General features: G+C 63.5%; 102 protein-coding genes and 1 pseudogene (1 of these 103 cut by a window edge). 66 read left to right on the plus strand and 37 right to left on the minus strand.

Annotated features, from left to right (window positions below):
* Nucleotides 1-276 (minus strand): aldehyde dehydrogenase family protein (locus tag U8L64_RS19325; protein ID WP_333393644.1); only part of this gene is annotated, 276 nt, incomplete at its 3' end.
* A gap of 253 nt (nucleotides 277-529) precedes the next feature.
* Between U8L64_RS19325 and pqqA the strand changes: the two genes are divergently transcribed.
* From pqqA to U8L64_RS19355, 6 genes are all read left to right on the plus strand, one after another.
* Nucleotides 530-769, plus strand: coding sequence for a pyrroloquinoline quinone precursor peptide PqqA (gene pqqA, locus U8L64_RS19330; protein ID WP_202966885.1), 240 nt, complete (start codon nucleotides 530-532; stop codon nucleotides 767-769).
* 49 nt (nucleotides 770-818) lie between these two features.
* Nucleotides 819-1112, plus strand: coding sequence for a pyrroloquinoline quinone biosynthesis peptide chaperone PqqD (pqqD, locus tag U8L64_RS19335; protein ID WP_008567781.1), 294 nt, complete (start codon nucleotides 819-821; stop codon nucleotides 1110-1112).
* Entirely contained in the window at nucleotides 1081-2226 is a 1146-nt protein-coding gene (gene pqqE, locus U8L64_RS19340; RefSeq protein WP_054093017.1) for a pyrroloquinoline quinone biosynthesis protein PqqE, read from the plus strand. The genes pqqD and pqqE overlap by 32 nt, the downstream gene beginning before the upstream one ends.
* A gap of 85 nt (nucleotides 2227-2311) precedes the next feature.
* Nucleotides 2312-2815 (plus strand): urate hydroxylase PuuD, encoded by a 504-nt coding sequence (locus U8L64_RS19345; protein ID WP_054093018.1) that lies wholly within the window; start codon nucleotides 2312-2314, stop codon nucleotides 2813-2815.
* On the plus strand, nucleotides 2796-3896 hold the full coding sequence (gene serC, locus U8L64_RS19350; RefSeq protein WP_054093019.1) for a 3-phosphoserine/phosphohydroxythreonine transaminase: 1101 nt from the start codon (nucleotides 2796-2798) through the stop codon (nucleotides 3894-3896). Before U8L64_RS19345 ends, serC begins: the two co-directional genes overlap by 20 nt.
* Nucleotides 3889-4737 carry a phosphoserine aminotransferase gene (locus U8L64_RS19355; RefSeq protein ID WP_333398658.1) on the plus strand — a complete coding sequence of 283 codons (849 nt, stop codon included), beginning with the start codon at nucleotides 3889-3891 and terminating at the stop codon, nucleotides 4735-4737. The genes serC and U8L64_RS19355 overlap by 8 nt, the downstream gene beginning before the upstream one ends.
* A 6-nt stretch (nucleotides 4738-4743) precedes the next feature.
* Here the strand turns inward: U8L64_RS19355 and glgB are convergent, their stop codons facing one another.
* From glgB to U8L64_RS19370, 3 genes are all read right to left on the minus strand, one after another.
* Nucleotides 4744-6954, minus strand: a complete 2211-nt coding sequence (glgB, locus tag U8L64_RS19360; RefSeq protein WP_333398660.1) for a 1,4-alpha-glucan branching protein GlgB — start codon at nucleotides 6952-6954, stop codon at nucleotides 4744-4746.
* Nucleotides 6951-10271 (minus strand): maltose alpha-D-glucosyltransferase, encoded by a 3321-nt coding sequence (gene treS / locus U8L64_RS19365; RefSeq protein ID WP_333398662.1) that lies wholly within the window; start codon nucleotides 10269-10271, stop codon nucleotides 6951-6953. Before treS ends, glgB begins: the two co-directional genes overlap by 4 nt.
* 125 nt (nucleotides 10272-10396) lie before the next feature.
* Nucleotides 10397-12400 (minus strand): alpha-1,4-glucan--maltose-1-phosphate maltosyltransferase, encoded by a 2004-nt coding sequence (locus U8L64_RS19370; RefSeq protein WP_156714597.1) that lies wholly within the window; start codon nucleotides 12398-12400, stop codon nucleotides 10397-10399.
* 283 nt (nucleotides 12401-12683) lie between these two features.
* Between U8L64_RS19370 and U8L64_RS19375 the strand changes: the two genes are divergently transcribed.
* Entirely contained in the window at nucleotides 12684-12848 is a 165-nt protein-coding gene (locus U8L64_RS19375; RefSeq protein ID WP_003291248.1) for a hypothetical protein, read from the plus strand.
* 45 nt (nucleotides 12849-12893) lie between these two features.
* Here the strand turns inward: U8L64_RS19375 and ligD are convergent, their stop codons facing one another.
* The 4 genes from ligD to U8L64_RS19395 form a co-directional block, all read right to left on the minus strand.
* Nucleotides 12894-13823 (minus strand): non-homologous end-joining DNA ligase, encoded by a 930-nt coding sequence (gene ligD, locus U8L64_RS19380; protein WP_333398666.1) that lies wholly within the window; start codon nucleotides 13821-13823, stop codon nucleotides 12894-12896.
* Nucleotides 13820-14785 carry a non-homologous end joining protein Ku gene (ku, locus tag U8L64_RS19385; protein WP_333398668.1) on the minus strand — a complete coding sequence of 322 codons (966 nt, stop codon included), beginning with the start codon at nucleotides 14783-14785 and terminating at the stop codon, nucleotides 13820-13822. The genes ligD and ku overlap by 4 nt, the downstream gene beginning before the upstream one ends.
* A 24-nt stretch (nucleotides 14786-14809) precedes the next feature.
* The gene (locus tag U8L64_RS19390) at nucleotides 14810-15664 is read right to left on the minus strand and encodes an SDR family oxidoreductase (protein WP_333398670.1); all 855 of its coding nucleotides are present in this window, start codon (nucleotides 15662-15664) and stop codon (nucleotides 14810-14812) included.
* An 87-nt stretch (nucleotides 15665-15751) separates the two neighbouring features.
* Nucleotides 15752-16765 (minus strand): zinc-dependent alcohol dehydrogenase family protein, encoded by a 1014-nt coding sequence (locus U8L64_RS19395; RefSeq protein ID WP_003291254.1) that lies wholly within the window; start codon nucleotides 16763-16765, stop codon nucleotides 15752-15754.
* Between the two features lie 247 nt (nucleotides 16766-17012).
* Between U8L64_RS19395 and U8L64_RS19400 the strand changes: the two genes are divergently transcribed.
* The 7 genes from U8L64_RS19400 (at nucleotide 17013) to U8L64_RS19430 (ending at nucleotide 26831) form a co-directional block, all read left to right on the plus strand.
* On the plus strand, nucleotides 17013-17930 hold the full coding sequence (locus U8L64_RS19400) for a LysR substrate-binding domain-containing protein (protein ID WP_054093025.1): 918 nt from the start codon (nucleotides 17013-17015) through the stop codon (nucleotides 17928-17930).
* 301 nt (nucleotides 17931-18231) lie between these two features.
* Nucleotides 18232-19461 carry a multidrug efflux RND transporter periplasmic adaptor subunit MexE gene (gene mexE / locus U8L64_RS19405; protein WP_043295546.1) on the plus strand — a complete coding sequence of 410 codons (1230 nt, stop codon included), beginning with the start codon at nucleotides 18232-18234 and terminating at the stop codon, nucleotides 19459-19461.
* Nucleotides 19462-19556: 95 nt separating this feature from the next.
* The gene (locus U8L64_RS19410; protein WP_333398674.1) at nucleotides 19557-22727 is read left to right on the plus strand and encodes an efflux RND transporter permease subunit; all 3171 of its coding nucleotides are present in this window, start codon (nucleotides 19557-19559) and stop codon (nucleotides 22725-22727) included.
* Complete coding sequence (locus U8L64_RS19415; protein WP_054093028.1) at nucleotides 22724-24112, plus strand: efflux transporter outer membrane subunit; 1389 nt, start codon at nucleotides 22724-22726, stop codon at nucleotides 24110-24112. Before U8L64_RS19410 ends, U8L64_RS19415 begins: the two co-directional genes overlap by 4 nt.
* A 254-nt stretch (nucleotides 24113-24366) precedes the next feature.
* A complete protein-coding gene (locus tag U8L64_RS19420; RefSeq protein ID WP_333398676.1) occupies nucleotides 24367-25155 on the plus strand; it encodes an aminoglycoside adenylyltransferase family protein in 789 nt (262 codons plus the stop codon).
* Entirely contained in the window at nucleotides 25155-25511 is a 357-nt protein-coding gene (locus U8L64_RS19425; RefSeq protein WP_054093031.1) for an MmcQ/YjbR family DNA-binding protein, read from the plus strand. The genes U8L64_RS19420 and U8L64_RS19425 overlap by 1 nt, the downstream gene beginning before the upstream one ends.
* A gap of 327 nt (nucleotides 25512-25838) precedes the next feature.
* Entirely contained in the window at nucleotides 25839-26831 is a 993-nt protein-coding gene (locus U8L64_RS19430) for a TRAP transporter substrate-binding protein (RefSeq protein ID WP_043295551.1), read from the plus strand.
* Nucleotides 26832-26877: 46 nt separating this feature from the next.
* On the opposite strand, the gene tusA is transcribed toward U8L64_RS19430, so the two are convergent.
* Nucleotides 26878-27129: a sulfurtransferase TusA gene (tusA, locus tag U8L64_RS19435; RefSeq protein WP_003289923.1), complete on the minus strand. Its 252-nt coding sequence runs from the start codon at nucleotides 27127-27129 to the stop codon at nucleotides 26878-26880.
* A gap of 205 nt (nucleotides 27130-27334) precedes the next feature.
* Here tusA and acnA point away from each other — a divergent pair, with 205 nt between their 5' ends.
* Nucleotides 27335-30010, plus strand: coding sequence for an aconitate hydratase AcnA (gene acnA, locus U8L64_RS19440; RefSeq protein WP_333398679.1), 2676 nt, complete (start codon nucleotides 27335-27337; stop codon nucleotides 30008-30010).
* A gap of 345 nt (nucleotides 30011-30355) precedes the next feature.
* On the plus strand, nucleotides 30356-31924 hold the full coding sequence (locus U8L64_RS19445) for a methyl-accepting chemotaxis protein (protein ID WP_333398681.1): 1569 nt from the start codon (nucleotides 30356-30358) through the stop codon (nucleotides 31922-31924).
* 27 nt (nucleotides 31925-31951) lie between these two features.
* On the opposite strand, the gene U8L64_RS19450 is transcribed toward U8L64_RS19445, so the two are convergent.
* Nucleotides 31952-32638 carry an alpha/beta family hydrolase gene (locus U8L64_RS19450; protein WP_333398833.1) on the minus strand — a complete coding sequence of 229 codons (687 nt, stop codon included), beginning with the start codon at nucleotides 32636-32638 and terminating at the stop codon, nucleotides 31952-31954.
* A gap of 62 nt (nucleotides 32639-32700) precedes the next feature.
* Here U8L64_RS19450 and ccoN (U8L64_RS19455) point away from each other — a divergent pair, with 62 nt between their 5' ends.
* The 13 genes from ccoN (U8L64_RS19455) (at nucleotide 32701) to U8L64_RS19515 (ending at nucleotide 44744) form a co-directional block, all read left to right on the plus strand.
* On the plus strand, nucleotides 32701-34125 hold the full coding sequence (gene ccoN / locus U8L64_RS19455; protein ID WP_043295558.1) for a cytochrome-c oxidase, cbb3-type subunit I: 1425 nt from the start codon (nucleotides 32701-32703) through the stop codon (nucleotides 34123-34125).
* 11 nt (nucleotides 34126-34136) lie between these two features.
* Complete coding sequence (ccoO, locus tag U8L64_RS19460; RefSeq protein ID WP_003289929.1) at nucleotides 34137-34748, plus strand: cytochrome-c oxidase, cbb3-type subunit II; 612 nt, start codon at nucleotides 34137-34139, stop codon at nucleotides 34746-34748.
* 95 nt (nucleotides 34749-34843) lie between these two features.
* Nucleotides 34844-35779, plus strand: coding sequence for a cytochrome-c oxidase, cbb3-type subunit III (gene ccoP / locus U8L64_RS19465; protein WP_333398684.1), 936 nt, complete (start codon nucleotides 34844-34846; stop codon nucleotides 35777-35779).
* A gap of 170 nt (nucleotides 35780-35949) precedes the next feature.
* Nucleotides 35950-36135: a hypothetical protein gene (locus tag U8L64_RS19470; RefSeq protein ID WP_138299940.1), complete on the plus strand. Its 186-nt coding sequence runs from the start codon at nucleotides 35950-35952 to the stop codon at nucleotides 36133-36135.
* Nucleotides 36132-37559 (plus strand): cytochrome-c oxidase, cbb3-type subunit I, encoded by a 1428-nt coding sequence (ccoN, locus tag U8L64_RS19475; protein WP_333398686.1) that lies wholly within the window; start codon nucleotides 36132-36134, stop codon nucleotides 37557-37559. Before U8L64_RS19470 ends, ccoN (U8L64_RS19475) begins: the two co-directional genes overlap by 4 nt.
* 14 nt (nucleotides 37560-37573) lie before the next feature.
* Nucleotides 37574-38185 (plus strand): cytochrome-c oxidase, cbb3-type subunit II, encoded by a 612-nt coding sequence (gene ccoO, locus U8L64_RS19480; protein WP_054093035.1) that lies wholly within the window; start codon nucleotides 37574-37576, stop codon nucleotides 38183-38185.
* A 6-nt stretch (nucleotides 38186-38191) separates the two neighbouring features.
* Nucleotides 38192-38377: a CcoQ/FixQ family Cbb3-type cytochrome c oxidase assembly chaperone gene (locus U8L64_RS19485; protein WP_008567805.1), complete on the plus strand. Its 186-nt coding sequence runs from the start codon at nucleotides 38192-38194 to the stop codon at nucleotides 38375-38377.
* Nucleotides 38378-39295: a cytochrome-c oxidase, cbb3-type subunit III gene (gene ccoP, locus U8L64_RS19490; RefSeq protein WP_043295565.1), complete on the plus strand. Its 918-nt coding sequence runs from the start codon at nucleotides 38378-38380 to the stop codon at nucleotides 39293-39295.
* Between the two features lie 138 nt (nucleotides 39296-39433).
* On the plus strand, nucleotides 39434-40846 hold the full coding sequence (ccoG, locus tag U8L64_RS19495) for a cytochrome c oxidase accessory protein CcoG (RefSeq protein ID WP_043295567.1): 1413 nt from the start codon (nucleotides 39434-39436) through the stop codon (nucleotides 40844-40846).
* A gap of 12 nt (nucleotides 40847-40858) precedes the next feature.
* On the plus strand, nucleotides 40859-41359 hold the full coding sequence (locus U8L64_RS19500) for a FixH family protein (RefSeq protein WP_333398691.1): 501 nt from the start codon (nucleotides 40859-40861) through the stop codon (nucleotides 41357-41359).
* Between the two features lie 7 nt (nucleotides 41360-41366).
* Nucleotides 41367-43766 (plus strand): heavy metal translocating P-type ATPase, encoded by a 2400-nt coding sequence (locus tag U8L64_RS19505; RefSeq protein WP_333398693.1) that lies wholly within the window; start codon nucleotides 41367-41369, stop codon nucleotides 43764-43766.
* Nucleotides 43767-43828: 62 nt separating this feature from the next.
* On the plus strand, nucleotides 43829-44041 hold the full coding sequence (gene ccoS, locus U8L64_RS19510) for a cbb3-type cytochrome oxidase assembly protein CcoS (protein ID WP_043295573.1): 213 nt from the start codon (nucleotides 43829-43831) through the stop codon (nucleotides 44039-44041).
* Nucleotides 44034-44744, plus strand: a complete 711-nt coding sequence (locus tag U8L64_RS19515; protein ID WP_138299944.1) for a sulfite exporter TauE/SafE family protein — start codon at nucleotides 44034-44036, stop codon at nucleotides 44742-44744. The genes ccoS and U8L64_RS19515 overlap by 8 nt, the downstream gene beginning before the upstream one ends.
* 34 nt (nucleotides 44745-44778) lie before the next feature.
* Here the strand turns inward: U8L64_RS19515 and nadE are convergent, their stop codons facing one another.
* Nucleotides 44779-45606, minus strand: a complete 828-nt coding sequence (gene nadE, locus U8L64_RS19520; RefSeq protein ID WP_333398696.1) for an ammonia-dependent NAD(+) synthetase — start codon at nucleotides 45604-45606, stop codon at nucleotides 44779-44781.
* A gap of 196 nt (nucleotides 45607-45802) precedes the next feature.
* Between nadE and hemN the strand changes: the two genes are divergently transcribed.
* From hemN to U8L64_RS19540, 4 genes are all read left to right on the plus strand, one after another.
* Nucleotides 45803-47185: an oxygen-independent coproporphyrinogen III oxidase gene (gene hemN, locus U8L64_RS19525; protein ID WP_156714614.1), complete on the plus strand. Its 1383-nt coding sequence runs from the start codon at nucleotides 45803-45805 to the stop codon at nucleotides 47183-47185.
* A 107-nt stretch (nucleotides 47186-47292) separates the two neighbouring features.
* Entirely contained in the window at nucleotides 47293-48030 is a 738-nt protein-coding gene (gene fnr, locus U8L64_RS19530) for a fumarate/nitrate reduction transcriptional regulator Fnr (RefSeq protein WP_008567816.1), read from the plus strand.
* A 17-nt stretch (nucleotides 48031-48047) separates the two neighbouring features.
* Nucleotides 48048-48596: an adenine phosphoribosyltransferase gene (locus U8L64_RS19535; protein ID WP_054093040.1), complete on the plus strand. Its 549-nt coding sequence runs from the start codon at nucleotides 48048-48050 to the stop codon at nucleotides 48594-48596.
* A gap of 17 nt (nucleotides 48597-48613) precedes the next feature.
* Nucleotides 48614-49213, plus strand: coding sequence for an SCO family protein (locus U8L64_RS19540; protein WP_156714616.1), 600 nt, complete (start codon nucleotides 48614-48616; stop codon nucleotides 49211-49213).
* Nucleotides 49214-49222: 9 nt separating this feature from the next.
* Here U8L64_RS19540 and U8L64_RS19545 read toward each other — a convergent pair whose 3' ends face one another.
* From U8L64_RS19545 to pdxB, 8 genes are all read right to left on the minus strand, one after another.
* On the minus strand, nucleotides 49223-49897 hold the full coding sequence (locus U8L64_RS19545; protein WP_333398701.1) for an amino acid ABC transporter substrate-binding protein: 675 nt from the start codon (nucleotides 49895-49897) through the stop codon (nucleotides 49223-49225).
* Nucleotides 49898-49908: 11 nt separating this feature from the next.
* Nucleotides 49909-50682 carry an ABC transporter permease gene (locus U8L64_RS19550; RefSeq protein ID WP_043295583.1) on the minus strand — a complete coding sequence of 258 codons (774 nt, stop codon included), beginning with the start codon at nucleotides 50680-50682 and terminating at the stop codon, nucleotides 49909-49911.
* Complete coding sequence (locus U8L64_RS19555) at nucleotides 50679-51425, minus strand: ABC transporter ATP-binding protein (protein ID WP_043295585.1); 747 nt, start codon at nucleotides 51423-51425, stop codon at nucleotides 50679-50681. The genes U8L64_RS19550 and U8L64_RS19555 overlap by 4 nt, the downstream gene beginning before the upstream one ends.
* Nucleotides 51426-51519: 94 nt before the next feature.
* A complete protein-coding gene (locus U8L64_RS19560; RefSeq protein ID WP_043295586.1) occupies nucleotides 51520-52509 on the minus strand; it encodes an ABC transporter substrate-binding protein in 990 nt (329 codons plus the stop codon).
* A gap of 175 nt (nucleotides 52510-52684) precedes the next feature.
* The gene (gene recR / locus U8L64_RS19565; protein WP_043295588.1) at nucleotides 52685-53284 is read right to left on the minus strand and encodes a recombination mediator RecR; all 600 of its coding nucleotides are present in this window, start codon (nucleotides 53282-53284) and stop codon (nucleotides 52685-52687) included.
* Nucleotides 53285-53367: 83 nt separating this feature from the next.
* Nucleotides 53368-53694, minus strand: a complete 327-nt coding sequence (locus U8L64_RS19570) for a YbaB/EbfC family nucleoid-associated protein (protein WP_008567825.1) — start codon at nucleotides 53692-53694, stop codon at nucleotides 53368-53370.
* Nucleotides 53695-53715: 21 nt separating this feature from the next.
* Nucleotides 53716-55704: a DNA polymerase III subunit gamma/tau gene (dnaX, locus tag U8L64_RS19575; RefSeq protein WP_333398710.1), complete on the minus strand. Its 1989-nt coding sequence runs from the start codon at nucleotides 55702-55704 to the stop codon at nucleotides 53716-53718.
* 74 nt (nucleotides 55705-55778) lie between these two features.
* A complete protein-coding gene (gene pdxB, locus U8L64_RS19580; RefSeq protein WP_333398712.1) occupies nucleotides 55779-56921 on the minus strand; it encodes a 4-phosphoerythronate dehydrogenase PdxB in 1143 nt (380 codons plus the stop codon).
* Between the two features lie 119 nt (nucleotides 56922-57040).
* Here pdxB and U8L64_RS19585 point away from each other — a divergent pair, with 119 nt between their 5' ends.
* From U8L64_RS19585 to U8L64_RS19605, 5 genes are all read left to right on the plus strand, one after another.
* Nucleotides 57041-58429: an MATE family efflux transporter gene (locus U8L64_RS19585; RefSeq protein ID WP_333398714.1), complete on the plus strand. Its 1389-nt coding sequence runs from the start codon at nucleotides 57041-57043 to the stop codon at nucleotides 58427-58429.
* A 131-nt stretch (nucleotides 58430-58560) separates the two neighbouring features.
* A complete protein-coding gene (gene imuA, locus U8L64_RS19590; protein WP_054093047.1) occupies nucleotides 58561-59178 on the plus strand; it encodes a translesion DNA synthesis-associated protein ImuA in 618 nt (205 codons plus the stop codon).
* A gap of 7 nt (nucleotides 59179-59185) precedes the next feature.
* On the plus strand, nucleotides 59186-60601 hold the full coding sequence (locus U8L64_RS19595; RefSeq protein ID WP_054093048.1) for a Y-family DNA polymerase: 1416 nt from the start codon (nucleotides 59186-59188) through the stop codon (nucleotides 60599-60601).
* Nucleotides 60598-63672, plus strand: coding sequence for an error-prone DNA polymerase (locus U8L64_RS19600; protein ID WP_333398716.1), 3075 nt, complete (start codon nucleotides 60598-60600; stop codon nucleotides 63670-63672). Before U8L64_RS19595 ends, U8L64_RS19600 begins: the two co-directional genes overlap by 4 nt.
* A gap of 226 nt (nucleotides 63673-63898) precedes the next feature.
* Nucleotides 63899-65488 (plus strand): ABC-F family ATPase, encoded by a 1590-nt coding sequence (locus U8L64_RS19605; protein ID WP_008567836.1) that lies wholly within the window; start codon nucleotides 63899-63901, stop codon nucleotides 65486-65488.
* Between the two features lie 66 nt (nucleotides 65489-65554).
* On the opposite strand, the gene U8L64_RS19610 is transcribed toward U8L64_RS19605, so the two are convergent.
* Entirely contained in the window at nucleotides 65555-66385 is an 831-nt protein-coding gene (locus tag U8L64_RS19610; RefSeq protein WP_043295601.1) for an undecaprenyl-diphosphate phosphatase, read from the minus strand.
* A gap of 357 nt (nucleotides 66386-66742) precedes the next feature.
* Between U8L64_RS19610 and U8L64_RS20445 the strand changes: the two are divergent.
* The 7 genes and pseudogenes from U8L64_RS20445 to U8L64_RS19640 form a co-directional block, all read left to right on the plus strand.
* Nucleotides 66743-67429, plus strand: a pseudogene (locus tag U8L64_RS20445) (cache domain-containing protein); the annotation flags it as partial.
* 123 nt (nucleotides 67430-67552) lie between these two features.
* Nucleotides 67553-68287 (plus strand): methyl-accepting chemotaxis protein, encoded by a 735-nt coding sequence (locus U8L64_RS20450; RefSeq protein ID WP_442965302.1) that lies wholly within the window; start codon nucleotides 67553-67555, stop codon nucleotides 68285-68287.
* Nucleotides 68288-68628: 341 nt separating this feature from the next.
* The gene (locus U8L64_RS19620; protein WP_156714631.1) at nucleotides 68629-68898 is read left to right on the plus strand and encodes a hypothetical protein; all 270 of its coding nucleotides are present in this window, start codon (nucleotides 68629-68631) and stop codon (nucleotides 68896-68898) included.
* Between the two features lie 140 nt (nucleotides 68899-69038).
* The gene (locus U8L64_RS19625) at nucleotides 69039-69317 is read left to right on the plus strand and encodes a hypothetical protein (RefSeq protein ID WP_333398721.1); all 279 of its coding nucleotides are present in this window, start codon (nucleotides 69039-69041) and stop codon (nucleotides 69315-69317) included.
* A 28-nt stretch (nucleotides 69318-69345) separates the two neighbouring features.
* The gene (locus tag U8L64_RS19630) at nucleotides 69346-70038 is read left to right on the plus strand and encodes a DUF421 domain-containing protein (protein ID WP_043295607.1); all 693 of its coding nucleotides are present in this window, start codon (nucleotides 69346-69348) and stop codon (nucleotides 70036-70038) included.
* Between the two features lie 86 nt (nucleotides 70039-70124).
* A complete protein-coding gene (locus U8L64_RS19635) occupies nucleotides 70125-70289 on the plus strand; it encodes a hypothetical protein (RefSeq protein ID WP_175415034.1) in 165 nt (54 codons plus the stop codon).
* Nucleotides 70290-70301: 12 nt separating this feature from the next.
* A complete protein-coding gene (locus tag U8L64_RS19640; RefSeq protein WP_333398723.1) occupies nucleotides 70302-71408 on the plus strand; it encodes a DNA topoisomerase IB in 1107 nt (368 codons plus the stop codon).
* Between the two features lie 12 nt (nucleotides 71409-71420).
* On the opposite strand, the gene U8L64_RS19645 is transcribed toward U8L64_RS19640, so the two are convergent.
* The 4 genes from U8L64_RS19645 to U8L64_RS19660 all read right to left on the minus strand — a co-directional run bounded on the left by U8L64_RS19645 (nucleotide 71421) and on the right by U8L64_RS19660 (nucleotide 76483).
* The gene (locus U8L64_RS19645) at nucleotides 71421-72383 is read right to left on the minus strand and encodes a sensor domain-containing diguanylate cyclase (RefSeq protein ID WP_043295610.1); all 963 of its coding nucleotides are present in this window, start codon (nucleotides 72381-72383) and stop codon (nucleotides 71421-71423) included.
* 2 nt (nucleotides 72384-72385) lie between these two features.
* A complete protein-coding gene (locus U8L64_RS19650) occupies nucleotides 72386-73369 on the minus strand; it encodes a response regulator (RefSeq protein ID WP_077683389.1) in 984 nt (327 codons plus the stop codon).
* A 154-nt stretch (nucleotides 73370-73523) separates the two neighbouring features.
* Nucleotides 73524-74108, minus strand: a complete 585-nt coding sequence (nfuA, locus tag U8L64_RS19655) for a Fe-S biogenesis protein NfuA (protein WP_003287873.1) — start codon at nucleotides 74106-74108, stop codon at nucleotides 73524-73526.
* A gap of 89 nt (nucleotides 74109-74197) precedes the next feature.
* Nucleotides 74198-76483: a fatty acid cis/trans isomerase gene (locus tag U8L64_RS19660; RefSeq protein ID WP_333398726.1), complete on the minus strand. Its 2286-nt coding sequence runs from the start codon at nucleotides 76481-76483 to the stop codon at nucleotides 74198-74200.
* A gap of 165 nt (nucleotides 76484-76648) precedes the next feature.
* Here U8L64_RS19660 and metH point away from each other — a divergent pair, with 165 nt between their 5' ends.
* Both metH and U8L64_RS19670 read left to right on the plus strand, forming a co-directional pair.
* Nucleotides 76649-80341 carry a methionine synthase gene (gene metH / locus U8L64_RS19665; RefSeq protein WP_156714633.1) on the plus strand — a complete coding sequence of 1231 codons (3693 nt, stop codon included), beginning with the start codon at nucleotides 76649-76651 and terminating at the stop codon, nucleotides 80339-80341.
* Nucleotides 80338-80664, plus strand: coding sequence for a DUF5629 family protein (locus U8L64_RS19670; protein ID WP_138299958.1), 327 nt, complete (start codon nucleotides 80338-80340; stop codon nucleotides 80662-80664). Before metH ends, U8L64_RS19670 begins: the two co-directional genes overlap by 4 nt.
* 12 nt (nucleotides 80665-80676) lie before the next feature.
* Here the strand turns inward: U8L64_RS19670 and U8L64_RS19675 are convergent, their stop codons facing one another.
* Nucleotides 80677-81573, minus strand: coding sequence for a DMT family transporter (locus U8L64_RS19675; protein ID WP_333398836.1), 897 nt, complete (start codon nucleotides 81571-81573; stop codon nucleotides 80677-80679).
* A 96-nt stretch (nucleotides 81574-81669) separates the two neighbouring features.
* Nucleotides 81670-82011 carry a DUF1883 domain-containing protein gene (locus U8L64_RS19680; RefSeq protein ID WP_175415089.1) on the minus strand — a complete coding sequence of 114 codons (342 nt, stop codon included), beginning with the start codon at nucleotides 82009-82011 and terminating at the stop codon, nucleotides 81670-81672.
* A gap of 66 nt (nucleotides 82012-82077) precedes the next feature.
* Between U8L64_RS19680 and U8L64_RS19685 the strand changes: the two genes are divergently transcribed.
* From U8L64_RS19685 to U8L64_RS19720, 8 genes are all read left to right on the plus strand, one after another.
* Nucleotides 82078-83226 (plus strand): MFS transporter, encoded by a 1149-nt coding sequence (locus tag U8L64_RS19685; RefSeq protein WP_138299959.1) that lies wholly within the window; start codon nucleotides 82078-82080, stop codon nucleotides 83224-83226.
* A gap of 43 nt (nucleotides 83227-83269) precedes the next feature.
* Entirely contained in the window at nucleotides 83270-84304 is a 1035-nt protein-coding gene (locus U8L64_RS19690) for an RNA methyltransferase (protein ID WP_333398730.1), read from the plus strand.
* Nucleotides 84305-84381: 77 nt separating this feature from the next.
* Complete coding sequence (locus U8L64_RS19695) at nucleotides 84382-85722, plus strand: leucine-rich repeat-containing protein kinase family protein (protein ID WP_333398732.1); 1341 nt, start codon at nucleotides 84382-84384, stop codon at nucleotides 85720-85722.
* Between the two features lie 38 nt (nucleotides 85723-85760).
* A complete protein-coding gene (locus U8L64_RS19700) occupies nucleotides 85761-86216 on the plus strand; it encodes a 3-phosphoshikimate 1-carboxyvinyltransferase (RefSeq protein WP_333398734.1) in 456 nt (151 codons plus the stop codon).
* Between the two features lie 88 nt (nucleotides 86217-86304).
* Nucleotides 86305-86838 (plus strand): Hsp20/alpha crystallin family protein, encoded by a 534-nt coding sequence (locus tag U8L64_RS19705; RefSeq protein ID WP_333398736.1) that lies wholly within the window; start codon nucleotides 86305-86307, stop codon nucleotides 86836-86838.
* Between the two features lie 121 nt (nucleotides 86839-86959).
* Nucleotides 86960-87178, plus strand: a complete 219-nt coding sequence (locus U8L64_RS19710) for a DUF2970 domain-containing protein (protein WP_333398738.1) — start codon at nucleotides 86960-86962, stop codon at nucleotides 87176-87178.
* Nucleotides 87179-87517: 339 nt separating this feature from the next.
* Nucleotides 87518-89176 carry a nitrite/sulfite reductase gene (locus U8L64_RS19715; protein ID WP_008567860.1) on the plus strand — a complete coding sequence of 553 codons (1659 nt, stop codon included), beginning with the start codon at nucleotides 87518-87520 and terminating at the stop codon, nucleotides 89174-89176.
* Complete coding sequence (locus tag U8L64_RS19720) at nucleotides 89160-89660, plus strand: DUF934 domain-containing protein (RefSeq protein WP_008567863.1); 501 nt, start codon at nucleotides 89160-89162, stop codon at nucleotides 89658-89660. Before U8L64_RS19715 ends, U8L64_RS19720 begins: the two co-directional genes overlap by 17 nt.
* 61 nt (nucleotides 89661-89721) lie before the next feature.
* On the opposite strand, the gene U8L64_RS19725 is transcribed toward U8L64_RS19720, so the two are convergent.
* Together U8L64_RS19725 and sohB are read right to left on the minus strand one after the other, a co-directional pair.
* Complete coding sequence (locus tag U8L64_RS19725) at nucleotides 89722-90714, minus strand: YhdH/YhfP family quinone oxidoreductase (protein WP_054093062.1); 993 nt, start codon at nucleotides 90712-90714, stop codon at nucleotides 89722-89724.
* 11 nt (nucleotides 90715-90725) lie between these two features.
* Nucleotides 90726-91748, minus strand: coding sequence for a protease SohB (gene sohB / locus U8L64_RS19730; protein ID WP_054093063.1), 1023 nt, complete (start codon nucleotides 91746-91748; stop codon nucleotides 90726-90728).
* A gap of 187 nt (nucleotides 91749-91935) precedes the next feature.
* On the opposite strand from sohB, the gene U8L64_RS19735 reads away from it, so the two are divergent.
* The 4 genes from U8L64_RS19735 to U8L64_RS19750 all read left to right on the plus strand — a co-directional run bounded on the left by U8L64_RS19735 (nucleotide 91936) and on the right by U8L64_RS19750 (nucleotide 95116).
* Nucleotides 91936-92646 (plus strand): histidine phosphatase family protein, encoded by a 711-nt coding sequence (locus U8L64_RS19735; protein ID WP_008567866.1) that lies wholly within the window; start codon nucleotides 91936-91938, stop codon nucleotides 92644-92646.
* Between the two features lie 62 nt (nucleotides 92647-92708).
* Nucleotides 92709-93023 carry an SCP2 sterol-binding domain-containing protein gene (locus U8L64_RS19740; RefSeq protein ID WP_008567867.1) on the plus strand — a complete coding sequence of 105 codons (315 nt, stop codon included), beginning with the start codon at nucleotides 92709-92711 and terminating at the stop codon, nucleotides 93021-93023.
* 202 nt (nucleotides 93024-93225) lie between these two features.
* The gene (locus U8L64_RS19745) at nucleotides 93226-94293 is read left to right on the plus strand and encodes a phosphotransferase family protein (RefSeq protein WP_156714640.1); all 1068 of its coding nucleotides are present in this window, start codon (nucleotides 93226-93228) and stop codon (nucleotides 94291-94293) included.
* Nucleotides 94294-94348: 55 nt separating this feature from the next.
* Nucleotides 94349-95116 carry an SDR family oxidoreductase gene (locus U8L64_RS19750; RefSeq protein WP_008567869.1) on the plus strand — a complete coding sequence of 256 codons (768 nt, stop codon included), beginning with the start codon at nucleotides 94349-94351 and terminating at the stop codon, nucleotides 95114-95116.
* Nucleotides 95117-95172: 56 nt separating this feature from the next.
* Here U8L64_RS19750 and U8L64_RS19755 read toward each other — a convergent pair whose 3' ends face one another.
* The gene (locus U8L64_RS19755; RefSeq protein WP_043295631.1) at nucleotides 95173-95817 is read right to left on the minus strand and encodes a hypothetical protein; all 645 of its coding nucleotides are present in this window, start codon (nucleotides 95815-95817) and stop codon (nucleotides 95173-95175) included.
* 198 nt (nucleotides 95818-96015) lie between these two features.
* Between U8L64_RS19755 and U8L64_RS19760 the strand changes: the two genes are divergently transcribed.
* Complete coding sequence (locus tag U8L64_RS19760) at nucleotides 96016-96804, plus strand: TSUP family transporter (protein WP_156714642.1); 789 nt, start codon at nucleotides 96016-96018, stop codon at nucleotides 96802-96804.
* Here the strand turns inward: U8L64_RS19760 and nudC are convergent.
* The 7 genes from nudC to U8L64_RS19795 form a co-directional block, all read right to left on the minus strand.
* Nucleotides 96772-97605, minus strand: a complete 834-nt coding sequence (gene nudC / locus U8L64_RS19765; protein WP_333398745.1) for an NAD(+) diphosphatase — start codon at nucleotides 97603-97605, stop codon at nucleotides 96772-96774. The two genes, U8L64_RS19760 and nudC, sit on opposite strands and share 33 nt — an antisense overlap.
* Nucleotides 97605-99287 (minus strand): ferrous iron transporter B, encoded by a 1683-nt coding sequence (locus U8L64_RS19770; protein WP_234303411.1) that lies wholly within the window; start codon nucleotides 99285-99287, stop codon nucleotides 97605-97607. The genes nudC and U8L64_RS19770 overlap by 1 nt, the downstream gene beginning before the upstream one ends.
* A gap of 37 nt (nucleotides 99288-99324) precedes the next feature.
* Nucleotides 99325-100137: a crotonase/enoyl-CoA hydratase family protein gene (locus U8L64_RS19775; RefSeq protein WP_333398747.1), complete on the minus strand. Its 813-nt coding sequence runs from the start codon at nucleotides 100135-100137 to the stop codon at nucleotides 99325-99327.
* A gap of 205 nt (nucleotides 100138-100342) precedes the next feature.
* Nucleotides 100343-102595: an Orn/Lys/Arg decarboxylase N-terminal domain-containing protein gene (locus U8L64_RS19780; protein WP_156714647.1), complete on the minus strand. Its 2253-nt coding sequence runs from the start codon at nucleotides 102593-102595 to the stop codon at nucleotides 100343-100345.
* Between the two features lie 67 nt (nucleotides 102596-102662).
* On the minus strand, nucleotides 102663-103391 hold the full coding sequence (gene dnaQ / locus U8L64_RS19785; protein ID WP_333398750.1) for a DNA polymerase III subunit epsilon: 729 nt from the start codon (nucleotides 103389-103391) through the stop codon (nucleotides 102663-102665).
* A gap of 12 nt (nucleotides 103392-103403) precedes the next feature.
* Nucleotides 103404-103859: a ribonuclease HI gene (rnhA, locus tag U8L64_RS19790; protein WP_043295639.1), complete on the minus strand. Its 456-nt coding sequence runs from the start codon at nucleotides 103857-103859 to the stop codon at nucleotides 103404-103406.
* 57 nt (nucleotides 103860-103916) lie between these two features.
* Nucleotides 103917-104672, minus strand: a complete 756-nt coding sequence (locus U8L64_RS19795) for a class I SAM-dependent methyltransferase (protein ID WP_077683402.1) — start codon at nucleotides 104670-104672, stop codon at nucleotides 103917-103919.
* A gap of 107 nt (nucleotides 104673-104779) precedes the next feature.
* Between U8L64_RS19795 and gloB the strand changes: the two genes are divergently transcribed.
* Both gloB and U8L64_RS19805 read left to right on the plus strand, forming a co-directional pair.
* Nucleotides 104780-105559, plus strand: coding sequence for a hydroxyacylglutathione hydrolase (gene gloB / locus U8L64_RS19800; RefSeq protein ID WP_333398754.1), 780 nt, complete (start codon nucleotides 104780-104782; stop codon nucleotides 105557-105559).
* A 100-nt stretch (nucleotides 105560-105659) separates the two neighbouring features.
* Nucleotides 105660-107210, plus strand: a complete 1551-nt coding sequence (locus tag U8L64_RS19805; protein WP_333398756.1) for a lytic transglycosylase — start codon at nucleotides 105660-105662, stop codon at nucleotides 107208-107210.
* Nucleotides 107211-107217: 7 nt separating this feature from the next.
* On the opposite strand, the gene U8L64_RS19810 is transcribed toward U8L64_RS19805, so the two are convergent.
* Entirely contained in the window at nucleotides 107218-108663 is a 1446-nt protein-coding gene (locus U8L64_RS19810) for an HDOD domain-containing protein (protein WP_333398839.1), read from the minus strand.
* Between the two features lie 142 nt (nucleotides 108664-108805).
* Here U8L64_RS19810 and U8L64_RS19815 point away from each other — a divergent pair, with 142 nt between their 5' ends.
* The 4 genes in view from U8L64_RS19815 to U8L64_RS19830 are tightly spaced (at most 1 nt apart) and all read left to right on the plus strand, a layout consistent with a single transcriptional unit that may run on beyond the window.
* Complete coding sequence (locus U8L64_RS19815) at nucleotides 108806-110632, plus strand: extracellular solute-binding protein (protein WP_333398841.1); 1827 nt, start codon at nucleotides 108806-108808, stop codon at nucleotides 110630-110632.
* Nucleotides 110629-112488 (plus strand): extracellular solute-binding protein, encoded by a 1860-nt coding sequence (locus tag U8L64_RS19820; RefSeq protein WP_156714653.1) that lies wholly within the window; start codon nucleotides 110629-110631, stop codon nucleotides 112486-112488. Before U8L64_RS19815 ends, U8L64_RS19820 begins: the two co-directional genes overlap by 4 nt.
* Nucleotide 112489: 1 nt before the next feature.
* Entirely contained in the window at nucleotides 112490-113563 is a 1074-nt protein-coding gene (locus U8L64_RS19825) for a microcin C ABC transporter permease YejB (RefSeq protein WP_333398760.1), read from the plus strand.
* Between the two features lies 1 nt (nucleotide 113564).
* Nucleotides 113565-114325, plus strand: partial view of an ABC transporter permease gene (locus U8L64_RS19830; RefSeq protein ID WP_043295650.1) — the 5' portion only. It continues 259 nt past the right edge of the window; the window shows 761 of its 1020 coding nt (coding positions 1-761); it begins with the start codon at nucleotides 113565-113567; its stop codon lies off the right edge, out of view.

Below are 114325 nucleotides of genomic sequence, written 5' to 3' on the forward strand. Positions count from 1 at the left end.
TTCGATGCGATCGGCGATCTTCAGCAGGATCAGCGCACGGTCCTGCACCGAGGTCTTGCCCCAGGCATCGGCGGCGGCATGGGCAGCGTCCAGCGCACGCTCCACGTCTTCGGCGCCCGAACGCGGGAACTCGGCGATCACTTCACCGTTCACCGGCGAGGTGTTGACGAAATACTCCCCCTTCACCGGCGGCACGAATTCGCCACCGATGTAGTTGCCGTAGCGCGGCTTGAAGGAAATGACGGCGCCTGGAGTACCGGGTTGGGCGTAGATCATGTTGGGCCTCTCTCTTCTGCTTGTGGAGCCTGCGCCAGACATGGCTCAGGGCATGGGACCGATCTTAGGCAGTGCCCTCCCGCCCCCGGTATGCACCCATGGCAGCGGAGCCCTCCTCATTTGGTAGTAGATGCCAACGATGCTGCAGCACGCGGTTTACGGGGCGTCGCGCTAATTTGGGCGCAGCCACTAGCCGCCTAACCGCACGAAAAAATCGGGCATTTTAGCCCTCCTCCCGACCGCGAAATTGACCATGAACAAGGATGCCGCGCCGCACCGAAAATATTTTCCAAACGCAAGGAAAGCTCGACCAAATGCCCGCAAAACCAACCCGAAAGTCCTATTAGTCACCCCCGCAAAGCACCCTAATTTCGAGCTGCGACATCCTGTTCCCCATAACAACCTGAGGAGATTTGCCATGCAGTGGATCAATCCCGATTTCTGCGATCTGCGTCTGGGCTTCGAAGTTACCGCGTACGTCTACGTGCGCTGAGCCTGTGGCCGGGGCGATCGCAATCGCCCCGGTTTGCGAGGAAATGGTCATGACAACAACAAACATACTGCCGACGACCCGCTACGAGATTCGCCCACCGTTCCTGTTCCGCTGGGAGGAGTCACAGCAGGCCCACGTGCTGCTCTACCCCGAAGGCATCGTCAAGCTGAACGCCACCGGCGGCGACATCCTCAAGCGCTGCGACGGCAAGACCAGCGTCGCCGAGCTGATCGAACAGCTGGGCCGCGATTACCACGCATCCGATATCGACGCGATCGGCAAGGGCGTACTGAATTTCCTGGAGGTGTCCCATGGCAAAGGCTGGATCCGAGCTAAGGCTTGATGGCAGCGGCAATCCGGTCTGGCTGCTGCTGGAGCTGACCTATCAATGCCCGCTGCAGTGCGTGTTCTGCAGCAACCCGCGCAACTTCGCCGACTACCGCCCGCATGAGCTGAGCACCGCCGAATGGATCGACGTGATGGCCCAGGCCCGCGCAATGGGTGCCATGCAGATCGGCTTCTCCGGCGGCGAACCGACCTTGCGCAAGGACCTCGAAACACTGGTCGCCGAAGCCGACCGCATGGGCTACTACACCAACCTGATCACCTCCGGCATCGGTCTGACCGAAGCGCGCCTGCGCGCCCTGAAAGATGCCGGCCTGCGCCATATCCAGTTGGGCTTCCAGTCCACCGACCGTAACGTGGCGCGCGAGCTGGCCGGCGTCGATGCCTGGGAGCGCAAGCTCGGCATGGCACGGCTGATCAAGTCGCTGGACTTCCCGATGGTGCTGAACGTGCCGATCACCCGGCAGAACATCAGCCAGATACCGGACATCATCGATTTTGCCGTCGAGCTGGGCGTCGAGTATCTCGAGCTGGCCAACGTGCAGTACTACAACTGGGCGCTGCTCAACCGCGACGCACTGATGCCAACCCACGCCGAGCTGCAACGCGCCGAGGATCAGGTGCAGCATGCGCGCGAGCGTTACGGCGATCGACTGACGATCTTCTTCGTCATCCCCGACTACTACGAAGGCCGGCCCAAGGCCTGCATGAACGGCTGGGGCGCGATCCACGTCACCGTGGCGCCGAACGGCGATGTGCTGCCCTGCTCGCAGGCCACCAACTTCAAGAACCTGACCTTCCCCAACGTGCGCCAGCAGCGCCTGGAAGAGATCTGGCACGACTCGCCGGTGTTCAACCTTTACCGCGGCGACGCCTGGATGCCCGAGCCGTGCCGCAGCTGCGACGAGAAGGAAAAGGACTTCGGCGGCTGTCGTTGCCAGGCCTTGCTGCTCACCGGCAACGGTGCCAACACCGATCCGGCATGCAGCAAGTCGCCGCATCATCAACTGATCCAGCAGGCCGTCGCGCTGGCGCAGGACGCCACACGCTCGCAAGGCACGCTGATCGCCCGGCAGGCCAGCCAGGGGGTGGAACTTGAAATTGCCCCATGACTCGTTCGGCGGCACCGTCAGCGCGGGCCTCGCGCTGACGCTCGGCTGCTATCTGCTGCTGCGCGTGCTGATCTAGGAGGCGGCGATGCAACTGTCCGTCTTCGATGTGCTGGCCCGTTATGCACACCTCCTGTTCGCGCTGGTGTGGGTCGGTCACAACTACGCCAACTTCATCCAGAACCCTCGCTTCGTGCCGCTACAGAACGGCATCGACACCGCCACGCTGAACCGCGATCTGGAGGCGCGGATGAAGCGCGAGCACGGCATCTTCCGCTATGCCTCGCTGGTCGTCTGGGCATCGGGGATGTTCATGCTCTGGCAGCGCGGCTGGCTGGTCGACGCGCTGCTACTGCAAGGACCGCTGGCAGCCATCGGCCTCGGTGCGTGGATCGGCACGGCGATGGTGCTGAATCTCTGGCTGGTGCTCTGGCCGCATCAGAAGAAACTGCTCGGCTTCGTCCCGGCGACGCTGGAGGAGCGCGTGCGCTGCTCACGGATTACCTTCCTGTCCTCGCGCAGCAACACCATCCTCTCGTTTCCCCTGCTATTTCTGATGGCAGCCGGCGGTCATGGCCTGCATCTTTTCTGAACAGGCCGAGCGCTACAGCTTCGCCGCCGGTCCGGCGCAACTGCCGCGCGAGGTGCTGAGCCAGATCCACGAGGAGCTGCCGGACTGGCAAGGTAGCGGCTTCTCCCTGCTGGAACAACCGTTCACCAGCACCGCCTACAAGCAATTGATGAGTGACACCGAGCAGGACCTGCGCGCGTTGCTGGCGATTCCCGCCAACTATCGTGTGCTGTTCATGCAGGGCGGCGCCTCGGCGCAGTTCGGCCTGCTGCCGCTCAACCTGCTGCAACCCGGACAGCACGCCGACTACCTGGAAAGCGGCCACTGGGCACGCAAGGCCATCACCGAGGCACGCCGGCATGGGCCGGTGAACGTGGTGGCGAGCGGTGCGGCGGACAGCTTCACCGCCCTGCCCGCTGTCGAGACCTGGCAGCTCGACCCCAACGCCGGCTACTGCCACCTCACCAGCAACGAAACCGGCAACGGCCTGCAGCTGCACGACTTCCCGCAACTGTCGGTACCGCTGGTGGCGGACATGACCTCGGATTTCCTTACCCGCCCCGTTCCCATCGAGCGCTTCGGGCTGATCTACGCCAGCGCGCAGAAGAACATCGGTGTCGCCGGGCTGTGCCTGATCATCGTCCGCGACGACCTGCTGCGTCCGCCATCGGCCGGGCTGCCTGCGGCATTCAGCTATGCGGTGCAGGCGGAGCAGCAGAGCCGCTTCAACACACCGCCGACCTTCGCCCTCTACGTCGCCGCGCTGATGCTGCGCTGGATCGCCGCGAACGGCGGTCTCTCCACAATGGCAGCGAACTGCCGGGAAAAGAGCCAGCGACTGTACGCCTGCCTCGACCGCAGTGAGCTGTACCACTGCCGCCCGCGCAATGAGGATCGCTCGACCGTGAACGTCTGTTTCGAGCTGCGTGAGCCGGCGTTGCTGCCGCTGCTGCTCGCCGAGGCCGAGCAGGCCGGGCTGCATCATCTGGCCGGCCACGCGGCCGTCGGCAGTCTGCGTGCCAGCCTGTACAACGCGATGCCGCTGGCGGGCGTGGAGCGGCTGGTCGCGTTCCTGCAGCGCTTCGAGCGTGAACATGGCTGAGCACAACATGACCCTGCGCCGGCTGGGCCAACGGCTGGCACTGCAACTGGCCTGCGCCGCCAGCTATCTGCCGGCGACACGCAGCCGAGCGCAAGCGGTGGATGCCATGGGCTTGCGCTTCCCGTCACCCGTGGGCATCGCCGCCGGATTCGACCGCTGCGGCCGGCTCGGTCGGCGCGCCGGCCGTCTGGGCTTTGGCTTCACCGAAGTCGGCAGCTGCACCTCGGCCGAGCTGTTCGGGATGCGCCCACCCAACGTTAACGGACGCGCCCTGGTGGGCCTCAATCTGAGTCTCGACCCGACCCGCTCGTCAGCCGAGCTGTGCGACGATCTGACGCTTGCCTGGGCGCAGACCGATTACCTGATGCTGAACCTGATCAGCCCGCTCAGCGCGCCGCTGCTGGCCGACGAGCGCCGTGCGCAGCTGATCAAGCTGTTACGCGCGCTGCGCACTCGCGCGCATGCATTGAACAGCTGTGGCAGCCGTCGCGTGCCGCTGGCGGTGAAGCTACGCAGCCTGCCCGGCCAGGTACCGATGGCGCTGGCCGAAGTGTTGCTGGAACTCGGCTTCGACGGTCTGCTTGCCGCCCACGACCCCGGCCCACCAGCCACGGCCGAGCGTTATCGCAGCTGGCAGGACGATGCCCAGCAATTGCTGGCCTGCCGGCAGATCGAGCAGTTGCACCAGCTCTGCGGCGGTGCGCTCGCACTGATGTCCGTCGGCGGGATACAGACCGCCGCGCACCTGCAGGCCCGGCTGGCGGCCGGCGCACGACTGGTGCAGGTGCACAGCGCGTTGCTGCGCGAGGGGCCGTTCATTGCCCAGCGCCTGCTGGGCTGATTCTTCTCAGCCCAGCGGGCGCAGGATGACCACGCCGAGCGGTGGCAGCGTCAGCTGCAGCGAGTACTGTTCGCCGTGCGCCGGCGTGCCTTCGGCAAGAATGCCGCCACCGTTGCCGACGTTGGAGCCACCGTAGCAGGCCGCATCGCTATTGAAGATTTCCTGCCAGCGCCCCTCCTGCGGCACACCTACGCGATAGCCCTCGCGCACCACCGGGGTGAAGTTGCCGATCACCAGCAGCGGACGGCCCTCGGCATCGCGGCGCAACCAGGCGAGCACGCTGTTACCGCGGTCATCGCCGATTAGCCACTGGAACCCGCGCGGGTCGCTGTCGAGCTGATGCAGCGCCGGTTCCGTGCGATACAGCCGGTTCAGATCGCGCACCAGATGCTGCGCGCCCCGGTGGTCTGGCTCCTCGAGCAGGAACCAGTCCAGCTCGCGGTCGTGATTCCATTCGCGCCACTGGCCGAATTCGCTGCCCATGAACAGCAGCTTCTTGCCCGGATGCGTCCACATGAAGCTCAGGTACGCACGCAGGTTGGCAAACTTCTGCCAGCGATCCCCCGGCATCTTGTCGATCAGCGAGCCCTTGCCGTGCACCACCTCGTCATGGGAGATCGGCAGTACGAAGTGCTCGGAGTAGGCATAGATCATGCCGAAGGTCATCTTGTCGTGGTGGTACCGGCGATGAACCGGGTCTTCCTGGATGTATTTGAGCGTGTCGTGCATCCAACCCATGTTCCATTTGTAGGAGAAGCCGAGCCCGCCTTCGCTGGTCGGCTTGCTGACGCCCGGGAAGGCGGTGGACTCCTCGGCGATCACCAGTGCACCGGGCGTTTCGCTGGCGACCACGTCGTTCAGGTGACGAAGGAAATCGATCGCCTCCAGGTTCTCTCGGCCGCCGTGGCGGTTGGGAATCCACTCGCCGTCCTTGCGTGAGTAGTCGCGGTACAGCATCGAGGCGACCGCATCCACGCGCAGTGCATCGACGTGGAATTCGCGCAGCCAGTGCAGCGCCGAGGCCAGCATGAAGCCATGCACCTCGGTGCGGCCGAGGTTGTAGATGTAGGTGTCCCAGTCCTGGTGGAAGCCCTCGAACGGATGGTCGTACTCATACAGCGAGGTGCCGTCGAAGTCGCCCAGACCGTGGGCATCGGTCGGGAAATGCGCCGGCACCCAGTCGAGGATCACACCAATCCCCGCCTGGTGGCAGGCATCGACGAAGGTGGCGAAATCGTGCGCCGTGCCGTAGCGCGCGCTGGGGGCGAATTGCGACAGCGGCTGGTAACCCCAGGAACCGCCGAATGGGTGTTCCATGATCGGCATCAGTTCGATATGGGTGAAGCCCATCTCGACCACGTAGGGAATCAGTCGCTCGGCCAGCTCGTGCCAGTCATACAGGCGGTCGTCGTCCGCGCGCTGCCACGAGCCGGCATGCAGCTCGTAAATGCTCATCGGCGCATCGTAGGCCTGCAGCGCCTTTCGCCGTTGCAGCCAGTCGGCGTCGCGCCATTGGTACTCCAGTGGCCGCGCGACCACCGAAGCGGTACCCGGCGGGTGCTCGGTGGCCAGCGCCACCGGGTCGGCCTTGAGCGGCAGCACGCCCTGCGGACCGAGAATCTCGTACTTGTAGGCATCGCCCGGCTGCAGCCGCGGGATGAACAGCTCCCACACCCCCGAAGGGAAGCGCAGCCGCATCGGATGACGGCGCCCGTCCCAGCCGTTGAAATCGCCCACCACCGAGACGCGTCGCGCATTCGGCGCCCATACCGCAAAGCGCACGCCAGCTACGCCATCGACCTCCACCACCTGGGAACCGAACACCCGGCCGATCTCGCGGTGGTTGCCTTCGGAGAACAGATGCATGTCGATCTCGCCCAGCTGCGGACCGAAGCTGTACGGGTCTTCGGTGATCTGCTCGCCGCCAGCCCAGCGGATGCGCAGCAGGTATGGCTGCGGATGCAGCAGGCGGGTGACGAAGAAGCCCGGGACCTGCCCCTGCTCCATGCTGCCCAGCGCGTTGGCACCGGAGCGATCCAGCACCTCGACGCCCAGCGCATTCGGCAGATAGGCACGAATGACCAGACCGTCGCCGTCGGCGTGCGGCCCGAGAATGGCGAACGGATCGCCGTGTTCGGCACGCACCAGCGCATCCACGTCGGCATCGCTGGGCAGCAGGTTTTCTCCGGGCATGACCACGGCCGGACGATTACTCATTGGGAACCTCCACTGGAAAGCTGTTGGGCCAGCGCGGCCAGCCCCTGCAACGGGACGGGCAGCCAGGCCGGGCGATTCTCTGCTTCGTAGGCCACTTCATAGGCCGTCTTGTCCAGGCTGAACAATGCCAGGGCGGCGGCGCCATCAGCCTCGCGCCAGGCGTGCGGCAGGTCGGCGGTTGCCTGTTGATAGGCGTCAAGAAACACTCGGTGCGCGCTCTGCCGGTAGTTTTCGGCAATCGTGCGGCGGGCCAGGTCGGCCTCGGCGGAGCTGTCGCTGACCTGAGCGTTGCGAATGGTCATCGCGGCGGCGTAGTCAAACGAACGCAGCACGCCGGCGACATCCTTGAATGGGCTGAGCTTGGCGCGTCGCTGCTCCAGCGGCCGCGCCGGTTCGCCCTCGAAGTCGATGAAATAGGCATCGCCATGTGCCACCAGAATCTGTCCCAGATGCAGGTCGCCGTGTACGCGGGTGCGCAGGCCACCCAGCGTTCTAGCAGCCAGAGATTGCACTTGTGCGATCAGCTGCTCGCGCTGCGTCAGCAGCTGCTCGACCAGCGCGGCATCCTTGCGCTCCAGGGTAGCGCGATGCTCGCCTAGCAGACTCAGCGCGCGCTCCAGCTGCGCGGTCACGGCCTCGGTCGTTTCCTGCACGTGGCGTTCGACGGTGCTTTCGCGGGCGAAATCGGGGTTGTCGGTGTCACTGGCGAGCACTCGGTGCATTTCGCCCAGGCGCCGGCCAAGCAGGCGGTTGAAGGCCTCCAGCTCGCCGAGCGCGCTGTACTGGTTCTCGTGCTCGGAAACACCGCCGCCCAGCTGATCGCGCACCGCACGGTCGAGGGTGTTGATCGTCCACTCCCAAGCATCGCCCTGGTTGTCCAGATAACGCTGCACGACGATTAGCGCATGCAGCTCGCCACGTGCATCGACGCGGTTGACCTGTCCGAGCATCGCCGAGATGTGGGTGAAACCCTGTGCGGTGAGGAAGCGCCCCATCTCTAGCTCCGGGTGGATGCCCGGGGAAACCCGGCGCAACAGCTTGAGCATCATGGCGTTGCCGATGATCGCCGAACTGTTGGACTGCTCGCTGGACAGGTAGCGCACCTCGGCATCGACCGGGACGCTGACGTGCGCCAATTGCGGCATGGCCTCGAAGCGAATTTCCCCGTCGCCGCAGGCCAGCACACGGCCTTCGCGCAGGCTCTGGATGACACCGTGCACGAAGGGTTCGAGGGTAAAGGCGTCGGTCAGCAGGCCGACCTGCGGTCCGCGCCGCGCACGCGCAATCGCCAGTTGCTGCGGTAGCGCGGTACCGAAATCCGCTTCGGCGAGATAGCCCAGCGGCAGCTGGTAGCGCTCGCTGCGGCCGGCGCTCTGCACGGCGATTTCGCTCAGCAGCAGCGGATGCTGCGCGTCGCCGAACGGCACCGCGTAGCAGATCTGGATCGAGTCTATGGCCGCATCCTTGCTGGCGAACCAGCGCCGTTTGGGCAGGTAAGTTCGCAGCGATTCGTTCTCGAGGATGCGTCTGTTACTGCCGCTGAGCGTGTCCAGGCGCTGGAACACCAGGGTCTGGAAGTCGGGCATGACGTCCACCGGCGCCTGGTGCCAACTCGGCATCTGATGCGTGGCCGCCAGCTGGAACCAGTAGAAGCCGTAGGGCGGCAGCGTCAGCAGGTACGGCAACTGGCCGATGGGCGGGAAGGCGCTGCCGCCAAGCATCTCCACCGGCACCATGCCGGCGTACTGCGACATCTCCAGTTCCGCCGCCTGCGCCGAGCGCGACAGATTGGCAACGCAGAATATCTGCTCGGTCTGCCCGTCCGGCCCGGGGAACTCGCGTAGATAGGCGAGGATGCGCCGGTTGCTCGGCGCCAGCATCTTCAGCGTGCCGCGGCCGAAGGCCTTGAACTGCTTGCGGATGGCGAGCATGCGCCGAGTCCAGTTGAGCAGCGAGTGCGGATCGCGCTGCTGCGCCTCGACGTTGATGGTGTAGTAGCCGTAGAGCGGGTCCATGATCGGCGGCAGTACCAGCCTGGGCTGATCGGCGCGGGAGAAGCCGCCGTTGCGGTCCACGGACCACTGCATCGGCGTGCGGACGCCGTCGCGGTCGCCGAGGAAGATGTTGTCGCCCATGCCGATCTCGTCGCCGTAATAGATCACCGGCGTACCCGGCATCGACAGCAACAGGCTGTTGAGCAGCTCGATGCGCCGCCGGTCGCGCTCCAGCAACGGCGCCAGCCGGCGACGGATGCCCAGGTTGATACGTGCGCGAGTGTCCGAGGCGTAGTAGTTCCACAGGTAGTCGCGCTCGCGGTCGGTCACCATCTCCAGCGTCAGCTCGTCGTGGTTGCGCAGGAAGATCGCCCACTGGCAGTTGTCCGGAATATCCGGCGTCTGGCGCAGGATGTCGGTGATCGGGAAGCGATCCTCCTGGGCGATGGCCATGTACATGCGTGGCATCAGTGGGAAGTGAAAGGCCATGTGGCACTCGTCGCCGGGACCACCGTTCTCGCCGCCGAAGTACAACTGGGTGTCTTCCGGCCACTGGTTGGCTTCGGCCAGCAGCATGCGGTCGGGGTAGTTGGCGTCGATCTCCGCGCGAATCGCCTTGAGTACCGCATGGGTCTCCGGCAGGTTCTCGTTGTTGGTGCCGTCGCGCTCGACCAGATAGGGAATGGCATCCAGCCGCAGGCCGTCGATGCCCATGTCCAGCCAGTAGCGCATCACGCCGATGACCGCCTTCATCACCTGCGGGTTGTCGAAGTTCAGGTCCGGCTGGTGCGAATAGAAGCGGTGCCAGTAGTACTGCTGGGCGACCGGGTCCCAGGTCCAGTTGGACTTCTCGGTATCGAGGAAGATGATCCGCGTGCCCTGGTATTTGTCGTCGGTGTCGGACCACACGTAGAAATTGCGCGCCGCCGAGCCCTTCTTCGCCTTGCGCGCCCGCTGGAACCACGGGTGCTGGTCCGAGGTGTGGTTGATGACCAGCTCGGTGATCACCCGCAGCCCGCGCTTGTGGGCCTCGGCGATGAAGCGGCGAGCGTCGGCCATGTCGCCATAGTCCGGGTGCACACCACGGTACTCGGCGATGTCGTAGCCGTCGTCGCGCCGCGGCGAAGGATAGAACGGCAGCAGCCAGATGGTGTTCACACCGAGGTCGGCGATGTAGTCGAGCTTCTCGATCAGGCCGGCGAAGTCGCCGACGCCATCGTTGTTGGAATCGAAGAACGACTTCAGGTGCACCTGATACACCACCGCGTCCTTGTACCAGAGCGGGTCCTTGATGAAGGCGGCGGGTTTGCGGGCTTTGGCCATGTCTTTCGGTCCTCGTACCGCTGTGCCCCGGGCAGTGTGCCGCGCGGCGTCGGTCGCTCGAAGCGACATTCAATTTGATCGATATGTGTCTGTTTCTAAAGCACTTGATGAGCTCTCTTGAGTCGTCACTTGAGGTCCGGATCGACGGGCGCGGCGGTCAACCGCCAGATCCCGAACGGCAGATGTGCCGGATCGATACGCATCCACTGGGTCTTGCCGTACCAGGTCCAGCGGTGGCCGTTCATCAGGTCCTCACCTTGGGTATGGGCATCGTCGCGCAGGCCCAGCTCCCATAGCGGCAGCTCGAAATGCGCCTCCTGCGGGTGATGCGGGTCGAGGCTGATGGCGATCAGGATGAAATTGCTGCGGTCCTCGGTGCGTTTGCCGAAGTAGAAGATGTTGTCGTTCCACGCCAGGTAGGGCTGGAAGCCCAGGTGCGTCTGCAGTGCCGGGTTCTGCCGGCGGATACGGTTGAGCTGGGCGATCTCGGCGACGATGTTGCCGGGCGCGTGGTAGTCGCGCGGGCGGATCTGGTACTTCTCCGAGTCCAGGTATTCTTCCTTGCCGGGAATCGCCGCCGCCTCGCACAGCTCGAAGCCGGAATACATGCCCCACAGCCCTGAGCCCATGGTCGCCAGCGCGGCGCGGATGAGGAATCCGGCGCGGCCGGAGTCCTGCAGGAAGAACGGATTGATGTCCGGCGTGTTGACGAAGAAGTTCGGCCGATAGCAGTCGCGCAGCGGCGCCTCGTTGAGCTCGCTGAAGTACTCAGAAAGCTCCGCCTTGCTGTTGCGCCAGGTGAAGTAGGTGTAGCTCTGGGTGAAGCCGACCTTACCCAGGCGCGCCATCATCGCCGGCCGGGTGAAGGCCTCGGAGAGGAACATCACGTCCGCGTCACGCTCGCGGATATCGGCGATCAACCATTCCCAGAACGGCAACGGCTTGGTGTGCGGGTTGTCGACGCGGAAAATCTTCACGCCCTGCTCCACCCAGTGCCAGACCACGTCGCGCAGGGCGAGCCACAGGTCGGGCATGGCGTCTTCGGCGTAGAAGTCGACGTTGACGATATCCTGGTACTTCTTGGGCGGATTCTCGGCGTACTTGATCGTGCCGTCCGGGCGCCAGGAGAACCAGCCGGGATGCTCCTTGAGCCAGGGGTGATCCTGTGAGCACTGGATGGCGAAATCCAGCGCGATCTCCAGGCCGTGCTCGGCCGCCGCGGCGACCAGCGCGCGGAAGTCCTCGTGGGTGCCGAGCTGCGGGTGGATGGCATCGTGGCCCCCATCCTCGCTGCCGATGGCGTAGGGGCTGCCGGGATCGTTCGGGCCGGCCTCCAGGCTGTTGTTCGGTCCTTTGCGGAAGGAGCGGCCGATGGGGTGGATCGGCGGGAAATACAGCACGTCGAACCCCATGTCGCGGATCGCCGGCAGGCGCTTGATCACATCGCGCAGGGTGCCGTGGCGGTTGGGGTCGTCGGTTTCCGAACGCGGGAACAGCTCGTACCAGCTGGCGAACTGCGCGCGCGTACGCTCCACCTCCAGCGCAAAGATCGGACTGTGGCTGCAATGCTCGCGCGGGTCGGCATCGGCCATGACCGCAGCCGTCTCCTGCGCGAGCAACAGCGAAACCCGCTCGTCCTCCAGATGAGCCATCTGCAGACGATGCAGCAGGTCGTCGAGCATCGCGCGGGTTTCGCCCTGGGCACGCTCGGCCGCACGCTGCAGGTGCAACCGCCCTTCTTCCAGCTCCACGCCGATCGGCACGCCGGCCGCGTGTTTCTTCGACAGTTCGTAGCGATAGCTCTCGAACACATCCCACCAGGCTTCGATGCGAAATTCGTGCGCCGCCACCTGAGTCGCCGTGAACTGACCGGACCAATGATCGTTACCCAGCAGCTTCAGGCGCGCCCGCCGCCAGCTCTCCTCGCCGCGTGCCCGCCAGCACACCGAGGCGGCCAGCTGGTCGTGACCATCGGCGAAGATGCGGCTGGTCACCGTCACCGGCTGGCCGATGATCGCCTTGGCCGCGAACCGGCCGTTCTCCACCACCGGCTCGGTGGATTCGATGGCGATACGCCCCATCTGCAGGGCTTCTTCGAGGCGCGGGTGAAGGGCGTGTGCATCGGTCATCGGCGGGCTCCTGTGCGTTGCGTTGCGGCACGCGACAGCCGACAGGCGCAAGGCAGTCGGCTGCACGGGTGGCCGCAAAGGACCGTCCGCATGACGCGGACTCCCTTCTTCCGAGCCGAGGCCGGGCGGAAAAGTTCAGGCCCCGCGGCCCTGCGCTACCAACGGCAGCGCCCGCCCGTCGCGCATCCCCTGCCTGGCGATGACCGGCTGGAACCACCGGATGCCCGCCACCTCCATCGCTATGGCTATGCTCGTTCAGCAGCCATCCGCCAGGAGGACTTCCATGACCCACGCACGCCCCGATATTCCGCAACCCGATCCGGTGGTCCACGACAAGCCCGGCGATGTCCCGCAGGTGCCCTGCCCCGACGAGCTGGACGAGAACAAGCCGGGCTCGCCCTATGGCGGCCAGACCGTCGCCGACCCGGACGACCAGCAGCCCAGTTAGGTCTCGTGCTCGCGGCCGTCGCGACCGGGGTGCGGCAGCCGCCTGCTAGACGCCCGGCAGCTGCCCAAGCGCCGCCGCGAGGTTCTGGCGGGTCGAGCGGTAATCCGCCCAGGGATCGTCGGCGAGTGTTGCCAGGCGCTCGCCGAGGTTGCGGATGTGCCACTGATTCGCGCCATCGATAAGCGCCAGCTCGGCGCGCTGCAACGGTACCGAAACCGCGAGCCCCGGCCGCGCCCGCGCTGAATAGGCGGCCACGGTGCTGGCGCCCTTCTGGTTACGCAGGTAATCGACGAAGATTCGGCCGACGCGGTTCTGTGGTCCCATCTTGTCGACGATCAGCGTCGGCGCCTCGTGCGCCAGACGCTCACTGACCGCGCGGGCGAACTGTCGCACCCGCTCCCAGTCATGCCGGCGGTCGATCGGCACCACCACGTGCATGCCGCGCCCGCCGCTGGTCTTGATGAACGCCCGCAGGCCGAGCGTGTCGAGCAGCTGCAGCGTCAGTTCGGTTGCTTCGACCATGCCCGACCAAGGCAACGCCGGATCGGGGTCGAGATCGAAAATCACCCGATCGGGTCGTTCGATGCGGTCGCTGCGGGCGTTCCAGGTGTGGAATTCGATGCTGCCCATCTGCACCGCTTCGATCACCGCCGTGATGCTGTCGGCCTGCATCAGCCGCGCATGCTCAGGATCGAGCGCGCGGTCGAGCAGGCGCATGTGCGGCATCTTCAGCCGCCCGCAGTGGCGCTGGAAGAAGGTTTCTCCGGCAAGGCCCTCCGGCGCACGCACCAACGACAGCGGCCGCCCCCTGAGCTGCGGCAGCAGCCATTCGGCAACGCCGAGGTAATACTCGGCCAGCTCGCGCTTGCTCACGCCACTGGCGGCATCGATGACCCGCTGCGCACTGCTGATGCCCACGCCGCCGACCTGCGGGCGGCCCGTACTCTTGCGCGGCGCGCGCATGCCGGCCGTCATCCGGCCTTCTTGCGGGGTGTGGTCTTGCGCGGCTCGCTTGCAGCGGATTTGCTCGCGCGGGAGGTGGTGCTCTTCGGCTTGGCCTTGCTCGACGGCTTGGCCTTGGCGGACGGCTTCTCACCTTCGCCAGCACCGTCCTCGGCGTCATCCGCTGCTGCGCGTGCCTTGCCCGGTTTGGCAGCCAGGCTGCGCTTGAGCAGTTCGGTGAGGTCGATGACGTCCGCCCCACGCCGGTCCACGGCCTCCTCCGGCCCGCCGACGGCTTCGAGCTTGCCTTCGCGGGCCTTCTTCTCCACCAGATCCATGATCTGGTTCTGGAAGGTGTCCTTGTACTGTTCGGGCTTCCACTGCTCGCTCATGTCCTCGACCAGCCGTTTGGCCATCTCCAGTTCGCGCTCGGCCAACTCGGGATCGAGCGCTTCGTCCTTCAGTTCCAGATATTCCACGCCACGCACCTCGTCGGCCCAACGCAGCGTATTCATCACCAGCGCCTTGCCCAGCGGCATCACCACCGCCAGGTGCTGCTTGTTGCGCAGCACCACGTTGGCAATGCCGACCTTGCCGGTCTGGATCAGCGTCTCGCGCAGCAGCGCGTAGACCTTCTCGCCGCGCCGGTCGGGCGTCAGGTAATACGGCGTGTCGATGTAGAGAAAGGAAATGTCCTTGGCATCGACGAAGGCAATGATGTCCACCGTCTGCGTTGCCTTGGGGTGCGCGGCCTTGATCTCGTCATCGCTGAGCACGATGTAGTGGCCCTTCTCGTACTCGATACCCTTGACGATGTTCTCGCTGTCGATGTCCTCGCCGGTGGTCTTGTTGATGCGCTTGTAGCCGACGCGGTCCATGCTGCGCTTGTCCAGCCAGTCGAAATCGATGCCGGTGCGCGTGGTGGCCGGCACCAGTGCCACCGGGATGTGCACCAGACCGAAACTGACGGCACCTTTCCAGATCGTGCGAGGCATGGCGTTTCTCCCGAGTTTGAACGGTCAGCCGTTGACCACCGTGCCGCCGTTGACGTGCAGCACCTGCCCGCTGACGTAGGACGAGTCGCTGCTGGCCAAGTAAACATAGGCCGGCGCGACTTCCTCCGGCTGGCCGGGGCGCTTCATCGGCACGTTGCTGCCGAATTCGGCAACCTTGTCCGCATCGAACGTCGACGGAATCAACGGCGTCCAGATCGGCCCCGGTGCCACACCGTTGACGCGGATACCGCGCTCGGCCAGGTGCATGGCCAGCGCCCGGGTGAAACCGACGATGGCACCCTTGGTAGAGGAATAGTCGATCAGCATCGGGTTGCCCTTGTAGGCCGTCACCGAGGTGGTGTTGATGATCGAGGCACCTTCGCGCAGGTGTGGCAGTGCGGCCTGGGTCATCTGGAACATGCCGAACACGTTGGTGCGGAAGGTCTTTTCCCACTGCTGCTGGCTGACGTCCTCGAAGCGTTCCTGTGGGTGCTGCTCGGCGGCGTTGTTGACCAGGATGTCGAGCCGGCCCAGCTGCGCCAGCGTTTCGTCGACCACCCGACGACAGACATCCTTCTCGGCAACGTCGCCGGCGAAGGTCAGGCAGCGGCGGCCGTGCTGTTCGACCACCTTGCGGGTTTCTTCGGCGTCCTGGTGCTGATCGAGGTAGAGAATCGCCACGTCTGCCCCTTCGCGGGCGAACAGCACCGCCACCGAGCGACCGATACCACTGTCACCGCCGGTGATGATCACCACCTTGCCGGCGAGCTTGCCAGCGGCCCGGTAGTCCTCGCCGCGGTATTGCGGGCGCGGATGCATCAGCCCCTCCTTGCCGGGTTCGGGTTGCTGCTGCGGCGGCAGAGTCTGGTTGTCGGCCATGAAAAATCCTCCGTCAAGGTAAGTAACCTGTCTTCGGAGGACTTGGCGGGCAGCGGAAAAGTTTCTACGCCGCGATGAGAGGGCCTGTTACAGCGTCAGCACGACGCGGCCGCGCGGCACGCCGCTTTCCACGTAGCGGTGGGCCTCGACGACCTGCTCGAAGCGGAACTGCCGGTCGAGCTGCGGCGTGATCAGCCCGTCGGCGGTCAGCTGGTTGATGTGCTGCAGCGCGCGCTCGACGGCTTCGCGCTTCTGCTCGATGCCCAGCTCCGGCTGGCCGGTGAAATCGCACAGGCAGTGCAGGAAGAACTTGAAGTTCTTCTTGAATGCCGCGCAGGCAGGGAACGCCGTCTCGTTACCGCCGTTCATGCCGTAGAGAATCAGTTTGCCCAGCGGGGCGATCACATCGCCGAGCAGTTTCATCTGCGAGCCGCCGCAAGCGTCGAGCACCACCTCGACGCCGCGGCCGTCGGTGATCTTCTGCAGACGCCCGACGAGGTCTTCCTCTTCGGTGACGATGACCGTCTCGGCGCCCAGCTCGCGCAGGTAGGCGCGGTCCTCGGCGGTGTCGCAGGTGGCGATCACCCGCGCGCCCAGCGCCTTGCCCAGCTGCACGGCAGCAGGCCCGGTGCAGTGGTTGGCCTGGGTGATCAGTACGTACTGACCGGGCTCCAGCTGCGCCAGATCGATCAGCGCGAAATAGCTGATCAACATCGGCACGTAATGAATCGCCGCCTCGCTGGCGTCGAGCATGTCCGGGTAGTGCACCAGCGACTGCTGCGGCAGCAGCACCTGCTCGGCATACAACGGATACTGGTTGAGATCGTGCGCGGGAAAACCCGCCACCCGGTCGCCGACGGCGAAGCCCTGCACATCGGCGCCGACCGCAATCACCTCGCCGGCCACCTCGCTGCCCAGCCCGGCCGGCAGGCGTGCGTGACGCGGCGCCAGGTCCTGACGCCAGAGCACATCGTTCCAGCTCACGCCGATGGCGCGGACATCGAGCAACACTTCGCCCGGCCCCGGCACGGGCGTGTCGCGTTCTTCCAGACGTAGAACGTCCGCCGTGCCGAACTGGTGGAAACGGATGATGCGGGACATCGCGACCCCTCGCTTACTGCTTGTGCAGGATGGACTCTATCGTCCCTACCGGGACAACTCCAGACGGCGCCCCTGCATTCCGGTCGATAATCGCCATGCGTGTAAATGATGCGGGCGTGCATGTATCGACGCACGCGGCTCGTCGGTACGGCAGTTACAAAGCGCGAAAGCGCTATGCCGATGCATCGCCGATCTGTCTAGAATGCAGCCCGGCCCGCTTCCGCCGGACTTCACCAGAAGAACAAGCATGAACCGCAACGACCTGCGCCGCGTGGATCTGAATCTGCTGATCGTCTTCGAAACGCTGATGCACGAGCGCAGCGTCACGCGCGCGGCGGAAAAGCTCTTTCTCGGCCAGCCGGCCATCAGTGCCGCGCTGGCGCGCCTGCGCACGCTGTTCGACGATCCGCTGTTCGTGCGCACCGGGCGCAGCATGGAACCCACCGCCCGCGCCCAGGAGATCGCCCGGCTGCTGTCGCCGGCGCTGGACTCGATCTCCACAGCGGTCAGCCGTGCCTCGTCCTTCGACCCGGCCACCAGCAGCCAAGTGTTTCGCATCGGCCTGACCGATGAAGTGGAGTTCGCCCTGCTGCCGCCGCTGTTGCGCCGCCTGCGCGCCGAGGCGCCCGGCGTGGTGCTGGTGGTGCGCCGCGCCAACTACCTGCTGATGCCCGGGCTGCTGGCCTCCGGCGAGATCTCCGTGGGCGTCTGCTACACCGAGGAGCTGCCGGCCAACGCCAAGCGCAAGGTCTTGCGCCGGCCGCGGCCGATGCTGCTGCGTGCCGACAGCATTCCCGGCCCGCTCAGCTTCGACGACTACTGCGCACGCCCGCATGCGATGGTCTCCTTCGCCGGCGACTTGACCGGTTATATCGACGAGGAGCTGGCCCGGCACGGCTGCAAGCGCCGGGTCGTGCTGGCAGTGCCGCAGTTCAACGGGCTGTCCGCGCTGCTCGCCGGCACCGACATCATCGCCACCGTGCCCGACTACGCTGCCGCCGCGCTGGTGGCCCACGGAGGCCTGCGCGCCGAGGTGCTGCCGTTCGAGACCAGCCAGGATTTCGAACTCTCGATGGCCTGGCGCGGCGCTCAGGACAACGACCCCGCCGAGCGCTGGCTGCGTTCGCGCATCCAGATGTTCATCGGTGACCCGGACAGCCTGTAGGGTGGAAAACGGCCCAGCCTTTTCCACGCGTATCCCCGTCCCTGCACGCCGCCACGCCTTTCTCGACGTCACTGCCGATTGCTAACGCAGCACCGGCCGCAGCCGACGCAGCCAAGCGACGCCGCGAATCGGTGGAAAAGACCTGGCGGTCGTTTTCCCCCTACCGTTATTGCGTGCTGCTGATCATCGATGCGCAACCATCACCGCCAATGATATTCACCTTCGGCTCGTTCGATTTCTGCCAACAGCGCTGACCGCGCAGACTCCCGCCATCGATAAAACCCGACTTGCGGAGTCAAGCATGGACCGTTCGCTCTACGCCTTGCGTTTTCCCCTTCTGGCTCTGGTGGTGCTGGTCAGCGCCGCCTGCGGCAAGACCCCGGAGGCCACCCAGTCGGGCATGCCGCCGCCCGCCGTTAGCGTGGCCGAAGTCATCGAACAACCGGTGACCGAATGGGACGAAGTCACCGGCCGCCTGGAAGCGCCGGAATCGGTGGACATCCGCCCGCGCGTTTCCGGCTTCATCGACAAGGTGGCCTTCGAGGAAGGCGCGCTGGTGAAGAAAGGCGACCTGCTGTTCCAGATCGACCCGCGGCCGTTCCAGGCTGAGGTCAAGCGCCTGCAGGCGCAGCTACAGCAGGCCCGCGCCACGCAGCAACGCACTGCCACCGAAGCCGAACGCGGCCAGCGTCTGCGGCAGAAGAATGCGATTTCCGCGGAACTCGCCGACGCCCGTGTCAGCGCCGCCAGCGAAGCGAAGTCGGCGGTCGCAGCGATCCAGGCGCAGCTGGACAAGGCCCAGCTGGACCTGTCCTTTACCCGGGTCACCGCCCCCATCGACGGCCGCGTCGGCCGCGCGCTGATCACCTCCGGCAATCTGGTCAACGCCGGCGAGGCGTTGCTGACCACGTTGGTCTCGACCGACAAGGTGTATGCCTACTTCGAGGCGGACGAGCGCACCTATCTGAAGTACCGCGAGCTGGCCCGCGAGGGCGAGCGCGGCGAGGCAACGCCGGTTTATCTCGGCCTGTCCGACGAGGATGGCCATCCGCACCTGGGCCGCATGGACTTCATCGACAACCAGGTCGACCCGCGTACCGGCACCATCCGCGGCCGCGCGGTGTTCGACAACCGCGACGGCCGCTTCACCCCCGGTCTCTATGCCCGCCTCAAGCTGGTCGGCAGCGCCACCTACGACGCCGTACTGATCAAGGACGTGGCAGTCGGGACCGACCTAGGCAAAAAGTTCGTGCTGGTGCTCAAGCAGGACGGCACGGTCGATTACCGCCCCGTCGAGCTGGGACCGAAGCTCGAAGGTCTGCGCATCGTGCGCGCCGGCCTGGCGAAGGACGAAACCATTGTCGTCAACGGCCTGCAGCGGGTGCGCCCGGGCAGCGCCGTGAAGCCGGAGACGGTGCCGATGGCGGATGCCGAGACCCTCGCCGCGCTGAAGCAACAGAGCCGCGCGATCAGCGAGGCGATGAAGCCGCAAGTGGTCGAACGCAGCCTGGCGCGTCGTCCGAGCAGCTGATCACCAGCCAACCACTGACCTGAATCCGGCGCGTTACGCGCCCATCCGATCGATCCGCCTGGGCGCGCTCGCCGCGCCCTACCCCGGAGTGCGTCATGAATTTCTCGCAATTCTTCATCAAGCGGCCAATCTTCGCCGCCGTGCTGTCGCTGGTGATCCTCATCGCCGGCGCCATCTCGCTGTTCCAGCTGCCGATCAGTGAATACCCCGAGGTCGTCCCGCCCACCGTGGTGGTGCGCGCCAACTTCCCCGGCGCCAACCCCAAGGTGATCGGCGAGACCGTTGCCTCGCCGCTGGAACAGGCCATCACCGGCGTCGAGGGCATGCTCTACATGTCGTCTCAGGCGACCGCCGACGGCAAGCTGACGCTGACCATCACCTTCGCCCTCGGCACCGACCTGGACAACGCCCAGGTGCAGGTGCAGAACCGCGTGACGCGCACCATGCCGACCTTGCCCACTGAGGTGCAGCGCCTGGGCGTGACCGTGGACAAGGCCTCCCCCGACCTGACCATGGTGGTGCACCTGACCTCGCCGGATAACCGCTACGACATGCTCTACCTGTCCAACTACGCCGCACTCAACGTCAAGGACGAACTGGCGCGACTGGACGGTGTGGGCGACGTGCAGCTGTTCGGTCTGGGCAACTATTCCCTGCGCGTCTGGCTCGACCCGAACAAGGTCGCCCAGCGCAACCTCACGGCCACCGACGTGGTCAACGCCATCCGCGAGCAGAACCGTCAGGTTGCCGCCGGCGCGCTGGGTGCGCCACCGGCGCCGGGCGCCACCGACTTCCAGCTGTCCATCAACACCCAGGGTCGCCTGGTGGACGAGGAGGAGTTCGAGAACATCATCGTGCGTGCCGGCGAGGACGGCGAGATCACCCGCCTGAAGGACATCGCCCGCATCGAACTGGGTTCCAGCCAGTACGCCCTGCGCTCGTTGCTGAACAACCAGCCGGCGGTGGCCATCCCGATCTTCCAGCGGCCGGGCTCCAACGCCATCGCCATATCGGACCTGGTACGCGAGCGCATGGCCGAGCTGAAGCAGGAATTCCCCCAGGGCGTTGATTACGAGATCGTCTACGACCCGACCATCTTCGTGCGCGGCTCCATCGAGGCGGTGGTGCATACCCTGCTCGAGGCCATCGTGCTGGTGGTGCTGGTGGTGATCCTGTTCCTGCAGACCTGGCGCGCCTCGATCATTCCGCTGGCCGCCGTGCCGGTATCGCTGATCGGCACCTTCGCGGTCATGCACCTGCTCGGTTTCTCGCTCAACGCGCTGTCGCTGTTCGGCCTGGTGCTGGCCATCGGCATCGTGGTGGATGACGCCATCGTCGTGGTGGAGAACGTCGAGCGCAACATCGGTCTGGGCAAGTCGCCGGTGGAAGCAACCCGTCAGGCCATGAAGGAAGTGACCGGGCCGATCATCGCCACCGCCCTGGTGCTCTGCGCGGTGTTCATCCCGACCGCCTTCATTTCCGGCCTCACCGGGCAGTTCTACCAGCAGTTCGCGCTGACCATCGCCATTTCCACGGTGATCTCGGCAATCAACTCGCTGACGCTGTCGCCGGCGCTGGCCGCTACCCTGCTCAAGGCCCATGACGCACCGAAGGATGGCTTTTCGCGGCTGCTCGACCGGCTGCTCGGCGGCTGGCTGTTCCGCCCGTTCAACCGTGTGTTCGACCGCGCCAGCCATGGCTACGTTGGCGTGGTGCGGCGCATTCTGCGCGGCAGCGCGGTCGCGCTGGTGGTCTACGTCGGCCTGGTCGGCCTCGGCTACATGGGCTTCGCCAGCACGCCGACCGGCTTCGTGCCGCCGCAGGATAAGCAGTACCTGGTCGCCTTCGCCCAGTTGCCGGACGCCGCCACCCTGGACCGCACCGAGGACGTGATCAAGCGCATGTCGGAAATCGCCGGCAAGCACCCCGGCGTGGAGAACACCGTGGCCTTCCCGGGGCTGTCGATCAACGGCTTCACCAACAGCACCAACAGCGGCATCGTCTTCACCCCGTTGAAACCCTTCGACCAGCGCACCGATCCGTCGCTCTCCGCCGGTGCCATCGCGGCGGACCTCAACGGCCAGTTCGCGCAGATCCAAGACGCCTTCATTGCCATCTTTCCGCCGCCGCCCGTGCAGGGCCTGGGCACCATCGGCGGGTTCCGCGTGCAGGTGCAGGACCGTGGCAACCTGGGCTACGAGGAGCTGTACACCCAGGTGCAGAACGTCATCGCCAAGAGTGCCGACTACCCGGAATTGGCCGGCCTGTTCACCAGCTATCAGGTCAACGTGCCGCAGGTGGATGCCGATATCGACCGCGAGAAGGCCAAGACCCACGGCGTGGCCATCGACGACATCTTCGACACCATGCAGGTCTACCTGGGCTCGCTGTACGCCAACGACTTCAATCGCTTCGGCCGCACCTATCAGGTCAACGTCCAGGCCGACCAGAAGTTCCGCCTGGCGCCCGAGCAGATCGGCCAGCTGAAAGTGCGCAACAACCGCGACGAGATGGTCCCACTGTCGACCTTCGTCAGCGTCACCGACAGCGCCGGCCCGGACCGAGTGATGCACTACAACGGCTTCCTCACCGCCGAGATCAACGGCGCGGCCGCACCGGGCTACAGCTCAGGGCAAGCCGAGGCGGCCATGGAGCGCCTGCTCAAGGCTGAATTGCCGAATGGCATGAGCTACGAATGGACCGAGCTGACCTATCAGCAGATTCTCGCCGGCAACACCGCGGTGTTCGTCTTCCCGCTCTGCGTGCTGCTGGCCTTCCTGGTGCTGGCCGCGCAGTACGAGAGCTGGAGCCTGCCGCTGGCGGTGATCCTGATCGTGCCGATGACGCTGCTCTCGGCCATCACCGGGGTGATCCTGGCTGGCAGCGACAACAACGTCTTCACCCAGATCGGCCTGATCGTACTGGTGGGCCTGGCGTGCAAGAACGCCATCCTCATCGTCGAGTTCGCCAAGGATAAACAGGAGGAAGGCATGGACCGCCTCGCCGCCACTCTGGAAGCCTGCCGCCTGCGTCTGCGGCCGATCCTGATGACCAGCTTCGCCTTCATCATGGGCGTGGTGCCGCTGGTGCTCTCCAGCGGGGCCGGCGCCGAGATGCGTCATGCCATGGGGGTCGCGGTGTTCAGCGGCATGCTCGGGGTAACCTTCTTCGGTCTGCTGCTGACCCCGGTGTTCTATCTGGTGATTCGCGCCTTCGTCGAGAAGCGTGAAGCGCGCAAAGCGGTTTACAAGGAGGCCCGCGCATGAAGTTCTTCGCCCTTTCCCTGCTCACTATGGCGCTGAGCGCCTGCGCGGTCGGCCCCGATTACCGCGCGCCGCAGCCGGAACCGGCACATATCGAGCGTGCCGCCGCTGGAAGCTACGACCGCTCGCGGTTCGAAGCGGCCTGGTGGCGACAGTTCGACGATCCGACGCTGGATGCGCTGGTCAGCAAATCCCTGGCGGAAAACCGCGAACTGCGCATCGCCTACGCTCGCCTGCAGGCGGCGCGGGCGATCCGCGATGACATCGGCAACGACCGCCTGCCGACCGTCACGGCGGGCGCCCGCGCCGATATCGGCAAGGCGCAGCAACCGGGCGTCACCGAGCGGCGGGTGAACAGCGAGCGTTACGATCTGGGCCTGGACATGATCTGGGAGCTGGACCTGTTCGGCCGCATCCAGCGCAGCCTGGAAGCCAGCGAGGCACAAGCCGACGTCGCTGAGGCCGAGTTGTATCAGTTGCAGGTCAGCCTGATCGCCGAGCTGGTCGATGCTTACGGGCAACTGCGTGGCGCCCAGCTGCGCGAACGCATCGCCCGCGACAACCTGGCCAACCAGCGCAACTCCCACGAGCTGACCGAACAGCTGCGCGACGCCGGCATGGGCAGCGAACTCGATGTGCTGCGCGCCGACGCACGACTGGCGGCCACCGAGGCGAGCCTGCCGCAGCTACAGGCGCAGCAGACGCGCGCCCGCAACCGCATCGCCACGCTGCTCGGCCAACGCGCCGATCGGCTCAGCGTCGACCTCGCACCGCGCGAGCTGCCGGCGATTGCCAAAGCCCTACCGATCGGCGATCCCGGCGAGTTGTTGCGCCGACGCCCGGATATCCGTGCAGCCGAGCGCCAGCTGGCGGCCGCCACGGCTGATGTTGGCGTGGCGACGGCCGATCTGTTTCCACGGGTGAGTATGTCGGGCTTTCTCGGCTTCATCGCCGGGCGCGGCTCGCAGATCGGTTCCAGCGCGGCGCGGGCCTGGGGCGTGGCGCCGAGCATCAGTTGGGCGGCGTTCGATCTCGGCAGCGTGCGCGCCCGCTTACGCGGTGCCGAGGCGGATGCCGACGGCGCGCTGGCGAACTATGAGCAACAGGTACTGCTGGCGCTGGAAGAATCGGAAAACGCCTTCAGCGATTACGCCCGGGCGCAGGAGCGCCAGCTGTCGTTGCTGCGCCAATCCACGGCCAGCCGCGCCGCGGCGCAGCAGGCGGCGATCCGTTATCGCGAAGGCACGGTGGATTTCCTCGTTCTGCTCGACGCCGAACGCGAACGCCTCGCCGCCGAGGACGCCCAGGCACAGGCGGAGATCGAGGTCTATCGCGGCATCGTCGCGCTCTACAAGGCGCTCGGTGGCGGCTGGAGGCCGAGCGCCTGATACCGGCTCTCTCGTTGGATCGCCTCCTGGTCGATCACTTTTGCCCCGGGTGCTGGAGCGCCGCGGGGCATTTTTTTGCCGCTCGGCAGCACCTCTCTTTCGTCCGCCTCGCTCTTGAGCGAAGCACGCCGTGCCTGGACGCCTCAGCAGCTTACGCTGCCGATGAATGCACCGGCTGGCGCCAGTTTCGTCCCGTTTGTATCGTCGGAGGCGGACAACAATCCGGACTGACCCAGATGCCCTTAGAAGCGCTCATGAACCCATCCGTGTACAGCCAGCTCCAGCAGGCACTGGCGCTGCTGCAGCGTCACCTGGGCGGGAACCTGCTGGCCGTGCATCTGTTCGGCTCGGCCGTTGTCGGTGGCCTGAAACCCGGCAGCGATCTCGACCTGCTCGTTACCGTCGCCGCCCCCCTGCCGAAGGACACGCGCCACATGCTGATGCGCGAGCTGCTGATGATTTCCGCCTGGCCGGCCAACGAGCGAATGCGCCCGCTGGAAGTCACCTGGGTGGTACACCACTCGGTACGGCCTTGGCGTTATCCGGCAATGCGCGAACTGCAATTCGGCGAATGGCTGCGCGCCGATATCGAAGCCGGCCGCATCGAGCCGCCCCAGGAGGACCACGATCTGGCCATTCTTCTGCACCAGGCGCGCAAGAACGGCGTCTGTCTGATCGGCCCCGACGCGGTCGAGTTGTTCGAACCAGTACCCGAGCGAGACATGCGCCAAGCCTTGCGCGACACGCTGGCGCAATGGCGCGAGCCCGCCGACTGGCAGGGAGACGAGTGCAACGTGGTGTTGGCCGTGGCGCGCATCTGGCTCACCCTGACCACGGATGCCATCGCTCCGAAGGACGTCGCAGCGATCTGGCTGCTCGAGCGTCTGCCGGATAAGCACCGTGCCGTGCTGGAGAAAGCCAGCCAGGCCTATCGGGGCGATGCGATCGAAAAGCCTGCCCTGAGCCCACAGGCGGTGGAGGCGTTCATCCGGCATGCGCAAACGCAGTTGCAGCCGTCGCAACCAACAGGAGCAGAGCGATGATGACCACTGACCAGATCGCCGCCTTCTGCCTGGCTCTGCCCGGCACCCGTGAAGATCTCAAGTGGGGCAGCAATCGGGTGTTTTCCGTGGCGGGCAACAAGATGTTCGCCGTTCTCGATTTCCTTGGCGAGAACCTGGCATTCAAGGTCCACAGCGACCTCTTCCTGGGTTTCGTGGACCGTCCCGGCATCCACCCTGCTCCTTACCTGGCACGGGCGCACTGGATCAGCATGAGCAGTCAGCAGATCCCCATGGGTGACGACGAGCTGCGCGACCTGCTGACCCGCGCGCACCAGCTGGTGGTACGCAAGCTGCCAAAGCGCCTGCGACCCGGGCTGTTACTGGATCTGGATTGAGTCAGCGCTGGATGGATCAGTCGCAACGAACCGACGGACATGCACGCAGGCGATATCGAATCCTCCTGTCACTGCAGCGGCTGCGCCGGCCTCCTCTGCCCTCGGCGCTTCAGACCGACGGGCCAACCGGTGTACCCGTGGCTCCTAGACCACGGTCGCTGGGCCACCGGCAAAATGTGACGTAGGGCCGCTCCCGTCGGCTTGGCGCGGCAAAGCGCTTTAAGTCGTCACTCATCTTTGGCATAAGGAGCGGCTGAAAGCCGAGAAGCGTCCCCGCGGTCGGTCCGCATGGATGCACTGCCAACCAACCAGAATAAAGAGTCTTTCATGAAGCCGATCATTACCCTTGCCGGGCTTGTGCTGGCCGCCGCCAGCGCATTCGCTCAGGCCGATCCTATCGTCATCAAGTTCGCCCACGTCGTGGCCGAAGACACTCCCAAGGGCAAGGGTGCACTGCTGTTCAAGCGCCTGGCCGAGGAACGCCTGCCCGGGCAGGTGAAGGTCGAGGTCTACCCGAACTCGACGCTGGTCGGCGATGCGACCGAGATCCAGGCCCTGCGCGACAACGAAGTGCAATTGCTCGCCCCCTCGCTGGCCAAGTTCGAGCAGTACACCAAGCAGCTGCAGGTATTCGACCTGCCGTTCCTGTTCGACGACATCGAGGCTGTCAACCGCTTCCAGAAGCGTGCCAAGGGCAAGCAGCTGCTGCGCTCGATGGAAGACAAGAACATCATCGGCCTCGCCTACTGGCACAACGGCATGAAGCAGCTCTCGGCCACCCAGCCTCTGCGCATGCCCGGCGATGCGGCCAATCTCGCGTTCCGCATCCAGCCCTCGGCAGTGCTCGAGGCGCAGTTCGGCGCCGTTGGTGCGACGACTAAGAAACTCGCCTTCGCCGACGTGTTCGGCGCGCTGCAGGCGGGCACGGTACAAGGCGCCGAGAATCCGTGGTCAAACATCTACAGCAAGAAGATGCACACCGTGCAGCCTTACATCAGCGAAACCAACCACGGCGTACTGGACTACATGGTGGTCAGCAACACGCGCTTCTGGATGGGCATGCCGCACAAGGTCCGCTTCGAGCTGGAAGCGATTCTCGATGAAGTGAGCTACGCGGTGAATCGCGAAGCCGAAGAACTGAACCAGGCCGACCGCGAGCGCATCCGTCAGGCCGGCACCACGGAGATCATCAGCCTCACACCAGAACAGCGGCTGGCCTGGCGCGAGCGCATGCGCCCGGTGTGGCAGCAGTTCGAATCGGACATCGGCGCCGACATCATCAAGGCGGCGCAGACGGTGAACCGCAAGCAGCACAACTGAAATCACCGCGCAAAAAAACCAGGCTTCGGCCTGGTTTTTTTTGCCATCACTCGCTCTTCTTGCGAATCCAGTACAGGTAGATGTCGGCATCCTGTTGCTGATCGACCAGCTCATGGCCGAGAAAGACGCAGAACTTGGGAATATCGCGCTGGGTCGAGGGATCGGTGGCGATTACCTTGAGCACCGCACCGCCAGCCAGATCGCGGACCTTGTTGTGCAGCATCATCACCGGCTCGGGGCAATTCAGACCGCTGGCGTCGAGGACGGCATCGGCAGTCATTTCAACAGATTGGCTCATCACGAACTCCTGAAACAGGCCGGCATTGTGGCGCAAGCGCGCTGCCGGGTCATCCTCGGTCGATCGCCACGCAGCCGAAGCCGTCTTGCATCGGGGGGAACCCCGGCTCGGCGCGGCGGGTCCAGTGATTGGCGAAACCCGTTGCGCGGGTCTAGCTTCAACAATCTGCCCTCAACGCCATGCCGGCGGGACTAAGGAGACCTGAATGCCTTCCCTGGATAGCCTGCAATGCCGTCGCAGCCTCGAGGCAGCGGGCAAAACCTATCAATATTTCAGCCTGCCGGCGGCCGCCGCAACGCTAGGCGAGATCGACCGCCTGCCGGTATCGCTCAAGGTGCTGCTGGAAAACCTCCTGCGCTGGGAGGATGGCGTCACGGTTCGTCGCGATGACTTCGTGGCGCTGGCGCAGTGGCTGAATACACGCAGTTCCGAACAGGAAATCCAGTATCGCCCCGCGCGGGTGCTGATGCAGGACTTCACCGGCGTACCCGCGGTGGTCGACCTGGCAGCCATGCGCGACGCCGTGGCCCGGGCTGGCGGCGATCCGCAGCGGATCAACCCGCTGTCACCGGTGGATCTGGTGATCGACCACTCGGTGATGGTCGACCGCTTCGGCAACGATCAGGCCTTCGCGCAGAACGTTGCCATCGAGATGCAACGCAATGGCGAGCGCTACGAGTTCCTGCGCTGGGGTCAGCAGGCCTTCGACAACTTCCGCGTGGTGCCGCCGGGCACCGGCATCTGCCACCAGGTCAATCTGGAATACCTGGGCCAGGTGGTCTGGACCCGCGACGAGGATGGCGACACCTACGCCTATCCCGACACGCTGGTCGGCACCGATTCGCACACCACCATGATCAACGGCCTCGGCGTGCTCGGCTGGGGCGTTGGCGGTATCGAGGCCGAAGCGGCGATGCTCGGCCAGCCGGTGTCGATGCTGATTCCGGAGGTCATCGGATTTCGCCTGACCGGCCGACTCAATGAGGGCGTCACCGCCACCGACCTGGTGCTGACCGTGACGCAGATGCTGCGCAAGCACGGCGTGGTGGGCAAGTTCGTCGAGTTCTTCGGGCCGGGGCTGGACAACCTGCCGCTGGCTGACCGCGCCACCATCGGCAACATGGCCCCCGAATATGGCGCGACCTGCGGCTTCTTCCCGGTCGATCGGATCACCCTCGACTATCTGCGCCTGACGGGCCGCAGCGAAGAACGCATTGCACTGGTCGAGGCCTACGCCAAGGCGCAGGGCATGTGGCGCGAGCACGACTCGCCCGACCCGCTGTTCACCGCCACGCTGGAGCTGGATCTGAGCCAGGTGCGCCCCTCCGTCGCCGGCCCCAAGCGCCCGCAGGATCGCGTCGCACTCGGCGACATCGGCGCCAGCTTCGACCTGTTGCTGGAAACCAGCGGCCGCAAGCAGCAGACCGATGCCCCGTTCGCCGTCGCCGGCGAAAGCTTCTCGCTCAAGCACGGCGCCGTAGTGATTGCGGCCATCACTTCCTGCACCAACACCTCCAACCCGAGCGTGCTGATGGCCGCCGGGCTGCTGGCGAAGAAGGCCATCGAACGCGGCCTCAAGCGCCAGCCCTGGGTGAAATCATCGCTGGCGCCGGGCTCGAAGGTGGTGACCGATTATCTGGAGCGCGCTGGACTGACACCGTATCTGGATCAGCTCGGCTTCAATCTGGTGGGCTACGGCTGCACCACCTGCATTGGCAACTCCGGACCGCTGCCGGACGCGATCGGCCAGGCCATTGCCGACAATGACCTGATCGTCTCGTCGGTGCTTTCGGGCAACCGCAACTTCGAGGGCCGCGTGCACCCGCTGGTCAAGGCCAACTGGCTGGCCTCGCCGCCGCTGGTGGTGGCCTTCGCCCTGGCCGGCACCACGCGTATCGACATGGAACGAGACCCACTGGGCTACGACGCGCAGAATCAGCCGGTATACCTGAGGGACATCTGGCCGAGCAGCGCCGAGATCGCCGAAGCCGTCGGCCGTATCGACGGCGAGATGTTCCGCAGCCGTTATGCCGACGTGTTCACCGGCGACGAACACTGGCAAAGGATCACCGTCAGCGCCGGCGATACCTATCAGTGGAATGCCGGCTCCAGCTATGTGCAGAACCCGCCGTTCTTCGCGGACATCGGCCAACCACCAGCCCCGCCTGCGGATATCGAACACGCGCGGGTGCTCGCCGTGTTCGGCGACTCGATCACCACCGACCACATCTCCCCGGCCGGCAACATCAAGGCCAGCTCGCCAGCCGGCCTTTACCTGCAGTCGCTCGGCGTGCAGCCGGAAGATTTCAACTCCTACGGTTCGCGGCGAGGCAATCATGAAGTGATGATGCGTGGCACCTTCGCCAACATCCGCATCAAGAACGAGATGCTCGGTGGCGAAGAAGGCGGCAACACGCTGCACCAGCCCAGCGGAGAGCGCCTGTCGATCTACGATGCAGCCATGCGTTATCAGGCCGAGGGCGTACCGCTGGTGGTGATTGCCGGTAAGGAGTACGGCACCGGCTCCAGCCGCGACTGGGCCGCCAAGGGCACCAACCTGTTGGGCGTGAAGGCGGTCATCGCCGAGAGCTTCGAGCGCATCCACCGCTCGAACCTGATCGGCATGGGTGTGCTGGCGCTGCAATTCGTTGGCGAACAGACGCGCCAGTCGCTGGGCCTGAACGGCACCGAACGGCTGTCGATCCGCGGTCTGGGCTCCGACATCCGGCCGCACCAACTGCTGACTGTGGAGGTTGTGCGCAGCGATGGTTCGCATGGCACGTTCCAGGTTCTGTGCCGCATCGACACGCTCAATGAAGTCGAGTACTTCAAGGCCGGCGGCATTCTGCACTACGTACTGCGCCAGCTGATCGGCAGCTAAGGCTGACAAAAAAACGCCGAGGTGATCCTTCACCTCGGCGCCCCGCCGTCCATGACTATTTCCCAGCTGGCTGCCGTGCCGATACTCGGCCGTTTCCATACGGCCCGATCCACGTCCTTGAATCCGTCGCGTGACGATCCCACCCGCACCGGTGAGCTCCGACGTGAGGTCAAGTTAATCCCCGCGGATTGCAGGAATATGACCCTCACGGAGGATTCGCGTATTTTTTGCTCAAGAACTCTCGCCCCCCGCCGATCCCCTGACACAGCCTGAAAACGAAAAAATCCATATAAATCAAAAAGTCAGGCGAGCTTTTTTCCTTGATTTCTGCCGACGTGAGACCCAATGCGTAACAACCAGCCTGTAACCCAGCGTGAGTACGCCTTCCCGGACCAGCAGCGTCTGGTTTCCACCACCGATCTCAAAGGCCGGATCACCTATTGCAACGACATCTTCGCCGAGGTCAGCGGATTTGTGCGTGAGGAGCTGATTCGCGCGCCGCATAACCTGATTCGTCATCCCGACGTGCCACCAGCCGTGTTCGCCCATATGTGGGCCACCCTGCAACAGGGCAAGCCGTGGATGGGCATCGTCAAGAATCGCCGCAAGAACGGCGATCATTACTGGGTAGACGCTTATGTAACGCCCGTTCTGGACAGTCAGCGTACGGTTATCGGTTACGAATCGGTGCGCACCAAACCGAGTCGTGAACAGATTCAGCGCGCCGAATCCCTCTATGCGCGCATCAATGCCGGCAAGAGCGGCGTGCCGCGGCGCGATCTCTGGCTGTCGGTTGCGACCAAATGGCTGCCCTTCATTCTGGTCAGCCAGATCGGTTTCATGATTGGCGCCTGGCTCGATCATTCGCTCGGCTTCGCCCTGGCGGCACTTCTTTCGGTTCCTCTCGGCCTGGCTGGCCTGCATTGGCAGCAGCGCGGCCTGATGCGGCTGTTACGTCTGGCCGCGCAGACCACCAGCGACCCGCTGATCGCCCAAATGTATACCGACAGCCGTGACGTCGAAGCTCAGCTGGAGATGGCGATACTGAGCCAGCAGGCGCACCTCAGGACGTGCCTGACTCGCCTGCAGGACAGCGCAGTACAATTGCAGGAACAGGCGAAGAAGGCTGATTCGTTGGCACACAGCTGTTCGAATGGCCTGGCACAACAGCATCAGGAAACCGAGCAGGTGGCTACCGCGATCAACCAGATGGCGGCGACCACGCAGGAAGTCGCCGCAAACGTCGCCCTCGCTGCCGAAGCCACCCGACACGCCAGTCAGCTGACCGTGCACGGCCGGGACGTCGCCGCCGAGACCCGCGCGGCGATCCAGCAGTTGTCCGCGTCGGTGGCGCGCACCGGCGAGGCGGTTGACCGTCTCGCGCTCGACAGCAACGAGATCGGCACCGTGGTCGATGTGATCAAGAGCATCACCGATCAGACCAACCTGCTCGCGCTCAACGCCGCCATCGAGGCGGCGCGGGCTGGCGAGAGCGGGCGAGGTTTCGCCGTGGTCGCCGATGAAGTCCGGCAACTGGCGCGACGCACGGCCGACGCCACCGGCGAGATCCATCAGCTGATCGAAAAATTGCAGCAGCAGGCCCGCCATGCGGTCGAGACCACCGAGGAAGGTCGTATCCAGGCCACCCGGGGCGTCGAACAGGTCGCGCAGGCCGATCAGGCGCTCAGCGGCATCAGCGAGGCGATGAACAACATCATCGACATGACTACGCAAATCGCCTCAGCGACCGAGCAGCAGAGTGCCGTCGCCGAAGAGATCAGCCAGAACGTCAGCACCATCGCCCGGCTGGCGGACCAGACATCGGGCGATGCGCGCGACACGGCCCTGCTCAGCGAGGAACTGAGTTCAACCGCCGAAGGTCAGTACTCGCTGGTCGAGCGCTTCAACCGCTAGGGTTCCTCCGCTCGCGTCGGCCGGACGCTACGCGACGGCGGCTAGAAAGCTGGCGATCGCCTGCGCTGCGCTATCCAGATGCTGCGCATGGCTCAGCCCGGAGCGTTTCAGGGGTTTGAGATCGTGGTCGGCAGCTGCCAGCCAGCGCAGCTGGATCATCGGCGAAAGCCGATAGCTTTCGACCGTGGCGCGATTGCCCAGTGCATCGCGCTCGCCCTGGAGAATGAGCGCAGGCGCGTGCAGCTCGGCCAGATGTTCGACGCGCGACTTTTCCGGCCTGCCCGCGGGGTGGAACGGATAGCCCAGGCACACCAGCGCGTCGGCGCCCAGTTCATCGGCCAGCAAACTGGCCATCCGCCCGCCCATCGACTTGCCACCAATGGCCAGCGGCCCTGTGGCCTGCTGTCGCACCAGCGCATACTGTTCCCGCCATTGCTGCAGCAACTGCGGCTGCCGCTCGGGCGGGCGCTTGCGTCCCGCCGTGCGTCGTTCGGCCATGTAGGCGAATTCGAACCGATACACCGCAACCCCGCGCGCAGCAAGGCGTTCAGCCATCTGCTGCATGAACGGACTGTCCATCGGCGCACCGGCGCCGTGCGCCAGAATCAATGTCGCGAACGCTTCGTCGGACGGCCTCGTCCAGAGCCCGGAATGCCCCTGCGCGGCCTGCGTGTATTGACCAGCGTCAATACCGGCAAATTGCCCTTTCCCCATCCTTGCCCCCGCTTTCCTAGGAAAGAAAAAACTGCTCATTACCCGTGGATGGAAGCCCATACATGAACACAGCAACCAGTACCGCCTACCATTACAAGGTGGTCCGCCAATTTGCCATCATGACGGTGGTGTGGGGAATCGTCGGGATGGGGCTCGGCGTTTTCATCGCAGCGCAATTGGCCTGGCCATTCCTGAACCTTGACCTACCGTGGACCAGCTTCGGTCGTCTGCGTCCCTTGCACACCAACGCGGTGATCTTCGCCTTCGGCGGCTGTGCTCTGTTCGCGACTTCCTACTATTCGGTCCAGCGCACCTGCCAGACCACCCTGTTCGCGCCAAAACTGGCCGCGTTCACCTTCTGGGGTTGGCAACTGGTCATCCTGCTTGCCGCGATCTCCCTGCCGCTGGGCTTCACCAGCTCCAAGGAATACGCCGAGCTGGAATGGCCGATCGACCTGCTGATCACCATCGTCTGGGTTGCCTACGCGATCGTGTTCTTCGGCACCCTGGCCACGCGCAAGGTCAAGCACATCTATGTCGGTAACTGGTTCTTCGGTGCCTTCATCCTGACCGTGGCGATTCTGCACATCGTCAACAACCTGGAAATCCCGGTCAGCGCGATGAAGTCCTACTCGCTTTACGCCGGTGCGACCGACGCGATGGTGCAGTGGTGGTACGGACACAACGCCGTGGGCTTCTTCCTCACCGCCGGCTTCCTCGGGATCATGTACTACTTCGTGCCGAAGCAGGCCGAGCGTCCGGTGTATTCCTATCGCCTGTCGATCGTCCACTTCTGGGCACTGATCACGGTCTACATCTGGGCCGGTCCGCACCACCTGCACTATACCGCACTGCCGGACTGGGCGCAGAGCCTGGGCATGGTGATGTCGCTGATCCTGCTGGCACCGAGCTGGGGTGGCATGATCAACGGCATGATGACCCTGTCGGGTGCCTGGCACAAACTGCGTAGCGACCCGATCCTGCGCTTCCTGGTGGTCTCCCTGGCGTTCTACGGCATGTCGACCTTCGAAGGTCCGATGATGGCGATCAAGACCGTCAACGCCCTCTCCCACTACACCGACTGGACCATCGGCCACGTACACGCCGGCGCCCTCGGCTGGGTGGCGATGGTGTCGATCGGTGCGCTGTACCACCTGATTCCGAAGGTCTTCGGTCGCGAGCAGATGCACAGCATCGGCCTGATCAACAGCCACTTCTGGCTGGCCACCATCGGCACCGTGCTCTACATCGCCTCGATGTGGGTCAACGGCATCGCCCAGGGCCTGATGTGGCGCGCGATCAACGAAGACGGCACGCTCACCTACTCCTTCGTCGAAGCACTGGAAGCCAGTCACCCCGGTTTCGTGGTACGGATGATCGGTGGTGCGATCTTCTTCGCCGGCATGCTGGTGATGGCCTACAACACCTGGCGCACCGTGCAGGCTGCCAAGCCGGCCGAGTACGACGCTGCCGCGCAGATCGCCTGAGGAGCTAGGGAATGAAATCGCACGAAAAACTCGAGAAGAACGTCGGTCTGCTGACCCTGTTCATGATCCTGGCCGTGAGCATCGGCGGTCTGACCCAGATCGTTCCGCTGTTCTTCCAGGATGCGGTCAACGAGCCGGTCGAGGGCATGAAGCCCTACACCGCGCTGCAACTGGAAGGACGTGACATCTATATCAAGGAAGGTTGTGTCGGCTGTCATTCGCAGATGATCCGTCCGTTCCGCGCCGAAACCGAGCGCTACGGCCACTATTCCGTCGCGGGTGAAAGCGTCTACGACCATCCGTTCCTGTGGGGCTCCAAGCGCACCGGCCCGGACCTGGCCCGCGTCGGCGGCCGCTACTCCGACGACTGGCACCGTGCCCACCTGTTCAACCCGCGCAACGTGGTACCGGAATCGAAGATGCCGTCCTACCCGTGGCTGGTCGAGAACACCCTGGACGGTAAGGACACTGCCAAGAAAATGCAGGCGCTGCGCACTCTCGGCGTGCCTTACACCGACGAAGACATCGCCGGCGCTCGGGAAGCCGTCAAGGGCAAGACCGAGATGGACGCCATGGTGGCCTATCTGCAGGTCCTCGGCACCGCGCTCACCAACAAGCGTTGAACCGTTACGCCTAAGAGAGACGACGGTTGCGTGGCAACCGTCAGGGACTTAAATCGCGGACAGCCAGAGTGCCTCGGGCTGTCCAGGAGTAGCACATGAGCACATTCTGGAGTGGATACATCGCCCTGCTAACGCTGGGCACCATCGTCGCTCTGTTCTGGCTGATCTTCGCCACCCGCAAGGGTGAATCGGCCGGTACGACCGACAAGACCATGGGTCACTCTTTCGACGGCATCGAGGAGTACGACAACCCGCTGCCCAAGTGGTGGTTCATGCTGTTCATCGGCACGCTGCTGTTCGGCATTCTGTACCTGGTGCTCTACCCCGGTCTCGGTAACTGGAAGGGCGTGCTGCCGGGCTACGAGAACGGCTGGACCCAGGAAAAGGAATGGCAGCGCGAAATGGACCAGGCCGAGCAGAAATACGGCCCGATCTTCGCCAAGTATGCATCCATGAGCGTCGAGCAGCTGGCTCAGGATGAACAGGCGCTGAAAATGGGTAGCCGCCTTTTTGCCAACTATTGCGCCATCTGCCACGGCTCCGATGCCAAAGGCTCGATGGGCTTCCCCAACCTGGCCGACCACGAGTGGCGCTGGGGCGGCGAACCCGACGCGATCAAGGCCAGCATCCTCAATGGCCGCATCGGTGCCATGCCGGCCTGGGGTCAGGTCATTGGCGAAGAAGGCGTGGCGAACGTGGCAGCCTATGTGCGCGCCGAACTCGCCGGTCTGCCGCTGCCTGAAGGTACGCAAGCCGATCTCGCCGCTGGCAAGGCTGTCTTCGCGCAGAACTGCGTGGCTTGCCACGGTGCAGCTGGCGAGGGAATGGCAATGCTCGGCGCGCCCAAGCTGACCAACCCGGCTGGCTGGATCTACGGTTCGAGCCTGGGGCAGCTGCAGCAGACCATCCGCCATGGCCGTAACGGGCAGATGCCGGCACAGCAGCAGTACCTGGGCAACGACAAGGTACACCTGCTCGCCGCTTACGTTTACAGCCTGTCACAAAAACCGGAACAACTCGCCCGCCATTGAGTCTCAAGGGGCGGTACACTCGGACCGCCCGCTTGACCTTGTCCCGGCACAAGTTTTTCTGCCCTGCGACGTTCTGTCGCAGGCGCTTCAGCTGACCGCACTACCCCCTTCCACGCTCACGTCCTAAGCTTTGCCGATTGGTCCGCCGATCACCGCGCAACTGCGCGCAAATGCCGGAGATCAGCGCACCGGAGCGGCGCAAAAACGACCTTGTAAAACATCTGGAAAACGCTTGGATTCTGGGTTTTGACGCGTTGCGAGCGCCCCGCAGCCGTTTGCATTGCCCCCCTGCTTTATCCATACTCGCCGCCGTTTTTGCCTTTGAAAATGCCATTAGCGTGGAAGCCTTTGCATGAGCACAGCAATAAGTGAGTCTGCTTATAACTATAAGGTGGTCCGCCAATTCGCCGTCATGACGGTGATCTGGGGGATCGTGGGGATGGGTCTGGGCGTGCTGATTGCCGCACAATTGGTGTGGCCTTCGCTGAACTTCGATCTACCGTGGACAAGCTTCGGTCGACTGCGGCCGCTGCATACCAACGCGGTGATTTTCGCCTTCGGCGGTAGCGCACTGTTTGCCACGTCCTATTACGTGGTGCAGCGCACCTGCCAGGCGCGTCTGTTCTCCGACAGTCTCGCAGCCTTCACCTTCTGGGGTTGGCAGGCGGTGATCGTCCTCGCGGTCATCACGTTGCCGCAGGGCTTCACCAGCTCGAAGGAATACGCCGAGCTGGAATGGCCGATCGACATCCTCCTGGCCATCGTCTGGGTTTCCTACGCGCTGGTGTTTTTCGGCACCATCATGAAGCGCAAGGCCAAGCACATTTATGTGGGTAACTGGTTCTTCGGTGGCTTCATCCTGGTCACGGCGATGCTGCACATCGTCAACAACCTGGAAATCCCGGTCAGCTGGTTCAAGTCCTACTCGATCTATTCGGGCGCTACCGATGCGATGGTGCAGTGGTGGTACGGCCACAACGCCGTGGGCTTCTTCCTGACCACCGGCTTCCTCGGCATGATGTACTACTTCGTACCGAAGCAGGCCGAGCGTCCGGTGTATTCCTATCGCCTGTCGATCGTGCACTTCTGGGCGCTGATCACCCTTTATATCTGGGCCGGCCCGCACCACCTGCACTACACCGCGCTGCCGGACTGGGCGCAGTCGCTGGGCATGGTGATGTCGATCATCCTGCTGGCACCGAGCTGGGGCGGCATGATCAACGGCATGATGACCCTGTCGGGAGCCTGGCATAAGCTGCGCACCGACCCGATCCTGCGCTTCCTCGTGGTCTCGCTGGCGTTCTACGGCATGTCGACCTTCGAAGGTCCGATGATGGCGATCAAGACCGTCAACGCCCTGTCCCACTACACCGACTGGACCATCGGCCACGTACACGCCGGCGCCCTCGGCTGGGTAGCGATGATCACCATCGGTTCGATGTATCACCTGATCCCGAAGGTCTTCGGTCGTGAGCAGATGCACAGCATCGGCCTGATCAACGCGCACTTCTGGCTGGCCACCATCGGCACCGTGCTCTACATCGCCTCGATGTGGGTCAACGGCATCACCCAGGGTCTGATGTGGCGCGCGGTCAACGAAGACGGCACGCTCACCTACTCCTTCGTCGAAGCACTGGAAGCCAGTCACCCCGGGTTCATGGTCCGCGCCCTGGGCGGTGCATTCTTCCTCGCCGGCATGCTGCTGATGGCCTACAACGCCTGGCGCACCATTCGCGCCGCCAAGCCAGCCCAGTACGACGCTGCCGCGCAGATCGCTTGAGGAATCGAATCTAAATGAAACAGCACGAGAAACTAGAGAAGAACATTGGTCTGCTGACCCTGTTCATGATCCTGGCAGTGAGCATCGGCGGTCTGACCCAAATCGTTCCGCTGTTCTTCCAAGATGCGGTCAACGAGCCGGTCGAGGGCATGAAGCCCTACACCGCGCTGCAGCTCGAAGGTCGTGACCTGTATATCCGCGAAGGCTGCGTCGGTTGCCACTCGCAGATGGTCCGCCCGTTCCGCGCCGAGACCGAACGCTACGGCCACTATTCCGTCGCGGGTGAAAGCGTCTACGACCATCCGTTCCTGTGGGGATCCAAGCGCACCGGTCCGGACCTGGCTCGCGTCGGCGGCCGCTACTCCGACGACTGGCACCGTGCTCACCTGTTCAACCCGCGCAACGTAGTACCGGAATCGAAGATGCCGTCCTACCCGTGGCTGGTCGAAAGCACCCTGGATGGCAAGCACACTGCCCGGAAGATGGAAGCGCTGCGCACCCTCGGCGTGCCCTATACCGACGAAGACATCGCCGGTGCTCGGGATGCCGTCAAGGGCAAGACCGAAATGGACGCCATGGTGGCCTATCTGCAGGTCCTCGGCACTGCACTCACGAACAAACGGTAACGCATGATGGATATCGGGACTCTTCGCGGCCTGGGCACTGTGCTGGTTTTCGTCGCTTTCGTCGGCGTCGTGCTCTGGGCCTACAGCAGCAAACGCAAGAATAGCTTTGACGAAGCCGCCAACCTGCCCTTCGCAGACGACGAGACCGACGCCAAGAAGCGTGATGAAGAAGCTTCCAGGAGTAATAAATAAATGACCTCGTTTTGGAGTGGGTACATCACCCTGCTGACCCTCGGCACCATCGCCGCTCTGGTCTGGCTATTGCTGGCCACTCGCAAGGGACAACGCCACGACAGCACCGAAGAAACCGTCGGCCATTCCTATGACGGCATCGAGGAGTACGACAATCCGCTGCCGCGCTGGTGGTTCATGCTGTTCGTCGCCACCGTCATCTTTGCCCTGGGCTACCTAGTTCTCTACCCGGGCCTGGGTAACTGGAAAGGCGTCCTGCCGGGCTACGAGGGTGGCTGGACCCAGGTGAAGGAATGGCAGCGTGAGATGGACAAGGCCGGCGAACAGTACGGCCCGCTATACGCCAAGTACGCTGCCATGCCGGTTGAGGAAGTCGCCCGGGATCCGCAGGCGCTGAAGATGGGCGGCCGTCTGTTTGCATCCAACTGCTCGGTCTGCCACGGCTCCGACGCCAAGGGCGCGTACGGCTTCCCGAACCTGACCGACAACGACTGGCTGTACGGTGGCGAGCCCGACACCATCAAGACCACCATCCTGCATGGCCGCCAGGCCGCCATGCCGGCCTGGAAGGACGTGATCGGCGAAGAAGGCATCCGCAACGTGGCTGGCTACGTGCGCAGCCTGAGCGGTCGCGATACCCCAGAGGGTATCAACGTGGACGTTGAGCAGGGTCAAAAGATCTTCGCTACCAATTGCGTAGTCTGTCATGGACCTGATGCCAAGGGCATCGCTGCGATGGGCGCACCGAACCTGACCGACAATGTCTGGTTGTACGGTTCCAGCTTCGCTCAGATTCAGCAAACCCTGCGCTACGGTCGTAACGGCCGCATGCCAGCCCAGGAAGCCATCCTTGGCAATGACAAGGTGCACCTGCTGGCCGCATACGTTTACAGCCTGTCTCAGCAGCCGGAGAACTGATTCCGGCGGGGTCGGAAGCGACCACCTGTCGCACCTGACCCCGTATCTCCGGGCGTACCATTCGCAGCTGAACAGAAAAATGATCCCGATCGGCATGCATCGGTCGGGACACCCACCTTCCGCCGTGGTATGCACTTGATGACTGAGCAGATTCCCGTTCGCGATGTAACTCCCCCGGCCAAGGTCGCAGCCTCCAATGACCTTTACGCCGCCCGTGAAAAGATCTACACCCGTGCCTTCAGCGGCCTGTTTCGCAACCTGCGACGCGTAGGTGGCGCAGCGCTGTTCATCCTGTTCTTCGGCACGGTATGGCTCAACTGGGATGGCCGCCAGGCCGTCTGGTGGGATCTGCCTGAGCGCAAGTTCCACATCTTCGGGGCAACCTTCTGGCCCCAGGACTTCATGCTGCTGTCGTGGCTGCTGATCATCTGCGCCTTCGGCCTGTTCTTCATCACCGTTTTCGCAGGACGCGTCTGGTGTGGCTATACCTGCCCGCAGAGCGTGTTCACCTGGGTATTCATGTGGGCCGAGAAGATCACCGAGGGTGATCGCAACCAGCGCATGAAGCTGGACAAGGCACCGATGAGCGCCAACAAGTTCCTGCGCAAGCTCGCCAAGCACGCAATCTGGATTGCCGTCGGCATTCTCGTCGCCATCACCTTCGTCGGCTACTTCACACCGATTCGTCAGCTGGTCCCCGACCTGATCACCTTCCAAGTCAATGGCTGGACGGCCTTCTGGATCGGCTTCTTTACGCTCGCCACCTACGGCAGCGCCGGTTTCCTTCGCGAACAGGTGTGCATCTATATGTGCCCTTACGCGCGCTTTCAGAGCGTGATGTTCGACAAGGACACCCTCATCGTTTCCTACGACCCGCGACGCGGCGAGAAGCGCGGCCCGCGCAAGAAGGAAGCGGACTACAAGGCCATGGGGCTCGGCGATTGCATCGACTGCACCATGTGCGTGCAGGTCTGCCCGACCGGCATCGACATCCGCGACGGCCTGCAGATCGAATGCATCGGCTGCGCGGCCTGCATCGACGCCTGCGACGCGATCATGGACAAGATGAACTACCCACGCGGGCTCATCAGCTACACCACCGAGCACAATCTCTCCGGCCAGCAGACCCACCTGCTGCGCCCGCGCCTGATCGGCTACGCCGTGGCGCTGAGCGTGATGATCGGACTGTTCGCCTACGCGGTGTACGACCGCCCGCTGGTCAAGCTGGACGTCCTCAAGGACCGCGTGCTGTATCGTGAGAACGAGCAAGGCCGGATCGAGAACGTCTACACCCTCAAAGTGATGAACAAGGCCCAGCACGCGCAGAGCTTCGTCATCACGACGTCCGGGTTGGATGGGCTGGCCTACGAGGGCCGCAGCGAAGTCCGTGCGCAAGCCGGCGAGCTGGTTACCATCCCGGTCGAGCTGTCTATGGCACCAGAGAAGCTGCCATCCAGCACCAATGAGATCGTCTTCCACATCAAATCGATGGACGACGAGTCGATCAGCGATGAGGCTGACAGCCGCTTCATCGGCCCAAGCATCCGTTAAACAAGGTTCTGCATGCGCTCCAATAACGAACAGACGCGTTGGTACACCCAGTTCTGGGCTTGGTTCGTCATCGGCATTCTGCTGATCTCGGTGATACTCGGGGTGTCGATGTTGACCATCGCGATCCGCAACGCCGACAGCCTGGTCGCCGATAACTATTACGATGCCGGAAAGGGCATCAACCAGTCGCTGGAGCGTGAGAAGTTGGCCGAAAGCCTGGGGATGCGCGCGCAGCTGGTGCTGAATGAGCAGCGCGGACTGGCCGAGATCCAGCTCAGCGGCGCCAGCAAGCCACAACAGCTGGTGCTGAACTTGCTTTCGCCGACGCAGCCGGAGCGGGATCGCCGCATCGTCCTGCAACCGCAGGGCGAGGGTTTCTACCAGGGTCAGATGCAGGAATCGGTCAGTGGCCGACGCTTCATCGAACTCCTCGGCCGGGAGGGCGAGCAGGACTGGCGCCTGTACGGAGAGCGGACCATCGAGCCCGGCCAATCGCTGGAACTGATTCCTTGAGCCTCTGATGGCCCAGCCTACCCCCTGCTATCACTGCGGCCTGCCGGTCCCGACCGGCAGCCACTACCAGACGCTCGTGCTCGGCCAAGTCCGACCGATGTGTTGCCCAGGCTGCCAGGCCGTGGCGGAAACCATCGTCAAGAGCGGTCTGGAGAGCTACTACCAGCACCGCAGCGACGCAGCGATCAATCCACAAGCACTGCCCGAGGCGCTCAGCGACGAACTGGCGCTGTATGACCGTCAGGACGTGCAGCAACCGTTCGTCAAGCATGACGGTGAGCTAGCCAGCACCTCCCTGCTGATCGAGGGCATCAGCTGCGCCGCCTGCGGCTGGCTGATCGAACGGCACCTCAAAGGCGTCGATGGCGTGGCCGAAGCCAGCCTCAATCTTTCCAATCACCGCCTGCAGGTCCGCTGGAGCGACGCCCGACTGCCACTCAGCGAGCTGCTGGCAGAGCTACGTCGCATCGGTTACGCCGCGCATCCCTATCACCCCGATCAGGCTGCCGAACACCTGGCCAGGGAGAATCGTCGGGCCATGCGTCAGCTCGGCGTCGCCGGGCTGCTGTGGATGCAGGTGATGATGGCGACGATGGCCACCTGGCCGGAATTCAACCTCGATCTGTCCGCTGGCATGGACAGCATCCTGCGCTGGACCGCGCTGCTACTCACGACGCCCATCGTCTTCTACTGCTGCACCGACTTTTTCAAAGGTGCGCTACGCGATCTGCGCACTCGTCATCTGACCATGGACGTCTCGGTCTCGCTGGCCATCGGCGGTGCGTACATCGCCGGCATATGGTCGACCCTGACCGGCCAAGGCGAACTGTATTTCGATGCGGTTGGGATGTTCGCTCTGTTCCTGCTCGCCGGCCGCTATCTGGAACGCCGCGCCCGCGAGCGGACCGCCGCGGCCACTGCGCAGCTGGTCAATCTGCTGCCCGCCTCCTGTCTGAAGCTGGACGAAGCCGGCCACAGCAGCCGAATCCTGCTCAGCGAACTGCAGGTCGGTGATCGGGTGTTGGTCCAGCCTGGCGCGCTGATACCGGCTGATGGCGTTATTTCCAGCGGCCAGTCGAGTGTTGACGAATCGGTGCTGACCGGCGAGTACCTGCCGCTGGCGCGTGGCGTCGGTGATAGCGTGACCGCCGGCACGCTGAACGTTGAAGGTCCGCTGACCGTTGCAGTCCAGGCTCTGGGCGACGATACCCGCCTTTCGGCAATCGTTCGCCTGCTCGAGCGCGCCCAGGCAGACAAGCCGAGACTGGCAGAGCTTGCCGACCGTGTAGCGCAATGGTTCCTTCTGATCGTATTGATGGTTGCCACAGTAGTGGGACTGGCCTGGTGGCAGATCGATTCGGCGCGGGCGTTCTGGATCGTGCTCGCGCTGCTCGTCGCCACCTGCCCCTGCGCGCTGTCACTAGCGACGCCAACCGCGCTGACCACCGCGACAGGCACGCTGCACAAGCTCGGGCTACTCCTGACTCGGGGGCATGTGCTGGAAGGACTCAATCAGATCGACACGGTAATTTTCGACAAGACCGGCACCCTCACCGAAGGCCGCCTGACCCTAACAGCGGTGCACTGCCTCGGCGCGCTGGATGGAGATGCGTGTCTGGCACTGGCTGCTGCGCTGGAAAACCGCTCGGAGCATCCGATTGCGCGAGCGTTCGGACGCGCGCCCCAGCCGGCAGACACGGTGGACAGCGTGCCCGGACTGGGTCTGCAAGGCAGCGTGGGCGACCGCAACCTGCGCATTGGCCAGCCGGCCTTCGTCGCGGCGGCTTACGGCGCAGCGGCGCCGGTGATCCCCGGGGACCAGGGCCAATGGCTGCTGCTCGGTGATGAACAAGGTCCGCTTGCCTGGCTGGTACTGGACGATCGCCTGCGCGAGGACGCTCCCGCCCTGCTTGCAGCGTGCCGGCGCAAGGGCTGGAAGACCGTGCTGCTCTCCGGCGACAGTTCGCCGATGGTCGGACAGATCGCCGAGCAGCTGGGCATCGATCAGGCTGAAGGAGGCCTGACGCCAGCGGCCAAGTTGGCGCGCCTTCAGGAAATCCAGGGGCAAGGGCATCGCGTGCTGATGCTGGGCGATGGCGTCAACGATGTGCCCATTCTGGCCGCCGCCGATATCAGCGTGGCGATGGGTTCGGCAACCGATCTCGCAAAAACCAGCGCCGACGCGGTTCTGTTGTCCAACCGGTTGCATAGCCTGGTGCAGGCCTTCGACATCGCGCGCCGCAGCCGCAGGATCATCGTCGAGAACCTTGCGTGGGCCAGTCTCTACAACGGCCTTATCTTGCCCTTCGCCGCGATTGGCTGGGTTACGCCGCTGTGGGCCGCGTTGGGCATGTCCGCCAGCTCGCTGCTGGTAGTCCTGAACGCCCTGCGCCTGACGCGTCATTAGGGCTGGACCTTCCGCGCCCTGCTCCGCGACACTGAACCTTCCCTCGTAACCGGAGATTCGCTATGGCTGCTCTATACATCCTGATTCCGGTTGCCGTAGTCCTGGTTGCTGTGGCGATCTGGATATTCTTCTGGGCGGTAGATAGCGGCCAGTACGACGATCTCGACGGCCCGGCGCACAGCATCCTCTTCGATGATGACGAAGCCCCGCAGGCGTTCTCGGAGCAAAAGCCGCAGCGTCCGCAGGCTGGAGAGGAGAAATCCGATCGTGACTGAGCTGGCGCCACTGCTGCTTTCGGCGTTGGTGCTCGGGCTGCTCGGTGGCGGGCACTGTCTCGGTATGTGCGGCGGGCTGATGGGCGCTCTGACGCTGGCGATTCCGCCCGAGCAGCGCGGCAAGCGTTTGCGCCTGCTGCTGGCCTACAACCTCGGCCGCATCCTCAGCTACGCGCTGGCGGGGCTGCTCATCGGCCTCGCCGGCTGGGCAGTGGCGAATAGCCCCGCAGCGTTGGCGCTGCGCGTCATCGCGGCACTGCTGCTGATCGGTATGGGACTTTACCTGGCTGGCTGGTGGAGCGGCCTGACGCGTGTAGAAGCGCTGGGACGTGGCCTCTGGCGCTACATCCAGCCCTATGCCAGCCGCCTGATGCCGGTCACCAGTCTTCCGCGCGCACTGCTGCTCGGCGCGTTGTGGGGTTGGCTGCCTTGCGGGCTGGTCTACAGCACGTTGCTATGGTCAGCCAGCCAGGGCGATGCATTCGACAGCGCACTGCTGATGCTGGCGTTTGGGCTGGGCACCTGGCCCGTGCTGCTGGCTACCGGGCTGGCGGCCGAGCGGCTGACGACACTGCTGCGCAGGCGTGGCATCCGCGTCATCGGCGGCGTGATGGTCATCCTGTTCGGCCTCTGGACCATGCCCGGCCCGCATCAGCAGTGGCTCATGGGGCACGGCGGCGTCTCGGCGCATTCGGCGCACTGACAGCACCACACAGCAGACGTCCGCCGTCGGCTCATCAAGGCTCTTTTGGCATCTGTCGCTTGTGCGCCGTCTTGTCGAAGGTCTCGACGATGATACGCGCGGCCTCTGCCGATACCGGCTGCCCAAGCAGGAAGGCATCGATGTCACGATAGGCCACTCCGTGCGCCTCCTCGTCCGGCCGACCCGGCATCAGCTCTTCCAGATCCGCAGTCGGCACCTTGTGTACCAGCTGCGCGGGAGCACCAAGGGCTGCGGCTAGCTGGCGCACCTGCCCTTTCACCAAACCGGCAAGCGGCGTGAGATCGCACGCCCCATCACCGAACTTCGTGTAGAACCCCATCACCGCCTCGGCCGCATGGTCGGTGCCGATCACCAAGCCCTGCCGCGCATTGGCGATGGTGTATTGCGCCACCATGCGCATCCGCGCCTTGGTATTGCCGAGTACGAAGTCGCGCTTGCCAGCCGGCAGCGGCGCCAGTGCCTCGGTAGCCTCTGCGAGCCCGAGTACCGCCGCGGCAATATTGACGGTATGGCATTCATCAGGCTGGATGGTCTCGATCGCCAGCTGTGCTTCGTGCTCGTCATGCTGTGTCTGGTAGGGTAGGCGCACCGCTATGAAACGGTACTCATCGCCCTCGCCCGCGGCACGCATCCCTTCTACCGCTCGTTGTGCCAGCAGGCCCGCGGTCGTCGAATCGACACCACCACTGATGCCAAGCACCAGCGTTTTCATTCCCGACTCACGCAGACAGTTCTGGATGAATCGGACCCTGCGATCGATCTGCGTCTGGATCGCGGCGTCCCCGTCAAAGGGCGGCTGAACTCCGAGCGCGGCGGCAATTTCGGCTTGGCGACTGTGCATGTTTTCTCCTGGCCTGAGGCGCAAATGAACATGGAGGGTTGGGTACTCATCCGACCACGATCGGCCGAGATTTCTCTGCTTCGCGCCGCTGATCTGGATGGCGCGGCTAGCGTCAGGGCTAGTTTGATACAGGTCAAGTCGATTGACAGGCGCCCCCCCTAGAATCCGGCCACCGCTGCCAAAACCGGGAAGCCACATGCTCTATTCCATTCGTTGGGATGCCGACCTGATCCGTCGCTACGATCAGGCAGGGCCGCGCTATACCTCCTATCCAACGGCAGCACAGTTCAACGGTGGCATTGGTTCGTTCGAGTTGCTGCATGCGCTGCGCAGCAGCCGCCATGCCTCCCGCCCACTCTCGCTCTACGTCCATCTGCCGTTTTGCGCCAACGTTTGCTACTACTGCCGCTGCAACAAGGTCATCACCAAGGACCACGGCCGCGTGCTGCCCTATCTGGAGCGTCTCGAGAAAGAAATCGAGCTGGTGGCACGCCACTTGGGACCGGATCAAGTGGTGGAGCAACTGCACCTTGGTGGCGGAACACCGACATTCCTCAGTCATGACGAACTGCGTCGCCTGATGGCTCACCTGCGCAAGCACTTCAATCTGCAGGATGACGATCATGGTGATTTCAGCATCGAAATCGATCCGCGTGAGGCCGATTGGTCCACGATGGGGCTGCTGCGCGAATTGGGCTTCAATCGGATCAGCGTCGGCGTTCAGGATCTGGACCCGGAGGTCCAGCGCGCCGTCAACCGCATGCAGACGCTGGAGCAGACCAGCACGCTCATCGAAGCAGCACGCACCTTGCAATTTCACTCGGTGAACATCGATCTCATCTACGGCCTGCCACTGCAGACGCCCGAGCGTTTCGCCACAACGATGGAGGCGGTCATTGCACTACAACCGGACCGGTTGTCGTTGTTCAACTATGCCCATCTGCCCGAACGCTTCATTCCGCAGCGACGTATCAACGCCGCTGATCTACCCAGCCCCGCCGACAAGCTCGCCATGCTCCAGCGCAGCATCGAGCAACTGACAGACGCAGGCTATCGCTACATCGGCATGGATCACTTCGCGCTACCCGACGACGACCTGGCAATGGCTCAGGAGGACGGCACATTGCAGCGCAACTTCCAGGGCTATACCACCCACGGGCATTGCGATCTCATCGGTCTGGGTGTCTCAGCGATCAGCCAGGTCGGCGATCTCTACAGCCAGAACAGCAGCGACATCACCGTCTACCAGCAAACGCTCGACCAAGACCAGCTGCCTACCACACGCGGCCTGCGTTGCAGCGAGGACGACCGCATCCGGCGGATGGTGATTCAGAAACTCATCTGTGATTACGAACTGAGCTTTGCCAGCATCGAGCAGACTTTCTCGATCGATTTCAAGTACTACTTCCGTGCCGTCTGGCCACAACTCGAACAGATGGCCGCTGACGGTCTGGTCGAGCTGAGCGAACATCATCTGATCGTCCAGCCCGTAGGGCGGCTGCTGGTCCGGGCAATCTGCATGCTGTTCGATCACTATCTCACCGACACTACGAACCAGCGTTATTCGCGCATCATCTAGGTAAACGAAAAAAGTTCCATCTTGTCGCATGCAGCCCCGGGCCGATTGGATATTGCCGCCCGCTGGGGTAACCTTGCCCGCTATACACAGGCTCTCTGGAAACCCCCATGCCCGAGTCGATCAAGATCCGCGCGCAGCGCCAAGCCCATTGCAAGGATTGCAGTCTTTCCGGCCTCTGTTTGCCGCTTTCCTTGAACATGCAGGACATGGACGCGCTCGATGACATCGTCAAGCGCGGACGACCGCTGAAAAAAGGTGAAACCCTGTTTCGTCAGGGAGACGCCTTCAGTTCGGTATTCGCGGTGCGTTCCGGAGCTCTGCGCACGTTCAGCGTCACCGATGGTGGCGAAGAGCAGATCACCGGTTTCCACCTGCCGAGCGAAATGGTCGGGCTATCCGGCATGGACACCGAGAGCTACCCGGTCTCCGCACAGGCGCTGGAAACCACATCGGTGTGTGAGATCCCCTTCGAGCGCCTTGACGAATTGAGCGTGCTGCTGCCGCAGCTGCGCCGCCAGCTCATGCGCATCATGAGCCGCGAAATTCGCGACGATCAGCAAATGATGCTGCTGCTGTCGAAGAAAACCGCCGACGAACGCATCGCGACTTTCCTGATCAACCTGTCGGCACGCTTCAGCGCCCGCGGCTTTTCGGCCAATCAATTCCGCCTACCAATGTCGCGCAACGAAATCGGCAACTACCTGGGGCTGGCGGTCGAGACAGTCTCGCGCGTTTTCACCCGGTTCCAGCAGAACGGTCTGCTCGAGGCCGAAGGCAAGGAAGTTCGCATTCTTGACTCCATCGGTCTGTGCGCCCTGGCTGGCGGCAGCATGGACGCTCAGTAGACCGACAGGGTGCGCGCATGATCTTCGATGAATTCAGCATCAAGACTCTGATCCGCCCAGTACCGGACTTCCCCCGCCCCGGCGTGATCTTTCGCGATATCACGCCGCTGCTGCAGTCACCCAAAGCCTTGCGCATGGTCGCCGACAGCCTCATCCAGCGATATGTGGAAGCGGATTTCAGCCACATCGGCGCGCTGGATGCGCGCGGTTTTCTGCTCGGCTCGATTCTCGCTTACGAACTGAACAAACCGTTGGTGCTGTTTCGCAAGCAGGGCAAGCTGCCAGCGGATGTCCTTTCGCAAACCTACTGCACGGAATACGGCGAGGCGCAGCTGGAAATCCATGCCGACAGCCTGTGCGAAGGCGATTCGGTCGTGCTTTTCGATGACTTGATCGCAACCGGCGGTACGCTGATTGCCGCGGCGCAACTCGTTCGCCGAATGCGCGCTACCGTCCACGAAGCGGCCGCGATCATCGATCTGCCGGAACTTGGCGGCTCGCGCAAGCTGCAGGACATGGACATTCCCACCTTCACCCTCACGGCGTTCTCGCTCAACGAGCGTTGATGTTGAGGGTGGCGTTCATGCGCGTATTTCGCCGCTTCTTGTTCGTCTTCCTGGCAATGACCACCGGCGCTCATGCGCTGGACCGCGATGTGCTGCTGGACGAGGCCAATCTGCTGTTGCTGCCGCGCGAACGAGCAATACCGGCGCTGCATCTCGTCGATCAGGATGACCAAGCATTCGACACCCGTGATCTGCGTGACCGCTGGCACCTGCTGTTCCTCGGCTTCACCGCCTGCCCGGACGTTTGTCCGACTACGCTCAGCGATCTGCGCCGTCTGCTTGGCCGTTTGCAGCCCGAGCTACGTGAACGCGTTCAGGTGGTACTCGTCAGCGTGGATCCGGCACGCGACACGCCGGAACGCCTGAAGCAATATCTCGCCTACTACCGCTCAGGATTCAAGGGATTGACCGGCGAGCTATCCGAGCTGACCAAGCTATCCAAGGCGCTCGGCCTGCCCTTCGTACCCGCGAACGCAGCAGATGGTGATTACAGCGTAAGCCACAGCGGCAACATCGCACTCGTTGCGCCAGACGGCAGCCTGCGTGGGCATATACGCGCGCCACTCAAGCTGAATGGCTTGGCAGATGCGCTGCCGGAACTGGTCAAGAGCCAGTAACGTCCAGCGTCAGTGGCAATCCAGGGTGTCAGCCAAGACGTAGGCCTGAAACGCGACATCATCGATGGCCTGCTCGACGAGTGCCTGCAGCCGCCCATTGGCGTGCCACTGCTGCTGTAGTGCATCCACCTTCTCCTGCAGCTCCGAGGTCTTCGCTGCCACCCGTAACTGCATGTTCGCATCCGCCAGGCGCGGTAGGAGACGATTGAAGCGGCGCCACTCAGGCAGTTCGGCAATGTTCTCCAGCAAGCTCGCATCTTCGACAACAACGCGGCACTCGCCCAGCTTCAAACCGATCAGCGCCTCGGCCGAGCTGGGATAAGGGCGCGCAATGGCGCCATAACGCGCCGCAACAGTCACCATCTGCGGATTGTCAGCCGCGATGCAGAACGACTCCCCGTGCAGCTGCGCCCACTCGCGCGGCCCATCGGAGGTGGCACCGAGCGCAGCGATTTCCGTCCGGTAAAAGAGCGAACCATTCCCAGTCGTGCCGACGCGGAAATCATCGACGGCAGACTGCAACGAGTCCCCCAGCGCTGCAGCGATTGCATTGTTGAGACTGCCCTGGGCATCGCTCGACAGTGCACGATAGGTTTCGCCCGGAGCCGCCGACTGCGGCTCGCCCAGCGCCAGACCTGGCAGGCACAGAGCCCCGAGCAAGGCGATGCGCAGGAACGCAGCCACAGGCAGTCTCCTCAGACGTACTGGTAGCGCAGCATGCGCTGCTTGAACTTCTCCAGCACCACCTGATCGATCAACGTCGCCAGGATGGCGATTACCAGGATGTTCATCATCACCCCGACCATGTCGGCGATTTCGCCGGAATAGGCCAGCGAGCGGCCGAGGCCCTGGCCAAAGCCGATCAGCATCTCGGCGGAGATCAGCGCACGCCAGGCGTTGCCGAACGCCAGCTGAGCACCGGTGATCAGCTCCGGCATCACCGCCGGCAGGTAGACGCGACGCAACAGCTGCCAGCGCGAGGCTCCCATTACGCGCGCCGCCGCCACATGCACAGGCTGCACGCTCTCGGTGGCATTCATCACCGACAGCGCCATGGGGAAGAATGCCGCCAAGGCCACCACCACGATGATCGGCAGATTGCCGAAACCCATGACGATGAGAAACAACGGCACCCAGGCAATCGACGGGATCGACTGTAGGATAACGATGGCCGAACGCAGAATCTCTCGGAAGAAGAACAGCACTCCGCCCACCAGACCGAAGCCGATGCCGAACAACAGCGCGAAACTGTAGCCGCTGCCAAGGCGACTCATGCTGCCGTAGAGTCCCTCACGGAACTCTGGCTCCTGCACCGCGCTGACCATTCGCTCAAATACGGTGGGTATTCCCGGCATCAGGAATGCCGGCAGACTCCAGGCGGCGGCCTGCCAGATCAGCAAAATGAACAGAATTGCCAACACCACGGCGAGGTATTTCTTCGCTCCAGTCAAACGACGTCCCTGGCTCATGCGTGCTCGACCTCCGTCTTGATACCCAGCAACCGCAGAATCTCCCGGCGCTCGGCAGCGAATTCGGAAAGATCGTGACTCTTCTCGCAATGGGTGAAGTTGAAGGTTTTCAGCACACGGGCCGGGCGCGCACTGAACACCAGCACGTGATCGGCCAGATAAAGCGCCTCATCGACATCGTGGGTCACCAGCAGGACGGTCGGCTGATGCTCCTCGATCAGCTCGCGCAACACATCCTGCAGGGCCATGCGCGTCAGCGCGTCGAGCGCACCGAATGGTTCGTCCAGCAGCAGCACCTCGGGTTTGGCGATGAATGCCCGTGCCAAGGCCGTACGCTGGCGCATTCCTCCCGAAACTTGGTGGGGATAGTAGTGCTCGAAGCCTTCGAGATTGACGCGCGCCAGCCAGGCTGCTGCCTGTTCGAACGCACTGCCTTTGGCGACACCCTGCAGCTCCAGCGCCATTGCCACGTTCGCCTGCAGGCTGAGCCACGGATACAGCGCATGCTCCTGAAAAACCAGGGTGCGTTGCGGGCTCGGCCCGGAAATCGGTTGACCATCAGCCAGCACCCTTCCCGCACTGGCTTTTTCCAGCCCGGCCACCAGATGCAGCAAGGTCGACTTGCCACAGCCGGACGGACCGACCAGAGCCACCAACTCACCCTGAGCGAACTCGCCGCTGAAGCCCTTGATGACTTCCAGCTGACCAAAGCGTTTGTCTACTTCTTCAAACCTGAGCTGCATAAACACTCTTGAACAGAAAGTGGCCCATCGAATCGGGCCAGAACGAACGGGACCTGCCGCGTGGCGGGCAGGCCCCTGCATAGATCATCGCGAATCAGAGCTGGCGGGCAGCCTGCCAAGACAGATCAAGGATCGCGCGGGTATCGAATGCCTTGCCATCGCGGGTCTTCAGCGAGCCTTGTTCCTGCAGGATATCGGCGAGCTCCTGAATGCGTGCCAGATCCTGATCGTCGAGCTTGGCGCTGAACGTCTGGGTCGCTATGGCCTCCTCGATTACAGTCTCGCGAGGCAGTTCGCCACGTTTGAGGGTTTTGAGCGTCGGTTCGGCGATGAAGTAGTCGGCGATCAACTTGGCTGCCTCAGCCGGTTGCTGCTCGAGCAGGCTGATGGCGTCGCGCTGGGCATCGAGAGACTTCCACACTGCATCCTTGCGCTTGGCCAGCGTGTCACCGGAGGTGATCACCACCATGCAGGGGAAAGGCCAGACCTCGCCAATCTCGTAGACCTGCTTGACCGGCGCGACCAGTTGCGCGATGCGGTCATAGGGCTCGAACAGAAAGGCTGCGTCGACCCGCCCGGAAACCAGCGATTGCACCGCGACCGCGGGGCTGACGCCCATGATGTTGACGTCACTCGGCTTGAGACCGGCGGCCTTCAGCGTCACACCGCGCAGCACGGCATCGGCGGTACTGCCTTCACGCTGGGACGCCAGGCTATGCCCCTTGAGACCGGCAACATCGGCTATGCCGGTCTGCTCGCGGACCAGAATCGAGTGATAGCCCTGTTGAGCGCCGCCAACCACTTTCAGGTCCGCGCCCTTCGAAGCCCAGGCCACAGCGTTGGTGAAGCCCAGCACGCCGGTATCCAGCTGGCCGCCGACAATTGCCTTGATCAGATCGGTGCCGGAACTGAACTCGATCAGCTCGACATCAAGACCATGCTTGGCATACAGGCCGGCCTCATGCGCCACCATTGCCTGCGCATCGTCCATTACCCGGATATAACCGACCTTGAATTTTTCCTGTGCTTGAGCGAATGCGCTCACGAGCAAAAGTGCCGAGAACAGCCAATGCTTTGCTTTCATTTACGACCTCGATTCGAGCTGCACGCAAAGGAATGCCATATAACCAAAAGCAAGCAAGTTATTCTTTTTGGTTATCTAGCGGGTTTGGCTTAGAACTTTACAGGAATCAGAGCTGGGGCGGCACTGGCAAAGCGCTATAAGGTTAAAGCGCTGCGGCATACCGAGCGCGAAGATTTCACAGATTGATTGGTTTACGTCCGGCCAGCGCGTGGGCCAGCGTACCGCCATCGACCAGATCCAGTTCACCGCCCAGCGGCACGCCATGGGCGATGCGACTGATGGTCAAGCCTTTGGGCACCAGCATCTGAGCGATGTAGTGCGCCGTGGCCTCGCCTTCTACCGTCGGATTGGTCGCCAGAATCACTTCAGCGAACGCACCATCGGCCACCCGTGTGAGCAGCTCGGGTATGCCGATGGCCTCGGGGCCGAGACCATCGAGCGGCGAGAGATGCCCTTTGAGGACGAAATAGCGCCCGCGAAACCCTGTCTGCTCGACCGCGAACACATCCACCGGGCTTTGCACCACGCACAACAGCGCATCGTCGCGTCGCGGATCGGCGCATTGCGGGCAGAGATCATCCTCGCTCAGCGTGCGGCATTGGCGACAGTAACCGACGCCTTCCATCGCCCGGGTCAACGCCTGCGCCAGACGCAAACCGCCGCTGCGATCACGCTCGAGCAACTGCAGGGCCATGCGTTGCGCGGTCTTCTGTCCGACGCCGGGCAGAATCCGCAACGCATCGATGAGTTGGCGAATCAGGGGGCTGAAACTCATGGGAATCTCGAGGAAAACGGAACAACGGGTTGCCCGTGACGGCCTTCGCCTGGAAAGCCGGCCACGTGCAGTTGAAGGCAGTGTTAGAAGGGCATTTTGAATCCGGGTGGCAGCTGCATGCCGGCAGTCATACCGGCCATCTTTTCCTGACTGTTCTGCTCGATCTTGCGCACGGCGTCATTGACCGCGGCGGCGATCAGATCCTCGAGGATTTCCTTGTCTTCCTGCATCAGGCTGTCGTCCAGGCTGACACGCTTAACGTCATGACGGCCGTTCATCACCACGCTGACCAGGCCCGCACCGGACTGGCCGGTGACTTCAGCATTCGCCAGCTCTTCCTGCATTTTCTGCATCTTTTCCTGCATCTGCTGCGCCTGCTTCATCAGGCCGGCCATGCCACCTTTCATCATGGGAATCACCTCAAATGGGGGTCAGGTTTCGGTGTGTTCTACAGGTTCGATCGTGCCGTCTCGAATCACGGCAGAGAATTGCTGCATCAATTGCTGCACCATCGGATCGGCCTGGATCGATCGCTCCGCCGCGCGCTGACGCTCTTCGCGACGGCGCGCCGCGGCCTGCGCCGGCGTTTCCTGCTGCGGTTTCTCCAGCTTGATCTCCAGCTGCAGCTTGCGCCCGTGGTACTGATCCAGCGCGTCGTTCAGGCGCCGCTGCTGAGTGGCGTTGAACAGTGCGCTCTGCGCCGGATCCAGATGCATCAACCAGCGGTCGCCGTCCACCTCGATCAGCGTGCAGTTGGCGGCAATGCTGCCGGTCAGGCCGGACAGGCCGAGCTTGAGATACAGCTCCAGCCAATCAGCAGCCAGCCCGGTTGCCGGTTCGGCCGCCGGCAACGGTTCGCTGGCAACGGCGGCGTGAGTCTCGACCAGATCGTCCAGATAGGCTTCGACCTGGTTTTCAACTTCGTAATAGTCCTCGTCGCTCAATGGTGGCTCGTCATCGTCCGTATCCTCCACCGGAGCCAATGGTGCCGGCTGCTCAGCCGCGATGACGAGTGACGGTACTGGTTCGACGGCGGCCACCTCAGGCGTCGCCTGCGCAGTACTTGGCGATTCGTCCCAAGGCACGTCGATGACCGGTGGTGCAGCGGGTTCGTTCGCGGGCAACGCCGGTGTCTGAACGGTGGATTTCTCCTCGACCGGCGGGACGACCTCGGTCACGGTTGCAACGCTCGGCGGCACCGTGACAGGCGGAACAGCCACCGCAGGCACGGAAGCAGGCGCGGTGGCCGCTGCGGCCACCGGAGCCCTGTCGGAATCAGCCGTGGCCGGGCTGACTCCCAGGTGCTTTAGCGGTGTTCGCGGCGCGTCTTCGCTCTCGGCGGGACGGAACGCCAGCATGCGCAGCAGCACCATCTCGAAGCCACTGCGCGGATCGGGCGCCAACGGCAGGTCGCGCCGGCCGATCAACCCCATCTGGTAATAGAACTGCACATCCTCGGCGGGCAACGCCTGAGCCAGCGCGAGGACGCGATCGCGGTCACCCTGGCCGTTATCGATCGCTTCCGGCAGCGCCTGGGCAATGGCCACGCGGTGCAGCACATTGAGCATTTCTGCCAGCACGCCGGCCCAGTCCGGGCCTTGCTCGGCCAGCTGGCGCACGGCTTCGAGCAGTGCGCGCGCGTCACCTTCGAGCAACGCCTGCAATACACCGTAGACCTGCCCATGATCGAGCGTGCCGAGCATCGCGCGCACATCGGCGGCGAGCACCCGCCCCTCGCCAAAGGCGATCGCCTGGTCGGTCAGGCTCATCGCATCGCGCATCGAGCCATCTGCCGCCCGGCCGAGCAGCCACAGGGCGTCTTCCTCGAACGGTACGTTCTCCGCACCAAGCACGTGAGCCAGATGCTCGACCACCCGCTCCGGCGGCATGTTCTTCAGCGAGAACTGCAGGCAACGCGAAAGGATGGTAACGGGCAGCTTCTGCGGGTCTGTGGTCGCCAGCAGGAACTTGACGTGCGGCGGCGGTTCTTCGAGCGTCTTGAGCAGCGCATTGAACGAATGCGACGAAAGCATGTGCACTTCGTCGATCAGGTAGACCTTGTAGCGGCCACGGCTCGGCGCGTACTGCACGTTGTCCAGCAGTTCGCGGGTGTCCTCGACCTTGGTGCGGCTCGCGGCATCGACTTCGATCAGGTCGACGAAGCGCCCCTCGTCGATCTCGCGACACACCGAGCACTCGCCGCAGGGGGTCGAGCTGACGCCGGTTTCGCAGTTCAGACACTTGGCGATGATCCGCGCGATGGTGGTCTTGCCCACGCCGCGGGTGCCAGTGAACAGATAGGCGTGGTGCAGGCGCTGATTATCCAGCGCGTTGATCAGGGCCTTGAGCACGTGCGTCTGCCCGACCATTTCGCGGAACGAGCGCGGACGCCATTTGCGGGCTAGAACCTGATAACTCATAACACCATCGTGGGCTAAGCGGAGGACGGGTAATGCTAGCGGAGCAGGCCGCAAATTGCATCCGACCAATCGGCCTAGCCCAGCAGCGCACCCAGCCCGCGCACGACACGGGTCAGTTCGTCGTTGTCGCCATGTATGTGCACCCGCACGCCGTCGATTTCGCGCCGTGGCGGGTAGGCCTTGCGCAGCTGGTCGAAGGCAACACGGCGCTGCGCCTCGTCACCGCGCAGGCTGCGACGGAACGCGGCATCGTCGCTACGCGGGTCGTAGACCGCGCGGCACAGCGTAGCCAACAGGGCACGTGGATCGGCAGAGCCATCGAAGCTCAGCGCCTGCAGCGCCGGCGCCGGCATCAACTCGTCCAGCGTCACTGTCGGCGCCAGCCCTTGGGCAGCACAGAATGCCTGATACACCTGCGCGGTACCGCGCAGCTTGCCGTCCAGGCTGTAGCCGGCGATATGCGGCGTGGCCAGCTGGCACAATTCGGCCAGGGCGACGTCGACCTGCGGCTCGCCTTCCCAGACATCCAGTACCACCTGCAGATCCGGTCGACGTAGCAGCAGTTCGCGCAGCGCGGCATTGTCCACCACCGCACCGCGGCTGGCGTTGATCAGCCAGCTGCCAGGACGCAGTTGCGCCAGTCGGGAAGCGTCGAACAGATGGAAGGTCGGGTGTGCACCCTGCAATTCCAGTGGCGTATGCAGGCTGATCACATCGCACTCGGCGATGACTTCCTCCAGCGTGACGAAGTCCCCCGCCTCGCGCGCCTGACGCGGCGGATCGCAGACCCGCACATCCCAGCCCAGGCCGCGTAACACCTCCACCAGCCGCCCGCCCACTTCGCCCGCGCCGACTATGCCATAGCGACGTGCCGTCAATTCCTCGCCCTGCCGTTCGGCCAGGGTCAGCAGGCTGCCTAGCACGTAATCCACCACGCCGCGCGCATTGCAGCCGGGCGCACTGGCCCAGGTGATGCCAGCTTCGAGGAAATAGTCGAGGTCCAGATGATCGGTGCCGATGGTGCAGGTGCCGACGAAACGTACCGGTGTGCCGGCAAGCAGTTCGCGATCGACGCGGGTCACCGAGCGCACCAGCAGCACGTCGGTCTGCTCCAGCGCCGCCCGGTTGATCGAGCGGCCGGCCATGCGGCGGATGCTGCCGAAGCCGGCGAAGAAGGCATCGACCAAAGGAATGTTTTCGTCGGCGAGGATACGCATGGCAGGCTCCGTTTCAGATGCGGCCCATTCTAGACGCCTCGCCGCCATTTTTCCGCCTTTCGGCCGGCTGTCGTGCGGCGTAGACTACCGCGCTCTTTGTATACAACCGGAACGATGCAATGCCTTCTGAGTCGAGAGCCGGCCGGGTGCGGACCGAGCTGCGTACCCTCTTCGCCCTCGCCCTGCCGATGATGATCGCTCAGCTGGCCAATACGGCGATGGGCTTCGTCGATACGGTGATGGCGGGCCGGGTCAGTACGCACGATCTGGCGGCGGTGGCCCTGGGCAACTCCATCTGGGTTCCGGTTTTTCTGTTCCTGACCGGCGTGATCCTGGCCACGACGCCGAACGTGGCGCAGCGTTTCGGTGCCGGCCGCCACGGCGATATCGGTCCGCTGGTGCGTCAAGCGCTGTGGATGGGCGGCGGCCTCGGCAGCCTGTGCGCCGTCCTGATGTGGAACGCCGAGCCGATGCTGCACTGGATGAACGTCGAGGCAGCGCTGATCGACCTCAGCATGGGCTATCTACGCGCTGTCGCCTGCGGCTTTCCGGCGATCGGGCTGTATCAAGTGCTGCGTTGCTACAGCGACGGTCTCGGCCACTCGCGCCCGAGCATGGTGGTCGGCGTTCTCGGCCTGCTGCTGAATATCCCGCTCAACTACATCTTCATCTACGGCAAGCTCGGCGCGCCAGCACTCGGCGGTGTTGGCTGCGGTGTCGCGACGTCGCTGGTCATGCTGTTCATGCTGCTGGCCATGCTGTTCTGGGTGCGCCGCGCCGCGCCGTATCGACCGAGTCAGCTGTTCGCCCACTTCGAATGGCCGCACTGGCCGGTGCTCAGCCCTCTGCTGGCGGTCGGTCTGCCGATCGGCATCGCGGTGTTTGCCGAAGCCAGCATCTTCTCGGTTATTGCCCTGCTGATCGGCGCATTGGGCGCGACGGTGGTGGCCGGACACCAGATAGCGCTGAACTTCACCTCGCTGATCTTCATGATCCCGCTGTCGCTGGGCATGGCAGTCACCGTGCGGGTGGGACAGGCGCTGGGCCGTAGCGCGCCGCGCGATGCGCGTTTCGCCGCCGGCGTCGGGGTGGGCACGGGGCTGGTGTATGCCTGTTTTTCCGCCACCGCGATGCTGCTGTTCGCCGTGCCGATCGCCCGCATCTACACGCCCGACCCCGCGGTGATTGCCGTGGCGTCCGGGCTGTTCTTCTATGCGGCGCTGTTCCAGTTCTCCGATGTCGTACAGGTCACCGCTGCCGGCGCCCTGCGCGGTTACCAGGACACGCGCATGACCATGATCTTCACCCTCTTCGCCTACTGGGGTATCGGCCTGCCGATCGGCTACGTGCTCGGCCTGACCAACCACTTCGGCCCGGCATCCGGCCCCGGCGGGCTATGGCAGGGGCTGATCGCCGGACTGAGCTGTGCAGCGGTGCTGCTCAGCATCCGCCTGGCGCGCAGCGCACGGCGCGCGATTCGTCAGCAGGCTCGCCCGGCTCAGGCTTGAGTCCATCGACGCGAATCCTCGGAAACGCTCTGCATCAGCGGACGGGGCGATGACACTGGTCAGCATGACTTGACCGCTGAACCGGGCAACTGAATACTGTATTCATATACAGTATTTCTGGATTACCTCGCATGACATCCGTGGTTGCCCTCGATCGCCTGCTCGATGCACGCCGTGTCTGGCGTGGGCAGGCCATCGTCGCCCCAGCCGCCAGCCAGCCGACCGGACATGCCGCGCTGGATGCTGCCCTTCCGGGTGGTGGCTGGCCGGAGGCGGCGCTGAGCGAGATTCTCCTCGCCGCGCCCGGCACCGGCGAGCTGCACCTGCTGTGGCCGACCCTTGCCCGGCTGACCATGACTGGCGAGCGGGTGGTGCTGGTCGGCCCGCCACATCTGCCCTACCCCCAGGCCTGGCTGGCCGCTGGCGTCGATCTGCGTCAGTTGAGCATCGTCCACGCGAGCGGGCGCGATGCGCTGTGGGCGACCGAACAATGCCTGCGCTCGGGCAGCTGTGGCGCCGTGGTGTGCTGGCCGAGGCAGGCGGAAGATCGCGCCCTGCGGCGCCTGCAAGTGGCCGCCGAAACCGGACAGACGCTGGCGTTCGCCTATCGTCCGCAGGCTGAAGCGCTGAACCCCTCGCCCGCCGCCCTGCGCCTGGCCATCGACGCTCACCCGGCGCAACTGCGCGTGCTCAAGTGCCGGGGCGGCCTGGCGCCGGCACGGCCGATCGCCGCCAGCGCCTGGCGGTGACACGGACATGCTCTGGGCCTGCATCCTGCTGCCGCAACTGGCGATGGACGGCGTGCTGCGTGAACGCAGCGACCCTGCCGCGCCGTTGGCCTTGCTCACCGGCCCGGCACAGCGGCGCGTGCTGCAGGCGGTCAATCCGTCGGCGCGCGAACTCGGCCTGAAACCCGGCCAGACGCTGGCTGCCGCTCAGGCACTGACCCGCAATTTCACCAGCGCCGACTACGATCTGGCGGCCATCGAGCGCTGGCAGCGCTTCCTGGCCGCCTGGGCCTATGGCTTCAGCGCTCAGGTCAGCCTGCATTACCCGCGCTGCCTGCTGCTGGAAGTGCAGTCCAGCCTCGGCCTGTTCGGCCCCTGGCCACGCTTCGAGGCGCGCCTGCGCCAGGAACTGAACGCCCTGGGCTTTCGCCAGCGCATCACCGTCGCCCCCAACCCGGCAGCGGCACGGGTACTCGCCAATGCCCACGATGGTCTGGCGGTGAGCGATGACACAACGCTGCGCGAGGCGCTCGGGCGTTTGCCGGTGGAGCGCCTTGGCCTGTCGCGCGAAGTGGCCACGGCCTTCGCGCGCATGGGGTTGCGCAGCCTTTCGCAACTGCTCGCCCTGCCTCGCGACAGCGTGGCCCGGCGCTTCCCGGCCGAGGTGCTGCTGCAGCTCGACACCCTGCTCGGGCAGCGGCCACTGGCGCTGGAGTTCTACCGCCCGCCGGATGTTTTCGACGCGCGCATCGAATTGAACTTCGAGGTCGAGTCGCACCAGGCGCTGCTGTTCCCGCTGCGCCGGCTCACCGCCGATCTGGCCGCCTACCTCGCCGGGCGCGACAGCGGCGTGCAGCGCTTCGTCCTGCAACTGGAACATCGCGACCTGGCCGACAGCCAGGTCGTCGTCGGCCTGCTGGCTGCCGAGCGCGAGGCCGGCATGCTGTTCGAGCTGACCCGCGGCCGCCTGGAACAGCTGCAACTGCCGGCACCGGTGCTGGCAGTGCGATTGCTGGCGCGCGAGCTACCGGCCTTCACCCCGCAGCACCGCCAGCTGTTCGATGAAAGAGCGCAGCAAACGCTGCCCTGGGAACAGCTGCGCGAACGCCTGCGCGCGCGTCTCGGCGACCATGCTGTGCAGGGCCTCGGCGCCTGCGCCGATCATCGCCCCGAACATGCATGGCAGACGCAGGCACAGGCGCCACGTACAGCCCTGCCGGCAAGCGGCCCGCGCCCCGGCTGGTTGCTGACCGCACCGCAGCCGCTGCGCGAAAGCTCGCTGCGCATCCTCGCCGGCCCGGAACGTATCGAGTCCGGCTGGTGGGACGGCGAGGATATACGGCGCGACTACTACCTCATCGAAACACGCGCCGGCCAGCGCGGCTGGGCCTTCCGCCCGCTCGGCAGCGACGGCCCGCTGCTGCTGCACGGCTGGTTCGCATGAGTGGTTACGCCGAACTGCACTGCCTGTCCAACTTCAGCTTCCAGCGCGGCGCTTCCAGCGCCCAGGAGCTGTTCGAGCGGGCAGCGCGACTGGGCTACCGCGCCCTGGCGATCACCGACGAATGCACACTGGCAGGTATCGTCCGCGCCTGGCAGGCAGCCAAGGACAGTGGCGTACCACTCATCGTCGGCAGTGAGGTGCGTATCGAAAACGGCCCCCGGCTGATCCTGCTGGTTGAAAACCTAACCGGCTATCAGGCGCTTTGCCGCTTGATCACCCTGGCTCGCCGCCGTTGCGAGAAGGGTCGCTATCGCCTTTTGTTCGACGATTTCGTCGAGTCCCCGGACGGGCTGCTGGCAATCTGGCTGCCGGATGATGACGACGACCACCTGCCCAGGCTGCGCCGCTTGTTCCCGCAGCGACTGTGGCTGGCCGTCGAACTGCATCGCGGCGCGGATGACGCCGCGCAACTGCAGTACCTGCTTGAGCGGGCGACGTCCTGCGGGCTACCGCCGGTGGCCTGCGGCGACGTGCACATGCACGCCCGCGGACGGCGTGCCCTGCAGGACTGCATGACCGCCATCCGCCACCACCTGCCGGTGGCCGAGGCCGGCGCCCACCTGTTCCCCAACGGCGAGCGCCATCTGCGGCGCCACGAGGAGCTGGCCGAGCTGTATCCACCGGCCCTGCTCGCCGAAACCCTGCGCATCGCCGCGCGCTGCACCTTCGATCTCGGCCAGTTGCGCTATCACTACCCGCGCGAACTGGTTCCGCACGGGCATGACGCCACCTCCTGGTTGCGCGAGCTGGTCGAGCGCGGCGCCCGCTGGCGCTGGCCGGACGGGGTGCCCGAACAAGCCCGCAGGCTGCTCGAACATGAGCTGAAGCTGATCGCCGAACTGGCGTACGAGAGCTACTTCCTCACCGTGCACGACATCGTGAACTGGGCACGCGAGCGGCAGATTCTCTGCCAAGGGCGTGGTTCGGCGGCCAACTCCACGGTGTGTTTCGCCCTCGGCATCACCGAACTCGACCCCACCCTGCCGGGACGCCGTCTGCTGTTCGAGCGTTTTCTCTCGCGCGAGCGCAAGGAGCCGCCGGATATCGACGTGGACTTCGAGCACGAGCGCCGCGAGGAAGTCATCCAGTACGTCTTCAGCCGCTATGGCCGCCACCGCGCCGCGCTCACCGCCGTGGTCAGCACCTATCACAGCGCCGGCGCGCTGCGCGACGTGGCCAAGGCGCTCGGCCTGCCACCGGATCAGGTGAATGCGCTGACCGATTGCTGCGGGCGCTGGAGCGACCGGGTGCCCTCGGCCGAACGGCTGGCCGAGGCTGGCTTCGATGCGAACAACCCTTTGCTGCGCCGGGTGCTGGCATTGACCGGCGAGCTGATCGGCTTCCCCCGCCACCTGTCGCAGCATCCTGGCGGCTTCGTGATCAGCGAACACCCGCTGCAGACCCTGGTGCCGGTGGAGAACGCCAGCATGGCCGAGCGCACGGTGATCCAGTGGGACAAAGACGACCTCGATCTGGTCGGACTGCTCAAGGTCGATGTGCTCGCCCTCGGCATGCTCAGTGCGCTGCGTCGCTGCTTCGCCCTGATCGAGCGTTATCGCGGCACACGCTGGACGCTGGCCAGCCTGCCGCAGGAGGATCCGGCAACCTACGCCATGATCAGCCGCGCCGACACCATCGGCGTGTTCCAGATCGAGTCGCGGGCGCAGATGGCCATGCTGCCGCGCCTGCGGCCGCGCAAGTTCTACGATCTGGTGATCCAGGTGGCCATCGTCCGCCCAGGGCCGATCCAGGGCGACATGGTTCATCCGTACCTGCGCCGGCGTAACGGCGAGGAGCCGGTGCTCTATCCCTCCGACGAACTCATGCCGGTATTCGAGCGCACCCTTGGCGTGCCGCTGTTCCAGGAGCAGGTGATGGAACTGGCCATCATCGCCGCCGACTACAGCCCCGGTGAGGCCGACGAACTGCGCCGCAGCATGGCCGCCTGGAAGCGCCACGGCGGCCTGGAACATCATCGCGAACGGCTGACCGCGCGGATGCTCGCCAAGCACTACGAGCCGGAATTCATCACGCGTATCTTCGAGCAGATCAAAGGCTTCGGCAGCTACGGCTTCCCCGAATCCCACGCCGCCAGCTTCGCCCTGCTTACCTACGCCAGCAGCTGGCTGAAATGCCACGAGCCGGCGGCGTTCGCCTGCGCGCTGATCAACAGCTGGCCGATGGGTTTCTACAGCCCCGATCAGGTATTGCAGGATGCCCGGCGCCACGGCATCGAAGTGCGACCGGTAGACGTATGCCACAGCGACTGGGATTGCAGCCTGGAGCCCGGCGCCAAGGCACAGCCAGCGATCCGCCTGGGCCTGCGGATGATTCGCGGCCTGCGTGAGGCGGATGCGCGGCGCATCGAGAGCGCTCGCCAGACACAAGCGTTCAGCGATGTCGATGACCTCAGCCGGCGCGCCGGACTGGACGCCCGCGCGCGCGAACGGCTGGCCGATGCTGGCGCCCTGCACGGCCTTGCCGGTCATCGTCATCACGCACGCTGGGCCGTTGCCGGGGTCGAACCGCAGCTGCCGCTGTTCGCCGAGCTGGCCGCAACGACGGAAGCGCCGGTGAACCTGCCGCTGCCCACGACTGGCGAGGACCTGCTGACCGACTACGCAACCCTCGGCACGACGCTTGGACCGCATCCGCTGACGCTGCTGCGCGACCAGCTGAGGGCACGGCGCTGCCGCAGCTCACGCGAGCTGGCCGATGCCGAGCCCGGTCGGCCGGTCAGCGTTGCCGGCCTGGTGATCGGCCGGCAGCGCCCGCAGACCGCCAGCGGCGTGGTGTTTGTCACCCTGGAAGATGAGTTCGGATTAATCAATGTGGTGGTCTGGCAGCATCTGGCCGAACGCCAGCGCCCGGTGCTACTGCAGTCGCAACTGCTGCAGGTCGACGGTCATCTGGAGTCCGCTCATGGTGTGCGCCACGTGATCGCCGGCCGACTGCGCGACCTCAGTGCACTGCTCGCGGGGCTGGATGTGCGCAGTCGAGACTTCCAGTGAACCGGCTCGAAAACGGAGTCCTCACGACGCGCCTGGCGGCTAGCGCTGGGTATTCGCGGCCGGCCTCCGTACAATGCGCGCCTCACGATAGACCCCGATGCGGCGCATGCAGCCCGCACTCGACGCTGCCCGCCGAAGCGATAACGCCGGCGCCGGGCCGCAATGGCACGCGAAACCTGCCCACAAGCCCCAACGTAACCCTTTGAAACCCGCGAGATAGAGCCTCTTGATTTCCACCGCTAACATCACCATGCAGTTCGGCGCCAAGCCGCTGTTCGAAAACGTTTCCGTCAAGTTCGGCGGCGGCAACCGCTACGGCCTGATCGGCGCCAACGGCTGCGGCAAGTCGACCTTCATGAAGATTCTCGGCGGCGAGCTGGAGCCGTCGGCCGGTCAGGTGATGCTCGAACCCAACGTGCGCCTAGGCAAGCTGCGCCAGGACCAGTTCGCCTACGAAGACTTCAGCGTGATCGACACCGTGATCATGGGCCACGAGGAGCTGTGGCAGATCAAGGCCGAGCGTGACCGCATCTATGCCCTGCCGGAAATGAGCGAGGATGACGGCATGGCCGTCGCCGAGCTGGAAGTACAGTTCGCCGAGTTCGACGGCTACACCGCTGAATCCCGCGCTGGCGAGCTGCTGCTCGGCCTGGGCATCCCGCTCGATCAGCATTTCGGCCCGATGAGCGCCGTCGCACCGGGCTGGAAATTACGCGTACTGCTGGCCCAGGCGCTGTTCTCCGACCCGGAAGTGCTGCTGCTGGACGAACCGACCAACCACCTGGACATCAACACCATCCGCTGGCTGGAGTCGGTGCTCACGGCGCGCAACAGCACCATGATCATCATTTCCCACGACCGCCACTTCCTGAACTCGGTCTGCACCCACATGGCCGACCTGGATTACGGTGAGCTGCGCCTGTTCCCCGGCAACTACGACGAATACATGACCGCCGCGACCCAGGCCCGCGAGCGTCTGCTGTCGGACAACGCCAAGAAGAAGGCGCAGATCGCCGAACTGCAGACCTTCGTCAGCCGCTTCTCGGCCAACGCCTCCAAGGCCAAACAGGCCACCAGCCGCGCCAAGCTGATCGACAAGATCCAGCTGGAAGAGGTCAAGCCGTCCAGCCGGGTCAGCCCGTTCATCCGCTTCGAGCAGTACAAGAAACTGCATCGCCAGGCGGTCACGCTGGAACGCCTCAGCCAGGGTTACGACGGCACTGCGCTGTTCAAGAACCTGAACCTGCAGATCGAAGCCGGTGAGCGCGTAGCCATCATCGGCCCCAACGGCATCGGCAAGACCACCCTGCTGCGTACGCTGGTCGGCGAGATGCCGCCGCTGTCCGGCGAAGTGAAATGGACCGAAAGCGCCGACGTCGGTTATTTCGCCCAGGACCATGCCGAGGACTTCGAGGACGACGTCACGCTGTTCGACTGGATGGGCCAGTGGACCCAGGGCGGCGAACAGCTGGTGCGTGGCACCCTTGGGCGCATGCTGTTTTCCAACGACGAGATCAAGAAGTCGGTAAAAGTGATTTCGGGGGGCGAACAGGGCCGCATGCTATTCGGCAAGCTGATCCTGAAGAAACCCAATGTGCTGGTGATGGACGAACCGACCAACCACCTGGACATGGAGTCGATCGAGGCGCTCAACCTGGCACTGGAGAACTATCCGGGCACGCTGATCTTCGTCAGCCATGACCGCGAGTTTGTCAGCTCGCTGGCCACGCGCATCATCGAGCTGTCGGAGAACGGCGTGACCGACTTCAGCGGCAGCTACGACGACTACCTGCGCAGCCAGGGCGTGCTGGTCTGATCGATCAACAAGCCCCATGAAAAAGCCCCGCGAACGCGGGGCTTTTTCGTTTCCAGGCTCAACGCCCTAGCCCACCGCCGTGCTCCAGTCGATCAGGCCGAACTGCCAGGTCGCCAGGATGACGATGCCAAACACGATGCGATACCAGGCAAACGCCGCATAGCTGTGGTTGCCGATGAACTTCAGCAACGCCCGCACCGCCAGCATCGCAAAGAGGAACGAGGTGACGAAGCCGATGGCGAACACCGGGAAGTCGCCGGGCTGGAACAGGTCGCGGTACTTGTAGCCCGAGTACACGGCCGCGCCCACCATCGTCGGCATCGCCAGGAAGAAGGAGAACTCCGTCGCGGCCTTGCGCGAGAGGCCGAACAGCAGGCCGCCGATGATCGTCGAACCGGAGCGCGACGTGCCCGGCACCAGCGCCAGGCACTGGGCGAAACCGACTTTGAGCGCGTGCGTCCAGCGCATGTCGTCGACTGTTTCGGCTTCGATGCGATGGTCGCGGTTCTCCGCCCAGAGCATGACGATGCCGCCGATCACCAGTGCGGTGGCGACCGTGATCGGGTTGAACAGGTAATGATGGATCAGGTCGGCGAACAACACGCCGAGCACCACTGCCGGCATGAAGGCGATCAGCAGATTCAGGGTGAACTTCTGCGCCTCACGCTCCTTCGGCAGGCCCACCACCACGCCGATGATCTTGCGGCGGTACTCCCAGACCACCGCCAGGATGGCGCCCAGCTGAATAATGATGTTGAAGGCCAGCGCGCGTTCGCCGCCAAAGCCGATCAGATCCGCGACGATGATCTGGTGCCCGGTACTGGATACCGGCAGAAACTCCGTCAGGCCCTCAACCACTCCCAGAATCAATGCCTGTACGGCAATCCAAAGATCCATCTATTCCCCATCAGCGATGCAGACCATCGCACTTGAAAATACAACAAAGGTATATGCCAGCACTGCGTCTGGCCGCTGTTCTGACTCGTCGCGGCCAAGTAAATTCCGCCGCATCTCAGGAGGGGGCTCATTTTTAGCCACGTGCGGCCGAAAAGCTATCAGGGAGAGGCCGGACAGGCAGAAGGGCGACGATCACTCATCTGTCCGGCACATTGCACCGATGCTGGTGCGCATAACGATAAAAGGCTCATCAGGAGTTCTACGAAAATGAATCTGCTGCGAAAGTTTCCCATCAGCAAGCGTCTGTGGCTGATTCCGGTGGTCGCCATCCTCATGCTGTTCATCCTCGGCATGCTGATGATCCAGCAGGTGCGTAGCGATCTGTACAAGGGCAAGCAGGAGATGACCCGACATGTGGTCGAGACTGCTGCCGGCATCTTCGATCACTACCGCCAGCTCGAAACCAGCGGCACCATGTCCACCGCCGAGGCGCAGCAGGCGGCCATTAAGCAGATCCGCGCGTTGCGCTACGACGGCCAGGATTATTTCTGGATCAACGATCTCGGCCCGGTCATGATCATGCACCCGATGCAGCCCAAGCTCGAAGGCCAGAACCTGTCCCAGGTAAAGGACCCGACCGGCAAGGCACTGTTCAACGAAATGGTCGCCGTGGCCCGCCGTGACGGCGCCGGTGCCGTGGACTACATGTGGGCCAAGCCGGGCGAAGCCGACCCGGTACCGAAGATTTCCTACGTTCAGCTGTTCCAGCCCTGGGGCTGGATCATCGGCTCGGGCATCTACGTCGATGACGTCGAAGCCGAGTTCAAGAACTATCTGGTGCGTTTCTCCATCATCGGCCTGTTCATCGCCGCAATCATGGCTGTACTGGTGGCGATTTTGATCCGCAGCATCACTCGCCCGCTGCGCAACTCGATGTCGGCGATGGCCAACATCGCCAGCGGTGAGGCTGATCTGACGCGCGATCTGGATGTTTCCGGCAACGACGAGCTGACCACCCTGGGTCGCGATTTCAACCGCTTCACCGGCAAGCTGCGCAGCGTGATCAGCCAGCTGCTGGAGACGGCGCAGTCGCTGGGACAATCGTCCCAGACGCTCGGCAGCGTCTCCGGGGATGCCTTCCAGCAAAGCCAGCAGCAACTGCAGCAGATGGAACTGGTGGCCACCGCCATCAACGAAGTCACGTACGCCGTGCAGGAAGTCGCGAAGAACGCCGAGCATGCCGCCAGCGAAGTTGGCGACGCGGAGAACCAGGCCGGCCAGGGCCAGTTGAACATCGAGGCCAGCCTGCAGCAGATCGACCAACTGTCGGCGACCATCAGCCAGGCCGTGGGCGTCATCCAGTCGTTGGCCGATGAAACCACCAAGATCGGCAGCGTGCTCGAAGTGATCGGTTCCATCGCCGACCAAACCAACCTGCTCGCGCTCAACGCCGCCATCGAAGCCGCCCGCGCCGGCGAACAGGGCCGCGGATTCGCCGTAGTCGCCGACGAGGTACGCCTGCTGGCGCAGCGCACCCAGCAATCGACGGCGGAAATCCAGACCATGATCGAGCGTCTGCAGAAGAACTCCGGCGCAGCGGTGAACGTGATCATGGAGAGCAACCGGGCATCGCAGCTCACCGTCGAGCAGGCCAGCCAGGCCGGCGAGAGCCTCGGGCAGATCGCCCAGGCGCTGCGCAACCTGTCCGGCCTCAATGCCTCCATCGCCAGCGCGACGCTGCAGCAGTCGCATGTGGTCGAAGACATCAATCAGAACGTCACCCAGGCGGCCGGTCTGGCACAACAGAGCACCGACGCCGCCGAGCAGACCCGCGAGGCTGGCAAGCACCTCGGTGAACTGGCCGAGCGCCTGAACAGTCTGCTGCGCCAGTTCCGCGTCTGATCGACTGAGCGCCCCGGTTACATCGGGGCGCCGAGTCACACGGCAGGCATCGGCCTGCCGTTTTTTATTTGGCGGCAAGTTGTCGCAGCCCGACTGACCGCCGGTCGCCTGGGCAACGCCTGCACCTTACAGCAAATTCCTTTTAAATCATGCTCTTAGCACGCCTGATTAGTGCGCCAGAAACCAAACTCGCGCGTTATACCTTTGGCTAATTGCAAAAAAAGTCTCAACTCTCGGAATTCGAGTGTGACTCGCAAGTCCTCTGCGTACATCAACTGCATGTAAGGCCAACGCTGCAAGGCTCGAATGGCCCACCCATCGCACACAGAGAGACATGCCCAATGAACGCACCGCTCCGCATCAACGACGCCCTCCTCATCACCGATCGCGCATTCAAGCCCTTCCAGTGCGTAGCCTGGACCCTGCCGGAAGGTAACGGCGAAGTCAGCATCACCGTTGTCGACAGCGCCCTCGCCCGCCCGCTGGGCCGCTGCAAGATGTCCAGCAGCGTGTACACCGATCCGGTCAAGCTGGGCGAAGCGCTGGAGCAGTCCCGCGAGCAGATGTCCCGAGACGGCATCCACTTCTCGCCCTGGCACATGCCTGAATAAATTCGGCGCGTGTCTCCAGAAGGCCCGGCAGCTCTGCTCCGGGCCTTTTGCATTTCTGGACGCTGCGTTTGCTTCGCGTCGACCGACCCATTCACCTGTTTCACGGTCAGTACAGTTATCAACGAAACAGGAGACTCCCCATGAAAGGTGCTCACGCCTACGTCAACGATCAATGGCACAGCTGCGGTCTGGCCAGCCTGCCGCAAGGGCCGGGCGCTCACGAGATCACCCTGAAGTTCATCATCCCGCGCGATACCCAGTTCACCGGGTTGCTCGAGCATGTCTGCAAAATTGCCCTGCAGCACCTGCAGGAGGCCTACCCAGGACGCGACGTCACCCACGCGCCGATAGTCGGCGCCGTGGTCGGTGACGGCAGCGGCGACGGAATCCGGCTCGTTTATCACGTGGCGGCCGCCTGAACGCAACTTCGCAGAACGAGAACATCTGATGACGCCCTTCGACTGGCAACGCATCCTGCTCGATGACTTCCCGCTGCTGTTCATCGCCGAGGTGTCGATGCGCGCGCTGTTCGCCTTCGCCGCCGTGTTCGCCTTCCTCAAGATCAGCGGTCGGCGCGGCATCCGCCAGCTATCGGTGTTCGAACTGGTGATCATCCTGACGCTCGGTTCGGCTGCGGGAGATGTGTCCTTCTATGAAGACGTCCCGCTGCTGCCGATCATTGCCGTGTTCGTCACCCTGCTTGGGCTGTATCGCTTCACGGTATTGCTGATGACCCGCAGCCCGCGCTTCGGCAGCTGGCTTGAAGGCAAGCCGGTGACGATCATCCGCGATGGCCTCTACGAACTGCACAGCCTGAATCGCCATGACATCTCCGCCGACGAGTTCTTCATGGAGCTGCGTCAGCAGGGCGTGGAACACCTCGGTCAGGTCCGACTGGGCATTCTCGAAACCGACGGTGATGTCAGCCTGTTCTTCCATACGCCGGATCAGGTGCGTCCGGGTTTGTCGGTACTGCCGCCGGAGCATCGCCCGGAGTTCCGGCAGGCTCCGGCCAGCGACCTGTATGCGTGCAGCCACTGCGGTTTTCCACAGGTACTTGAAAGCCAGCAGGAGATGAACTGTCCGCGTTGCGGGCATCGCTGCTGGTGCAAGGCGCTGACCCACCCACGCCTGCACTGACACACGGTCCGAACCGCGCCGCTGGCCGGCGGTCAGTCTGATCAGGGCCGACATCACGCCGGCCTCCACCGAAAGGAGACGCAGACATGCTGGGTGATTACTCCGCTATCAACGACCACCTCGATACCGCACGCAAACACGCCGATCAGGCCGAAACCGAAGGCAAGCCGGCAATCTATCGAGAAGCCATCGACGAACTGGTGGCCGCGATCCGCCTGCTGATGCGCAACACCCCCGAACGCGACAAGTGACCCCACAAATCGATGCGCAACCCTGCCGAGGGTCCGAAGTTGCCGCCGCAGGCAACTGGCATCCGCCCGGTTCCCGAGGACGAATCGGGCGACACGGGCACACCGCTCTGCCCTGCGCTGCCGGCAGAGCTGAACTACGTCGACGACAGCCAGCCGGGCATCCGACGCAGGCGTTTGCGCGGCAAGTTCGCCTATTACACCGCGCAGGGCGAACGCATCACCGATGAGGCTCAGGTTCGCCGCATCAACAGCCTCGCCATTCCACCCGCCTATCGCGACGTCTGGATCTGCGCCGATCCGCAAGGTCACCTGCAGGCCACCGGACGCGATGCGCGCGGACGCAAGCAGTATCGTTACCATCCGCGCTGGCGCGAGATACGCGACAGCAACAAGTACGAGCGCATGCTGGCATTCGGCGAAACGCTGCCAACGTTGCGCAAATGTCTGGAACAAGACCTGGCTCGCAGCGGTATGCCACGCGAAAAAGTCATGGCACTGGTGGTGACGCTGCTCGAATCCACGCTGATTCGCATCGGCAATCCGCGCTACGCCCGCGACAATCGCTCCTACGGCCTCACCACGCTGCGCACCCGCCACGTCGACATACGCGGCACGGCGATCCGCTTCCAGTTTCGCGGCAAGAGCGGCGTCGAACACCAGGTGACCCTGCGTGATCGACGGCTGGCGCGCCTGCTGCGGCGCTGCCTGGAGTTGCCGGGACAACAGCTGTTCCAGTACCTGGACGATAATGGCCAGCGCCGCGCAGTCGGCTCCGGTGACATCAACCAGTACCTGCGCGATCTCACCGGGCGTGATTTCACCGCCAAGGACTACCGCACCTGGGCCGGCAGCGCGCTGGCGCTGGAGCACCTACGCACCCGGCAATGGCAGACCCAAAGCGAGGCGCGCCAGCAACTGGTCGAGACGGTGAAACAGGTCGCCAGCCAGCTGGGCAACACGCCGACGGTATGCCGCCAGTGCTATATCCACCCGGCGATTCTGCAGGCATTCACCGAAGGCGAGCTGGCGGACCTCAAGCGCGCACGTCAACGCAAGTGGTTGAGCCGTCAGGAGGTGGCCTTGCTGACGTTTCTGCGCAGTCGTGCCGACGCGCAATAGCCGGACCGCCCGTCACTGGTCGCGTGCGGCGTGCCCATGCAGCGTGACGCAGTTGCGGCCGGCGGACTTGGAGGCGTAGAGCGCGCTGTCCGCCCATTCGATCAGCTGCGCATGTCCCGTGCTGGGCTGGCTGAGATCGGCGATGCCCAGGCTGATGGTGAAACGGATCGGCCGACCATCGTGCTGCACTTCGTGCGCCTCGACGACCCGACGCAGGCGCTCCGCGAAAGTGAATGCGCCCTGCTTGTCGGTATCGCGCAACAGCACCACGAACTCCTCGCCGCCGTAGCGACCCGCCACGTCGCAGTCGCGCATGGTTTCGCGAATCAGCTCGGCGACCTGCTGGATGACAGCATCGCCGGCCTGATGGCCGTAGGTGTCGTTGATCGACTTGAAGTGATCGATATCGAACATGACCAGCGCGGACTGGCTCTCGTGGCGGCGGTGGCGCGCATAGTCCTGGCGCAGGATTTCCTCCCAGTGACCACGGTTGTACAAGCCGGTCAGGCGGTCGGTACTGGACAGCCGCTGGAGCTCGCGATTGGCCGCCTGCAGCTGGCGACGGTTCACCGCGACGTCGGTCACGTCATAGATGATCAGACAGACCTGCTCAATGGCGCCGCTGGTGCCCCGCAGCGGCAGCAGCGTGGTGTTCTGATACATGAAGTCTTCCAGCCCGGTGATCGGCTGGTAATTCTTGAAGCGCAGCAGGTAGGGTCGCTGCTCCCAGATGGTGAACGACGGCGTGCCGAGGGTCATCACGCTCTCGACCTTGCGCCGGAACCACTCCTCGTCCAGCTCGGGAAACAGTGTGAAGAACGATTGCCGGCGCGCCGCCTCGGGCAGCACGCCGGAGCGGTTCTCCATGAAGGTGTTCCAGACCTCGATGCAGTAGTCTCGATCGAGTACCACGACCCCGACGTCGATGCTCTGGACAACTGCCAGCAGCCAGTGGAATTCGCTGGGTTGGGACATGATCAGTTCATCAGGTAGGCAAGTTTGCGGGACAGCAGGTCGAGCGAATCCTCGGTGAACAGCAGCAGCAGGTCGAAATGGATGTCGTGGCCTTCGAGGCTGTAGCTGATTTCCACCGCCAGGGTGCGCTTCCAGCGCAAGCGATTCAGACGAATCAGCTCTTCGATCGGCGCGTGCTGGCCCAGCACCTGCGGATGCCCCTGGGAGAAGGCGACATCGATCTGGTCGGCGATACCGCTGAGGCAGGCGCTGATCAGCAGGCTCGACAGGTCCAGCAGCATCTCGATCTCGTGATGGTCCTGCCGACGCAGTAAACGCGCCATGTCGGCGACTTCCGAATCGTGGAATAGCAGCAGCGCCTCGCCCGCGATGCCGCCGCCGATGTAGCCCTGGCAGACGGCGGTGAGTCTGTCGCCACGCGCGGCATCGGCCAGCGCCATATGCAGCTCGCTCACTTCGAGAAGGTTGACGTTGGGAATCGGCAACTGGATGAACACACCCAGCACCCGCGCCAACAAGGCCGCTGCGCGCCCCATCGCGATATTCACGACCTCGCGCAGGGCATCGCGAAAATCGATGGTTTCACCGTCTGCACGCGTCGCCAGCGCCGTCTGCTCGTTCAGCAGACCGAGGCTTGCCAGCGTTTGATAGAGGTGCAGCGGTTCGGCCGGCTTGCGGATGAATGCCAGCGCCCCCAACTCGAGTACCCGCCGCACGGCTTCATCCTGAACATCCGCCGACACCACGATTGCCTTGCACGACAGCTGCTCGCGCCGCAGGGCCGCAAGTACCTGATAGCCATCCATGCCAGGCATGGTGAGGTCGAGTATCAGCACGTCGATGCCGCCCTGGCGAATACGCTCCAGCGCCGCGCCGCCCGTTTCAACCTGCGTCACGGCAACCGGCCAACCTGCCGGCAGCGCACGCAGAAGCTGCTTGCGCGCCAGGTTGGAGTCGTCGCAGATCAAAAGGGAGGTTGTATGCATGCGCGCGAGCATTCCGTGCCGATGGAATCGGAAGCCGCCAGCTTATATCAACCGCGAGATGCGTTGGTGGCCATTTGGCATCATCCGACAAAATGGCACTTTCGAGCGACAGCCGTGACGCGAATACCGCGCCACAGCGTTGGGAAGGGGCAACTCAGTAGTAGGCGTTGTCGCGATTGCTGTGGTCGGTCACGTCGCGCACACCTTTGAGTTCCGGGATGCGCGCCAGCAGCGTCTTCTCGATGCCTTCCTTGAGGGTGACATCCGCCTGCCCGCAACCCTGGCAACCGCCGCCGAACTGCAACACGGCAATGCCCTCGTCGACTACATCGATCAGGGTGACCTGGCCACCGTGGCTGGCCAGCCCAGGGTTGATTTCGGTCTGCAGGTAATAGTTGATGCGCTCGTTCAGTGGGCTGTCTTCGTTGACCATCGGCACCTTGGCGTTCGGCGCCTTGATGGTCAGCTGCCCGCCCATGCGGTCGGTCGCGTAGTCGACCAGCGCATCCTCCAGGAACGGTTCGCTGGTGCCATCGATCCAGGCGGTGAAGCTCTTCAGCGCCAGGGCGATGTCGTCCGGCTTTTCCTCGCCCGGCTTGCAGTAGGCGATGCAGGTTTCCGCATAAGGGGTACCCGGCTGGGTGATGAAGATACGAATGCCGATGCCGGTGGTGTTCTGCTTTTCGAGCAGATCGGCCAGATAGTCGTGTGCAGCTTCGGTGATGGTGATCGCGCTCATGGCAACTCCTCGCAGATATGCGCCGCAGTGTACGCCAAGGCGGGCCGCGGATAAAGTCCTAGTAATTTAGTCAAGTACATCCACCCGCTTTACAGATTCTGATAACGATTCATGTCGAGCACACCCGCTTCCAGCGGATCGGTTTCTTCCAGATAGCGCGACAGGTCGTTGAAGTAGAACCAGAACTGCGGGTGGCTGCGGCGAATACCCCAGCGTTCGACGATACGCTCGAAATCGGCACCGTCGCGGACCCGCTCCAACGCCGCGACGAATGTCGTCACCTCGCGGGCATCGAGGTTGAACAGGAAGTTCGGGTAACTGCTGAGTATTCCCGGGTAGACCGTCAGGGTGTCCCGACGCGGCTGGTAGCGCCAGTCTTCGCCGAACATGAAGGCAACATTGCTGTGCGCGCGGTTGCGCAACAGGCTGTACAGCTCGCGCTGGCCGGAGCCGTACTCAATGCGCAGCAACGTCGCCTCCGGTAACTGGCCGACGACTGGCAAGCCGGCGGCCATGCGGTTGCTCAGGCGACTGAGCGCTTGCTCGGCCTGCTGCAGCGGCAGCGGCTGGTCGGCGCGATAGCAATGTGTGCCAAGGCAACGATTGAGCGGATCGGGTGCCGCATTGATCGGTGCCAGGCGTGTCAGTAACTGGCGGGCCAGCGTCTGCTTCGGATCGCCCGGCTCGAGCATGAGCTTCGATGGAGTCTGTGTATCCAGCGAGGTGTAGGCCAGCAGCAGCTTCAGTTGACCGCCTTGTTCGTACCAGCTGTCGAGAATCGACTGGCGCGACTTCGCCGGCAGCAGGCGCAGGAAGTTCAACTCGGCACCGTTGCGAATCAGGTCGAAGTACAAGCGTGTCTGTCCTTGGTGGGACACGTTGCCGAACACGTCGAAGTTCACCACCAGCTGATAATAGGTGCGCTCAAGCAGCGGATAGTCCATCCACCACAGGGTCTGCGGCACCGCACCGATCAGGCCTTTGCGCACCGAGGCGCTGTCATGCTGACGGAAGATCGACAGCAGCGCGTTGTCGTTGCCCGTCCAGATATGCGCCCATTCGGCCGGCTGCTCGGCATAAGCCTGCATGCGCAACTTCTCGTAGCGGTTGCGCTTGGGCTGGTAGCGCTTCCAAAAACCCAGCAGCTCGCCAAGCTCGTCGAACTGCCCGGGCATCGCCAGCAGCGGCGTGGCCTTGTCGCGGTAGTCGGCATCGGTGAGATAGAGGTCGTGCTGCGGGTCCTGGAACAGCACCCAGAAGTTGTCGCGAATCACGTCGGTGGCGATCTGCCCGCGACACACCGGACCGCGAATGAAGGTGCGCACGAAATACTCGGCGTTATCCAGCATGAACTGGTAGCGCGCCTGCGGTGGAATCGCCTCGAAGGTCAGGAAGGGGTTGGCGCGATGTCCCGCGCCGTAGCCCGGTATCGGCCCGGCCTGCCAGTCAGTGCCGAAGAACAGCTGGCGAACCCGCGCCAGCCGCGCCTCGCTCAGCGGATAGGTGATGTGCGTCTTGTGCACGATCACATCGCCGATCGGCCGCAAGCGGTAGTAAAACGCGGTGCCCGGATCACCGTTGGGCCGTCGCGTGGCAATCGGATCGACCGGCGCACCACCGGGAGTGCGCGAGCGCACCAGTTGATAGAAGTGCCCGCCCTCACCCTCACCCTCACCCTCGAAGTACAGATGGGCGAGGAACAGGTGTTCGTAAAGCCAGCGACTGACCAATTGCTCCCGCGCTCCGGGGGCGTTCAGCAGCTCTTCCCACTGGCGGATCTGCCGCTGCTCGCCCGCGCTCGGCTGCAGGTTGGCCAGCTCGACCGGCGCACCTTGTTCGAGCCAGCGCTGCAGGGTCGCGTATTCGCCATCCGTAAGACCAGTCACCGCAAATGGCATGCCGCCGTGAGCGCTCTTGGCGGCGTAGGCGGCAAACTCCTCCGGCAGCGCACAGCTGTTCTTGCGGCCGATGCCAATATCCAGATCGGCCGGCAATTTGGCGTTCGGCTCCAGCGGCTGACTGCGCCCTAGCTCCAGCATGCGCGCCATCAACGCGGCCTGGCCGTCCGCCGCACTGAGTACGGAATGGAAGCCCTTGCGCCGCCAACCCGCTTCGTCATGCGCATCGAGAAACAGCCGCGTAGTCTCCTGGGCCCTGACTCGCGTGCCGTCGTAGACCGGCTGTTTGGAGAAACCGCGCTGCGCGCCATCGCCGCTGCCCAGGTTCAGCTGGCACGGAGAGTCGTAACAGGCATGGCAGGCAACGCACTTGGCGGTGAAGATCGGCTGAATGTCACGCTGATAAGACGGCGCTTGCGCCTGTGCCGCGGCACCGTACAAAACGACCAGCAAGCCGGGCAGGAGTCGAGCAAACATGACGAACCAACCTGAAGAAGAGCCGGCATTCTAAACAGCGGCCTGCTGGAGGGCTAACCCAAACGGCAAGCTGAATAAATTTCATGAAAAAGGCGACATGATCAAAAAGAATGCAGCTTTGCTATCATTGTCGGCTTCCGTCACCCGCTCGTTCAGGTAGTCCCCATGTCCACTCGCAACACCCGCCTCCAGGCACTCCAGCACGCACTCAAGGAGCGCATCCTGATCCTCGACGGCGGCATGGGCACCATGATCCAGAGTTACAAACTGGATGAAGCCGACTACCGCGGCGAACGCTTCGCCGACTGGCCGCAGGACGTCAAGGGCAACAACGATCTATTGCTGCTCAGCCGGCCGGATGTAATTCAGGCCATCGAGAAGGCCTACCTGGACGCCGGCGCCGACATCCTCGAGACCAATACCTTCAACGCCACTCGCGTGTCCCAGGCTGATTACGGCATGGAGGAACTGGTTTACGAGCTGAACGTTGAAGGCGCGCGCCTGGCCCGTGAAGTCGCCGATGCCAAGACCGTGGAAACCCCAGACAAACCGCGCTTCGTCGCCGGCGTACTCGGCCCTACCAGCCGCACCTGCTCCATTTCGCCGAACGTCAACGACCCGGGCTTTCGCAACGTCACTTTCGACCAGCTGGTGGAAAACTACAGCGAGGCCACCCGCGGCCTGATCGAGGGCGGCGCCGACCTGATCCTCATCGAAACCATCTTCGACACGCTGAACGCCAAGGCGGCGATCTTCGCCGTGCAGGGCGTATTCGAGGAGCTGGGCGTCGAGCTGCCAATCATGATTTCCGGCACCATCACCGATGCCTCCGGCCGCACCCTCTCGGGGCAGACCACCGAGGCCTTCTGGAATTCGGTGCGCCATGCCCAGCCGATCTCGGTCGGCCTGAACTGCGCCCTCGGCGCCAAGGACCTGCGACCTTATCTGGAAGAGCTGGCCACCAAGGCCGACACCTTTGTGTCTGCCCACCCGAACGCAGGCCTGCCCAATGCCTTCGGCGAATACGACGAGTCGCCCGCCGAGATGGCGGCCGTTGTCGAGGAGTTCGCCGCCAGCGGCTTTCTCAACATCATCGGCGGCTGCTGCGGTACCACCCCGGCGCATATCCAGGCGATCGCCGAAGCGGTGGCCAAGTACCCGCCGCGCGTCATTCCGGAGATTCCCAAGGCCTGCCGACTGTCCGGGCTGGAGCCGTTCACCATCGATCGCAGCTCGCTATTCGTCAACGTCGGCGAGCGCACCAACATCACCGGCTCCGCCAAATTCGCTCGGCTGATCCGCGAGGAAAACTACACCGAGGCGCTGGAAGTCGCCCTGCAGCAGGTGGAAGCCGGCGCCCAGGTGATCGACATCAACATGGACGAGGGCATGCTCGACTCCAAGGCCGCGATGGTGCGCTTCCTCAACCTGATCGCTGGTGAGCCGGACATCTCGCGCGTGCCGATTATGATCGACTCCTCCAAGTGGGAAGTGATCGAGGCGGGCCTCAAGTGCATCCAGGGCAAGGGCATCGTCAACTCCATTTCCATGAAGGAAGGCGTCGAGCAGTTCAAGCATCACGCTCGTCTGTGCAAGCGCTACGGTGCCGCCGTGGTCGTGATGGCGTTCGACGAAGCCGGCCAGGCCGACACCGCCGCGCGCAAGCGTGAGATCTGTCAGCGCTCCTACGACATCCTGGTCAACGAGGTGGGCTTCCCGCCGGAAGACATCATCTTCGACCCGAACATCTTCGCCATCGCCACCGGCATCGAGGAGCACAACAACTACGCGGTCGACTTCATCGACGCCTGTGCCTTCATTCGCGACAGCCTGCCCTATGCGCTGACCTCAGGCGGCGTGTCCAACGTGTCGTTCTCCTTCCGCGGTAATAACCCCGTGCGCGAGGCGATCCACTCGGTGTTCCTGTTCCACGCGATCAAGGCGGGCCTGACGATGGGCATCGTCAACGCCGGTCAGCTGGAAATCTACGACGAGATTCCCAAAGAGCTGCGCGACGCGGTGGAAGACGTGGTGCTCAACCGCAGCGCCAACGGCACCGAGGCGCTGCTGGAGCTGGCCGAGCAATACAAGGGAGGCGGCGCCGTAAAGGAAGCCGAAACCGAGGAATGGCGCAGCCTGCCGGTGGACAAGCGGCTGGAGCATGCGCTGGTCAAGGGCATCACCACCTACATCGTCGAAGACACCGAGGAATGCCGTCAGCAGTGCACGCGGCCGATCGAAGTCATCGAAGGTCCGCTGATGGCCGGCATGAACGTGGTCGGTGACCTGTTCGGCGCCGGCAAGATGTTCCTGCCGCAGGTGGTCAAATCCGCCCGCGTGATGAAGCAGGCGGTGGCCCATCTGATCCCTTTCATCGAAGCGGAGAAAGGTGACAAGCCGGAAGCCAAGGGCAAGATCCTCATGGCGACGGTGAAGGGCGACGTGCACGACATCGGCAAGAACATCGTCGGCGTCGTGCTCGGCTGCAACGGCTACGACGTGGTGGACATGGGCGTGATGGTACCGGCGGAGAAAATCCTGCAGACCGCCATCGCCGAGAAGTGCGACATCATCGGCCTCTCCGGCCTCATTACCCCGTCACTGGACGAGATGGTCCACGTCGCCCGCGAAATGCAGCGCCAGGGTTTCAGTCTGCCGCTGATGATCGGCGGCGCCACCACCTCCAAGGCCCACACCGCGGTGAAGATCGACCCGCACTACAAGAACGACGCGGTGGTCTACGTCACCGATGCCTCGCGCGCGGTCGGTGTCGCCACCACGCTGCTGTCCAAGGAACTCAAGCCGACCTTCGCCGAGAAGACCCGCGAAGAGTACGCCATGATCCGCGAGCGCACCGCCAATCGCAGCGCTCGCACCGAGCGCCTGAGCTATGCGCAGGCGCTGGCGAACAAGCCGCAGTTCGACTGGGCGGCGTATACCCCGGTCAAGCCGACCTTCACTGGCCGTCGGCTGCTGGAAGACATCGACCTGCGCACGCTGGTCGACTACATCGACTGGACGCCCTTCTTCGTCGCCTGGGACCTGGCCGGCAAGTACCCGCGCATCCTCGAGGACGAAGTCGTCGGCGAAGCCGCCACCGCACTGTTCAACGATGCCCAGGCGATGCTGAACAAGCTGATCGACGAGAAGCTGATTCGCGCCCGCGCCGTGTTCGGTTTCTGGCCGGCTAACCAGGTGCAGGACGACGATCTGGAAGTGTACGGCGACGCCGGCGAGAAGCTCGCTACCCTGCATCACCTGCGCCAGCAAATCGTCAAGCCCGATGCCAAGCCGAACCTGTCGCTGGCCGACTTCGTCGCCCCGAAGGAAAGCGGCGTGACCGACTACGTCGGCGGCTTCATCTGCACCGCCGGTATCGGCGCCGAGGAGGTGGCCAAGGCCTACCAGGACAAGGGCGACGACTACAACTCGATCATGGTCAAGGCGCTCGCCGATCGTCTCGCCGAGGCCTGCGCCGAATGGCTGCACGAGCGGGTGCGCAAGGAATACTGGGGCTACGCCAGCGATGAAGAGTTGAGCAACGAGGACCTGATCCGCGAGCAGTACAAGGGCATCCGCCCTGCCCCCGGCTATCCAGCCTGCCCGGATCACACCGAGAAGGGCACGCTGTTCCAGCTGCTCGATGCCGACGGCATCAGCCAGGTCACGCTCACCGAGCACTATGCCATGCTCCCCACCGCAGCCGTCAGCGGCTGGTATTTCGCCCACCCCGAGGCGCAGTACTTTGCCGTCGGCAAGGTCGACAAGGATCAGGTGGAAAGCTACTCGGCGCGCAAAGGACAGAGCCTGGAAGCCAGCGAACGCTGGCTGATGCCGAACCTGGGGTACGACGCATGAGCGACGCCATGACCCGCTACCTGCTCGACGAACTCGAGCAGGCCGACATGCTGGAAATCGACGGCCTGCACGCCTTCGATTTCACCCTCGACGAGACGCTGCTCGACCAGGCGGACGCCGCCGCCGAAGCCGGACAGCCGTTCGCCAGCGACGACATTGTGGTCAGCATCGAGGCGCTCGACGGCCGCGACCGCAAGCGCTGGCGCTTCAGCTACAACAGCGTGATGGAAGCCGCATACCAGGCCGAGGACGATAGCTGGCAGCTCGGCCCGCATCGCCTGAAATGCATGGGCGCCGTCCAGGCCAGCAGCGAAGACGAATAATGGCGCGCGCGATCATTCGCGTCGCAGCAGCAAGGCGATGGCCAGCACGACCAGCAGGCTGCCTGGCAACCAGTGCCAGCCGATGCGCGCGGGCTGGTCGTAGAACAGCAGCAGCATCGACACGAATGGCACCAGATAGCTGTACGCCGTCACCGCGCCGGGCGTGAGCACGCTCGTCGCGCGCTGCTGCAGGAAGAAGGTCATGGCGCTGGAGAACACGCCCAGGTAGATCACCAACAGTACGTCCAGCGGATTCATGTGCAACAACGCCGCGGGTTGCTCCCAGATCAGCCCCATCAACGCAATGAGCACGGCGCCGGCCAGCAAACTCCAGAAAGTACGCAGGCCCGCCTGCGTCGGTAACACCCCACGGGCAAGACCCCATTTGCTGAGCACCGGATACAGCGCCGAGGCGATACAACCGAGAAAGAACGCCAACTCGCCCAGCCCCAGCTGCAGGCCCGCGAAGTTGCCGCCGTTCTCCGCCCAGGCCAACCCCAGTGCTCCGGTCGCCCCCAACGCCAGAATGGCGAGCAAGCGACCGGCCGGGCGTTCGACGCCGAGCGCGCGCCCCAGGCCATACGCCAGCAACGGGACGCTGACGAACAGCGTGGCCATCGACAGCGCGGTAACCCGGTGCGCGACCCAGAACATGGTGCCGAAGAAGCCGGCCAGGCACAGCCCCATCAGCGCATAGAGCAGCCAGGTGCGGATGCCCGGCCGCCCGTCGCTCTGGCGCCAGGCCAGCGGCGCCAACACCAGCGCAGCGATGACGAAACGCATGGCCGTCAGCAGCAACGGCGGCAGCCCTTCGCTGAGCAGCCCCACGGCGGGAAACGACAAACCGACGAACAGTGCCCAGAGCAGCATGCCCAGGTGCGCAGTCGTCATTCGACCGACGCCACCCATGTCGGGCGTACGTTCGGTTCGCGATGACAGAAAAGACAAGCGGTGTCGCTGGCTCACGGATCGCTCCTGGATTCGTTGCCTGCGCGATGGCGGTCGCTAGCGCGAGGCGGACCGTCGAATGACCTTGATCGAATAGGTAAGGTTCGGTTTGCGCGTCACGCTGATGGGCTTGCGCGTCACCGTATCGATGGTGATGTTCCAGAATCCCGAACGCGGCACGACGATCTTCGCCGGAAAGCGGTCGAAGGCGCCGCCATGATAAGTATGACGCCCGCCATTGCGGAAGCTGCGAAAGTTCGCATCGTTCATCAGACGGATGTTGCAGGTCTGCGAGCACTGGATGACGACGATATCGTCCTCCTCGAGTTGCTCGCGCTGGTGTATGAACTTCATCGACGGACTCCGCAGGTTACAGCCGGCAAAGCGAGACGATAGCATGCCGCCTCGCACCGGACGTTACCCGGCGCCCGCTCCGCTCACCGCCTCACGCAAGGACCGTCGCGCATGTCCGCGCTGCTACCCACTGCCGACCTCACCTCGCCGCTCGTGCGGCATGCTACGCGCTGCGGCTTCTTCATGGCCGGTTTCGGCCTGTCCGTCTGGGCGCCGCTGGTGCCGTACGTGCGGGCAAGAATCGAGATGAGCGATGCGCTGTTCGGCCTGTTGCTGCTGAGCATTGGGCTCGGCTCGCTGAGCTGGATGCCGGTCTCGGGTCTGCTGGTGGCGCGCTGGGGCATCCGACCGGTGATTCTCTGCTGCGTCGCCCTGCTGGCCCTGGCGCTGGCCGGCATGGCGCTGGTCGATTCGATCTGGCTGCTGGCGCTGGCTCTGTTCTGCTTCGGTGGCAGCCTTGGCGTGCTGGATATCGTGCTCAACATCCAGTCGCTGCTGATCGAAGGCGCTCTGGGCCGACGCCTGATGTCCAACTTTCACGGCATGTTCAGTCTCGGCTCGATCAGCGGCGCGCTGGCGTTGACCGCCCTGCTCTCGCTTGGTCTGAGCGCCGAAGCCGGTTGCTTGCTGATGATCGCGCTGATCGTGGCGGCAAACCTCGCCGTTCTGCCTGGCTTCGTGCCCGACCGGGCGCCGGCTGGCGGCGGTGTCTTCGTGCGACCCAGCGGGCAAGTGTTGCTGGTCGGGTTGCTGTGCTTCGTGGTCTATCTGGCCGAAGGCGCCGTGCTCGACTGGAGCGCCCTGTTCCTGACCGCCGACAAGAACTTGGAAACCGCCAGGGGCGGCCTGGGCTACGCCAGTTTCGCGCTGATGGTGACCATCGGCCGCTTCGCTGGCGCACCGATCGTCAATAGCCTCGGTACCGCGCGAACCATCGCCTTGGGCGGCGTGCTCGCTGCGATGGGCATCGCACTGAGCATCTTCGCCGAGCACTGGGCGCTGGCGCTGGTGGGCTACGGGTTGTGCGGACTGGGTTGCGCCAATGTCTCACCGGTACTGATTTCCTCACTCAGCCGGCAGGACGCGATGCCGGTGCATATGGCGGTCACCGCCGCGACCACGGTGGGCTTCGCCGGGGTGCTGGCCGGTCCGGCGCTGATAGGCCTGGTCGCCCATTACAGCTCGCTCGCCGTCGCCTTCGGCATGCTCGCGCTGATGTTGCTGAGCATCGCCTTGGGCAGCCGGCGTTTCGCCGACTAAGCGCCTGCCCTTTCTGCGAGCGGGCCGCTAGAATGCGCGCCCCATGCGTATCCATGATATCCATCAGTCGTTCGCCGCCGTCGGCGCCAAGACCCGCCATATCGGGCGGATGACCCGTGCCTGGCTGCTCGGCCGCGACATTTCCATCGGCCGTCGCCAGCAGCAGGCGGAAGACTTCCTGCCGCTCAGCGTGCGCGAAGCCCTACCACAGCTGGCCATGGAGCTGGACAAGCTGGCGCGCCTGCGCTCCGAACACCCCGCCGCCGATGGCTCGGCGCGGCTGCTGGTGGAGCTGGCCGACGGACAGATGGTGGAAAGCGTGCTGCTACCGCGTGACGGCCTGTGCGTATCCAGCCAGGTCGGTTGCGCGGTGGGCTGCCTGTTCTGCATGACGGGCAAGAGCGGCCTGCTGCGCCAGCTGGGCAGTGCTGAAATCGTCGCCCAGGTTGCTCTCGCCCGCCGCTTTCGCCCGGTGAAGAAGGTCGTGTTCATGGGCATGGGCGAGCCGGCGCACAACCTCGACAACGTGCTCGAAGCCATCGACCTGCTCGGCACCGATGGCGGCATCGGGCACAAGAACCTGGTGTTTTCCACTGTCGGTGATCCGCGCGTGTTCGAGCGCCTGCCGCAGCAGCAGGTCAAGCCCGCGCTCGCCCTGTCGCTGCACTCGACCGATGCCGAGCTGCGTCAGGCGCTGCTGCCGCGCGCGCCACGCATCGACCCCGAGGAGCTGGTCGAACTCGGCGAAGCCTACGCGCGCCGCACCGGTTTTCCCATCCAGTACCAGTGGACGCTGCTCAAGGGCATCAATGACGATCAGGACGAGATGGACGGCATCCTGCGCCTGCTCAAGGGCAAATACGCCGTGATGAACCTGATCCCCTACAACAGCCTGGAAGACGATGCCTACCAGCGCCCCGACGGCGAACGCATCGTACAGATCGTGCGCTACCTGCACAGCCGCGGCGTGCTCACCAAGGTACGCAACTCCGCAGGCCAGGACATCGACGGCGGCTGTGGCCAGCTGCGCGCGCGTGCCGAGCAGACGCTGGCGCGACGTCCGACGCGGACAAGCTGAACGCCCGACAGCCCGCACTGTCCCAGCTAGAGCCGCTCGCCCCGAGCGAAGCACCGCCAGCCCGCAAGGAAGCCACCATGCACACCCTGCAACAACTCAAGCGCGGCGATCTGGCCGGCATCACCCGCCTGGACCTGTCTGCCGACCTGCAGGAGTTCCCGGAGGCCATCTTCGGCCTGGCCGACACGCTGGAAGTCCTCAACCTCTCGGGCAACCAGCTGAGCGCGCTGCCGGCCGATCTGTCACGGCTGCATCGTCTGCGCATCCTGTTCTGCTCCGATAACGCCTTCAATCAGGTACCGGAATCCCTGAGCGACTGTGCGCAGCTGGAGATGATCGGCTTCAAGGCAAACCGCATCACCCACCTGCCCGGCCGAGCACTGCCGCCGACGCTGCGCTGGCTGATCCTGACAGACAATCTGCTGTCCGCAATTCCCGCCGAGCTTGGTGCCTGCAGCCGGCTCCAGAAGCTGATGCTCGCCGGTAATCGGCTGCGCTCGCTGCCCGAACAGCTGCAGGCTTGCACCCGCCTGGAACTCCTGCGCATCGCCGCCAACCGCCTGGAAGCGCTGCCCGACTGGCTGCTGCACATGCCGCGGCTGGCCTGGCTGGCCTTTGCCGGTAACCCGTTCAGCGACGCCGAGGAGCTCCGCGCCCTCGCCGCACATTCCCGCCCGGCGGTGGCACGGGAACAGCTCGCACTGCACGAGGTGCTTGGCCAGGGCGCGTCCGGCATCATCCATCGAGCCAGTTGGCATTCGCCTCATGGGGTCCGGTCGATGGCGGCCAAGCTGTTCAAGGGCAGCCTGACCAGCGACGGCCTGCCGCACAGCGAGATGGCGGCCTGCCTTGCGGCCGGCGCGCACCCGAATCTGGTCCAGGTCGCCGGGCCACTGGCGGAGCAACCCGGCAGCGCGGCCGGCTTGCTGATGGAGCTGATCGCGCCGGCGTTCCAGCCGCTGGCCGGCCCGCCGTCGCTGGCCAGCTGCACACGTGACTGCTATGCCAGCGACAGCCGTTTCAGCATCGAACAAGTGCTGCGCATCGGCCAGGGCGCCGCTTCCGCGGTTGCGCACCTGCACGAGCGCGGCATCCTGCATGGCGACCTCTATGCGCATAACCTGCTGGTCAACCCGCACGGCCAGTGCCTGCTCAGCGATTTCGGCGCGGCATCATTCTTTGGCGCCGACAGCCGCACCGGCCAGGCGTTGCAACGTATCGAGGCGCGCGCCTTCGGCTGCCTGCTCGAAGAACTGCTGCAGCGCTGTACGGACGCCGGCGATGAGCGCTTGCTTCAGCTCCACCAGCTGCGTCAGCAATGCCTGCTCAACGAAAGCCGCGAGCGCCCAGATTTCGCCTCGCTGACAGCCAGCCTGGCGCGAGTCCAAGCGTCCTACGAAGCGACCGCCGGTGCCTAACTGTCACGCTTAGCCTTTCATCGAACGGGGAACCTGCCATGCCGTCCCGCGAAACCTCCTCCGACACCGACCATGCTCGCTATCCCGCACCCTTTAACGATGCGGCGCTGGCTGACGACCCGTTCGTAAAGGGGCTCAAGCAGCGCCTGCCGGAAACGCTGCGCGAATCGTTCACGGACGCGCAACTCGAAGCGCTACGCCAGGTATTCGGCGCGCGCTCCTGGGTCAAGCACAAGGTCGATCTGCGCGGTACCTTCCGCCTGCTGGGCGCGCAGTACTACTTTGCTGTGCTCGCCGGGCGTAACAAACGCGGCCACTCACGCACCGAGCAACACCTTTCAATGGCTGCCAAGGCTGCGCTGGCTACACTTTTCCTGCTGTTCAGTACTCTGCTCGGACTGGCGATTCTCTACCTGGTCAAGTCGGCGCTGGGCATTGACCTGCTGCCCAACTACTCGCTCGGCCTGTGGGACTGGTTCAAGGCGAACATCTGATATGACTTGACGGGGATCAAACGCTGCTCCGGTGAAGAGACCAAACTGATTTGGCCTTACGCAACCACACGCTTAATGGAGGTTACAAATGACAGACACGTCGAACAAACCTGCAGCAAGTGACGCCAAGGAGTCCAGCGCCCAGCCGCCAGTTAGCCAGGAAAGCTGGCGCCCGTTCGAAGGCCTGCGTCGGCAGATCGATCGCCTGTTCGATGATTTCGATCGTTCCTGGCATCGGCCCGGCCGCCACAGCCTGGAAACCACCCCATTCTGGCAGGGCGGGCTCAGCCGTATGCCCGCGGTGGACGTGGTCGAGAAGGACCACGCCTTTGAAATAACCGCCGAACTGCCAGGCATGGATCAGGCCGACATCGAGGTAAAACTGGTCGGCGATACGCTGATTATCAAGGGCGAAAAGCGCCAAGAGCGTAAAGAAGAGAAGCAGGGTTACCACCTCTCCGAACGCTCGTTCGGCAGCTTCCAGCGCAGTTTTGCCCTGCCGGACGGAGTCGACCGTGAGCAGATCGACGCCCGCTTCAGCAAGGGCGTGCTGTCGCTCACGCTGCCGAAGAAGCCCGGCGCCCAGCCAGGCGAGAAAGCCATCTCGATCAATACCGACTGACAACGGAGTAACCGCAGGTCTGATGAATGTCAGACCTGCGGTCTGGGTTTCTCCCTCGACCACCTGAAACATCTGCGCGCTCGACTAGACTCCAGACAACGTCCCCGCACGAGTCTGCAACATGAGCGAAGAACCGCAGCGCAAGCCCATGACCCTGCGCCAGATGCTGCAAAGCGTATTCGCCGCGGCGCTGGGCGTTCAGAGCGGCAAGAACCGCGCCCGCGATTTCACTCAGGGCAAACCTGGCCACTTCATCCTGCTCGGCGTCGGCTTCACGGTGATCTTCGTGCTGGTGCTCATTGCGCTGGTCCGGCTGGTGATCCACCTCGCCGGCGCATGAGCCCGGCGCTACTGATGACTGAGCCAGAAGATCGCCGTGCCGACTGCCAGCAGGATCAGGACGAGAATGGCGGCCGCATCTACCAGACTGTCGCGATGATTCATGGAGCATCTCCATTGGCTACGTGCGAAAGCACTGTCACGAGACCAGTAAAGATCATCGCGACGCCCCCTTCCCGGTCATCGGTCCGACAGCCCCAGAATGGCGCATTTCGTTCTAAACATATTCCCAAACATCACTTTTGCGTATAACCACGAGCTGGTATCTTGCCGCCCTTCCTCGTAGGGTGCGCAGCCGTGCGCGCGACAAGCTGTAGCCAGCCTGAAAACAGGACACTTCATGTACGTTTACGATCAGTACGACCAACACATCATCGAGGACCGGGTTCGTCAGTTCCGCGATCAGACCCGTCGATTTCTCGCGGGTGAGCTTGCCGGTGACGAATTTTTGCCTCTGCGCCTGCAGAACGGCCTGTATATCCAGCGTTTCGCCCCGATGCTGCGCATCGCCGTTCCCTATGGTCTGCTGTCTTCCACCCAGCTGCGCAAGCTGGCGTATATCGCCCGTCGCTATGACAAGGGCTATGCGCATGTGAGTACGCGCACCAACGTGCAATTCAACTGGCCGGAACTTGAAGACGTCCCGGACATCCTCGCCGAGCTGGCGACCGTGCAGATGCACGCGATCCAGACCAGCGGCAACTGTATCCGTAACACCACCACCGACCAGTTCGCCGGCGTTGCCCAGGACGAACTGGTCGACCCGCGCCCATGGTGTGAAATCATCCGCCAGTGGTCGACGTTCCACCCGGAATTTGCCTATCTGCCGCGCAAGTTCAAGATCGCCGTAAATGGCGCCGTCAGCGACCGTGCCGCCATCGAGGTGCATGACATCGGACTGGAAGCGGTACGCAACGCCGCTGGCGAGCTGGGCTTCCGCGTCTCGGTTGGCGGAGGCCTGGGCCGCACGCCGATTGTCGGCAGCTTCATCCGTGAGTTCCTGCCGTGGCAGCATCTGCTCAGCTACCTGGAAGCCATCGTGCGGGTCTACAACCGCTATGGCCGTCGTGACAACAAGTTCAAGGCGCGTATCAAGATTCTGGTCAAGGCGCTGACCCCGGAAGTTTTCGCCGAGCGCGTCGAGGCCGAGTGGGCCCACCTGAAGGATGGCCCGAGCACCCTGACCGATGCCGAAGTCGAGCGCATCGGACGCTTCTTCGTCGATCCGGCCTACAAAGAGCTGGAAGATCAGAGTGCTGCCCTCGCGCAGCTGGATGCCGAGCATCCCGGCTTCGCTCGCTGGCGCCAGCGCAACGTGGTCGCGCACAAGAAGCCCGGTTATGCCGCCGTGACGCTGTCGCTGAAGAGCACGGGCAACACGCCAGGTGATGTCACCGACAAACAGCTAGACGCCATCGCCGACCTGGCCGACCGCTACAGTTTCGGCGAGGTGCGCAACTCCCACGAGCAGAACATGATTCTTGCGGACGTCGAGCAAAGCCGCCTGTTCGAGCTGTGGCACGAGCTGCGCGAACTCGGCGTAGCGACACCGAACATTGGGCTGCTGACCGACATCATCTGCTGCCCCGGCGGCGACTTCTGCTCGCTGGCGAACGCCAAGTCGATCCCGGTGGCCGAGGCCATCCAGCGCCGCTTCGACGACCTGGATTACCTGTTTGACATCGGCGATCTGGACCTGAACATCTCCGGCTGTATGAACGCCTGCGGTCATCACCACATCGGTCATATCGGTATTCTTGGCGTCGACAAGAAAGGCGCCGAGTTCTATCAGGTTTCGCTGGGCGGCAGCTCCGGCCGCGATTCCAGTCTGGGACAGATTCTCGGCCCGTCCTTCGCACAGGACGTCGTGCCGGATGTGATCGAAAAGATCATCAGCGTCTATGTGGAGCTGCGTACCGAAGATGAACAGTTTATCGACACCTTCCGCCGCGTCGGCATCGATCCCTTCAAGGAGCGGGTGTATGCAGCGAATCATTAAGAACGAGCAGATCATCGACGAAACCTGGCACCTGCTACCCAAGGAAGAGACGCTGGACGGTCTGTCCAACTGCGATGACGTGATCGTGCCGCTGCACCTGTGGATCGATCACGCACACGCACTCAAGGCGCGTGACGGCGGCCTGGGCATCTGGCTGGACTCCAACGAGCAAGTCGAAGAGATCGCCGACGATCTTGAACATTTTCAGGTAATCGCGCTCAACTTCCCCAAGTTTACCGATGGTCGCCACTATTCCAGTGCCCGCCTGCTGCGCGAGCGCTATGGCTACAAGGGCGAGATCCGCGCGATTGGCGATGTGCTGCGCGATCAGCTGTTCTACATGCGCCGCTGTGGGTTCGATGCATTCGCCATTCGCGCCGATCGAGACCCGGAAGACGCACTGCAGAGCCTGAAGGATTTCTCCGTGCGCTATCAGGCCGCAGTGGACGAGCGCCTGCCGCTGTTCCGCCGACGGCAGGGCTAAACTAAGCCGCACATATGAAAAACCCGCCTTACGGCGGGTTTTTCATTTACGGAACGGGCTGTCAGTCCAGCTGCACCAATACCCGCCCCACTTGCTGCCCAGCCAGGATGCGCTCAATCGCATCCGGCAGTTGCTGCAGGCTGATCTCTTCGGCCAGCTGGTCCAGGTGCGGCAGACGCCATTGCAGCGAGAGCTTGTCCCACATCGAGGCCTTCTCGACTAGCGGAATCTCCACCGAGTCGACACCCAGCAGGTTGACCCCACGCAGGATGAACGGCAGCACGCTGGCTGAAAAGTGCGTTCCGGCGGTCAGACCGCAGCAGGCCACACTGGCCCCACGCTGCAACGACTTCACCACGTTGAACAGAATCTCGCCGCCGACGGTATCCACCGCACCGCCCCACTGCTCCTTCAGCAGCGCCTTTTCTGTTCCAGCCTGCAACGCGCTGCGCTCGACGATCTGGCTGGCGCCCAGACGCCGCAGCAGCTCGCCCTGTTCCGCCTTGCCAGTCATGGCCGCAACGGTATAGCCCAGCCGTGCCAGCAAGGCCACGGCAATACTGCCCACCCCCCCGGTCGCGCCCGTGACCAGCACCGGCGCCGCACCAGGCTCCAATCCCGCGCGCTCGAGCTTCTCGACACACAGTGCAGCGGTCAGGCCGGCGGTTCCGAGGATCATCGAATCCCGCAGCGAGAGCCCTTGCGGACGTTTGATCACCCAGGCAGCGGGAACACGGATGTACTGGCCGAAACCACCTGCGGTGTTCATGCCCAAGTCGTAGCCGGTGACAATCACCTCATCGCCAGCCTTCAGCTCGGCGACGCTCGACGCCTCGACCACGCCCGCTGCATCGATACCTGGCGTGTGCGGATACTGGCGGGTCACGCCGCGATTGCCGCTGGCCGAGAGTGCGTCTTTGTAGTTCAACGAGGAATAGCGCACCCGGATGAGCACCTCGCCGGCGGGCAGCTCATCGATCGATCGCTCGACAATACGTGACGCGAAATGCCCCTGCCCGTCCTCGCTGACCTGCAATGCCTTGAAGCTACCCATGCGCCTCTCCTCTATCGCCAGAATTTCTGTTCGTTGATCTGTTTCCAGCCCTTGGCCACGCCGTGCTCGATCAAAGCGCTGGCCGCCATGCCAAAGCGCTCGGGCAGACTTTTTTTCTGCGCATAGTGCAGATGGAAAAGCTCAGCCTCATGCGCGCGCTCAGCCAAATACTGGTCGCTGGTCTTGATCTCGTCAGCCAGATGCTTGCCCAGCGCGGCGATACCCAACCAGACCTCGCCGGTGGCTACGTCGTCGATGCTGACCTGCTGCCGATAACGCGCAACGAAGTTCTTGAACAGGTCGTGCGTGGTCTGCAGGTCTTCCTGGAATTTCTCCCGACCCTTTTCGGTATTCTCACCAAAGACAGTCAGCGTGCGCTTGTACTCACCCGCGGTAAGCACTTCGAAGTCGACGTCATGCTTCTTCAGTAACCGATGCAGATTGGGCAGTTGCGCCACCACACCGATGGAGCCGAGGATGGCGAACGGCGCGGTCAGAATCCGATCACCGATGCAAGCCATCATGTAGCCACCGCTGGCCGCAACCTTGTCGACACAGACCGTCAGCGGCACGCCGGCATCGCGGATACGCACCAACTGCGAAGCCGCCAGGCCATAGCTGTGCACCATGCCGCCACCACTCTCCAGACGCAGCACCACTTCATCCTGCGGTGTGGCCAAGGTAAGCAGCGCGGTAATTTCGTGACGCAGGCTCTCAACGGCGGACGCCTTGAGGTCGCCATCGAAGTCCAGAACGAATACGCGTGACGGCGTTTCGGACTTCTTGGCCTGCTTCGCGGCCTTCGCCTCGCGCTTGCGCTGAGCCTTGAGCTGATCTTTCTCCAGTACCGATTGCTCGAGGCGCTCGCGCATCGCCTTGTAGAAATCGTTGAGCTTGTGCACCTGCAAATTGCCGCCGCTCGACTTGCCGCGACCACGTCGTGACGATGCCACGACGATGAGCACGACCACGATGGCCAGCACCAGTGTCACGGTCTTGGCCAGAAAACTGGCGTAATCGGCAAGAAATTCCACGATCGCTCCTTGGGTTTGGATGATAGCCGCTGGCATACGCTTGTGCGGCGCCGGATGGGCAAGCATACCGGGGCGCCTGTAGCGGAACCAGCGCGCGCCCAATTCAAACAAACGTATGAATTGTCGTTGACACTCCCCGTCGCTCCTCCTACCCTCGCGAAAAACCAGCGAACGGGCACGACAACACATGGGCAGCATCTACCTGATCAGACATGCTCAGGCGTCTTTCGGTGCACAGGACTACGACGTGCTCTCGCCGCTGGGCTACCGCCAGGCTGAAGCGCTGGGCGACTATCTGGCGCAGCTCGGCATCCGCTTCGATCGCTGCATCAGCGGTGAACTGCATCGTCAGCAGGACACCGCACGTACCACGCTTTCCCGTTTAGCTCACTCAGATGGAAGCCAGCCGTCGCTGGAAATCGACGCGGCGTTCAACGAATTCCAAGCCGATGCGGTTATCCGTGCGCATCTTCCCGAACTGCTGGAAGTCGAACCGAACGCCCTGCATATCCTGCGCAATGCCGCCAGTCACCGCGCGGAATTTCAGCGCCTGTTCACCTTCGTCGTGCACCGCTGGATTTCCGGCGAGCATGAAAAGGAAGAACTGGAAAGCTGGAGCAGCTTTCTCGAACGCGTCGCCGGCGGCCTGGAGCGCCTGCTCGAGCAGGCCGAAAAGAGCGACAAGATCGCCGTCTTCACGTCCGGCGGCACCATTACCGCGCTGTTGCAGCGAATCATCGGCGTACCGGCGGTGAAGGCGTTCGAGTTGAACTGGCAGATCGTCAATACCTCACTCAGCCAGTTGAAATTTCGCGGCCGCGAGGTCGCGCTCGCTTCGTTCAACAGTCATGCGCATCTGCAATTGTTGAAGAACCCGGAGCTTGTCACTCACCGATAAGCCCAGCCCAAGAGCGGCCCCAGGCTGCATGTTTCATCCACATCAAAATAAAGGAACACGTCATGAGCAACGTTGCCGAAACCTTCAAGGGCATGCAGTCCAAATTCAACCCGAGCGCCGCCGCCGGCCTGGATCTGGTCTTCCAGTTCAACATCACCGACGCCGAAAACTACTACCTGACCGTCAAGGACGGCACCTGCGATCTGCAGCAGGGCGATTCCAGCGATGCCAACGTCACCTTGATCATGGATAGCGAAACCATGCAGGGTATCGTCAGCGGCGAAACCGACGGCATGCAGGCGTTCATGGGCGGCAAGCTGCGCGCTGAAGGCGACATGATGCTGGCCTTGAAACTCAGCGAACTGTTCCCCGCGTAAGGCGAGCCAGTCGCGACACCGGAACCGAAGCCATCTGGCTTCGGTTTTTTTATGAGCCGAGCCCGCTGCGCCAGCGATCAGCCACCCTGATCAAGCACCAACAGCTTCGCCAATAACAGCTGGCCAACCTTGGTTCGCATCACCCGCAGCATTAGATTACTGAATCATCTCGAGCACCAAACATAAGCAGAAGGGATAAAACATGGCGCTTACGGATCAAACCACGCGTATCCGCGAAGGCGAGGAGCTACCGGTCGAGGCTGTGGACCGCTACCTCAAGGCGCACATAGCCGATTTGGAAGGCAGCCCGCGGATTTCGCAGTTTCCCGGCGGTGCATCGAATCTCACCTACCTGCTCGAATACCCGAACCGTGAGCTGGTGCTGCGCCGCCCGCCCTTTGGCCGCAAGGCCAAGTCCGCCCATGACATGGGACGCGAGTTCCGCATCCTCAACCAGCTCAACGCCGGATTTCCGTATTGCCCCAAGGCGTACGCTCATTGCACCGACGAATCGGTAATCGGCGCCGAGTTCTACGTGATGGAACGCGTCAACGGCATCATTCTGCGTGCCGAGCTGCCACCGGAGCTGAACTTCGACGAAAGCCAGACCCGCGCGCTTTGCGAAAGCTTCATCGACAAGCTCGTGGAACTGCACAACGTCGATTACCAAGCGTGCGGACTGGCCGATCTGGGCCGGCCCGAAGGTTATGTGAAACGCCAGATCGAAGGCTGGAGCGAGCGCTACGAGCGCGCCCTGACGCCCGATGCGCCGCAGTGGGCGCCGGTCGTCGCCTGGCTGAAGGTCAAGATGCCGGCCGATCATCCCAAGCCCGGCATCGTCCACAACGACTACCGCTTCGACAATGTCATCCTCAACCCGCAAAACCCGATGCAGATCATCGGTGTGCTGGATTGGGAAATGACCACCATCGGCGATCCGCTCATGGATCTGGGCAATACGCTGGCCTACTGGATCGAAGCGAACGATCCGCCCGCGATGCAGGCCATGCGCCGGCAACCCAGCCATCTGCCCGGTATGCATACGCGCGCGAGCTTCGTCGAGTACTACGCTCTCCGTGCCGGCATCGAAATTCCCTGCATCGACTTCTATTACACCTACGGCCTGTTTCGGCTCGCCGGGATCATCCAGCAGATCTACTACCGCTTCTATCACGGGCAGACGCAGGACCAGCGTTTCGCCCGTTTCATCGCCATGAACCGACTGCTCGAGCAAAAGGCGCTACACGTGATCGAGCACTCTCAGCTCTGAACCCACTTCGGCTCCAGCGATGGGGCCGAACCACGAACAACAAGAGGAACCATCGATGTCCAAAACCCAACTGTTCGACCTGGATGGCAAGATCGCCTTCGTCTCTGGCGCCAGCCGTGGCATCGGCGAAGCCGTTGCCCGCCTGCTGGCCCAGCAGGGTGCCCACGTGATCGTCTCCAGCCGCAAGCTCGAAGGCTGTCAGGCCGTGGCCGATTCGATCATCGCCGACGGCGGCAAGGCCACTGCCGTAGCCTGCCATATCGGCGAAATGGAGCAGATCCAGGCCGTCTTCGCCAGGATTCGCGAAGAGTTCGGCCGTCTCGACATTCTGGTGAACAACGCCGCCACCAACCCCCAGTTCTGCCACATCCTCGACACCGACGTGTCGGCGTTCCAGAAGACCGTCGATGTCAACGTCCGCGGCTACTTCTATATGTCCGTCGAAGCCGGCAAGTTGATGCGCCAGCAGGGTGGCGGCAGCATCATCAACGTCGCCTCGATCAATGGCGTATCGCCGGGTGATTTCCAGGGCATCTATTCGATCACCAAAGGCGCTGTGATCAACATGACCAAGGCCTTCGCCAAAGAGTGCGCACAGTTCGGCATCCGCTGCAACGCCCTGCTGCCAGGCCTGACCGACACCAAGTTCGCTTCGGCACTGGTCAAGAACGACAGCATCCGTGAGGCGGCCTTGCAGCACATTCCCCTGCGCCGCGTTGCCAATCCCAGCGAAATGGCCGGCGCCGTGCTGTACCTCGCCAGCGACGCATCCAGCTACACCACCGGTGTGGCACTCAACGTTGACGGCGGCTACCTGGCCTGATCGGCGATGTAACAAAAAGGGAGCGATCAAGCTCCCTTTTTATCGCGCGTTTTGCGCTACCAGTCTTTCAGCGCCTGGCGCGCTTCGGGGTTCACTGGCGTTGCGAGCAATCCTGTCGCCGACTGTTCGATCTGAAACGCCGCACCATCAACCAGCGGTATGAAGCTCACGCGCTGTGTCTGCGGCTCGATGAACGGGACGCTCCAGTCCAGGCTCCGCAACCAATCCCAGACCGGCACGGCTGTGCTGCTCGTCAGCAGCACCCGCGTATGGCGCGCCTGTTCCTGCTGCTCCACTGAGAGATAACGACCTGACAGCGCCTGTAGCCGATAACCTGGCTCCAACCCGATCAACGCAGCCAGTCCGCTCCAGCGCAGCATGTGCACCTCCAGTTGCCACAAGTCCCCCTCTACAACCGCCGAGCGGTGCTGGTTGGCCTGCTGAAGCTCGACCTCGAAGCGCTGCTTGCCCTGTGCATGGAAAACGACCGTCGCCAGCGGAGTGCTGTTCGCTGTGGCCTGATAGTCGCGGACTTCGTACGCAATGAGACCGATCATCGCCGTGAGTACGAGCAGCAGCATGCCGAACGTGCCTCGCAGCCAGCCGAGCAGCCAGCTGCCGCCGAACAACACGCGCAGCGCCACCCACAGAACCACCAGAGCGAGTAACGCCACCACCAACGCGAGCCCGAGATATTGCATGAATGCGCCTCTCCCAACGAGTGCGGCATTATCCGCAGCGTCCAGGCAGGCATCCAGCATGGTCGTGGGACATCCATCACGAGTCGGCAACTTGGCTTGCACGCGATCACGACCCATCATCGGTATGAGCTCCATCCGCTGACTTGTTGCAGGCATCGTCTTATGCTGGAGCCCCTTGTTCCGGCCTCACGAGTGCCTATGCCATTCGCGTTCGAACTCGCCCTTGACCCTATTTCCCTGCTGGCACTGATTATCGTGGCGTTCATCGCCGGCTTCATCGATGCAATCGCCGGTGGCGGCGGGCTGCTGACCATTCCCGCGCTGCTAACCGCAGGGCTACCACCGCATCTGGTACTGGGCACCAACAAGCTCTGCGCCACCTTCGGGTCAGCCACGGCAAGCTACACCTTTTACCGGCGACGCCTGTTCGATCCGCGCCTCTGGCGACGGGCGCTGCTCGGCACGGCGATCGGAGCCACGCTTGGCGCCGCCCTTGCCCATCGATTGCCGGCCAGCTGGTTGAATCAGATGCTACCGCTGGTGGTCTGTGGCTGCGGCTTGTACCTGCTGTTCAGTCGTACGCCATCAGGTACAGCCGCGACTACCCCGCTACTCATCGCCCCGCGTCGCCAATGGCCGCAAGGCTTGGGGCTGGGGTTCTATGACGGCGTTGCGGGGCCAGGCACCGGGGCATTCTGGACGGTCAGCAGCCTGCTGCTTTATCCGCTGGATCTGCTGCGCGCCAGTGGTGTGGCGCGCAGTATGAATTTCGTCAGCAATGCTGCTGCCCTTGGCGTTTTCATCGTTGCCGGACAGGTCGCCTGGGTGCTGGGCATCGGCATGGGGCTTGCCCTGATGAGTGGGGCGTACTTCGGCGCACGCACAGCCATCCATGGCGGCGCAAAGTTCATCCGTCCGGTGTTCATTCTGGTGGTGCTGGCGCTGAGCGTGCGTCTAGCCTGGCAGCACTGGGTCATCGCGGCCTAGGCGCCGCGCGAGGTAGAGCTCGATCAGATAACGGGCAATCGACTGGCGCGCCGGCAGTTCCGGCAGGCGGTGGATGGAAAACCAGCGCGCATCCTCGATTTCTTCGGGCTGCGGAACAATCTCGCCCGCCGCGTATTCGGCGTGGAAACCCAGCATCAACGAATGCGGGAACGGCCAGCCTTGGCTGGTGATGTAGCGTGGCGGGTGGATCGACACACCGACCTCTTCGCGCACCTCACGCTCGACGCATTGCTCGACCGATTCACCCGGCTCGACGTAGCCGGCCAGCGTGCTGTACACCCCGGGGGCAAAACGCGGCGAGCGCGCGAGCAACAATTCGTCACCACGCGTGACCAGCACGATCATGCTGGGCGAAAGACGCGGGTAATGATGGATGCCGCAGTCCGGGCAATACATGGCGCGCTCGCGTGCATGCTGCTGCATACGCGCCCCGCAATGACCGCAGAAGCGATGCTGCGTCGCCCAGGTTCCGATTTGCGCGGCGTAGCCAAGCATGCGAAACAGATCGCGGTCGTCGTTGTGCAGCATGAACTGCCGCAGTCCCTGCCAGCTCGCACCCGGTATGGCGACCGGGCGGTCCAGCTCGAAAAGGAACACCGCATCGCCATCGAAGTAGCCCAATCCCTGCTCGCTCAGCAGTGGCAGCTCCAGGCGCTTGAGCCAATCACGCGGAAACAGCACGCCGTTGCTGTCGAAAAGGAACTGCTGCTGGCAATGCACCACGGCCGAGCCTCCCGGCGTAGCGGGATCGAGCAAGGCAGCGTGCCAGCGCAAGCTCATCAGGCGGCGACCGGCATTCCAAGTGCCCGGACGCTTTCGCTGGCCAGATCGAGCACGCTGGCGCGCGAATCGTCACGGCGCAGTATCGCACCGCCGTCCAGATAATATTCCAGACTGGTCAAAGCGTCGGCGAGCGTCTCGAGCATCTGTTCGGCCGGCATCTGAGTGGATTCGAGCATCTGTTTCTGGATGAAATCCGCGCAGGCGCCGATCAGCTCTGCGGCACGCTCCTGCTCGAGAAAGCGTAGGCCTCCACGCACGGCCTGCAGACTGAAGGGCACATTGGCCAGGTGCAGTTTTTCACCGTTGGATTCCAGATAGGCGGTGATCGCACGTTTCGCCAGTGCCAGACCGGCGGACGCCTCATCGATAACCACGATGTACGCCTCGGTCAGCTGGTGATTCGCAAACGCCTCGGCTTCAAGACCTGGCGCAGCCGGCGGCATCCGCCCCTCCCGGCGCTCCCCCTTCTCCAGGCTGGCGACCATGCTTTCCACATAGAGCACGGCATCGGCTAAGCGAAGCAGCTCCTGCGCCTGCACAGGCCGCTCCTGCGTCCAAGTCGAAACCACGGCAAGCTGCGTATGCAGCGTGTTGGCAGCCGAAGACAAACCGACCATGCCGAGCGTCTTGGCCAGTTTGCCAAGCAGCGTGTGCAGGTTGGCAAAAGCCTCGGCTGGTGCCGTACCGCGTTCAATGAGATCCAGCAAGTCCTTCAGGCTGGCCAGCTCTTCCCGGATGGCAGAGGACAGCGACCGCATAACCCCCTGACCGGGGCCAGCCAGACGCTGGGACTCTTCCTCGAGCATGTGATCGGTGAACGGCAATGCTCCGAGCGCAAACACCTCTCGCACCTGCATCGCTAGCGGCCCGGCGCTGTCGGCCAGCGCAACCAGATACAGCAATTCCTTGAGCAGGCTGCGCGAGGTTTCATAGTCAGGATTGACGAGCAACTGCTTGAGCTCACGATCCAGACGGGAAAACAGCTGCTTGCGCGATTTGCGCGGCAGTAACTGGCCGTCGAGCTGACTCTCAAGCGCCGCACCACCGATCCAGCACAAACGACCGGCCGGCAGGTGGGCATAGAGCTGCTCAAGGCGCCCTAGCGCCCGGGCCATCAATCTCAGGCTGGCAGCCAGGTTGTCCTCGCGGAGGAAACCCAGCAGACCGATCTGGTACATGTGCCGCATGCGTCGCGTCTCGGCATTCAAGTCCGCGACAGGCCGCGCGTGCGACAGGCTCACCGGACGCGCATGATCCAGGCGCGCACTGAAAAAGAAGCTCTCTGGCAGCAGCGGTTGCGAAGCCGCCAGACGCAAGGCATTGATCGCCGGAAGCAAGAGCTCGGGCATCTCCTGCCGGCTCGCATCGACACTTTCGAGATAGCGCCGCAGCACATACAGGCCGTTGCTCATCGCCGCCATCTGACTGTCACGCTCTTCGCTGGCCCCCACCGGGATATCCATCGCGAGCTGCAGCACTTCCTGCGCCAGCAGCTCCGCTCCGGCCAACTCGATGAGGTTGAGCGTGCCACGAACCTGCTTGAGATTCTCCACCGCCTGCTGCAGCAAGCCGCCATTGTTGCGATCGATGATGAAGTGTTCGAGGCTCTGCTCCGCCTCTTCCATCGTGGCGAACAGTTCGTCGCGAACCAGACCGAGCGATGTAGCTCCAGTAACCATGCCTAGTGCGCCTCCCGCGCAGCGTTGTTGTGACGCATCAGTCGGCAAAGTCCGGCTTCTGTTTGGTCATGTGGGCCGTCACCGCGACCCGAAGATCGGCCGCCTGCAGCATCGCGGCGTTCCAGGTGGCGATGTACTCCAGACCGTCATCGACCCGATGGTCGCGCATGTAGCGGATCATCTCCTTGGTGCCGCGAATCGCCAGAGGCGACTTTTCCGCGATCTGTCTCGCCAAGTCCTGCACGCCGTCCTGCAATGCCTGCTGATCGGCGAAGGTACGGTTGACCAGGCCAATCGAGCGCGCTTCTTCACCATTGATGGTGCGACCGGTAAAAGCGAGTTCGCGCATCATACCGTCGCCGATGATGCGCGGGAGCCGTTGCAGGGTACCGACATCGGCCGCCATGCCCATGTCGATCTCCTTGATCGAAAACTGCGCATCGCTGGTGCTGTAGCGCATGTCGCACGCGGAGATCAGGTCAATCGCACCGCCCAGGCAGTAGCCCTGGATCGCCGCGATGACTGGCTTGCGACAGTTGTCCACGGCGTTGAACGAAGCCTGGAGCGAGAGAATCTTGCGCCGCAGTTTTTCGGCGTTGCGCCCGACATCCTTGCCTAGCTCGCCACCCACCTGGGCCAGCAACTGCAGATCGATACCCGAGGAAAAATGTGCACCCGCTCCGCTGAGCACCACCACGCGAACGTCGTCGGTTTCGTCGATCCACTTGAATATATCGATGATCTCGGACCAGAAGGCCGCATTCATCGCATTGATCTTTTCGGGTCGATTGATCACGACATTCGCGACTTTATCAGCCAGCTCGACACGAAAGGCTTGGTATTGGTTCACGCAATGATCCTCGGCAGCCGATGCAGCAAGCGCGGCAGGCGGCATGGAAACTTTTTGTCTGACGGCCCGTTTCTAGCGGCGCAACTATAACAAGCAGCCCGCAGGCCGGTGCATGTCGATGCGGACGATGTGAAACAGACCACGCATGCTCAGCGCCCAAATGAACGCTAGCCATAACCTACTGAACAGCTTGTAAAAAAGCCGCTCAAGCTTCGCGCACGCAATCCACGGTATACAAGGTGCCTGTCGTTGCCTGCTCCTTCTGCAGACCATGCACATCGGCATCGAAGCCCGGAAAGCGCTCGGCGAACGCGCGAGCGAAGCGAAGATAATCCACAATCGAACGGGTCTGCGGCGTAAAGCGTTCGCCTGGCATGATCAGTGGGATTCCCGGCGGATACGGCACCAGCATGACCGCACAGACACGCCCTTCCAGTTCGTCTATGGACACCGCTTCGACCTCCCCGCGTACCAGCTTGTCGTAGGCATCGGCAGGCTTGAGCGCGAGCTCCGGCAGAACCGTGTACATCCGCCGCATCGCCCGCGCGGTGGCGTTCTCGCGATAACAGCGATGCAGTTCGTCGCACAGATCGCGCAACCCCATGCCCTCGTAGACGACGCGCCCGGCACGCGCGATGGAAGGTAGCGCCTCGCAGAGCGGACGATTGGCGTCATAGTGGCGCTTGAACTCCAGCAACTCGGTCAGCAAGGTGCTCCACTTGCCCTTGGTGATTCCCATGGAGAACAGCACCAGCATCGAATACAGGCCGGTTTTCTCCACCACCAGGCCGCGCTCCCAGAGGAACTTGCTCACCACCGCCGCAGGGATGCCCCGGTCGCTCAGCATGCCGGCGGCATTGAGGCCCGGAGTCGCCAGCGTCACTTTGATGGGATCGAGCAGCACGTAGTCCTCGGCCATCTCGCCGAAACCGTGCCACTCGGCCTCCGGCTCCAGCAGCCAGTCGGCCGTTGCCGGCGCTTCGGCGCCGTCGACCTTGGGCGGCTGCCAGATGGTGAACCACCAGTCGTCCTTGGCAATGTGCTGGCGCAGGTTGGCCAGTGCACGGCGAAAGCTCAGCGCTTCATCGAAGGTTTCCTGGATCAGCGACCGCCCCGCCGGCCCTTCCATCATGGCCGATGCCACGTCCAGCGATGCAAGGATGCCGTACTGCGGCGAAGTGGAGGTGTGCATCATGAACGCCTCGTTGAAACGGTCACGATCAAGCTGCCGTGTGCGGCTGTCGAGCACGTGAATCATCGAGGCCTGGCTGAATGCGGCTAGCAGCTTGTGCGTCGAGTGGGTGGTGAACACCAGCGGGCCTTGCTCGCGCGTGTCCATCCCGTAGCGGCCGTCATAGAACTCGTGAAACGCGGCATAGGCAAACCAGGCCTCGTCGAAATGCAGCACCTCGACGCTGTCGACCAGCGCGCGCTTGATCAGGTTGGCGTTGTAGCACAGGCCGTCGTAGGTCGAGTTCGTGATGACCGCGAGCTTCACCTTTGGCGCCCGGCCACGAGCCAGCGGGTTGGCATCGATCTTGGCCGCGATCGACTCGCGACTAAATTCCGACAGCGGGATCGGGCCGATGATGCCCAGCTCATTGCGCGCCGGCGAGAGATACAGCGGAATCGCACCGGTCATGATGATCGCGTGCAGGATCGACTTGTGGCAGTTGCGGTCGACCAGCACCAGGTCGTCGCGCGCAACCATCGAATGCCAGACGATCTTGTTCGCCGTCGAGGTACCGTTAATGACGAAGAAGGTATGGTCAGCCCCGAAATTGCGCGCTGCCCGCGCCTCCGCGGCTGCCAGCGGACCGGTGTGATCGAGCAGCGAACCGAGTTCGGGCACCGAGACCGAGAGGTCGGAGCGCAGCGTGTTCTCGCCGAAGAACTGGTGGAACGCCTGCCCCACCGGACTCTTACGATACGCAACACCGCCGCCGTGTCCGGGCGTATGCCAGGAATAGTTGGAGTCATGAGTGTGCTGCACCAGCGCACGAAAGAACGGCGGCAGCAGGTCTTCGAGATAGCTGCGTGCAGCGCGCGCGACCTGGCGGGCAAGAAATGGCACGGTGTCTTCGTACAGGTACAGCAGTCCGCGCAGCTCGTTGAGATCGGCCATCGCGTCGGCTGGCGCGTTTTCGATCGTGATCTGCTCACCGAGCGCAAAGATCGGCAGCTTCGGCGCACGACGGCGTGCCACCCGAATCAGCTCCACTACGTCGTGCAACAGCCGCTGGTTCTCGCCAGCGCCCTCGGCCGCCACCAGAATGCAGGCTAGACCGTGGTGAGTTGAAGCGACGATGCGGCCTTCGGCCGAACTGGCAGTTGGCAGGATGGCGAAGCCGTCCTGCTCGAGTTCTGCGGCGATGCCGCGAATGCGTTCGCCGGCAACGGTATCGGCCTTGATGTCGCGATGAACGATGAGAACCGGAAACTTCAGGTCTTTGTACATGAGCGCTTCCCTAGGAGGATCAACCTCAGGGTAGAAGCGCCGCCGCCAAAACGATAGGGAAAACCGGTCAGCCGTCCAGTTGCACCCACAACGGCGGTGCACCGCTGGCCTTCTCGATCGCTGCCAAACGCGCGGCATGCGCGACCATCTCCTCGTCGCTGGCGCGCAGCACGATGGTGCGCTGGCGATCGGCCGGCAGCCGGCGAATCGGGCTCGGCTGCGCTCGGCCACCGTTGCCGCTGTCGGCGCCGTCGCCTGCCAGCGAAAGGTTGGTCTGCCCGCCGGTCATGGTCAGCCAGACGTCGGCGAGAATCTCCGCGTCGAGCAGTGCGCCGTGCAGGTCGCGGCCCGAGTTGTCCACGCCATAGCGCTTGCACAACGCATCCAGGCTGTTGCGCTGGCCCGGATGGCGCTCGCGGGCCATCAGCAGGGTATCCAGCACCGAGCAGTGGTCGGTGATCTCGGCGCGCTCCTGCTGACCGAGCAGGGCGAATTCGTTGTTGATGAACCCGATATCGAACGCCGCGTTATGGATAACCAGCTGCGCGTCCCGAATGAACTCGAAGAACTCATCGGCAACATCACGGAAACGCGGCTTGTCGGCGAGAAACTCGTTGGTGATACCGTGGACGGCGATCGCGCCCTCGTCCACCTCACGGTCCGGCTGCAGGTAGACATGGTAATGCCGTCCGGTCAGGCGCCGGCCGATCACTTCGACGCAGCCGATCTCGATGATCCGGTGACCATCGGTCACCGGCATACCCGTGGTTTCGGTATCCAGCACTACGCTACGCATGTCTTCGCTCGCTTACACAATCGGTTGACGTTTGGCCTGCACCACGCCGCGGTTGGCCAGCAGATCGGCCTGTTCGTTGCCCGGATGGCCGGTATGCCCGCGCACCCACTTCCAGCTGACCTGATGACGATTGACCTGCTCGTCGAGCTGTTGCCAAAGATCCGCGTTCTTTACCGGCTGCTTGCTGGCCGTCTTCCAGCCGCGTTTCTTCCAGTTCGGCAGCCAATCGTTGATGCCCTGCATCACGTACTGGGAATCTGTCACCAGACGCACCTGGCAGGGACGCTTGAGCTCGGCAAGCGCACGAATCGCCGCCATCAGCTCCATGCGATTGTTGGTGGTCTGCGCTTCGCCGCCCCAGAGTTCGCGCTTGACACCTTTATATATCAGTAGCGCACCCCAACCACCGGGGCCCGGATTACCTTTGCAGGCGCCATCCGTATAGATTTCGACCAGCTCGTCGCTCATGAGAAAGTGCTTACCCTGTCAATCGGAATGGCGTGGCACAAGGGCGCCGACGCTCGATTACTCGGCATCCCGGCGGCTGACCTTGGCCACCGGCAGTGGCAACAGCTTGCCCATGCGCTCGCGTCGCTGTTCACGCAACGGGCGCAGGCCGATCATCAGCTTACGTGCCACCAGAACGTAAAATCCGCCATTTGGCGCCTGCAGACGCTGCCCAAGCGACTCCAGGCGCAGCAGACGCGATTGCCACTCGCTCGAAGAAAGCGGCGGACAATAGCACCCGAAACGCCGATTCTCCAGCGCAAATCCGAGCAGGTTGAGCCAGTCCGCGACCCGTGTCGGACGGATGCAGCGCGCCTGCCGCAACGGTTCGCGCGACACCAGACGACGGGCACCCCACAGGCTCCAGGGATTGATACCGACGATCAGCAGATGCCCGCCCGGTCGTACGCTTCGCGCCGCCTCCCGTAGCAAGGCGTGGGGTGACAAACTGAAATCCAGACCATGTTGCAGCAGTACCACGTCGGCCGCGTGCTCACCGATCGGCCAGGCCTGCTCATCGCAGACGATCTCCACACCGGCAAGCGCCGCCCCGAGCCTCACGCTGCGTTTGATCTTCGGCGGCACGACCGAGGCGCCGGAAAACGGACCGTAATGCACGAGATAGCTGCCGAAGCAGCGATTCAATTCATCGCCGAGTACGCGCTGCTCCTGTTCGAGCAGCTGACGCCCCAGCGGACCGGCAAACCAGTCGTTGGCCTCTGCGATCATGCGCAGCCACCGATCGTTTGTCTGGGCACAAGGTTGCGGCTTCATCGTTGGGCTCCTTTGCTCGGTCCTGCCTTCGATGTCACTTTCGCTAGGTTTACGCTCGCCGATGTCCTGTTAGGATGCGCTTTTGTCACTGTCTTGGCGACCCGACCATGCTGAAGATCGAGGCACTGCCCGCGCTCACCGACAACTATATCTGGCTGCTGCAGGATGACACGCAACGCCGCTGCGCCGCGGTCGATCCCGGCGACGCTGCGCCGGTACTGGCATGGCTGGCGGCCAATCCGGACTGGCAACTGACCGACATCCTCGTCACCCATCACCATCATGACCACGTCGGCGGTATTGCCTCGCTGAAGGCGGCCACCAGCGCTCGCGTTCATGGCCCCGCCAACGAACGCATTTCCGGCTGCGATCACGCACTGCAAGACGGCCAGCGAGTCCGAATTCTCGGCCATGAGCTGCTTGTATTGGCGGTTCCGGGCCATACCCTGGGCCATATCGCCTACTACCATCACGATGACGAACAGCCGTGGCTACTGAGTGGTGACACGCTGTTCGCCGCTGGCTGCGGGCGCCTGTTCGAGGGCACGCCACAGCAGATGCACGATTCGTTGCAGCGCCTGGCGGCCTTGCCGGAGCGCACGCTCGTCTACTGCACCCACGAGTACACGCTAAGCAACCTGCGTTTCGCCCTGGCGGTGGAACCGAACAACTGCGAGATCAGCAAACGCTTGCAGGATGTTACCGAGTGCCGCGCGGCAAACCACAGCAGCCTGCCCACGCGAATCGACCTCGAGCTGGCCACCAACCCCTTCCTACGCTGCGGGATAGACGCTGTACGCATGGCCGCGCAGGCACATAGCGAGACCGAACTGAATGCGTCAGCAGAGGTTTTCGCGGCGCTACGCGCCTGGAAAGATCGTTTCTGAACAACCTCGACAGGTTCCCGAAACGCGGCAGCGCGCTTGACCCACCGGAACCCGGTTTCTAGAATCCGGCGAATTTTATTTCCCGGAAAACCTCCAGCCAATGCCGCCAGCGCCCAAAAGACGCTGCGTTCCAGACGCCTTGGCAGCCTCTGGACGCGCCCTCGCCGCCGCCCTCTGCGTGACCCTTGCGGGCTGCCAGAGCAACGCGCCGCAGGATTACTCATCCACTCGTTCGGTGGCGCCGCTCACCATCGAGCAGGATCCCCTGTGGCTGTCGGACAAGTCCGTGGCGCCGGAGCACGAGGACATCTGGGAACGCATTCGCGATGGTTTCATGCTGCAGGAACACCTGGACAGCAATCCGCGCATCGAACAGCAGCGCCTTCTGTTTGCCAGTCGTCCCGGTTCCGTTCAAACGGCCACCGCCCGCGGTGGGCCGTACATTCACTACATCGTCGAACGGCTGGAAGAGCGTGACATGCCGCTGGAGCTGGCGCTGCTACCAGTGATCGAAAGCGCTTACGACCCCTTCGCCTACTCCCCGGCCCACGCGGTAGGCCTGTGGCAGTTCATCCCCTCTACCGGCCGCCATTTCAACCTGCGCCAGACCAATTGGTACGACGGCCGACGCGACATCACTGCCTCGACCAACGCAGCCCTGCGCTACCTGAGCTATCTGCACGGGCTGTTCAACGGTGACTGGCTCCTGGCCCTCGCGGCCTACAACGCAGGCGAAGGAACCGTCAGCCGTGCCATCGAACGCAACCAGAAGCTCGGGCTGCCGACCGACTACTGGAACCTGCCGCTGCCGCGCGAAACGCGTGACTACGTCCCCAAGCTGCTTGCGCTCTCGCAACTGGTCAACGCGCCGGAAGCCTATGGCATCACGCTCAGCCCAATCGCGAACGAGCCCTACTTCGAAGTAGTACCGTTGAAACAGCGTATGGACTTAGCGCAAATCGCGCAGATGGCGGATCTCGATGAAGACGAGCTTTATCAGCTGAATCCGGCATTCACTCGGCGCATCACTCTCGATGGCCCGCAGCAGCTGCTGGTACCGCTGGACAAGGCCGAAATGCTGACTGCCAGCCTGGCGCTGATGAAGCCGCAAGACATGGCCACCTGGCAGCAGTACAGCGTACGCCCGGGCGACACCCTCAGCAGCATTGCCGAGCGTCATCAAATCACTGTCACCACGCTTCGCGACCTCAATCGTCTGCGCAGCAACCGGCTACGCATCGGTCAAGTCCTCAGCATTCCCTCGCGCCTAGGCAGCGAACCGACAGGCGAGTTGCTCCAGGCAGTCGCGCGCCGCACGCCTAGCACACCGCGTAGCTATCGCGTCAAGGCCGGCGACAACCTATGGGATATAGCCAAGGCCCAGCGGGTGTCGGTACGCGATCTGCAGCGCTGGAACAAGCTCTCCGGCAGCAGCCTGAAGGTAGGCCAGGCGCTCTTTCTGCAGGGCCCGGCGCCCGCCAGCGCCACCAAGGCAGCGGCACCGACTTACTACAAGGTGCGCAAGGGAGATTCGCTTTACCAGATCGCCAAACGTTTCAACATCCACGTCAGCAAGCTGAAAACCTGGAATCCCAAGGGGACACAAGTGCTGCGCCCTGGACAGCTGCTCACGCTCTACCTGCCGAACTGATTGCCGGTCAGCTACGCCGCGATAGCGCCGCGAGACAACGTCCGACCAACTGAGTGAAGCGCTGGAACGCCACGAACTGCTCATGCTTGAGCGCGCGCCCCGATATCCGGCAATCGGCGTACAACACACCGATCTCATGGGTTCCCGCCATGAGCGGCGCAATGAAGAACATGCCTTTTCCCAGCCACTGCCGGATCGGTTGCGTCACCAGGTCCTCAAGGTTGTAACTGGCCGGCACACCCATCCAGAGGGATTGCCGCTGACGCAGAGCGTAACTGAAGATGTGCGGCTGCTCGGGCTGTTCGGCAGGAAGCACAAACTCTTCCGCCCACTTCTGAGTACCCACACCGATCGCACCACGCACACGGAAACACGTCTGCCGATCGGCCAGCACAGCGACCATCACCCGCTCCAGCCCGGCACCATGATGAAGTCCGTCGAGCAGCGTTTGCAGAATCAGGCCAACATCGCCACCACGCGTCGCCATCAGCCCCAGATCCTGCAAGGCCTGCTGCATCTTCAGCAGATTCGGTTGCAGCAGACTGGCCTGATGCTGCGACTGCTGCAGCTGAATCTGCTCCGGATCGGTGCTGGGAATCAGTCGACACAGCCTGTCGGCGCCGAACGTCGAGGCGACCTCCACCGCCTCGTCGGCGCTGGCCAGGATCAGTCGTAGCGCGTCCTCTTCGGTCACGCCGGTAAAGGCAGCGTACTCACTGATAAGCCCGCTCATACGTGGCGATCCCCAGCCCTCCAGCGCCGCCTCGCTGATCCTCACGCCGAGCGACACCGAGCGTACCCCGGCATCGCTGCTGCTGGCTGCGCTGTGCGCGAGCGAGATCAGCTCGCCGAGGTTCCAGCTCTTGGTCAGCCCCAGCGTCAGTTGACGGAAACTTGTACCCAGCACCTGCTGTACGGCCTCCTCGGCCTTCACCCCGGGCTGCGCAAGCATTGCCGCCAGTTCGTCAGCCTGCTCGCCGCCGCAGCCCCAGAAAGCCAGCTCGCCGACGTTGAACAACAGCGCCGCGATGAACACTTCTTCCTCGTGGCGCGGGATCACATAGCCGGAAACATTGCGCGCCTGTACCGCTGCATGAAACGAGCGAGCCAGCAACTCCTGCAGCTGGTGCCGCGGCGCCCGGTCGAGCAAGCCGTCAATCAGGCTCACCGACAGGCTGATCAGGCGGACGTTGTCGAAGCCGATCATGACGATCGCCCGAGTGATCGTCTTGATGACCTCCTGCGAAGGGTTGTAATAGCTGCTGTTGCCCACCCGCAGCACCTTCGAGGTGAGCGCCGCGTCGCGCAACAGGACATCGGCCAATTGCTGCACCGAAGCATGCTGCTCTTGGGTCAGCCGCTGCAGGTCCTGGACCACACCGGCCAGCGCCGGCAATTCGGATTGATTCAGGCGTTCGATCCACGCCTGTAACCCCTGACTACGTGCACCCAACGCAGGCCGCCTTGCCGCTGCAGCGGCATATTGAAATAGCTGGCAGTTTGCCCGACTCCATCTGCCTTTTTCCAGCGCAGACAAGCTGTTACTGTACCCGGCCGAGAAGCCCGAAAGCGCCATGGATCGGATTCCCAGCCTGATGCGATGCCTGTTCCCGTTACTCACCTGCCTGGTCTTGAGCTTTCCCGCCCTCGCAACCATCAGCGAAAGCCACGGTTATGCGCAGTTCGGCGTCCTCAAGTACCCTGCAACATTTACCCATTTCGACTGGGTGAATCCCGAAGCGCCCAAGGGCGGTCTCCTCAAGCTGATGGCCTTCGGTACGTTCGACACGCTCAACCCCTATACCTTCAAGGGCACCAGCCCGAGTGCCACTCCGGATTTCCTCGAATATGGCATCAGCGAGCTGAATGAGCCGCTGATGGTTGGCACCGGGTTCTATGACCCGTCCGGAGACGAGCCGGCCTCGAGCTACGGCCTGATCGCCGAATCGATCGAGTACAGCGAAAACCCAAGCTGGGTCGTGTTCAACCTGCGCAAGCAGGCGCGCTTTCACGATGGCCAGCCGATCACCGCCTATGACGTCGCCTTCTCCTATCGGCTGCTGATCCGCGACGGCCATCCGCGCTATCGGACCAACTTGGAGGGCGTCAAGCGAATCGACATCCTCTCGCGCCACCGCATCCGCTTCGTCTTCGAGCAGCCAAATACGCTGCTCATCCAGCGCATCGGCGAGCTGCCGGTACTGCCGCAGCACTACTGGAAGGGTCGCGATTTCAAGGCAACGACCTTCGATCCGCCGCTCGGCAGCGGACCTTATCGGCTGGTCGAAGTGCTACCTGGGCGCAAGCTGGTCTTCGAGCGGGTAAAGGACTGGTGGGGCAAGGACCTGCCGGTCAATCGCGGCAAGTACAACTTCAACCGCGTCGATGTGGAGTTCTACCGCGACAACACGGTGGCGTTCGAAGCGTTCAAGGTCGGCGAGTTCGATTTCTTCATCGAACATCAGGCCAAGAACTGGGCCAACGGGTACCAGTTCCCGGCACTGGCGCGCGGCGAGATCATCCGGGCCGAGATACCTCACCGGATTCCCAGCAACACCCAGGCGCTGTTCATGAATAACCGGCGCCCGGCGTTCGCCGACCAGCGCGTGCGTGAAGCATTGGGCATGCTGTTCGATTTCGAATGGACCAACCGGGCATTGTTCTACTCCGCCTACCAGCGCAGCGAAAGCTACTACCCCAACAGCGAATTCGCCGCGGTCGGCATACCGGAAGGCAGCGAGTGGCTGCAGCTCTCACCATTTCGCGAACAGTTGCCAGCCAGGCTCTTCAGCGAACCATTCCAGCTGCCACGCACGGACGGGCATGGCATCCCGCGCGACACGCTGCGTCAAGCGTTGGCGTTGCTCGCCGAGGCCGGCTGGAAACTCTCCGGCGACTATTTGCTCGATCGTAGCGGGCGACCGCTGAGTTTCGAGATTCTGCTGGTCAACCCGCGCCTGGAGCGGATTTTGCAGCCCTATGTGGCGAATCTCGCGCGCATCGGCATCCAGGCACGTCTGCGCACCGTCGACAGCGCCCAGTACAAGCAGCGTCTGGACCAATACGATTACGACATGATCCTCACGACCCTGGCGCAGAGTCTCAGCCCCGGCATCGAGCAATGGTTGTACTTTCATTCCAGCCAGGTCGACGTGAAAGGCGGGCGCAACTATGCCGGTATCGCCAATCCGGTGGTCGACGCCCTGCTGGAGAAACTCCTTGCTGCCAGCACACGTGACGAGCAGGTGGCGATCAGTCGTGCCATCGATCGCGTCCTGCTGTGGCATCACTACACCATTCCCAACTGGTTCATCAGCAATCATCGCCTGGCCTACCGCAATCGGTTCGCCCACGCCACCACGCCGCCCTACACACTGGGGCTGCGCACCTGGTGGCTGAAGGACCTGGAGACAGCCAAATGATCACTCGTATCCGCCCCCTGCTTCGCAGCGGACTGTTCGGCCTGCTTTGCGTCGCCGCCCTTTGCGACGCCGCGCCACGTCATGCGCTGACGCTCTATGACGAAAAGCCGAAATATCCGGCCGACTTCAGCCACTTCGAGTACGCCAATCCCGATGCGCCCAAGGGCGGCACGCTGCGTCAGGCCGGATTCGGCAGCTTCGACTCGCTCAATCCCTTCATCAACAAGGGTGTCGCTGCCGACGACATCGGTCTGATCTACGACACGCTCACCACCAATAGCCTGGACGAGCCGTTCACCGTCTATGGTCTGCTTGCCGAGAAGATCGAAAAGGGCCCGAACAACAGCTGGGTGCGCTTCCATCTGCGCCCGCAGGCGCGTTTCCACGATGGCCAGCCGGTGACCGCCGAGGACGTGGTATTCACCTTCGAAACCCTGATGAGCCAGGGCGCGCCGCATTATCGCGGCTATTACGCCGATGTGGCGAAGGTAACAGCCGAAAGCCAGCGTCGCGTGCGTTTCGATTTCAAGCATGCCGGCAACCGCGAGCTGCCGATGATCCTTGGCCAGCTGCCGGTGCTGCCCAAGCATTGGTGGGAAAGTCGCGACTTCTCCTCCGGCAGTCTGGAACCGCCGCTGGGTAGCGGACCGTATCGCGTCGAGGAAGTCCAGGCAGGTCGTACCATCCGCTACGCCCGAGTGAAGGACTACTGGGGCAAGGATCTAGCGGTCAATCGCGGCTTCTACAACTTCGACCGCCTGGTCTTCGACTACTACCGCGACAACACCGTGGCCCTGCAGGCATTCAAAGCCGGGCACTTCGACTATTGGCTAGAGACCAGTGCAAAGAACTGGGCCACCGCCTACGACATTGCCGCAGTGCATGACGGCCGGATCATCAAGGAGGAAATTGCCAATCACAACCCGACCGGCATGCAGGGCTTCATCTTCAATATCCGTCGCCCGCTGCTGCAGGACCGCCGGGTTCGTGAGGCGCTGGCATTGCTGTTTGATTTCGAGTGGACCAATCGTCAACTGTTCAATGGCGCCTATACGCGCACCCGTAGCTATTTCGACAATTCCGAACTGGCCTCCAGCGGCCTGCCGGACAAGCAGGAACTGCAACTGCTCGAGCCCCTGCGCGGCAAGATCCCGGACGAAGTGTTCGACCAACCCTTCGACCTGCCGAAGACCGACGCCAACGGCATCATTCGCGAACAGCAACGCCGCGCCTACCGCCTGCTCACCGAGGCTGGCTGGCAGGTGCGGGATGATCGGATGGTCGATGCCGACGGCAAGCCGATGAAGCTGGAATTCCTGCTGGTGCAAGCTGAATTCGAGCGTGTCCTGCTACCGTACAAGCGCAACCTGGCCGATCTGGGGATAGAGCTCGAGATCCGCCGCGTGGATGTTTCGCAGTACATCAATCGGCTGCGCTCGCGCGATTACGACATGATCGTCAGCGGCTTCGGCCAGTCCAACTCGCCCGGCAACGAGCAGCGTGAATACTGGCACTCGGCGAGCGCCGACAACCCCGGCAGCCGCAACTTCATCGGCTTAAAGGACCCGGCCATCGACAGCCTGGTGGAGCAGCTGATCGCCGCCGACTCGCGCCAGGAACTGGTGACCCGCACGCGCGCTCTGGATCGTGTCCTCCTCTGGGGGCACTACGTGGTTCCCAACTGGCATATCAAGACCTGGCGTGTCGCCTACTGGAATCATCTCGCGCATCCTGAGACCACGCCGCGGCAGGATATCGGTCTGATGACCTGGTGGAAGAAACCGGAAGCCTCCGCTCCGGTTGCCAAGCCCGTTGACGAACGCAGCGGAAAATCGGCCGGCGAGACGGAGCACTGAAATGCGGGCCTATATCGTTCGTCGTCTTTTGCTGATCATCCCGACGTTGTTCGGCATCCTGCTGATCAACTTCATCATCATCCAGGCTGCCCCCGGCGGGCCGGTCGAACAGGCAATCGCCAAGCTGGAGGGCTTTGAAGGCGCCACCAGCCGGATCGCCGGTGGCGGCTCGGAGGTTTCCGTAGCGGGCACCAGCTACCGCGGCGCGCAAGGCCTGGATCCCGAACTGGTGGCCGAGATCGAGCGTCTCTACGGCTTCGACAAACCGCCTGCCGAGCGCTTCTGGATCATGCTCAGCAATTATCTGCGGCTCGACTTCGGCGAGAGCTTCTTTCGCGATGCGTCGGTCACTGAGCTGATCGTCGAGAAGATGCCTGTATCGATCTCGCTCGGGCTGTGGAGCACGCTGATCATGTATCTGGCGTCGATTCCTCTTGGTATCGCCAAGGCCACGCGCCACGGCAGCACCTTCGACGTCTGGACCAGCTCGGCGATCATCGTCGGCTACGCGATTCCGGCATTCCTCTTTGCGATCCTGCTGATCGTGCTGTTCGCCGGCGGCAGCTACTGGAACTGGTTTCCGCTCCGGGGACTGACGTCCGGCAACTTCGACGAGCTCAGTCTGGGCGGCAAGATTATCGACTACTTCTGGCATCTGGCTCTGCCGGTGACGGCGCTGGTAATCGGCAACTTTGCCACGCTGACGCTGCTGACCAAGAACAGTTTCCTCGACGAAATCAACAAGCAGTACGTGATCACCGCCCGCGCCAAAGGCCTGAGCAAGAACCGCGTGCTTTACGGCCATGTGTTCCGCAATGCCATGCTGATCATCATCGCCGGCTTCCCGTCGGCGTTCATCGGCATGTTCTTTACCGGCTCACTGCTGATCGAGGTGATCTTCTCTCTGGACGGCCTCGGCCTACTGAGCTTCGAGGCGGCGATCAATCGCGACTATCCGGTGGTGTTCGGCACCCTCTTCCTCTTCACTCTGCTCGGCCTGGTGGTGAAACTGATCGGCGATCTGACCTACACCCTGGTCGATCCGCGCATTGACTTCGAAAGCAGGGAGGCCTGATATGCAGTTGTCTCCTCTCAATCAGCGCCGGCTGGCGCTGTTCAAGGCGCACAAGCGTGGCTGGTGGTCGCTGTGGATCTTCCTCGCGCTGTTCGTGCTCAGCCTGGGTGCGGAGCTGATCGCCAACGACAAGCCGATTGTTGTGCGTTATGACGGCGAATGGTTCTTCCCGGTGTTCAAGCGTTACCCGGAAACGACCTTTGGCGGCGAATTCCCCTTGCAGGCCAACTACAAGAGCCCGTACATCCGCGAGCTCATCGAGGCCGGCGATGGCTGGATGATCTGGCCGCCGATTCCATTCGATTATTCGAGCATCAACTACGATCTGCAGGTTCCGGCACCTGCGCCGCCCTCGCTGCACAACTGGCTGGGCACCGACGATCAGGGCCGAGACGTACTGGCGCGGGTGATCTACGGCTTCCGCATCTCGGTGCTGTTCGCCTTGACGCTGACACTGATCAGCTCGGTCATCGGCGTGATCGCCGGTGCGCTACAGGGTTTCTATGGCGGCTGGGTGGACTTGGTCGGCCAGCGTGTGCTGGAAATCTGGTCGGGCCTGCCGGTTCTTTATTTGCTGATCATCCTCGCGAGTTTCGTGCAGCCGAATTTCTGGTGGTTGCTGGGCATCATGCTGTTGTTCTCCTGGATGAGTCTGGTGGACGTGGTGCGCGCCGAGTTTCTGCGTGGACGCAATCTGGAGTACGTCCGCGCGGCGCGCGCGCTGGGCATGCAGAACGGTGCGATCATGTTCCGCCACATCCT

It is taken from the genome of Pseudomonas sp. FIP_A4, assembly GCF_036701605.1.
GTDB lineage: Bacteria > Pseudomonadota > Gammaproteobacteria > Pseudomonadales > Pseudomonadaceae > Stutzerimonas > Stutzerimonas phenolilytica.

What these genes read in the sequence shown, in the direction of transcription:
- pqqA (WP_202966885.1), top strand. Translation starts at nt 530, where the DNA reads ATGAACAAGGATGCCGCGCCGCACCGAAAATATTTTCCAAACGCAAGG.
- pqqD (WP_008567781.1), top strand. Translation starts at nt 819, where the DNA reads ATGACAACAACAAACATACTGCCGACGACCCGCTACGAGATTCGCCCA.
- pqqE (WP_054093017.1), top strand. Translation starts at nt 1,081, where the DNA reads ATGGCAAAGGCTGGATCCGAGCTAAGGCTTGATGGCAGCGGCAATCCG.
- U8L64_RS19345 (WP_054093018.1), top strand. Translation starts at nt 2,312, where the DNA reads ATGCAACTGTCCGTCTTCGATGTGCTGGCCCGTTATGCACACCTCCTG.
- serC (WP_054093019.1), top strand. Translation starts at nt 2,796, where the DNA reads ATGGCCTGCATCTTTTCTGAACAGGCCGAGCGCTACAGCTTCGCCGCC.
- U8L64_RS19355 (WP_333398658.1), top strand. Translation starts at nt 3,889, where the DNA reads ATGGCTGAGCACAACATGACCCTGCGCCGGCTGGGCCAACGGCTGGCA.
- glgB (WP_333398660.1), bottom strand. Translation starts at nt 6,954, where the DNA reads ATGAGTAATCGTCCGGCCGTGGTCATGCCCGGAGAAAACCTGCTGCCC.
- treS (WP_333398662.1), bottom strand. Translation starts at nt 10,271, where the DNA reads ATGGCCAAAGCCCGCAAACCCGCCGCCTTCATCAAGGACCCGCTCTGG.
- U8L64_RS19370 (WP_156714597.1), bottom strand. Translation starts at nt 12,400, where the DNA reads ATGACCGATGCACACGCCCTTCACCCGCGCCTCGAAGAAGCCCTGCAG.
- U8L64_RS19375 (WP_003291248.1), top strand. Translation starts at nt 12,684, where the DNA reads ATGACCCACGCACGCCCCGATATTCCGCAACCCGATCCGGTGGTCCAC.
- ligD (WP_333398666.1), bottom strand. Translation starts at nt 13,823, where the DNA reads ATGACGGCCGGCATGCGCGCGCCGCGCAAGAGTACGGGCCGCCCGCAG.
- ku (WP_333398668.1), bottom strand. Translation starts at nt 14,785, where the DNA reads ATGCCTCGCACGATCTGGAAAGGTGCCGTCAGTTTCGGTCTGGTGCAC.
- U8L64_RS19390 (WP_333398670.1), bottom strand. Translation starts at nt 15,664, where the DNA reads ATGGCCGACAACCAGACTCTGCCGCCGCAGCAGCAACCCGAACCCGGC.
- U8L64_RS19395 (WP_003291254.1), bottom strand. Translation starts at nt 16,765, where the DNA reads ATGTCCCGCATCATCCGTTTCCACCAGTTCGGCACGGCGGACGTTCTA.
- U8L64_RS19400 (WP_054093025.1), top strand. Translation starts at nt 17,013, where the DNA reads ATGAACCGCAACGACCTGCGCCGCGTGGATCTGAATCTGCTGATCGTC.
- mexE (WP_043295546.1), top strand. Translation starts at nt 18,232, where the DNA reads ATGGACCGTTCGCTCTACGCCTTGCGTTTTCCCCTTCTGGCTCTGGTG.
- U8L64_RS19410 (WP_333398674.1), top strand. Translation starts at nt 19,557, where the DNA reads ATGAATTTCTCGCAATTCTTCATCAAGCGGCCAATCTTCGCCGCCGTG.
- U8L64_RS19415 (WP_054093028.1), top strand. Translation starts at nt 22,724, where the DNA reads ATGAAGTTCTTCGCCCTTTCCCTGCTCACTATGGCGCTGAGCGCCTGC.
- U8L64_RS19420 (WP_333398676.1), top strand. Translation starts at nt 24,367, where the DNA reads ATGAACCCATCCGTGTACAGCCAGCTCCAGCAGGCACTGGCGCTGCTG.
- U8L64_RS19425 (WP_054093031.1), top strand. Translation starts at nt 25,155, where the DNA reads ATGACCACTGACCAGATCGCCGCCTTCTGCCTGGCTCTGCCCGGCACC.
- U8L64_RS19430 (WP_043295551.1), top strand. Translation starts at nt 25,839, where the DNA reads ATGAAGCCGATCATTACCCTTGCCGGGCTTGTGCTGGCCGCCGCCAGC.
- tusA (WP_003289923.1), bottom strand. Translation starts at nt 27,129, where the DNA reads ATGAGCCAATCTGTTGAAATGACTGCCGATGCCGTCCTCGACGCCAGC.
- acnA (WP_333398679.1), top strand. Translation starts at nt 27,335, where the DNA reads ATGCCTTCCCTGGATAGCCTGCAATGCCGTCGCAGCCTCGAGGCAGCG.
- U8L64_RS19445 (WP_333398681.1), top strand. Translation starts at nt 30,356, where the DNA reads ATGCGTAACAACCAGCCTGTAACCCAGCGTGAGTACGCCTTCCCGGAC.
- U8L64_RS19450 (WP_333398833.1), bottom strand. Translation starts at nt 32,638, where the DNA reads ATGGGGAAAGGGCAATTTGCCGGTATTGACGCTGGTCAATACACGCAG.
- ccoN (WP_043295558.1), top strand. Translation starts at nt 32,701, where the DNA reads ATGAACACAGCAACCAGTACCGCCTACCATTACAAGGTGGTCCGCCAA.
- ccoO (WP_003289929.1), top strand. Translation starts at nt 34,137, where the DNA reads ATGAAATCGCACGAAAAACTCGAGAAGAACGTCGGTCTGCTGACCCTG.
- ccoP (WP_333398684.1), top strand. Translation starts at nt 34,844, where the DNA reads ATGAGCACATTCTGGAGTGGATACATCGCCCTGCTAACGCTGGGCACC.
- U8L64_RS19470 (WP_138299940.1), top strand. Translation starts at nt 35,950, where the DNA reads ATGCCGGAGATCAGCGCACCGGAGCGGCGCAAAAACGACCTTGTAAAA.
- ccoN (WP_333398686.1), top strand. Translation starts at nt 36,132, where the DNA reads ATGAGCACAGCAATAAGTGAGTCTGCTTATAACTATAAGGTGGTCCGC.
- ccoO (WP_054093035.1), top strand. Translation starts at nt 37,574, where the DNA reads ATGAAACAGCACGAGAAACTAGAGAAGAACATTGGTCTGCTGACCCTG.
- U8L64_RS19485 (WP_008567805.1), top strand. Translation starts at nt 38,192, where the DNA reads ATGGATATCGGGACTCTTCGCGGCCTGGGCACTGTGCTGGTTTTCGTC.
- ccoP (WP_043295565.1), top strand. Translation starts at nt 38,378, where the DNA reads ATGACCTCGTTTTGGAGTGGGTACATCACCCTGCTGACCCTCGGCACC.
- ccoG (WP_043295567.1), top strand. Translation starts at nt 39,434, where the DNA reads ATGACTGAGCAGATTCCCGTTCGCGATGTAACTCCCCCGGCCAAGGTC.
- U8L64_RS19500 (WP_333398691.1), top strand. Translation starts at nt 40,859, where the DNA reads ATGCGCTCCAATAACGAACAGACGCGTTGGTACACCCAGTTCTGGGCT.
- U8L64_RS19505 (WP_333398693.1), top strand. Translation starts at nt 41,367, where the DNA reads ATGGCCCAGCCTACCCCCTGCTATCACTGCGGCCTGCCGGTCCCGACC.
- ccoS (WP_043295573.1), top strand. Translation starts at nt 43,829, where the DNA reads ATGGCTGCTCTATACATCCTGATTCCGGTTGCCGTAGTCCTGGTTGCT.
- nadE (WP_333398696.1), bottom strand. Translation starts at nt 45,606, where the DNA reads ATGCACAGTCGCCAAGCCGAAATTGCCGCCGCGCTCGGAGTTCAGCCG.
- hemN (WP_156714614.1), top strand. Translation starts at nt 45,803, where the DNA reads ATGCTCTATTCCATTCGTTGGGATGCCGACCTGATCCGTCGCTACGAT.
- fnr (WP_008567816.1), top strand. Translation starts at nt 47,293, where the DNA reads ATGCCCGAGTCGATCAAGATCCGCGCGCAGCGCCAAGCCCATTGCAAG.
- U8L64_RS19535 (WP_054093040.1), top strand. Translation starts at nt 48,048, where the DNA reads ATGATCTTCGATGAATTCAGCATCAAGACTCTGATCCGCCCAGTACCG.
- U8L64_RS19540 (WP_156714616.1), top strand. Translation starts at nt 48,614, where the DNA reads ATGCGCGTATTTCGCCGCTTCTTGTTCGTCTTCCTGGCAATGACCACC.
- U8L64_RS19550 (WP_043295583.1), bottom strand. Translation starts at nt 50,682, where the DNA reads ATGAGCCAGGGACGTCGTTTGACTGGAGCGAAGAAATACCTCGCCGTG.
- U8L64_RS19555 (WP_043295585.1), bottom strand. Translation starts at nt 51,425, where the DNA reads ATGCAGCTCAGGTTTGAAGAAGTAGACAAACGCTTTGGTCAGCTGGAA.
- U8L64_RS19560 (WP_043295586.1), bottom strand. Translation starts at nt 52,509, where the DNA reads ATGAAAGCAAAGCATTGGCTGTTCTCGGCACTTTTGCTCGTGAGCGCA.
- recR (WP_043295588.1), bottom strand. Translation starts at nt 53,284, where the DNA reads ATGAGTTTCAGCCCCCTGATTCGCCAACTCATCGATGCGTTGCGGATT.
- U8L64_RS19570 (WP_008567825.1), bottom strand. Translation starts at nt 53,694, where the DNA reads ATGATGAAAGGTGGCATGGCCGGCCTGATGAAGCAGGCGCAGCAGATG.
- dnaX (WP_333398710.1), bottom strand. Translation starts at nt 55,704, where the DNA reads ATGAGTTATCAGGTTCTAGCCCGCAAATGGCGTCCGCGCTCGTTCCGC.
- pdxB (WP_333398712.1), bottom strand. Translation starts at nt 56,921, where the DNA reads ATGCGTATCCTCGCCGACGAAAACATTCCTTTGGTCGATGCCTTCTTC.
- U8L64_RS19585 (WP_333398714.1), top strand. Translation starts at nt 57,041, where the DNA reads ATGCCTTCTGAGTCGAGAGCCGGCCGGGTGCGGACCGAGCTGCGTACC.
- imuA (WP_054093047.1), top strand. Translation starts at nt 58,561, where the DNA reads ATGACATCCGTGGTTGCCCTCGATCGCCTGCTCGATGCACGCCGTGTC.
- U8L64_RS19595 (WP_054093048.1), top strand. Translation starts at nt 59,186, where the DNA reads ATGCTCTGGGCCTGCATCCTGCTGCCGCAACTGGCGATGGACGGCGTG.
- U8L64_RS19600 (WP_333398716.1), top strand. Translation starts at nt 60,598, where the DNA reads ATGAGTGGTTACGCCGAACTGCACTGCCTGTCCAACTTCAGCTTCCAG.
- U8L64_RS19610 (WP_043295601.1), bottom strand. Translation starts at nt 66,385, where the DNA reads ATGGATCTTTGGATTGCCGTACAGGCATTGATTCTGGGAGTGGTTGAG.
- U8L64_RS20450 (WP_442965302.1), top strand. Translation starts at nt 67,553, where the DNA reads ATGGAACTGGTGGCCACCGCCATCAACGAAGTCACGTACGCCGTGCAG.
- U8L64_RS19620 (WP_156714631.1), top strand. Translation starts at nt 68,629, where the DNA reads ATGAACGCACCGCTCCGCATCAACGACGCCCTCCTCATCACCGATCGC.
- U8L64_RS19625 (WP_333398721.1), top strand. Translation starts at nt 69,039, where the DNA reads ATGAAAGGTGCTCACGCCTACGTCAACGATCAATGGCACAGCTGCGGT.
- U8L64_RS19630 (WP_043295607.1), top strand. Translation starts at nt 69,346, where the DNA reads ATGACGCCCTTCGACTGGCAACGCATCCTGCTCGATGACTTCCCGCTG.
- U8L64_RS19635 (WP_175415034.1), top strand. Translation starts at nt 70,125, where the DNA reads ATGCTGGGTGATTACTCCGCTATCAACGACCACCTCGATACCGCACGC.
- U8L64_RS19640 (WP_333398723.1), top strand. Translation starts at nt 70,302, where the DNA reads ATGCGCAACCCTGCCGAGGGTCCGAAGTTGCCGCCGCAGGCAACTGGC.
- U8L64_RS19645 (WP_043295610.1), bottom strand. Translation starts at nt 72,383, where the DNA reads ATGTCCCAACCCAGCGAATTCCACTGGCTGCTGGCAGTTGTCCAGAGC.
- U8L64_RS19650 (WP_077683389.1), bottom strand. Translation starts at nt 73,369, where the DNA reads ATGCATACAACCTCCCTTTTGATCTGCGACGACTCCAACCTGGCGCGC.
- nfuA (WP_003287873.1), bottom strand. Translation starts at nt 74,108, where the DNA reads ATGAGCGCGATCACCATCACCGAAGCTGCACACGACTATCTGGCCGAT.
- U8L64_RS19660 (WP_333398726.1), bottom strand. Translation starts at nt 76,483, where the DNA reads ATGTTTGCTCGACTCCTGCCCGGCTTGCTGGTCGTTTTGTACGGTGCC.
- metH (WP_156714633.1), top strand. Translation starts at nt 76,649, where the DNA reads ATGTCCACTCGCAACACCCGCCTCCAGGCACTCCAGCACGCACTCAAG.
- U8L64_RS19670 (WP_138299958.1), top strand. Translation starts at nt 80,338, where the DNA reads ATGAGCGACGCCATGACCCGCTACCTGCTCGACGAACTCGAGCAGGCC.
- U8L64_RS19675 (WP_333398836.1), bottom strand. Translation starts at nt 81,573, where the DNA reads ATGGGTGGCGTCGGTCGAATGACGACTGCGCACCTGGGCATGCTGCTC.
- U8L64_RS19680 (WP_175415089.1), bottom strand. Translation starts at nt 82,011, where the DNA reads ATGCTATCGTCTCGCTTTGCCGGCTGTAACCTGCGGAGTCCGTCGATG.
- U8L64_RS19685 (WP_138299959.1), top strand. Translation starts at nt 82,078, where the DNA reads ATGTCCGCGCTGCTACCCACTGCCGACCTCACCTCGCCGCTCGTGCGG.
- U8L64_RS19690 (WP_333398730.1), top strand. Translation starts at nt 83,270, where the DNA reads ATGCGTATCCATGATATCCATCAGTCGTTCGCCGCCGTCGGCGCCAAG.
- U8L64_RS19695 (WP_333398732.1), top strand. Translation starts at nt 84,382, where the DNA reads ATGCACACCCTGCAACAACTCAAGCGCGGCGATCTGGCCGGCATCACC.
- U8L64_RS19700 (WP_333398734.1), top strand. Translation starts at nt 85,761, where the DNA reads ATGCCGTCCCGCGAAACCTCCTCCGACACCGACCATGCTCGCTATCCC.
- U8L64_RS19705 (WP_333398736.1), top strand. Translation starts at nt 86,305, where the DNA reads ATGACAGACACGTCGAACAAACCTGCAGCAAGTGACGCCAAGGAGTCC.
- U8L64_RS19710 (WP_333398738.1), top strand. Translation starts at nt 86,960, where the DNA reads ATGAGCGAAGAACCGCAGCGCAAGCCCATGACCCTGCGCCAGATGCTG.
- U8L64_RS19715 (WP_008567860.1), top strand. Translation starts at nt 87,518, where the DNA reads ATGTACGTTTACGATCAGTACGACCAACACATCATCGAGGACCGGGTT.
- U8L64_RS19720 (WP_008567863.1), top strand. Translation starts at nt 89,160, where the DNA reads ATGCAGCGAATCATTAAGAACGAGCAGATCATCGACGAAACCTGGCAC.
- U8L64_RS19725 (WP_054093062.1), bottom strand. Translation starts at nt 90,714, where the DNA reads ATGGGTAGCTTCAAGGCATTGCAGGTCAGCGAGGACGGGCAGGGGCAT.
- U8L64_RS19735 (WP_008567866.1), top strand. Translation starts at nt 91,936, where the DNA reads ATGGGCAGCATCTACCTGATCAGACATGCTCAGGCGTCTTTCGGTGCA.
- U8L64_RS19740 (WP_008567867.1), top strand. Translation starts at nt 92,709, where the DNA reads ATGAGCAACGTTGCCGAAACCTTCAAGGGCATGCAGTCCAAATTCAAC.
- U8L64_RS19745 (WP_156714640.1), top strand. Translation starts at nt 93,226, where the DNA reads ATGGCGCTTACGGATCAAACCACGCGTATCCGCGAAGGCGAGGAGCTA.
- U8L64_RS19750 (WP_008567869.1), top strand. Translation starts at nt 94,349, where the DNA reads ATGTCCAAAACCCAACTGTTCGACCTGGATGGCAAGATCGCCTTCGTC.
- U8L64_RS19755 (WP_043295631.1), bottom strand. Translation starts at nt 95,817, where the DNA reads ATGCAATATCTCGGGCTCGCGTTGGTGGTGGCGTTACTCGCTCTGGTG.
- U8L64_RS19760 (WP_156714642.1), top strand. Translation starts at nt 96,016, where the DNA reads ATGCCATTCGCGTTCGAACTCGCCCTTGACCCTATTTCCCTGCTGGCA.
- nudC (WP_333398745.1), bottom strand. Translation starts at nt 97,605, where the DNA reads ATGAGCTTGCGCTGGCACGCTGCCTTGCTCGATCCCGCTACGCCGGGA.
- U8L64_RS19770 (WP_234303411.1), bottom strand. Translation starts at nt 99,287, where the DNA reads ATGGTTACTGGAGCTACATCGCTCGGTCTGGTTCGCGACGAACTGTTC.
- U8L64_RS19780 (WP_156714647.1), bottom strand. Translation starts at nt 102,595, where the DNA reads ATGTACAAAGACCTGAAGTTTCCGGTTCTCATCGTTCATCGCGACATC.
- dnaQ (WP_333398750.1), bottom strand. Translation starts at nt 103,391, where the DNA reads ATGCGTAGCGTAGTGCTGGATACCGAAACCACGGGTATGCCGGTGACC.
- rnhA (WP_043295639.1), bottom strand. Translation starts at nt 103,859, where the DNA reads ATGAGCGACGAGCTGGTCGAAATCTATACGGATGGCGCCTGCAAAGGT.
- U8L64_RS19795 (WP_077683402.1), bottom strand. Translation starts at nt 104,672, where the DNA reads ATGAAGCCGCAACCTTGTGCCCAGACAAACGATCGGTGGCTGCGCATG.
- gloB (WP_333398754.1), top strand. Translation starts at nt 104,780, where the DNA reads ATGCTGAAGATCGAGGCACTGCCCGCGCTCACCGACAACTATATCTGG.
- U8L64_RS19805 (WP_333398756.1), top strand. Translation starts at nt 105,660, where the DNA reads ATGCCGCCAGCGCCCAAAAGACGCTGCGTTCCAGACGCCTTGGCAGCC.
- U8L64_RS19815 (WP_333398841.1), top strand. Translation starts at nt 108,806, where the DNA reads ATGCGATGCCTGTTCCCGTTACTCACCTGCCTGGTCTTGAGCTTTCCC.
- U8L64_RS19820 (WP_156714653.1), top strand. Translation starts at nt 110,629, where the DNA reads ATGATCACTCGTATCCGCCCCCTGCTTCGCAGCGGACTGTTCGGCCTG.
- U8L64_RS19825 (WP_333398760.1), top strand. Translation starts at nt 112,490, where the DNA reads ATGCGGGCCTATATCGTTCGTCGTCTTTTGCTGATCATCCCGACGTTG.